General features: G+C 73.0%; 115 protein-coding genes and 1 pseudogene (2 of these 116 cut by a window edge). 56 read left to right on the top strand and 60 right to left on the bottom strand.

What is annotated here, in order from left to right; all coding sequences use genetic code 11:
• Nucleotides 1-826, top strand: partial view of an alkaline phosphatase family protein gene (locus tag ACYVP9_RS06850; protein WP_460603954.1) — the 3' portion only. The gene continues 305 nt to the left of window position 1, outside the view; only the last 826 of its 1,131 coding nucleotides appear in the window; its start codon lies off the left edge, out of view; its stop codon occupies nucleotides 824-826.
• Here ACYVP9_RS06850 and ACYVP9_RS06845 read toward each other — a convergent pair.
• Both ACYVP9_RS06845 and lepB read right to left on the bottom strand, forming a co-directional pair.
• Entirely contained in the window at nucleotides 780-1,760 is a 981-nt protein-coding gene (locus ACYVP9_RS06845) for a RecB family exonuclease (protein WP_460603953.1), read from the bottom strand. The genes ACYVP9_RS06850 and ACYVP9_RS06845 overlap by 47 nt on opposite strands.
• Nucleotides 1,761-2,044: 284 nt before the next feature.
• Nucleotides 2,045-4,429, bottom strand: a complete 2,385-nt coding sequence (gene lepB, locus ACYVP9_RS06840; protein ID WP_460603952.1) for a signal peptidase I — start codon at nucleotides 4,427-4,429, stop codon at nucleotides 2,045-2,047.
• 62 nt (nucleotides 4,430-4,491) lie between these two features.
• On the opposite strand from lepB, the gene ACYVP9_RS06835 reads away from it, so the two are divergent.
• Nucleotides 4,492-5,637, top strand: coding sequence for a site-2 protease family protein (locus ACYVP9_RS06835; RefSeq protein ID WP_460603951.1), 1,146 nt, complete (start codon nucleotides 4,492-4,494; stop codon nucleotides 5,635-5,637).
• On the top strand, nucleotides 5,634-6,530 hold the full coding sequence (locus ACYVP9_RS06830) for a tRNA (adenine-N1)-methyltransferase (protein WP_460603950.1): 897 nt from the start codon (nucleotides 5,634-5,636) through the stop codon (nucleotides 6,528-6,530). The genes ACYVP9_RS06835 and ACYVP9_RS06830 overlap by 4 nt, the downstream gene beginning before the upstream one ends.
• 6 nt (nucleotides 6,531-6,536) lie before the next feature.
• Here ACYVP9_RS06830 and ACYVP9_RS06825 read toward each other — a convergent pair whose 3' ends face one another.
• The gene (locus ACYVP9_RS06825; RefSeq protein WP_460603949.1) at nucleotides 6,537-6,824 is read right to left on the bottom strand and encodes a ferredoxin; all 288 of its coding nucleotides are present in this window, start codon (nucleotides 6,822-6,824) and stop codon (nucleotides 6,537-6,539) included.
• Nucleotides 6,825-7,024: 200 nt separating this feature from the next.
• Here ACYVP9_RS06825 and arc point away from each other — a divergent pair.
• From arc to ACYVP9_RS06810, 3 genes and pseudogenes are all read left to right on the top strand, one after another.
• Nucleotides 7,025-8,713, top strand: a pseudogene (gene arc, locus ACYVP9_RS06820) (proteasome ATPase); the annotation flags it as partial.
• Between the two features lie 99 nt (nucleotides 8,714-8,812).
• Entirely contained in the window at nucleotides 8,813-9,415 is a 603-nt protein-coding gene (locus ACYVP9_RS06815; RefSeq protein ID WP_460603948.1) for a LemA family protein, read from the top strand.
• A 7-nt stretch (nucleotides 9,416-9,422) separates the two neighbouring features.
• Nucleotides 9,423-11,285 (top strand): M48 family metallopeptidase, encoded by a 1,863-nt coding sequence (locus ACYVP9_RS06810; protein WP_460603947.1) that lies wholly within the window; start codon nucleotides 9,423-9,425, stop codon nucleotides 11,283-11,285.
• Between the two features lie 12 nt (nucleotides 11,286-11,297).
• Here ACYVP9_RS06810 and ACYVP9_RS06805 read toward each other — a convergent pair whose 3' ends face one another.
• Nucleotides 11,298-13,310 (bottom strand): prolyl oligopeptidase family serine peptidase, encoded by a 2,013-nt coding sequence (locus ACYVP9_RS06805; protein ID WP_460603946.1) that lies wholly within the window; start codon nucleotides 13,308-13,310, stop codon nucleotides 11,298-11,300.
• A 74-nt stretch (nucleotides 13,311-13,384) separates the two neighbouring features.
• Here ACYVP9_RS06805 and dop point away from each other — a divergent pair, with 74 nt between their 5' ends.
• Nucleotides 13,385-14,932, top strand: a complete 1,548-nt coding sequence (gene dop, locus ACYVP9_RS06800) for a depupylase/deamidase Dop (RefSeq protein ID WP_460603945.1) — start codon at nucleotides 13,385-13,387, stop codon at nucleotides 14,930-14,932.
• 33 nt (nucleotides 14,933-14,965) lie between these two features.
• Here dop and ACYVP9_RS06795 read toward each other — a convergent pair whose 3' ends face one another.
• The 6 genes from ACYVP9_RS06795 to ACYVP9_RS06770 form a co-directional block, all read right to left on the bottom strand.
• Nucleotides 14,966-15,520, bottom strand: coding sequence for a class I SAM-dependent methyltransferase (locus ACYVP9_RS06795; protein WP_460603944.1), 555 nt, complete (start codon nucleotides 15,518-15,520; stop codon nucleotides 14,966-14,968).
• Nucleotides 15,521-15,807: 287 nt separating this feature from the next.
• A complete protein-coding gene (locus ACYVP9_RS06790) occupies nucleotides 15,808-17,070 on the bottom strand; it encodes an MFS transporter (RefSeq protein WP_460603943.1) in 1,263 nt (420 codons plus the stop codon).
• Nucleotides 17,063-17,578, bottom strand: coding sequence for a MarR family transcriptional regulator (locus ACYVP9_RS06785; protein WP_460603942.1), 516 nt, complete (start codon nucleotides 17,576-17,578; stop codon nucleotides 17,063-17,065). The genes ACYVP9_RS06790 and ACYVP9_RS06785 overlap by 8 nt, the downstream gene beginning before the upstream one ends.
• A 36-nt stretch (nucleotides 17,579-17,614) precedes the next feature.
• Nucleotides 17,615-18,832, bottom strand: coding sequence for a hypothetical protein (locus ACYVP9_RS06780; protein ID WP_460603941.1), 1,218 nt, complete (start codon nucleotides 18,830-18,832; stop codon nucleotides 17,615-17,617).
• Between the two features lie 2 nt (nucleotides 18,833-18,834).
• Nucleotides 18,835-19,107 (bottom strand): DUF2277 domain-containing protein, encoded by a 273-nt coding sequence (locus tag ACYVP9_RS06775; protein WP_460603940.1) that lies wholly within the window; start codon nucleotides 19,105-19,107, stop codon nucleotides 18,835-18,837.
• Between the two features lie 32 nt (nucleotides 19,108-19,139).
• The gene (locus tag ACYVP9_RS06770) at nucleotides 19,140-20,822 is read right to left on the bottom strand and encodes a globin domain-containing protein (RefSeq protein ID WP_460603939.1); all 1,683 of its coding nucleotides are present in this window, start codon (nucleotides 20,820-20,822) and stop codon (nucleotides 19,140-19,142) included.
• 167 nt (nucleotides 20,823-20,989) lie between these two features.
• Here ACYVP9_RS06770 and ACYVP9_RS06765 point away from each other — a divergent pair, with 167 nt between their 5' ends.
• The 10 genes from ACYVP9_RS06765 to ACYVP9_RS06720 all read left to right on the top strand — a co-directional run bounded on the left by ACYVP9_RS06765 (nucleotide 20,990) and on the right by ACYVP9_RS06720 (nucleotide 29,032).
• Nucleotides 20,990-21,625 (top strand): pyridoxamine 5'-phosphate oxidase family protein, encoded by a 636-nt coding sequence (locus tag ACYVP9_RS06765; RefSeq protein ID WP_460603938.1) that lies wholly within the window; start codon nucleotides 20,990-20,992, stop codon nucleotides 21,623-21,625.
• 31 nt (nucleotides 21,626-21,656) lie between these two features.
• Nucleotides 21,657-22,082 (top strand): hypothetical protein, encoded by a 426-nt coding sequence (locus ACYVP9_RS06760; RefSeq protein WP_460603937.1) that lies wholly within the window; start codon nucleotides 21,657-21,659, stop codon nucleotides 22,080-22,082.
• Complete coding sequence (locus tag ACYVP9_RS06755) at nucleotides 22,079-22,591, top strand: DinB family protein (protein WP_460603936.1); 513 nt, start codon at nucleotides 22,079-22,081, stop codon at nucleotides 22,589-22,591. The genes ACYVP9_RS06760 and ACYVP9_RS06755 overlap by 4 nt, the downstream gene beginning before the upstream one ends.
• A 123-nt stretch (nucleotides 22,592-22,714) precedes the next feature.
• Nucleotides 22,715-23,635, top strand: a complete 921-nt coding sequence (locus ACYVP9_RS06750) for an ABC transporter ATP-binding protein (protein WP_460603935.1) — start codon at nucleotides 22,715-22,717, stop codon at nucleotides 23,633-23,635.
• A complete protein-coding gene (locus ACYVP9_RS06745; RefSeq protein WP_460603934.1) occupies nucleotides 23,632-24,429 on the top strand; it encodes an ABC transporter permease in 798 nt (265 codons plus the stop codon). Before ACYVP9_RS06750 ends, ACYVP9_RS06745 begins: the two co-directional genes overlap by 4 nt.
• A gap of 21 nt (nucleotides 24,430-24,450) precedes the next feature.
• On the top strand, nucleotides 24,451-25,647 hold the full coding sequence (locus ACYVP9_RS06740) for a sensor histidine kinase (protein WP_460603933.1): 1,197 nt from the start codon (nucleotides 24,451-24,453) through the stop codon (nucleotides 25,645-25,647).
• The gene (locus ACYVP9_RS06735) at nucleotides 25,644-26,309 is read left to right on the top strand and encodes a transcriptional regulator (protein WP_460603932.1); all 666 of its coding nucleotides are present in this window, start codon (nucleotides 25,644-25,646) and stop codon (nucleotides 26,307-26,309) included. The genes ACYVP9_RS06740 and ACYVP9_RS06735 overlap by 4 nt, the downstream gene beginning before the upstream one ends.
• 14 nt (nucleotides 26,310-26,323) lie before the next feature.
• On the top strand, nucleotides 26,324-26,740 hold the full coding sequence (locus tag ACYVP9_RS06730; protein ID WP_460603931.1) for a DUF1772 domain-containing protein: 417 nt from the start codon (nucleotides 26,324-26,326) through the stop codon (nucleotides 26,738-26,740).
• Nucleotides 26,741-26,777: 37 nt separating this feature from the next.
• A complete protein-coding gene (locus ACYVP9_RS06725) occupies nucleotides 26,778-27,419 on the top strand; it encodes a TetR/AcrR family transcriptional regulator (protein WP_460603930.1) in 642 nt (213 codons plus the stop codon).
• Entirely contained in the window at nucleotides 27,401-29,032 is a 1,632-nt protein-coding gene (locus ACYVP9_RS06720) for an acyl-CoA dehydrogenase family protein (RefSeq protein WP_460603929.1), read from the top strand. The genes ACYVP9_RS06725 and ACYVP9_RS06720 overlap by 19 nt, the downstream gene beginning before the upstream one ends.
• Nucleotides 29,033-29,087: 55 nt before the next feature.
• Here ACYVP9_RS06720 and ACYVP9_RS06715 read toward each other — a convergent pair whose 3' ends face one another.
• Together ACYVP9_RS06715 and ACYVP9_RS06710 are read right to left on the bottom strand one after the other, a co-directional pair.
• Nucleotides 29,088-29,348 (bottom strand): DUF5999 family protein, encoded by a 261-nt coding sequence (locus ACYVP9_RS06715; RefSeq protein WP_460604311.1) that lies wholly within the window; start codon nucleotides 29,346-29,348, stop codon nucleotides 29,088-29,090.
• A gap of 195 nt (nucleotides 29,349-29,543) precedes the next feature.
• Nucleotides 29,544-30,008 carry a phosphatase domain-containing protein gene (locus tag ACYVP9_RS06710; protein WP_460603928.1) on the bottom strand — a complete coding sequence of 155 codons (465 nt, stop codon included), beginning with the start codon at nucleotides 30,006-30,008 and terminating at the stop codon, nucleotides 29,544-29,546.
• A gap of 25 nt (nucleotides 30,009-30,033) precedes the next feature.
• On the opposite strand from ACYVP9_RS06710, the gene ACYVP9_RS06705 reads away from it, so the two are divergent.
• The gene (locus ACYVP9_RS06705; protein WP_460603927.1) at nucleotides 30,034-31,485 is read left to right on the top strand and encodes a GuaB1 family IMP dehydrogenase-related protein; all 1,452 of its coding nucleotides are present in this window, start codon (nucleotides 30,034-30,036) and stop codon (nucleotides 31,483-31,485) included.
• A 3-nt stretch (nucleotides 31,486-31,488) separates the two neighbouring features.
• Here ACYVP9_RS06705 and ACYVP9_RS06700 read toward each other — a convergent pair whose 3' ends face one another.
• Complete coding sequence (locus ACYVP9_RS06700; protein WP_460603926.1) at nucleotides 31,489-31,692, bottom strand: antitoxin; 204 nt, start codon at nucleotides 31,690-31,692, stop codon at nucleotides 31,489-31,491.
• A 95-nt stretch (nucleotides 31,693-31,787) separates the two neighbouring features.
• Between ACYVP9_RS06700 and ACYVP9_RS06695 the strand changes: the two genes are divergently transcribed.
• Entirely contained in the window at nucleotides 31,788-33,155 is a 1,368-nt protein-coding gene (locus tag ACYVP9_RS06695; protein ID WP_460603925.1) for a WS/DGAT/MGAT family O-acyltransferase, read from the top strand.
• 458 nt (nucleotides 33,156-33,613) lie between these two features.
• Here the strand turns inward: ACYVP9_RS06695 and ACYVP9_RS06690 are convergent, their stop codons facing one another.
• Nucleotides 33,614-34,126 carry a macro domain-containing protein gene (locus ACYVP9_RS06690; protein WP_460603924.1) on the bottom strand — a complete coding sequence of 171 codons (513 nt, stop codon included), beginning with the start codon at nucleotides 34,124-34,126 and terminating at the stop codon, nucleotides 33,614-33,616.
• Nucleotides 34,127-34,161: 35 nt separating this feature from the next.
• Between ACYVP9_RS06690 and ACYVP9_RS06685 the strand changes: the two genes are divergently transcribed.
• The gene (locus tag ACYVP9_RS06685; protein WP_460603923.1) at nucleotides 34,162-34,539 is read left to right on the top strand and encodes a VOC family protein; all 378 of its coding nucleotides are present in this window, start codon (nucleotides 34,162-34,164) and stop codon (nucleotides 34,537-34,539) included.
• Here the strand turns inward: ACYVP9_RS06685 and ACYVP9_RS06680 are convergent, their stop codons facing one another.
• The 4 genes from ACYVP9_RS06680 to ACYVP9_RS06665 form a co-directional block, all read right to left on the bottom strand.
• Entirely contained in the window at nucleotides 34,540-36,210 is a 1,671-nt protein-coding gene (locus ACYVP9_RS06680; RefSeq protein ID WP_460603922.1) for an alpha/beta hydrolase, read from the bottom strand.
• Nucleotides 36,211-36,235: 25 nt separating this feature from the next.
• Nucleotides 36,236-36,610 carry an STAS domain-containing protein gene (locus tag ACYVP9_RS06675; RefSeq protein WP_460603921.1) on the bottom strand — a complete coding sequence of 125 codons (375 nt, stop codon included), beginning with the start codon at nucleotides 36,608-36,610 and terminating at the stop codon, nucleotides 36,236-36,238.
• 101 nt (nucleotides 36,611-36,711) lie between these two features.
• Nucleotides 36,712-37,749 (bottom strand): glutathione S-transferase family protein, encoded by a 1,038-nt coding sequence (locus ACYVP9_RS06670; protein ID WP_460603920.1) that lies wholly within the window; start codon nucleotides 37,747-37,749, stop codon nucleotides 36,712-36,714.
• Nucleotides 37,750-37,776: 27 nt separating this feature from the next.
• Complete coding sequence (locus ACYVP9_RS06665; RefSeq protein ID WP_460603919.1) at nucleotides 37,777-38,937, bottom strand: M20/M25/M40 family metallo-hydrolase; 1,161 nt, start codon at nucleotides 38,935-38,937, stop codon at nucleotides 37,777-37,779.
• Nucleotides 38,938-39,048: 111 nt separating this feature from the next.
• Between ACYVP9_RS06665 and ACYVP9_RS06660 the strand changes: the two genes are divergently transcribed.
• Nucleotides 39,049-39,828 (top strand): alpha/beta hydrolase, encoded by a 780-nt coding sequence (locus tag ACYVP9_RS06660; RefSeq protein WP_460603918.1) that lies wholly within the window; start codon nucleotides 39,049-39,051, stop codon nucleotides 39,826-39,828.
• On the opposite strand, the gene ACYVP9_RS06655 is transcribed toward ACYVP9_RS06660, so the two are convergent.
• Complete coding sequence (locus ACYVP9_RS06655; protein ID WP_460603917.1) at nucleotides 39,804-40,712, bottom strand: LysR family transcriptional regulator CynR; 909 nt, start codon at nucleotides 40,710-40,712, stop codon at nucleotides 39,804-39,806. The genes ACYVP9_RS06660 and ACYVP9_RS06655 overlap by 25 nt on opposite strands.
• Nucleotides 40,713-40,913: 201 nt before the next feature.
• Between ACYVP9_RS06655 and ACYVP9_RS06650 the strand changes: the two genes are divergently transcribed.
• The 5 genes from ACYVP9_RS06650 (at nucleotide 40,914) to ACYVP9_RS06630 (ending at nucleotide 46,158) form a co-directional block, all read left to right on the top strand.
• Nucleotides 40,914-41,558, top strand: coding sequence for a succinate dehydrogenase cytochrome b subunit (locus ACYVP9_RS06650; RefSeq protein ID WP_460604310.1), 645 nt, complete (start codon nucleotides 40,914-40,916; stop codon nucleotides 41,556-41,558).
• Nucleotides 41,559-41,571: 13 nt separating this feature from the next.
• Nucleotides 41,572-43,509, top strand: coding sequence for a fumarate reductase/succinate dehydrogenase flavoprotein subunit (locus tag ACYVP9_RS06645; protein ID WP_460603916.1), 1,938 nt, complete (start codon nucleotides 41,572-41,574; stop codon nucleotides 43,507-43,509).
• Entirely contained in the window at nucleotides 43,506-44,258 is a 753-nt protein-coding gene (locus ACYVP9_RS06640; RefSeq protein ID WP_460603915.1) for a succinate dehydrogenase/fumarate reductase iron-sulfur subunit, read from the top strand. The genes ACYVP9_RS06645 and ACYVP9_RS06640 overlap by 4 nt, the downstream gene beginning before the upstream one ends.
• A gap of 110 nt (nucleotides 44,259-44,368) precedes the next feature.
• The gene (locus tag ACYVP9_RS06635; protein WP_460603914.1) at nucleotides 44,369-45,199 is read left to right on the top strand and encodes an Fpg/Nei family DNA glycosylase; all 831 of its coding nucleotides are present in this window, start codon (nucleotides 44,369-44,371) and stop codon (nucleotides 45,197-45,199) included.
• Nucleotides 45,196-46,158, top strand: a complete 963-nt coding sequence (locus ACYVP9_RS06630; RefSeq protein ID WP_460603913.1) for an FAD-dependent oxidoreductase — start codon at nucleotides 45,196-45,198, stop codon at nucleotides 46,156-46,158. Before ACYVP9_RS06635 ends, ACYVP9_RS06630 begins: the two co-directional genes overlap by 4 nt.
• On the opposite strand, the gene acmB is transcribed toward ACYVP9_RS06630, so the two are convergent.
• The 6 genes from acmB to ACYVP9_RS06600 all read right to left on the bottom strand — a co-directional run bounded on the left by acmB (nucleotide 46,137) and on the right by ACYVP9_RS06600 (nucleotide 54,559).
• Nucleotides 46,137-47,339, bottom strand: a complete 1,203-nt coding sequence (gene acmB, locus ACYVP9_RS06625) for a methyl acetate hydrolase AcmB (RefSeq protein WP_460604309.1) — start codon at nucleotides 47,337-47,339, stop codon at nucleotides 46,137-46,139. The genes ACYVP9_RS06630 and acmB overlap by 22 nt on opposite strands.
• 78 nt (nucleotides 47,340-47,417) lie before the next feature.
• Nucleotides 47,418-49,295 (bottom strand): ATP-binding protein, encoded by a 1,878-nt coding sequence (locus ACYVP9_RS06620; RefSeq protein WP_460603912.1) that lies wholly within the window; start codon nucleotides 49,293-49,295, stop codon nucleotides 47,418-47,420.
• A 2-nt stretch (nucleotides 49,296-49,297) separates the two neighbouring features.
• A complete protein-coding gene (locus ACYVP9_RS06615; protein ID WP_460603911.1) occupies nucleotides 49,298-51,640 on the bottom strand; it encodes an eCIS core domain-containing protein in 2,343 nt (780 codons plus the stop codon).
• Nucleotides 51,641-51,753: 113 nt separating this feature from the next.
• A complete protein-coding gene (locus ACYVP9_RS06610; protein ID WP_460603910.1) occupies nucleotides 51,754-53,187 on the bottom strand; it encodes a carboxylesterase/lipase family protein in 1,434 nt (477 codons plus the stop codon).
• A 10-nt stretch (nucleotides 53,188-53,197) separates the two neighbouring features.
• Complete coding sequence (locus ACYVP9_RS06605; RefSeq protein WP_460603909.1) at nucleotides 53,198-53,827, bottom strand: VOC family protein; 630 nt, start codon at nucleotides 53,825-53,827, stop codon at nucleotides 53,198-53,200.
• 21 nt (nucleotides 53,828-53,848) lie between these two features.
• Nucleotides 53,849-54,559, bottom strand: a complete 711-nt coding sequence (locus tag ACYVP9_RS06600) for a class I SAM-dependent methyltransferase (protein WP_460603908.1) — start codon at nucleotides 54,557-54,559, stop codon at nucleotides 53,849-53,851.
• Between the two features lie 52 nt (nucleotides 54,560-54,611).
• On the opposite strand from ACYVP9_RS06600, the gene ACYVP9_RS06595 reads away from it, so the two are divergent.
• Both ACYVP9_RS06595 and ACYVP9_RS06590 read left to right on the top strand, forming a co-directional pair.
• Nucleotides 54,612-55,373 (top strand): ArsR/SmtB family transcription factor, encoded by a 762-nt coding sequence (locus ACYVP9_RS06595; protein WP_460603907.1) that lies wholly within the window; start codon nucleotides 54,612-54,614, stop codon nucleotides 55,371-55,373.
• Nucleotides 55,374-55,413: 40 nt separating this feature from the next.
• Nucleotides 55,414-55,929 (top strand): pyridoxamine 5'-phosphate oxidase family protein, encoded by a 516-nt coding sequence (locus ACYVP9_RS06590; RefSeq protein WP_460603906.1) that lies wholly within the window; start codon nucleotides 55,414-55,416, stop codon nucleotides 55,927-55,929.
• Here ACYVP9_RS06590 and ACYVP9_RS06585 read toward each other — a convergent pair.
• Together ACYVP9_RS06585 and ACYVP9_RS06580 are read right to left on the bottom strand one after the other, a co-directional pair.
• Complete coding sequence (locus ACYVP9_RS06585) at nucleotides 55,895-57,049, bottom strand: RNA polymerase sigma factor (RefSeq protein WP_460603905.1); 1,155 nt, start codon at nucleotides 57,047-57,049, stop codon at nucleotides 55,895-55,897. The two genes, ACYVP9_RS06590 and ACYVP9_RS06585, sit on opposite strands and share 35 nt — an antisense overlap.
• Nucleotides 57,046-57,453: a YciI family protein gene (locus ACYVP9_RS06580; RefSeq protein WP_460604308.1), complete on the bottom strand. Its 408-nt coding sequence runs from the start codon at nucleotides 57,451-57,453 to the stop codon at nucleotides 57,046-57,048. The genes ACYVP9_RS06585 and ACYVP9_RS06580 overlap by 4 nt, the downstream gene beginning before the upstream one ends.
• A 165-nt stretch (nucleotides 57,454-57,618) precedes the next feature.
• On the opposite strand from ACYVP9_RS06580, the gene ACYVP9_RS06575 reads away from it, so the two are divergent.
• From ACYVP9_RS06575 to ACYVP9_RS06560, 4 genes are all read left to right on the top strand, one after another.
• Nucleotides 57,619-58,884 carry an LCP family protein gene (locus ACYVP9_RS06575; protein WP_460603904.1) on the top strand — a complete coding sequence of 422 codons (1,266 nt, stop codon included), beginning with the start codon at nucleotides 57,619-57,621 and terminating at the stop codon, nucleotides 58,882-58,884.
• A gap of 218 nt (nucleotides 58,885-59,102) precedes the next feature.
• Complete coding sequence (locus tag ACYVP9_RS06570) at nucleotides 59,103-59,696, top strand: sigma-70 family RNA polymerase sigma factor (protein WP_460603903.1); 594 nt, start codon at nucleotides 59,103-59,105, stop codon at nucleotides 59,694-59,696.
• Nucleotides 59,680-60,498, top strand: coding sequence for an anti-sigma factor domain-containing protein (locus ACYVP9_RS06565; RefSeq protein ID WP_460603902.1), 819 nt, complete (start codon nucleotides 59,680-59,682; stop codon nucleotides 60,496-60,498). Before ACYVP9_RS06570 ends, ACYVP9_RS06565 begins: the two co-directional genes overlap by 17 nt.
• Nucleotides 60,499-60,524: 26 nt before the next feature.
• Entirely contained in the window at nucleotides 60,525-60,986 is a 462-nt protein-coding gene (locus ACYVP9_RS06560; RefSeq protein WP_460603901.1) for an SRPBCC family protein, read from the top strand.
• Between the two features lie 4 nt (nucleotides 60,987-60,990).
• Here ACYVP9_RS06560 and ACYVP9_RS06555 read toward each other — a convergent pair whose 3' ends face one another.
• From ACYVP9_RS06555 to ACYVP9_RS06530, 6 genes are all read right to left on the bottom strand, one after another.
• A complete protein-coding gene (locus ACYVP9_RS06555; protein ID WP_460603900.1) occupies nucleotides 60,991-61,557 on the bottom strand; it encodes a hemerythrin domain-containing protein in 567 nt (188 codons plus the stop codon).
• Nucleotides 61,558-61,624: 67 nt separating this feature from the next.
• Nucleotides 61,625-62,452 (bottom strand): glycosyltransferase family 2 protein, encoded by an 828-nt coding sequence (locus ACYVP9_RS06550; protein ID WP_460603899.1) that lies wholly within the window; start codon nucleotides 62,450-62,452, stop codon nucleotides 61,625-61,627.
• Nucleotides 62,449-63,369, bottom strand: a complete 921-nt coding sequence (locus ACYVP9_RS06545; protein WP_460603898.1) for a glycosyltransferase — start codon at nucleotides 63,367-63,369, stop codon at nucleotides 62,449-62,451. Before ACYVP9_RS06545 ends, ACYVP9_RS06550 begins: the two co-directional genes overlap by 4 nt.
• Entirely contained in the window at nucleotides 63,366-64,439 is a 1,074-nt protein-coding gene (locus tag ACYVP9_RS06540; protein WP_460603897.1) for a glycosyltransferase family protein, read from the bottom strand. The genes ACYVP9_RS06545 and ACYVP9_RS06540 overlap by 4 nt, the downstream gene beginning before the upstream one ends.
• Nucleotides 64,436-65,542: a glycosyltransferase family protein gene (locus ACYVP9_RS06535; RefSeq protein ID WP_460603896.1), complete on the bottom strand. Its 1,107-nt coding sequence runs from the start codon at nucleotides 65,540-65,542 to the stop codon at nucleotides 64,436-64,438. The genes ACYVP9_RS06540 and ACYVP9_RS06535 overlap by 4 nt, the downstream gene beginning before the upstream one ends.
• Before the next feature lie 96 nt (nucleotides 65,543-65,638).
• Nucleotides 65,639-65,908, bottom strand: coding sequence for a helix-turn-helix domain-containing protein (locus tag ACYVP9_RS06530; RefSeq protein ID WP_460603895.1), 270 nt, complete (start codon nucleotides 65,906-65,908; stop codon nucleotides 65,639-65,641).
• A gap of 47 nt (nucleotides 65,909-65,955) precedes the next feature.
• Between ACYVP9_RS06530 and map the strand changes: the two genes are divergently transcribed.
• From map to ACYVP9_RS06510, 4 genes are read left to right on the top strand one after another with little or no spacing between them, the layout of a single operon-like run.
• The gene (map, locus tag ACYVP9_RS06525; protein WP_460603894.1) at nucleotides 65,956-66,732 is read left to right on the top strand and encodes a type I methionyl aminopeptidase; all 777 of its coding nucleotides are present in this window, start codon (nucleotides 65,956-65,958) and stop codon (nucleotides 66,730-66,732) included.
• Complete coding sequence (locus tag ACYVP9_RS06520) at nucleotides 66,729-67,457, top strand: alpha/beta fold hydrolase (RefSeq protein WP_460603893.1); 729 nt, start codon at nucleotides 66,729-66,731, stop codon at nucleotides 67,455-67,457. Before map ends, ACYVP9_RS06520 begins: the two co-directional genes overlap by 4 nt.
• Nucleotides 67,458-67,506: 49 nt before the next feature.
• The gene (locus ACYVP9_RS06515) at nucleotides 67,507-68,430 is read left to right on the top strand and encodes a DMT family transporter (RefSeq protein ID WP_460603892.1); all 924 of its coding nucleotides are present in this window, start codon (nucleotides 67,507-67,509) and stop codon (nucleotides 68,428-68,430) included.
• Nucleotides 68,411-69,097 (top strand): GntR family transcriptional regulator, encoded by a 687-nt coding sequence (locus tag ACYVP9_RS06510; RefSeq protein ID WP_460603891.1) that lies wholly within the window; start codon nucleotides 68,411-68,413, stop codon nucleotides 69,095-69,097. The genes ACYVP9_RS06515 and ACYVP9_RS06510 overlap by 20 nt, the downstream gene beginning before the upstream one ends.
• Nucleotides 69,098-69,119: 22 nt before the next feature.
• On the opposite strand, the gene ACYVP9_RS06505 is transcribed toward ACYVP9_RS06510, so the two are convergent.
• The gene (locus tag ACYVP9_RS06505; protein ID WP_460603890.1) at nucleotides 69,120-70,277 is read right to left on the bottom strand and encodes an alpha/beta hydrolase; all 1,158 of its coding nucleotides are present in this window, start codon (nucleotides 70,275-70,277) and stop codon (nucleotides 69,120-69,122) included.
• Between the two features lie 152 nt (nucleotides 70,278-70,429).
• A complete protein-coding gene (locus ACYVP9_RS06500) occupies nucleotides 70,430-71,455 on the bottom strand; it encodes an LLM class flavin-dependent oxidoreductase (protein WP_460603889.1) in 1,026 nt (341 codons plus the stop codon).
• Nucleotides 71,456-71,592: 137 nt separating this feature from the next.
• Here ACYVP9_RS06500 and ACYVP9_RS06495 point away from each other — a divergent pair, with 137 nt between their 5' ends.
• The 6 genes from ACYVP9_RS06495 to ACYVP9_RS06470 all read left to right on the top strand — a co-directional run bounded on the left by ACYVP9_RS06495 (nucleotide 71,593) and on the right by ACYVP9_RS06470 (nucleotide 77,366).
• Nucleotides 71,593-72,045, top strand: a complete 453-nt coding sequence (locus ACYVP9_RS06495) for a DUF2267 domain-containing protein (protein ID WP_460603888.1) — start codon at nucleotides 71,593-71,595, stop codon at nucleotides 72,043-72,045.
• Nucleotides 72,042-72,578, top strand: coding sequence for a glycine cleavage system transcriptional repressor (locus tag ACYVP9_RS06490; RefSeq protein ID WP_460603887.1), 537 nt, complete (start codon nucleotides 72,042-72,044; stop codon nucleotides 72,576-72,578). Before ACYVP9_RS06495 ends, ACYVP9_RS06490 begins: the two co-directional genes overlap by 4 nt.
• A 243-nt stretch (nucleotides 72,579-72,821) precedes the next feature.
• The gene (locus ACYVP9_RS06485) at nucleotides 72,822-73,061 is read left to right on the top strand and encodes a hypothetical protein (RefSeq protein WP_460603886.1); all 240 of its coding nucleotides are present in this window, start codon (nucleotides 72,822-72,824) and stop codon (nucleotides 73,059-73,061) included.
• A gap of 142 nt (nucleotides 73,062-73,203) precedes the next feature.
• Nucleotides 73,204-73,866, top strand: coding sequence for a GntR family transcriptional regulator (locus tag ACYVP9_RS06480; protein ID WP_460603885.1), 663 nt, complete (start codon nucleotides 73,204-73,206; stop codon nucleotides 73,864-73,866).
• A gap of 75 nt (nucleotides 73,867-73,941) precedes the next feature.
• Nucleotides 73,942-74,964, top strand: coding sequence for an aminocyclopropane-1-carboxylate deaminase (locus ACYVP9_RS06475; RefSeq protein ID WP_460603884.1), 1,023 nt, complete (start codon nucleotides 73,942-73,944; stop codon nucleotides 74,962-74,964).
• 44 nt (nucleotides 74,965-75,008) lie between these two features.
• Complete coding sequence (locus ACYVP9_RS06470; RefSeq protein WP_460603883.1) at nucleotides 75,009-77,366, top strand: transketolase-like TK C-terminal-containing protein; 2,358 nt, start codon at nucleotides 75,009-75,011, stop codon at nucleotides 77,364-77,366.
• A gap of 15 nt (nucleotides 77,367-77,381) precedes the next feature.
• Here the strand turns inward: ACYVP9_RS06470 and ACYVP9_RS06465 are convergent, their stop codons facing one another.
• The 3 genes from ACYVP9_RS06465 to ACYVP9_RS06455 all read right to left on the bottom strand — a co-directional run bounded on the left by ACYVP9_RS06465 (nucleotide 77,382) and on the right by ACYVP9_RS06455 (nucleotide 79,395).
• Nucleotides 77,382-77,777 (bottom strand): type II toxin-antitoxin system VapC family toxin, encoded by a 396-nt coding sequence (locus ACYVP9_RS06465; RefSeq protein ID WP_460603882.1) that lies wholly within the window; start codon nucleotides 77,775-77,777, stop codon nucleotides 77,382-77,384.
• Nucleotides 77,764-77,994 (bottom strand): FitA-like ribbon-helix-helix domain-containing protein, encoded by a 231-nt coding sequence (locus ACYVP9_RS06460; RefSeq protein ID WP_460603881.1) that lies wholly within the window; start codon nucleotides 77,992-77,994, stop codon nucleotides 77,764-77,766. The genes ACYVP9_RS06465 and ACYVP9_RS06460 overlap by 14 nt, the downstream gene beginning before the upstream one ends.
• 177 nt (nucleotides 77,995-78,171) lie before the next feature.
• Nucleotides 78,172-79,395: an MFS transporter gene (locus tag ACYVP9_RS06455; RefSeq protein WP_460603880.1), complete on the bottom strand. Its 1,224-nt coding sequence runs from the start codon at nucleotides 79,393-79,395 to the stop codon at nucleotides 78,172-78,174.
• A 127-nt stretch (nucleotides 79,396-79,522) separates the two neighbouring features.
• Between ACYVP9_RS06455 and ACYVP9_RS06450 the strand changes: the two genes are divergently transcribed.
• Nucleotides 79,523-80,035, top strand: a complete 513-nt coding sequence (locus ACYVP9_RS06450) for a MarR family winged helix-turn-helix transcriptional regulator (RefSeq protein WP_460603879.1) — start codon at nucleotides 79,523-79,525, stop codon at nucleotides 80,033-80,035.
• A 187-nt stretch (nucleotides 80,036-80,222) separates the two neighbouring features.
• Here ACYVP9_RS06450 and ACYVP9_RS06445 read toward each other — a convergent pair whose 3' ends face one another.
• The 4 genes from ACYVP9_RS06445 to ACYVP9_RS06430 are packed head-to-tail and all read right to left on the bottom strand — an operon-like array spanning nucleotide 80,223 to nucleotide 84,681.
• Nucleotides 80,223-81,422, bottom strand: a complete 1,200-nt coding sequence (locus ACYVP9_RS06445; protein ID WP_460603878.1) for an MFS transporter — start codon at nucleotides 81,420-81,422, stop codon at nucleotides 80,223-80,225.
• Nucleotides 81,419-83,782 (bottom strand): excinuclease ABC subunit UvrA, encoded by a 2,364-nt coding sequence (locus ACYVP9_RS06440; RefSeq protein WP_460603877.1) that lies wholly within the window; start codon nucleotides 83,780-83,782, stop codon nucleotides 81,419-81,421. Before ACYVP9_RS06440 ends, ACYVP9_RS06445 begins: the two co-directional genes overlap by 4 nt.
• 3 nt (nucleotides 83,783-83,785) lie before the next feature.
• On the bottom strand, nucleotides 83,786-84,226 hold the full coding sequence (locus ACYVP9_RS06435; RefSeq protein WP_460603876.1) for a VOC family protein: 441 nt from the start codon (nucleotides 84,224-84,226) through the stop codon (nucleotides 83,786-83,788).
• 5 nt (nucleotides 84,227-84,231) lie between these two features.
• Entirely contained in the window at nucleotides 84,232-84,681 is a 450-nt protein-coding gene (locus ACYVP9_RS06430; RefSeq protein ID WP_460603875.1) for a helix-turn-helix transcriptional regulator, read from the bottom strand.
• A 50-nt stretch (nucleotides 84,682-84,731) separates the two neighbouring features.
• On the opposite strand from ACYVP9_RS06430, the gene ACYVP9_RS06425 reads away from it, so the two are divergent.
• Nucleotides 84,732-85,565 carry a DNA-methyltransferase gene (locus ACYVP9_RS06425; RefSeq protein WP_460603874.1) on the top strand — a complete coding sequence of 278 codons (834 nt, stop codon included), beginning with the start codon at nucleotides 84,732-84,734 and terminating at the stop codon, nucleotides 85,563-85,565.
• A 3-nt stretch (nucleotides 85,566-85,568) separates the two neighbouring features.
• Here the strand turns inward: ACYVP9_RS06425 and ACYVP9_RS06420 are convergent, their stop codons facing one another.
• The 4 genes from ACYVP9_RS06420 to ACYVP9_RS06405 are packed head-to-tail and all read right to left on the bottom strand — an operon-like array spanning nucleotide 85,569 to nucleotide 89,477.
• Complete coding sequence (locus tag ACYVP9_RS06420; RefSeq protein ID WP_460603873.1) at nucleotides 85,569-85,856, bottom strand: DUF1330 domain-containing protein; 288 nt, start codon at nucleotides 85,854-85,856, stop codon at nucleotides 85,569-85,571.
• Nucleotides 85,853-87,109, bottom strand: coding sequence for an MFS transporter (locus ACYVP9_RS06415; protein ID WP_460603872.1), 1,257 nt, complete (start codon nucleotides 87,107-87,109; stop codon nucleotides 85,853-85,855). Before ACYVP9_RS06415 ends, ACYVP9_RS06420 begins: the two co-directional genes overlap by 4 nt.
• A complete protein-coding gene (locus ACYVP9_RS06410; RefSeq protein ID WP_460603871.1) occupies nucleotides 87,106-88,755 on the bottom strand; it encodes a sensor histidine kinase in 1,650 nt (549 codons plus the stop codon). Before ACYVP9_RS06410 ends, ACYVP9_RS06415 begins: the two co-directional genes overlap by 4 nt.
• The gene (locus tag ACYVP9_RS06405) at nucleotides 88,752-89,477 is read right to left on the bottom strand and encodes a response regulator transcription factor (protein ID WP_460603870.1); all 726 of its coding nucleotides are present in this window, start codon (nucleotides 89,475-89,477) and stop codon (nucleotides 88,752-88,754) included. Before ACYVP9_RS06405 ends, ACYVP9_RS06410 begins: the two co-directional genes overlap by 4 nt.
• 193 nt (nucleotides 89,478-89,670) lie before the next feature.
• On the opposite strand from ACYVP9_RS06405, the gene ACYVP9_RS06400 reads away from it, so the two are divergent.
• The 4 genes from ACYVP9_RS06400 (at nucleotide 89,671) to ACYVP9_RS06385 (ending at nucleotide 95,087) form a co-directional block, all read left to right on the top strand.
• Complete coding sequence (locus tag ACYVP9_RS06400; protein WP_460604307.1) at nucleotides 89,671-90,582, top strand: DMT family transporter; 912 nt, start codon at nucleotides 89,671-89,673, stop codon at nucleotides 90,580-90,582.
• A gap of 32 nt (nucleotides 90,583-90,614) precedes the next feature.
• Complete coding sequence (locus tag ACYVP9_RS06395) at nucleotides 90,615-92,027, top strand: amidase (RefSeq protein WP_460603869.1); 1,413 nt, start codon at nucleotides 90,615-90,617, stop codon at nucleotides 92,025-92,027.
• A 199-nt stretch (nucleotides 92,028-92,226) separates the two neighbouring features.
• Entirely contained in the window at nucleotides 92,227-93,708 is a 1,482-nt protein-coding gene (locus tag ACYVP9_RS06390) for an amidohydrolase family protein (protein WP_460603868.1), read from the top strand.
• Nucleotides 93,705-95,087 (top strand): amidohydrolase family protein, encoded by a 1,383-nt coding sequence (locus ACYVP9_RS06385; RefSeq protein ID WP_460603867.1) that lies wholly within the window; start codon nucleotides 93,705-93,707, stop codon nucleotides 95,085-95,087. Before ACYVP9_RS06390 ends, ACYVP9_RS06385 begins: the two co-directional genes overlap by 4 nt.
• On the opposite strand, the gene ACYVP9_RS06380 is transcribed toward ACYVP9_RS06385, so the two are convergent.
• Nucleotides 95,029-95,721: a TetR/AcrR family transcriptional regulator gene (locus ACYVP9_RS06380; protein ID WP_460603866.1), complete on the bottom strand. Its 693-nt coding sequence runs from the start codon at nucleotides 95,719-95,721 to the stop codon at nucleotides 95,029-95,031. The two genes, ACYVP9_RS06385 and ACYVP9_RS06380, sit on opposite strands and share 59 nt — an antisense overlap.
• 69 nt (nucleotides 95,722-95,790) lie before the next feature.
• Here ACYVP9_RS06380 and ACYVP9_RS06375 point away from each other — a divergent pair, with 69 nt between their 5' ends.
• Nucleotides 95,791-96,747 carry a hypothetical protein gene (locus ACYVP9_RS06375; RefSeq protein WP_460603865.1) on the top strand — a complete coding sequence of 319 codons (957 nt, stop codon included), beginning with the start codon at nucleotides 95,791-95,793 and terminating at the stop codon, nucleotides 96,745-96,747.
• A complete protein-coding gene (locus ACYVP9_RS06370; RefSeq protein ID WP_460603864.1) occupies nucleotides 96,744-97,133 on the top strand; it encodes a DUF2834 domain-containing protein in 390 nt (129 codons plus the stop codon). Before ACYVP9_RS06375 ends, ACYVP9_RS06370 begins: the two co-directional genes overlap by 4 nt.
• Nucleotides 97,134-97,232: 99 nt before the next feature.
• Here the strand turns inward: ACYVP9_RS06370 and ACYVP9_RS06365 are convergent, their stop codons facing one another.
• The 3 genes from ACYVP9_RS06365 to ACYVP9_RS06355 form a co-directional block, all read right to left on the bottom strand.
• Nucleotides 97,233-97,622, bottom strand: coding sequence for a VOC family protein (locus tag ACYVP9_RS06365; RefSeq protein ID WP_460604306.1), 390 nt, complete (start codon nucleotides 97,620-97,622; stop codon nucleotides 97,233-97,235).
• Nucleotides 97,623-97,777: 155 nt separating this feature from the next.
• Nucleotides 97,778-98,002, bottom strand: coding sequence for a hypothetical protein (locus tag ACYVP9_RS06360; protein WP_460603863.1), 225 nt, complete (start codon nucleotides 98,000-98,002; stop codon nucleotides 97,778-97,780).
• Nucleotides 98,003-98,073: 71 nt separating this feature from the next.
• A complete protein-coding gene (locus ACYVP9_RS06355; protein WP_460603862.1) occupies nucleotides 98,074-98,427 on the bottom strand; it encodes a nuclear transport factor 2 family protein in 354 nt (117 codons plus the stop codon).
• 78 nt (nucleotides 98,428-98,505) lie between these two features.
• On the opposite strand from ACYVP9_RS06355, the gene ACYVP9_RS06350 reads away from it, so the two are divergent.
• Complete coding sequence (locus ACYVP9_RS06350; protein WP_460603861.1) at nucleotides 98,506-99,300, top strand: MerR family transcriptional regulator; 795 nt, start codon at nucleotides 98,506-98,508, stop codon at nucleotides 99,298-99,300.
• 9 nt (nucleotides 99,301-99,309) lie between these two features.
• Here ACYVP9_RS06350 and ACYVP9_RS06345 read toward each other — a convergent pair whose 3' ends face one another.
• Genes ACYVP9_RS06345 through ACYVP9_RS06320 form a run of 6 tightly spaced genes read right to left on the bottom strand, consistent with a single transcriptional unit; the run spans nucleotide 99,310 to nucleotide 102,735 of the window.
• Nucleotides 99,310-99,585: a winged helix-turn-helix transcriptional regulator gene (locus ACYVP9_RS06345; protein WP_460603860.1), complete on the bottom strand. Its 276-nt coding sequence runs from the start codon at nucleotides 99,583-99,585 to the stop codon at nucleotides 99,310-99,312.
• Entirely contained in the window at nucleotides 99,582-99,986 is a 405-nt protein-coding gene (locus ACYVP9_RS06340; RefSeq protein WP_460603859.1) for a VOC family protein, read from the bottom strand. The genes ACYVP9_RS06345 and ACYVP9_RS06340 overlap by 4 nt, the downstream gene beginning before the upstream one ends.
• 43 nt (nucleotides 99,987-100,029) lie before the next feature.
• A complete protein-coding gene (locus ACYVP9_RS06335) occupies nucleotides 100,030-100,416 on the bottom strand; it encodes a VOC family protein (RefSeq protein WP_460603858.1) in 387 nt (128 codons plus the stop codon).
• Entirely contained in the window at nucleotides 100,413-100,697 is a 285-nt protein-coding gene (locus ACYVP9_RS06330; RefSeq protein WP_460603857.1) for an ArsR/SmtB family transcription factor, read from the bottom strand. Before ACYVP9_RS06330 ends, ACYVP9_RS06335 begins: the two co-directional genes overlap by 4 nt.
• A 34-nt stretch (nucleotides 100,698-100,731) precedes the next feature.
• Entirely contained in the window at nucleotides 100,732-101,568 is an 837-nt protein-coding gene (locus ACYVP9_RS06325) for an SMP-30/gluconolactonase/LRE family protein (RefSeq protein WP_460603856.1), read from the bottom strand.
• Complete coding sequence (locus ACYVP9_RS06320) at nucleotides 101,569-102,735, bottom strand: mandelate racemase/muconate lactonizing enzyme family protein (RefSeq protein ID WP_460603855.1); 1,167 nt, start codon at nucleotides 102,733-102,735, stop codon at nucleotides 101,569-101,571. It lies immediately after the preceding gene.
• 154 nt (nucleotides 102,736-102,889) lie between these two features.
• On the opposite strand from ACYVP9_RS06320, the gene ACYVP9_RS06315 reads away from it, so the two are divergent.
• From ACYVP9_RS06315 to ACYVP9_RS06305, 3 genes are all read left to right on the top strand, one after another.
• Nucleotides 102,890-103,522, top strand: coding sequence for an HD domain-containing protein (locus ACYVP9_RS06315; RefSeq protein WP_460603854.1), 633 nt, complete (start codon nucleotides 102,890-102,892; stop codon nucleotides 103,520-103,522).
• Between the two features lie 71 nt (nucleotides 103,523-103,593).
• Complete coding sequence (locus ACYVP9_RS06310; protein WP_460603853.1) at nucleotides 103,594-104,673, top strand: PucR family transcriptional regulator; 1,080 nt, start codon at nucleotides 103,594-103,596, stop codon at nucleotides 104,671-104,673.
• Nucleotides 104,674-104,804: 131 nt separating this feature from the next.
• Nucleotides 104,805-106,142 carry a sensor domain-containing phosphodiesterase gene (locus tag ACYVP9_RS06305; RefSeq protein WP_460603852.1) on the top strand — a complete coding sequence of 446 codons (1,338 nt, stop codon included), beginning with the start codon at nucleotides 104,805-104,807 and terminating at the stop codon, nucleotides 106,140-106,142.
• Here the strand turns inward: ACYVP9_RS06305 and ACYVP9_RS06300 are convergent.
• Genes ACYVP9_RS06300 through pdhA form a run of 3 tightly spaced genes read right to left on the bottom strand, consistent with a single transcriptional unit; the run spans nucleotide 106,091 to nucleotide 109,408 of the window.
• A complete protein-coding gene (locus ACYVP9_RS06300) occupies nucleotides 106,091-107,308 on the bottom strand; it encodes a dihydrolipoamide acetyltransferase family protein (RefSeq protein ID WP_460603851.1) in 1,218 nt (405 codons plus the stop codon). The genes ACYVP9_RS06305 and ACYVP9_RS06300 overlap by 52 nt on opposite strands.
• Entirely contained in the window at nucleotides 107,301-108,305 is a 1,005-nt protein-coding gene (locus tag ACYVP9_RS06295; protein WP_460603850.1) for an alpha-ketoacid dehydrogenase subunit beta, read from the bottom strand. The genes ACYVP9_RS06300 and ACYVP9_RS06295 overlap by 8 nt, the downstream gene beginning before the upstream one ends.
• A complete protein-coding gene (pdhA, locus tag ACYVP9_RS06290; protein WP_460603849.1) occupies nucleotides 108,302-109,408 on the bottom strand; it encodes a thiamine pyrophosphate-dependent dehydrogenase E1 component subunit alpha in 1,107 nt (368 codons plus the stop codon). The genes ACYVP9_RS06295 and pdhA overlap by 4 nt, the downstream gene beginning before the upstream one ends.
• Before the next feature lie 177 nt (nucleotides 109,409-109,585).
• Between pdhA and ACYVP9_RS06285 the strand changes: the two genes are divergently transcribed.
• A complete protein-coding gene (locus ACYVP9_RS06285) occupies nucleotides 109,586-110,026 on the top strand; it encodes an Lrp/AsnC family transcriptional regulator (protein WP_460603848.1) in 441 nt (146 codons plus the stop codon).
• Nucleotides 110,023-110,880, top strand: a complete 858-nt coding sequence (locus ACYVP9_RS06280) for a serine hydrolase (protein ID WP_460603847.1) — start codon at nucleotides 110,023-110,025, stop codon at nucleotides 110,878-110,880. Before ACYVP9_RS06285 ends, ACYVP9_RS06280 begins: the two co-directional genes overlap by 4 nt.
• 119 nt (nucleotides 110,881-110,999) lie before the next feature.
• On the opposite strand, the gene ACYVP9_RS06275 is transcribed toward ACYVP9_RS06280, so the two are convergent.
• On the bottom strand, nucleotides 111,000-111,694 hold the 3' portion of the coding sequence (locus ACYVP9_RS06275; RefSeq protein WP_460603846.1) for a PucR family transcriptional regulator. The gene runs 895 nt beyond the window's last position; 695 of the gene's 1,590 nt are visible here — the last part of the coding sequence; its start codon lies off the right edge, out of view; its stop codon occupies nucleotides 111,000-111,002.

The raw sequence follows: 111,694 nt of genomic DNA, 5'->3' as shown, positions 1-111,694 counted from the left end.
CGGGCTGCCGGGACCGCCCCCGGGCGTGGAGCGGCAGGTGCTGGTGCACACCCACTGGCGCGACGACCCGCCACCGCACGAGTGGCAGCCGTTGCCGACCTGGTTCGCGCACGTGGCCGCCGCCGGCCTGCGGGCCACCGCGGTGTTGCCCTCGTTCTTCGTCGGCAGCGGCCTCACGGACGCTGCCTACCGGGGTGCCGCCCTGAGGAGCGTGGGCCGCGACGACGACGCCGCCGCGGCGCTCGTCGACGAGGTCCGGCGCGGGCCGGGGCTCGTCTACGGCTACATCTCGAGCCTCGACACCGCGATGCACCTGCACGGGGTCGGCTCGCCGGCGTGGCTGGCGGCGGCGGCCGAGGTCGACGCCTACCTCACCCGCATCGTCGAGGGACTGCCCGAGGACGCGGTGCTGCTGGTCACCGCCGACCACGGTGGCCTGAACGCGGGCACGCGCGTCGACCTGGCTCGGGAGCCGGACCTCGCGGTGGGCGTGCGCACCGTCGCCGGCGAGCCGCGCGTGCGCTACCTGTACACGGTGCCGGGCGCGACCGCCGACGTCGTCGCGGCGTGGCGGGCCGTGCTGGGGACTCGCGCGGACGTGCTCACCCGCGACGAGGCCATCGGACGCGGTTGGTTCGGGTGTGTCGAGGGCACGAACGCCGACCGGCTGGGCGACGTGATCGCCGTCTGCCTCGACGACACCGTCGTGCTCGCCACCGGCGGCGTGGCTTCCGCCGAACCGCCCGAGATGGCGCGGCTCGTCGGGTTCCACGGCGCTCTCACACCGGTGGAGACGGCGATCCCGCTGCTGCTGCCGGGACGGTGATCGGAGCCTCCGGCACGACGACGCCGAGCGGTGCGCCGGGCGCGTCACGCGGGTCGGTGAGGACCTCCGGCGCCCGGTACGGAGGCGGTGTCGCCCCGAACGCCGGGCAATGGGCGGTGAAGTCGCACCACTGGCACCGGGCGCTCGGGTTCGGGCGGAAGTCGCCGGTCGGCAGCGCGGCGCGGATCGCGTCCCAGATCGCGAGCAGAACGCCCTCGAAACGTTCGAGCTCGACCGCGTCCGGACGGTAGGCGAGGGTCGTCGCGTCGGTGAGGTACATCAGCCGCAGCTCGGGCACGACGCCCCGGGACCGCCAGAGCAGCAGCGCGTAGAACTTGAGCTGGAACATGGCCGCCGCCTCGCCCGGCACGCCGGGCGAATGGCCGGACTTGTAGTCGACGATGCGAAGGCCCGTCGCCTCGGGAGCGGCCGCGCGGTCGGTCGCGTCGGTCGTTTCCGTGCGGTCTGCCGTGTCGGTGCGGTCGGTGCGGTCGGTGCGGTCGGTGCGGTCGATGCGGTCGATGACGCCGCGCAGCAGCAGGTCGCCGAGTACAGCCTCGACGCGCTCCTCGCGGGCCAGCGGTTCGAGCGCGGCGGGGTTCTCGAGCACGAAGTAGGTACGCACCAGACCGGCGGCCGAATCGAGCCATTCGTCGAGCTCCGCCGGATCGCCGAACAACTCACCGAGAACCGGCTCGGCCTCGAGCACCCGCGCCCACGCGCCCGGGATCAGCGCGACCGCGGCCTCGGCGGTGCGATCGGCCGCCGGCAGGTCGAACAGGTGCTCGAGCACAGCGTGCACGACGGTTCCGCGGGCGGCCGCCCGGCTCGGCCGCTCGGGCAGCCGATCGATCGAGCGCAGCCGGTACTGCAGCGGGCAGCTCTTGAACTCCATCGCCCGGGAGGGCGACAGCGACCCGCGCAGCGTCGACACGACCTCACGGTAACCGCGCCCACCGACAACTCCGCCCGCCGGCTGAGCGCGCTCCTGGTCGCCCGTCCACTCCCGTCCGCACCGGCCGTGCGCGCCCCGCCGTCCGCACGCCGCCGTCCGCACGCTGCCGTCCGCCTGCTGCCGTCCGCCTGCTGCCGTCCGCGCGCTGCCGTCCGCGCGCTGCCGTCCGTCACCGTCGCCACCACCTCTGTCGAAATCTGTAATACACGCAGATCTGCGTGTATTACAGATTTCCATGGAGGGGTGCGGGGGCGAGCCAGGGCTCAGATGCCGCCGAGACGCTTCAACGGCCAGACGATCAACCAGGCTCGCCCGATGATCGACGAGTCCGCGATCGGGCCGAAGACCCTGCTGTCGGTCGAATTGCAGCGGTTGTCGCCCATGACCCATACGTCGCCGGCAGGGATCCGGTACGGGAACTTCCGGGAACCCGGACCCGACAGCGGGTCACCCCGGCAGGCCTTGTTGACGTACGGCTCGTTCAGACGCTTGCGGTCGACGAGGACCGTGCCGTCCCGCCGGATGTCGAGCAGTTGCCCGCCGGTCGCGATGACGCGCTTGACGAGCACGTCCTCGTTCACGGGGGCGCCCTTCGGGCGGTTGAACACCACGATGTCGCTCTGCTTCGGCTCTGTGAAGCGGTAGCCGATCTTGTCGACCAGGATGTGGTCGTCGTCGCAGTTGCGGCAGCCGTGAAGCGTGGGCTCCATCGACTCGGACGGGATGTAGTACGGCGACACGACGAACGCGCGCAGCAGCAGCACCGCCGCCGCGCCGATGACGACGACGACGGCCCAGCGCACGAGCTTGCGTGCACCGCGCCCCGTCGTCGCCGGGCGCTTCGGCGCGTCCTGCTTCGCGGCCGGAGCACTCGTTCCCTCACGACGACCGGCGCCGACGGTGCCGCCGCGCTGTGCTGACCCGGCGCGAGATGCCCTATCGCTGCGTTCGGCGGTGTCGTCGCGGTCGCGCTTGCGCAGCGAGATGCGGCGGGACGGACGGTCGTCCGGGTGCGGCTCGGTGGCGGCCAGGAATCGGCTCAGGTCGGGTCCGTCGTCGGCGCGAGCACTGAACGCGGTGCTGCCGGTCCCGCCGCCGGACCCGCTGTCAGCCGGCGGAGTCGTCGCCGGCGGCGGCGGTGGCGCGGCCGCACCCGGCCGCGGACGGGGCCGCGCGGACGCAGCCGGCGGTGCCGACCCGTCGGCGGGTGGGGTCGCGGGCGGAGTGCCCCCGGGTCGGGGTGCCGGCTTCGGTCGCGCTGTGGCGGCACCCTGCGGCGCCTCGCCCCGTCGACCTTGGGGCGACGCACCACTGCCGGACGCACCACTGCCGGACGCACCGCTGCCGGACGGGCCGCGGTCGGACGGGCCGCGGTCGCCGGCGACGTCTGCGCGGGCGCGCGTTCCGGTGCGGGGTTCGACGTCCGGGTCGGCGGCGCCCGCGGTGCGGACACTCGCGTCGGTGCGGGTTTCGGAGTCCGTTTCGGAGTCCGGGTCGGCAGCCGGGTCGGCGTCGCGTCGGCCGGCCCGGGCCTCTCCGGCCGCCGCGTCGCTGTCGGGGCGCGCGGTGGCGTCCGGCGACTCCACGGGTTGCCGCGCTGCGACCGGCTCGGCGGCGATCCCGTGCTGCGTGGTCGCGCCCGTGTCGCTTGCCGTGTCGCTTGCCGTGTCGCTTGCCGTGTCGCTTGCCGTGTCGCTTGCCGTGTCGCTTGCCGTGTGGTTTGCCGTGTGGTTCGCCGTGTCGTTCGCCGTGTCGTTCGCCGTGTCCGATGCGGTGCCGGCAGCGGTGCCGCTCGCCGCGCTCGGCGTTCCGTCGGCGACGGCGTCGGCGTCCCGCTTCGCGAACAGCCAGCGCGCCGCCTTGCGGCCGCGCTGCATCAGCCCGGAGTCGTCGTCCTCGCCGTACTCGGTGGGGTTCCACGTCGCTGCGCCCTTGAGGTCGAGATCGATCTCGTCCTGCGGCTGCTGCCACGGCGCGCCCTGCTCGCCGCTCTCGCGACGCAGCTGCTCGTCGGCCCGGTCGGCCTCGGCGTGCTTGCGCGCGATCTCCCGCCGCCGCGACGCGTCGTCCTCGGACCCGTCCGGCCCCCCGCCCCCGGGAGACGCGACAGCGGCGCCGAGGCGGTCGAGCACGGCATCGGGCTGCGAAGGGCGCGGGCGTCCGGATGCCGCGGACCCCGGACGACGCGTGTCGTCACCGGGCCCGCCGGCCGCGCCCGTCTCGTCCCCGGTCTCGTTCGTCTCCCCGGTCTCGTTCGTCTCCCCGGGGGCACGGCGCAGCCAGGGCCGGGTCGGTTCGAGCACCCGCGGTCCCGACGCGCTGTCCGGTGTGGCCGCGGCCGGACGCCCGGGTGCCGCTGACGATGCTGCGGAAGGCGCTGCCGAAGCTGCCGCCGACGGGCGCACCCACGGCCGGGTCGGCCGGACGTGCACGGGGGAGTCGAGCGTGGCGCGGCCGTCCGGGGAGGTGTCACCGGTCTCGGCGGCGGCGCCGTCGGCAGCAGGGGCGCCGTCGGCAGCAGGGGCGCCGTCGGACGCGCTGCCGGCGGCACCGTCGTCGGCACGGGCATCGCCCGATGCCTGACCGGCGGCTCGCCGGGCAGCCACCCGGGCTGCGATGCGCGCGCGCAGCTCGGTGTCGTCGGTCACCACCAAAAGGTAGCCGTTCGCGCCCCGCCTCGCCGGGTACGCAGCACCCGTACGCTCGAAGCGTGACGCGACCGGGACCGCCGCAACGCCGCGGCCCCGTGCCGCAGCCGGCGTTGCTGACGCTCGGACGCGTCCGCGGCGTGCCGGTGCAGGTGTCGCCGTCGTGGTTGATCGTCGGCGCACTGCTGACCCTGCTCTACGGACCGCTGCTGCAGGACCTCGTCGACGGCCTCGGCCGCGGCGCCGCCTACCTCGCCGCCCTCGGCTTCAGCGTGCTGTTCGCGCTGTGCATCCTCGCCCACGAACTGGGGCACACGGTGGTGAGCACCCGGCTGGGCTACCCGGTCAGGCGGGTCGTGCTGTTCCTGCTCGGCGGGGTGTCCGAGATCGAGGGTGACGCGCGGCGCCCGTCCCACGAGGCGATGATCGCCGGGTCCGGCCCGCTGGTGTCGTTGCTCATCGCGGCGGCGGCGTTCGGCGGCCACGCCGCGGTCGAACCCGCCTCGGTGGCCGGTGTCCTGCTCGCCCTGCTGGCGTGGAGCAATCTCGTGCTCGCCGTGTTCAACCTGCTGCCCGGCCTGCCGCTCGACGGCGGACGGCTGCTGCGCGCCGTCGTCTGGGCGTGCGGCGCGTCGAAGGCCACGAGCACGAAGGCGGCGGCGTGGACCGGTCGCGCCCTCGCCGTCGTGGTGGTGGCGGCGGGCGTGCTGCTGAACCTGGGCTTCGCGAGCGCGCTGCTCACCGTCGTGCTCGGCCTCTACCTGTGGGCGAACGCCACCCAGTCGCTCCGCCTCGCCGACCTGCTCGCCCGCCTGCCGCGGGTGCAGGTCCCGGCGTTGCTGCGTCCCGGGCTGATGGTCGAGGCCGACACGTCCGCCGGTGAGGCGCTGCGGCGCATCCACTCCACGGACGCGCGCGGCCTCGTCGTGATCGACGCCGAGCACCGTCCGACCGCGATCGTCGACGAACGCCGCATCGGCGCGCTGCCGCCGCACCGCCTGCCGTGGACACCGGTCTCCGAGGTGTCGCGTCCGCTCGCCGACGGCGGCACGGTGCCCGTCGGCATCGACGCCGACGGCCTGCTCGAGCACATGCAGCAGCACCCGGCGGGGGAGTACCTCGCCGTCGACGACCACGGACGGCCCGCCGGCATCATCGTCGCGGCCGAATTCGCGAACGAGTTGCGCACCGCAGGAGGCGATCGGTGAACGGCGTCCCGGGCTCGGGTCCCTTCGAGGTGGGCGAGCGGGTGCAGCTGTCCGATCCCAAGGGCCGGCTGCACACGGTCACGCTCGAGGCCGGCAAGCAGTTCCACACCCACCGCGGCGCGATCGAGCACGACGCGCTGATCGGCGCGGACGAGGGCAGCGTGGTGCAGGCGACCTCGGGCACGCCCTACCTCGCGCTGCGTCCGCTGTTGAGCGATTTCGTGCTGTCGATGCCGCGCGGCGCGGCCGTCATCTACCCCAAGGACGCGGCACAGATCGTGGCGATGGGCGACATCGCGCCCGGCGCCTCCGTGCTCGAGGCGGGAGCCGGGTCGGGTTCGCTGACCTGCTCGCTGCTGCGCGCCGTCGGTCCGCAGGGTTCGGTGCTGTCCTACGAGGTGCGCGACGACCACGCCGACGTCGCCGTCCGCAACGTCGCGACGTTCTTCGGCGACACCCCGCCGAACTGGACGTTGCGCCGCAAGGACGTCGCCGAGCACCCGTCCGACGAGCAGGTCGACCGGGTGATCCTCGACATGCTCAGCCCCTGGGACGCGTTGCCCGCCGTCGCCGCCGCGCTGCGCCCGGGCGGGGTGTTCATCGGCTACGTGGCCACGACCACCCAACTGTCCCGGCTCGTCGAGGCGCTGCGCGCCGACGGCGGGTTCACCGAGCCCAGCGCGTTCGAGACGATGCTGCGCGGCTGGCACGTGGTCGGCCTGGCGGTGCGGCCCGAGCACCGCATGATCGGGCACACGGCGTTCCTCGTGACCACGCGGCGACTCGCGCCGGGCGTCGTGGCGCCGGCGCGGCAGCGGCGTCCGACCGCCTCGGACAAGCCGGTCGCGCCCGAGACCGACCCGGACGTGCCCTTCCGCCCCAACCTGCCGTAGGCCGGATCAGGCGTCGGGTCCGGCAACCTCGACGTCGTCGGTCGAGCGGCGCACGTGGATGCAGTCGCCCGGGCACTTCTGCGCCGATTCGATCACGTCGAGGCGCAGCTCCGGAGGGACGTCGACCCGCGCGCCGGGAGCGGCGAGCAGCTCGCCCGACTCGTTCTTCACGTAGGCCAGGCCGTCGATGTCGAACTCGAAGACCTCCGGTGCGTACTGCACGCACAGGCCGTCGCCGGTGCACAGATCCTGATCGATGTGCACGGTCAACTGCTCGTCCGTCGAACTCGTCATGCTGCCTCACTCACGTGCTGGAAATGCCTGCGAAACCACTCCACGACATCCTCTCCCGACACCGAGCGTAGAGCGCGCTCGGGACGTGACCTGCGTGTGTAGGGTGGGATTTCGGACACCCAGCCGGGAGGTTGGCAACCATGGCGAACGAGCACGAGAACCGGGACGTCGAACCCGATCTGCGCCGCCGGACGGCGTACCTCGAGCAAGAACTCGAACTGCTGCGCGCGAAGGTCTCCGAGTCCCCGCGCCACATGCGGATGCTCGAGGACCGGCTCGCCGAGGCGCAGGCACGGGTGGCAGCTCTCACCGACCGCAACGACCGCCTCGCCGACACGCTGCGCGAGGCGCGCGACCAGATGGTGCAGCTGAAGGAGGAGATCGATCGCCTCGCCCAGCCCCCGTCGGGCTACGGCGTCTTCCTCGAGCTGTTCGAGGACCGCACGGTCGACATCTTCACCGGGGGCCGCAAGCTGCGGGTGGCGGTGTCGCCCGAGGTCGAGGTCGAGGCGCTGCGCCACGGCCAGGAGGTCATGCTCAACGAGGCGATGAACGTCGTCGCCGCGCGGGGTTTCGAACGCTCCGGTGAAGTGGTCATGCTCAAGGAGGTGCTCGACGGCGGCGACCGCGCGCTGGTCGTCGGTCACACCGACGAGGAGCGGGTGGTCCACCTCGCCGACCTGCTGCGCGACAAGCCGTTGCGCGCAGGCGACTCGCTGCTGCTCGAGAGCCGGTCGTCCTACGCCTACGAACGGGTGCCGAAGAGCGAGGTCGAGGAACTCATCCTCGAAGAGGTCCCCGACATCGACTACGAGGACATCGGTGGTCTCGCCGGCCAGATCGAGGCCATCCGCGACGCCGTCGAACTGCCGTTCCTGCACGCCGACCTGTTCCGCGAGCACCAGCTGCGCCCGCCGAAGGGCATCCTGCTGTACGGCCCGCCCGGCTGCGGCAAGACGCTGATCGCGAAGGCCGTCGCGAACTCGCTGGCCAAGCAGGTGCAGAAGGTGCACGGCGGCGACGAGAAGGCCACCGCGTTCTTCCTGAACATCAAGGGCCCGGAGCTGCTCAACAAGTACGTCGGCGAGACCGAGCGCCACATCCGCCTCGTCTTCCAGCGGGCGCGGGAGAAGGCCTCGGACGGCACGCCGGTGATCGTGTTCTTCGACGAGATGGACTCCATCTTCCGCACCCGCGGCTCGGGCGTGAGCTCCGACGTCGAGAACACGATCGTGCCGCAGCTGCTGAGCGAGATCGACGGCGTCGAGGGTCTGAAGAACGTCATCGTCATCGGTGCGTCGAACCGCGAGGACATGATCGACCCCGCGATCCTGCGACCGGGCCGGCTCGACGTGAAGATCAAGATCGAGCGTCCGGACGCCGAGGCGGCGAAGGACATCTTCTCGAAGTACCTGATTCCCGGCCTGCCGATCCACGACGACGACAGGGCCGAGAACGGCGGCGACGAGAACGCCACCCTCGACGCGATGATCCAGCGCACCGTCGAGCGCATGTACACCGAGAGCGAGGAGAACCGCTTCCTCGAGGTCACCTACGCCAACGGTGACAAGGAGACCCTGTACTTCAAGGACTTCAACTCGGGAGCGATGATCCAGAACATCGTCGACCGCGCGAAGAAGATGGCGATCAAGGACCTCATCACCAGCGCCCAGCGCGGGCTGCGGGTGTCGCACCTGCTCGCCGCGTGCGTCGACGAGTTCAAGGAGAACGAGGACCTCCCGAACACGACGAACCCGGACGACTGGGCGCGCATCTCCGGCAAGAAGGGCGAGCGGATCGTCTACATCCGCACCCTCGTCTCCGGCGGCAAGGGCACCGAGGCCGGACGCTCCATCGACACGGTCGGCAACACCGGCCAGTACCTCTGAGTGAGCCGAGCGGAATGGCAGCTCGCTGACATTCCCGAGGCGATCGAAGAGGTCGGAGACGCGCAGCGGCGAACACCTCTAGGCGGCTAGGCTGCGGCGATGGGACTGGTCATCGGGATCGTCGTCGCAGTCGTGGTCGTGCTGCTCGTGGTGTGGGTGATCGTCACTTACAACGGGCTGGTGCGGGCGCGCAACGCCTTCCAGAACGCTTTTGCGCAGATCGACGTGCAATTGCAGCGTCGCTTCGACCTCATCCCCAATCTGGTCGAGACGGCCAAGGCGTACATGACCCACGAGCGCGAGACGCTCGAGGCGGTGACGCAGGCGCGGGCGGCGGCGATCTCCGGGTTGCAGGCCGCCCAGCAGGCGCCGGGCGACCCGCAGGCCATGCAGCAGCTGGCCGGAACGCAGGGCATGCTCGCCGGCGCGCTGGGCCGCTTCACCGCCGTCGCCGAGCAGTACCCCGACCTCAAGGCGAACCAGAACATGATGCAGCTGTCCGAAGAGCTGACGTCCACCGAGAACAAGGTCGCGTTCTCGCGCCAGGCCTACAACGACTCGGTCATGACCTACGAGAACAGGCGCGAGGCGTTTCCCGGTTCGGTGATCGCCGGCATGTTCGCGTTCCGCGAGGCCGCGCAGTGGCAGATCGCGCCCGACGCCCCGCCCGAGACCCGGCAGGCGCCGCGCGTCCAGTTCTGACCCCGGCGTGAACTTCTTCGAGCGGCAGGACGCCGCGCGTGGTTCGTCCACCAAGCTCGTCGTGCTCTTCGTCCTCGCCGTCGTCGCGATCGTGGCGGTGGTCGACGTCGCCACCTTCGTCGCGACCCGCTGGGCCGGCTACGCGTCGCCGTGGGGATGGGTGGCCACGATGTCGGCGATCACCGTCCTGCTCATCGGCGGCGGCACGCTCACGAAGCTCGTCGCGTTGCGGGGCGGGGGAGCGGCGGTCGCGCAGTCGGTCGGCGCCGTGCCCGTGGACCCCACCTCGTCCGACCCCCGGTTGCGCCGCTTCGTCAACGTGGTCGAGGAGATGTCGATCGCGTCGGGCGTGCCCATGCCGCGCCTGTTCGTGCTCGAACGCGAACAGGGCATCAACGCGTTCGCGGCGGGCTACCGTCCGGACGACGCCGCCATCGCCGTCACCGCGGGTGCGCTGGAACGGCTCGACCGCGACGAGTTGCAGGGCGTCATCGGCCACGAGTTCAGCCACGTGCTCAACGGCGACATGCGGCTGAACGTGCGCCTGATCGGCCTGCTGTACGGCATCCTGCTGCTCGCTCTGGTCGGCTCCCGGTTCCTGATGTTCGGGGGCGGACGCTCGCGCGACAGCAAGGGCAACCCCCTGCTCATCATCGCCCTGCTGTTCGTTGTCGTCGGCTTCGTCGGGCAGTTCTTCGCCCGGCTCATCCAGGCCGCGGTGAGCCGGCAGCGCGAGTGGCTCGCCGACGCGTCCGCCGTGCAGTTCACGCGCCAGACGGTGGGACTCGAGGGCGCGTTGCGCAAGATCGCCGGGCTGCCGGAGGGTTCCGCGCTGGCCGACCGCCACAGCGAGCAGCAGGTCGGACACATGCTGTTCGGCGAGGGCCGGGCCCGGTTCAGCAGCCTGTTCGCGACCCACCCGCCGCTGGAGGAGCGCATCGCCGCGCTCACCGGGGTGCCGGTCGAGCAGATCACCGCACCGGGACCGGGCGCCGGCCAGGCGCCGCCCGCCGCGGCCGGCTTCGGCGGCCCGTCCGCCGCCACGGACGGCGTCGCCGGGCCGCCGCCGGTCGCGCTGCATCCGCCCACGGTGAGCGCACGGGTCGGCACCCTCACGCACGACGACATCAGCCGAGGCGCCCGCCTCAACGACCGAATCCCGGCCCGCGCCCGCGCGCTCGCCGAGCAGCGCAGCACTGCCGTGCCACTGGTGCTGGCCCTGCTGCTGGACCCGCGTCCGGACGTACGTCAGGCCGAGCTGGCAGCCGTCGCGCGCGAACTGGGTCCGCAGGCAGCCGGTGACGCCGACGCGATCGCTACCGAACTCGCCGGCCTCGACCGCGCCCTCGCCCTGCCGCTGGCCCACCTGGCCGTGCCGCAGGTCGTGACCCGTCCCGAACCGGAGCGGGCCGCCGTCGCCCGTGCCGTCGACGGGCTCGTGCACGCCGACGGCCGCGTCTCGGCCTTCGAGTACAGCCTGAGCCGGCTGCTGACCGTGCACCTCGTCGGCCCGCCGCGCCCTGCGCGGGCGTCCGTCGCGGCCGTCGACGCAGCGGTCACCACCCTGCTCGCCGTCGTCGCCGCGAGCGGCAACGCCGACCCCGCCGCCGCCGAACGCGCCTTCGCCGCCGGCACGGCGGTCGCCCTGGGTGGCGAGCAGGTCGCGTTCCGTCCGCCGGCGCAGCCCTGGGATGCCCTGGACTCCGCCTGGCCGCTGCTGGCCTCGCTGCCGCCGTCCCGGCGACGGGCCCTGGTCGAAGGCGTCGTCACCGCGGTCGCCGACGACGGGCGCGTGACCGTCGCCGAGGCCGAGCTGCTCCGCGTCACCTGCGGCGTGCTCGGCTGCCCGCTGCCGCCCCTGCTCGACTGAGCCGCCGGCGGGTCAGAGAGCGGCGGGCTGCTGCCACTGCTCGCCCAGCACGTGCTGCGCCAGCCAGGCCCAGACGGTCTCGTACCAGAGTCGCGCGTTGCCGGGCTTGAGGATCCAGTGCCCCTCGTCGGCGAAGTACAGGAACTTCGACTCGACGCCGCGGCGCTGCAGGTCCCACCACAGCCGCAGCCCCTCGCCGACCGGTACGCGGTAGTCCTTGTCGCCGTGCACGACGAGCATCGGGGTGCGGATCTCGTCGGCGTGCAGGTGCGGCGAGTCGAGGGCGTAGCGCTCCGGGTCGGTGTCGGGCAGCCCCCATTCGAGCGCCCAGTCGCCCGGCACGTCGGTGGTGCCCTGGAACTGGTCCAGGGCCCAGAGGCTGGCATGGGTGACGATGCAGCGGAACCGGTCGGTGTGCCCGGCGACCCAGTTCGCCATGTAGCCGCCGTACGAACCACCCATGGCGGCCGTCCTGGACCCGTCGATGTCGGGCCGAGCGACGACGGCGTCCGTGACGGCCATCAGGTCACCGAACGGCACCTCGCCCCAGCGACCCCACGCCCGTTTGCGCATGTGCACGCCGTACCCGGTCGACAGCGCCGGGTCGGGCAACAGCACCGCGTAACCCTTCGCCGCCATCAGCCACGGGTTCCAGCGCCAGGTCCACCCGTTCCACGACGCGAACGGCCCGCCGTGGATGAACAGCAGCAGTGGCACGGGCGTGTCAGCGGAGGCGTTCTCGGGCAGCACCAGCCACGCGCCGATCTCGGTGCCGTCGGGCGCGATGGCCGACAACCGCTCGAGCGTGCCGGGGACGGACGCCTCGCCGGGTGCGGGTAGGTGGGCGGGCTCGCCGTCGGTCGCGCTGCCGTCGAGGCGGACGGGCCGGGGCGGGCTGTCCCAGGCGTCGCGCAATGCGTACAGCGTCGTGCCGTCGGCCGCGACGCGCAGCGAGGTGTAGTGGCCGGACGCGGTCACCCGGGTCCAGGTGTCGGACGCGACGTCGAGCCGGAACACCGGCGCGTGACCCTGCTCGTCCGCGGTGAAGTACACCGTCCCGGCGTCGGCACCGAACCGTGCGGACGACGGCTGCACGTCGGGGTCGCCGACCAGCTCCCGTCCCTCTCCGGTCGCCAGCTCGACCAGCCGCAGCGAGGTCGTCCACGGCTCGTCCGGGGTGCAGTCGCCGTGACGGACGGCGAGCGCCCACCGGCCGTCCGGGGAGACGTCGGCCGCCTCGAACGTGGCGCTGTCGTCCTGCGCCAGGGTGCGCCGCTCGCCGGTCGCGGTGTCGATCGCGACGAGCGCGGCGTGCGGGAAGCCGGGCGTCGTCGGACGGGCCCACGACGAGACGACGGTCGTGCCGTCGGGCGAGATGACGTACGAGGCCTCGTCCAGGGCACGGCCCGGTTCGGGCGTGAGGTCGACCGGCTCGCCGGCGCCGTCCCAGGACAGCAGCCGGGTCTCGTCCGGACCGAGGTCGTGGTCCCAGAAGCGCACCGGAGAGGCCGTGTGCAGGATCGCGGTGGTCTTGAGGTCCTTGCGGGCCTTGCGGCGTGCCGCCTCGTCCTTGGCGTCGGTCGCGCCCGGCAGCGTGTCCGAGCCGAGGACGACGCGGTCGCCGTGACGCGCGGCGCGGACGCCGGCGATGCCACCCGGACGGGTGAGTACCCGTTCGGCCTCACCGACGGCGGGCAGTCGCCACAGCGCCGGCACGTCGTCGTCCGGCGCCGCGGCGTCGTCGTCACCCGACGTCGGCGCCTTCGGCGCGGGACGGGCGGAGGTGAACAGCAGAGACCCGTCCGCGGCGAACACCGGTCCCGACTCGCCCTCCTTCGAGCGCGTCAGCCGGCGGGCGTCCGACCGTCCGGACGGGTCGAGTTCCCACAGCGACGACACGAACGCGTCACCGTCGGCGTTCAGCGTCTGCACGGTGGCGACGAGCCGCGTGCCGTCGGGCGACAGCGCGAGGTCGGTCACGCGGTCGTGGGCGAGATAGTCGTCGAAGTTCGCGAAACCTGGCATAGCGACACCGTAGGACCGACGGCAACCGAGCGGCTGCCGTGCCCGCTCCTACGCGCGCTGCGTAAGTTGGACCCGTGACGGTTCGTCGGGTGATGGGCACCGAGGTCGAGTACGGCGTCAGCCAGCCCGGGCAGCCCGCGGCGAACGCGATGCTGCTCTCGGCCCAGGTCGTGAACGCGTACGCCAGCACGCTGCCCGCGGGCCGTTCGCGGCGTGCGAGCTGGGACTTCGAGGAGGAGTCGCCGCTGCGCGATGCGCGCGGCTTCGACCTCGGCGGCGGCAGCGGCACGGTGGCGCAGGAGTTCATCGAGGCCGAGGAGGACGCCGGGATGGCGAACGTCATCCTCCCCAACGGCGCCCGCCTCTACGTCGACCACGCGCACCCCGAGTACTCCAGCCCGGAAGTCACCACCCCGTTCGACGCGGTGCGGTGGGACAAGGCGGGCGAGCTGGTCATGCTCGAGGCCGCGCGGCGGCTGCCGACCATGCCCGGCATCGACACGGTCGTGAACCTGTACAAGAACAACACCGACAACAAGGGCGTGTCCTACGGCGCCCACGAGAACTACCTCTGCCGTCGCGAGACCCCGTTCGTGTCGCTGGTGCGCCACCTGATCCCGTTCTTCGTCACCCGCCAGGTCGTGTGCGGCGCCGGACGGGTCGGCAAGGGGCAGGACGGACGTTCCGCCGGGTTCCAGCTCTCGCAGCGCGCCGACTTCTTCGAGGTCGAGGTCGGCCTCGAGACCACGCTCAAGCGCCCCATCGTCAACACGCGCGACGAGCCCCACGCCGACGCCGACCGCTACCGGCGCCTGCACGTGATCATCGGCGACGCGAACCTGTCCGAGATCTCGACGTACCTCAAGGTCGGCACCACCGCGCTCGTGCTCGCGATGATCGAGGCCGGGGTGCTGCCCGACGACCTGACCATCGCCCAGCCCGTCCGCGAATTGCACCTCGTCTCGCACGACCCGTCGTTGCGGCACGCGATCACGCTCGCCGACGGCCGCACCATCAGCGCGCTCGACCTGCAGGGTGAGTACCTCGACCGCGCGCGCAAGTTCGTCGACGAGCAGGGCGGCGGCGCCGAGGACGACGACGAGAACGCGCGCGCCCAGACCCGCGACGTGCTCGAGCGTTGGGAATCCGTACTCACCCGCCTCGCCGACGACCCCATGTCGTGCGCCCGCGAACTCGACTGGGTCGCCAAGCTGCGCCTGCTCGAGGGCTACCGCGAGCGGGACGGGCTCGACTGGGACTCCCCGCGGCTGCAACTCGTCGACCTGCAGTACAGCGACATCCGTCCGGAGAAGGGCCTCTACAACCGCCTCGTGTCGCGCGGCGCGTTCGAGACGCTGCTCGGCCCGGGTGACGCGCAGTCGGCGGTGTCGAGCGCGCCCACCGACACCCGCGCGTACTTCCGCGGCGAGTGCCTGCGCCGCTACGGCACGTCCGTCGCGGCGGCGTCGTGGGACTCGGTGATCTTCGACGTCGGACGCGACTCGCTCGTGCGGGTGCCGATGCTCGAGCCGTTGCGCGGCACCAAGGCCCACGTGGGCGACCTGCTCGACGGGTGCGCCACCGCCGACGAGCTGCTCGACGCGCTCAACGGCGCGCGATAGCAGCCTGCCGGCGGTCGGCCCACCGACCGTCCGTCAGATCCAGTCGGACGGGATGTGCCCGTGCTTGCGGGCGACCACCGCGAAGTACTCCAGCGGCGTCCCGGCGACGGAGCGGCGGTGCACGTAGCGGGTCTTGGACACGGTCTCGAGCAGCCCGGCCTCGACCATGCGGTCGAGCAGGCGACCGAAGTCGGTCGGCGTGTCCCAGTAGCGGTCGCGCAGGTTGAACGCGACCCAGCCGGTCTCGCCGACCAGGTTGAAGGCGGCCGCGAACGCGGCGGGCGGGATGTCGTCGAACCCGAGGGCGGCGACGCAGGTCAGCGTGTCGAACCCGGCGCTGCGCAGCGTCGTGGCCGCGGGCTCGGGAGGGTCGACGATGTCGACGGCGACGTAGTCGTCGTAGACACCCGGGCGGTCGCGCAGCGCCGCCTCGCGGGCCTCGGGCAGCAGGTCGCACCCGACGACGGCGGCCACGCCGAGCCGGCGCAGTTCCTCTCCCACCATGCCGTTGCCGGCGCCGAAGTCGAGCGCCCGCAATCGTGCGGGGTCGCCGCCGGCCTCGCGCACCGCGTCGCCGAGCAGCCCCACCAGGACCTCGGGCGAGCGGCAGCCGAGCCGCTCGACGAACAGCTGCTCGTAGAGCCCGGGAACCGTGAAGATCGACGCGTAGTCGTGGAAGCGGATGCGGTGTTCGGTGCCGTCGACGACGACGTCCGCGTACTCCTCGTTCTGGTCGAGGTCGCCGGCGTCGGGCAGCGTGATGGACAGCGGGTGGTACGGCGTGACGGTGATGGCGTGGTCCCTCCGGTCGGTGCGTGGCTCGCTGCTGGGCAGCGCATCTGAAGTCGGGTTTCAGTGCGACTTCACCCAGCACCCTAACCGGCAGGCCTGGAAGCAGCCTGCGAGACGGTGTCCGTGCGGTAACCGGTGAGTGACGGGACGCCCCGCGCCAGCCCCGCGGCCCCGGCCGCGCACAGCAGGCCGCCGACGACCGCGGCGGTGCCCGGGCCGGCGAGCGAGGCCACGACCCCGGCTCGGAAGTTGCCCAGCTGCGGGCACAGTGCCCCGACGACGTAGTTCACGGAGTTCACCCGCCCGCGCAACCCGTCCGGCGTGGCCAGGGCGACGATCGTCTGGCGCAGCACCACGCTTCCCACGTCGGCCGCGCCGGCGACGGCCAGCAGCACGAGGGTGGCCGCCGCGCCGTCCACGATCCCGAACCCGGCGAGCGCGAGGCCCCATACCGCGACCAGCGCCAGCATCGCCCGTCCGGGACGCGTCACCCGGCCCAGCGGTCCGGAGAGCACGGCTCCGGCCAGTCCGCCGACCCCCACCGCCGTGGTCATCAGGCCGAGCAGCCGGGGCGAGCCGCCGAAGCGGTCGTGGGCGACGGCCGGGAAGAGCGCGAACGGCATCGCGAGGACGGTCGCGTTGACGTCGGCGAGCAGCGCGCCCGCCACCACGCGGGTCCGCCGCACGAAGCGCAGCCCCTCGAGCGTGGAGCGCAGGCCGGCCGGCCGTCCGCCGTCCTCGGGACGCATCGCCGGCAGTCGCACCACGCCGTAGAGCGCCCCGACGAAGGACAGCGCGTCGATCAGGTAGCAGACCTTCAACCCGCCCGCGGCCGTGATCACGCCGGCGAGGGCGGGGCCGGTGACCGTGCTCGTGTGCATCGCGAGCATGCCGAGCGCGGCACCGGCCGCCACCTGGTCCGGGGGCAGCAACCGCGGCATGAAGGTCTGCCGGGCAGGCCCGCCGACGGCCCCGACGGCTCCCTGGACGCCGACGAGCGCGTAGAGCAGCCACAGCGACTCCGCCTCGGCGAAGGCCTGCACCGCGAGCGCCGAGGACACCGCGAGCGCCAGCGTCGACGTCACCAGCACCAGACGCCGCCGGTCGACGGCGTCGATGACGCTGCCGCCGAGCAGCCCGGCGACGATGCCGGGCACGGCGCTCGCCAGTCCCACACCGCCGACCGCCAGCGACGAACCGGTGATCAGGTAGGCCTGCAACGCGACGGCGAAGACCGTCATCTGCGACCCGATCGACGAGAGCACCTGCCCGGCCCAGAGCCGCCGGAAGTGCGGCGACGTGCGCAGCGGCCGGACGTCGACGAGCAGCCGCCGGACGTCAGCCACGGACGCGGGCGAGCGCGTCACGGACCTCGGCCGGCACCTCCGGCGGGAGGTCGGCGGCGGCGTCGGCGATGCGGTCGCGGAAGCGGCGCCGCAGCAGCGCCCGTTCCAGGTCGTCGATCAGCTGCGACAGCGGGTACGGCAGCTCGGCCTCGAGCGCCGCGGACGCGGCCTCGGTCGCGTCCCACTCGGCGTCGATCGCGGCCAGCCGGCGACGCGCACGCGGCGCGAGCGCGACGAGCCGTTGCCGGGCGTCCGCCCCCGGCCGCAACCGCAGGTAGCCCCGCCGCTCCATCTCCGCGACGGTCTGGCTGGCCGCCGAGTGCGAGACGCCGAGTTCGGTGGCCACCGTGCCGATCGGCACCGGGCCGGTGCGGACGATCAGGCGGATCACCGACGAGTAGCGGGTGCGGTAGTCGTCGAGGCCGAGGTCGGCGAGCGCAAGAGCCACGTCGTCGTCCATGGCCTCGATCAGGGCGCGCAGGCGGGGAACGAGCAGCGGCGTGATCACGACAGAACTATAAGCACTTGTACAAGTGCTTACACGCTACGGCCTGTCGGACGGTGCGGGCCGGGCGACCCAGGCGCTGAAGACCGGCAACCCCCGCCACGGACCCTCGCTGCCGACCGCGGCGACCACCGCGTACGGGTGGGTGAACTCCAGCTGGGCGGTGCGCACCGTCGAGCTGCGGGCCAGGCCGGCGGCCCGGACGGCGAGGGTGGCGACCGCGGCCGCCTCGAACCCGAGACGGGTGTACCGCGCCGTCGCGACCTGGCGGGCCTCGACGTCGAGCGGGGGCGCGTCCGCGGACAGCAACGCCGCCAGCGCCGCGCCGGCCTCGCCGAAGCCGAGGTCGGGGTGCTCGAGCAGGTCGAGATCGCTGTCGGCCTCCCAGGCGGCGACCACCGAGCGGACCTGCTCGCGGGGCCCCGGTGCCTCGTGCTCGGCGATCGTCCACGCCGGGCCGTCGCCGAGGGGCAGGTCGAACAACGAGGAGGCGTGGGTGACGGGCCCTCCCGCCGCCCGCTCCGTCGCCGCCTGCTGGGCGACGTCGAGCACGGCCGCGGGGTCCTCGCCGGGCGCGCCGATCGCGGACGCCACCACGAGGCCGCCGGGGGAGGACGCGGCGTGCACGCCGAACCGTCCGTGCACGATGCCGTTCCAGGTCGTCGCGCGCGGCCCGTCGGTCAGCATCGGGACCCGCGCGAACGCGGGGTCGGCGGGCGTGCGCCGCAGGATGTCCGGCGGCGCGAGCAGGTAGGGCTGTGTCCAGCGGATGCGGGTGGCCAGCGCGGTCGCGAGCACCACGAGCACCGGCGCGGACGGGTCGTCCAGCTCGAGCGGGAAGCGTTCGACCAGGCCGAGGGTGTGCTCGCGGGTCCACCGGTCGGCGGTCGCCTGGTCGGGCACGGCGCCGGTGGCGGCGACGCCGGCGAGCGAGGTCGCCAGCCGCCGCAGACCCGGACCGCTCGCCGTCGGGTCGCTCCAGACGGCGGCGGCCGCGACCAGGTCGGCCGGCGGTTCGGCCAGCAGCACCCGCGCCCGCTCGTGCGCGAGCTCGAGGTCGCAGCCCAGGGCGGCCGACAACCGGTCGCGGGCGGCACCGGTCGCGGACGGGCCGATCAACGCGAGCAGCAGCCACGCGCCCGCGGGCGAGCAGACGGCGTGCTCGCCGCCGATGACCCGGTGGAAGCGGGTCGCGTAGCGCGCGATCGGGTCGTCGGCGCCCCTCGGCGCGGGGCCGGGTCGCCCGCGGCCGATCACCCTCAGGTCCGGGCGTACCGCTCGGCGGCGCGGGCGCGGGCCTTGGCGGCCTCGACGTCGCGGTCCTTCGGCGGCGCGGTCGTCGTCAGCGACTCGAGCAGGTGGCGGGTGATGTGCGCGATCTCGTGCACGGCGGCGTCGAACGCCTCCTGGTTCGCCTGGGACGGCTTCGTGCTGCCGCTGACCTTGCGGACGAACTGCAGCGCGGCGGCGTGCACCTCGTCCTCGGTCGCCGGCGGCTCGAAGTTGTGCAGCGTTCGGATGTTCCGGCACATGCGCGCCACTGTGCCACGCGCAACTGCGCCGGTCAGCCCCGCGCGACGCCCCGTGCCGTGTCGGCGTCGTACTGGTCGAAGTGGATGCGGGAGCTGAGGACGCCCCGTCCGACCAGGCCGAAGATCGTCGTCGAGATCATCGTGTCGGGGCCGGACACGAGGACGTCCACCCCGAGCTGCGCCCAGTCCTTCAGGGTGGGCACGACGTCCTCGACCTTGCCGCGCAGCCCGGTGTAACCGGGGTCCTGGGCGACGACGCCGTGCACCTGCACCTGATCGGCCCGCCCGGCGGCGTCGACCGCGCGGGCCAGCTGCTCGGCCGGGTAGAGGTCCGCGGCGGTGCGGGCGCCGACGAACACGTGCACCGGCGGGGTGTCCGGCCGCGCCAGCAGCGACTCGACGACCGCGGTCACGGGGGCGGCGCCGGTGCCGGCGCACACGCACAGCAGGCCACCGGGCCCGACCGTCCCCGGTTCGACGACGAGGTCGTTGCCCCGCGGCGGTCCCAGCCGCACCCGGTCGCCGACGGCCGTGTGCATGACGAGCGCCGCCGACACGCCCGTGGCGTCGACCGCGCGCACCTGCAGGTCGAGGGTGTTGTCGGCACGCGGAGCGCTGGCCACCGACATGCGGCGCCACTCGTGCGGGCGGCTCGCGAGCTCGACGGTGAGGTACTGACCCGCCTTGAACAGGTACGGCTCGTCGGGTTGCAGGCGCAGCACCGCGAAGTCGCGCAGCGGCCGTTCGTGGCCGACCACGGTCGCGCCCCAGCTGGCGGGCTCGTCGCGGTGGGCGAGGGCGCCGTCGATCATGATGCTGGCCAGCCGGGTGTAGCTGCCGAGCACGGCGCGCTCGACCTCCGGCGTCCAGTGCTCGCCGAGCAGGCCGCGCCAGGCGTTGACCAGGGCGGTCCCCGCGACGTCGTAGTGGCGGGGCTCGACCGCGAACTTGCGGTGATCGGCCCCGAGTTGCGCCAGGTGCGCCGACAGCGCGTCCGGGTCGTCGGCGACGACCCATTGCACGAGCGCCCGCCCGAAGTCCTCGCGCTGCGCGGTCATCCCCGCCGGGAACATCCCGAACGCCTCGTCGCCCAGCAGCAGGAACAGCTCGGCGTAGAAGTTGCCGACGAGCTTCGCCGGCCCGCCCGCGTGGTCGGCGACGCGCTGCCACGCCTCGCGCACGACGCTGCGGTCGTACGGGCGGGGCAAGGGTGAGTACGTGGCCGGCATGACCAGCGCCGCGCGGCGACGGTCGGCCTGGCCGACCACGATCCCGGCGGCAGGCGGGGTGGTCCGCTCGCGGGCGGGGACCGGGTCCGGGTCGGCCGCCGCGGCGACGGTGCGGTCGGGGTCGGACGGTCGCGGCCCACCGGACGGGGACGGACGCGGGCCGTACACGGCTGCCGGCCCGAAGCCCGCCGCCGGGTCGGACGGTGCGGGCTCGGACGGTGGTGGCTCGGACGGCGGTGGCTCGGACGGCGGGGGCTCGGACGGCGGGGGATCGGACGGCACGGGGTCGGGGGAGATCTCGACACGCATCAGCTCGCCGGTGGCGGGATCGGCCTGGTGCCGCGGCCGCGGTACGACACCACCGACCGACACCGGGGCACCGACAGCGCCGACGGCACCGACCGTGCCGCCGTACCCGGGCGCACCGCCGGTCCCGCCACCCCCGTCGTCGGCGTGGCGCCGACGGAACCTGTCCCGAAAACCCATCCGATGCCTCCAGGTCACGTTCAGGTTCACTTTACGGACGGACCCCCGTCCGGGGTAGCTTCGTGATCGACGGTCGTCGCGGCGACCGAAAGTGGTCGACGGTCCGACGGTCGGCAGCTGTCGGAGCCTTCCCGGCCGGACGAACGACGCGACACACGGGGGTCGACGTGACGCCAGCACCGTTGCCCGGGTCCGAGGGCGAGCACATGCTGCAGCAGGCCTACGGCACGTCCGAGCGGGCGGAGCGCTTCTACCAGGACCAGGTGCTGGACGTCCTCACCCCGCGGATGGCCGAGTTCATCGCCGTGCAGACCCAGGTCGTCGTCGCCAGCGCCGACCCCGAGGGCCGTCCGGACGCGTCCGTCCGCTTCGGCGAACCGGGATTCGTGCAGATGATCGACGCGCGCACCCTCGCCTGGCCCGAACTGCGCGGCAACGGGGTGATGACCACCCTCGGCAACATCGCGAAGAACCCCTGGGTGCACCTCATGTTCCTCGACGAGATCGAGCGCATCGGACTGCACCTGCGCGGCCAGGCCCGCATCCTCGAACCCGACGTCATGGCCGCGGAGCACCCGGCGGTGGTCGCGGTGCCGATGACCGGGCGGCCGCCGGAACGCTGGGTCGTGCTGCAGCTCGAGACCGGCTACATCCACTGCCGCAAGCACTTCCCGCGTGCCGACGCGCCCGTCGACTGGGGAACCGACGACGTGCGCGCGAAGGGCGGCGACTACTTCGGCGCCAAGGACACGCCGTCGCCGTGGTCGCCACGGCCGCCCCGCGGTCCGCAGAGTCCCGCCTGACCGCACCGGCCGCGTGCGGCATGCTGCACGGGTGGCTTCCCCCGACACGGCCGCCGGACGTTCGACCACCGTCACCACGCTGCACCGCATCGAGGCACTGCCCGGCGAAGGCCGCTACGCGGTCGGCTTCCGGCGTGCGGACGGCGGTGAGCAGAGTGCCGTGGCCCAGCTCGACGCGTCCGGCGCGGTGCACCTTGCCGAGTCGGCGCTGCCGGCCGGTCTGCCCGTGACCGCGGTGAGCGCGACCGTCGCCGCGGTCGCGGCGTTCGACGCCGCCCGCCGCGCGGCGACTCCGTCCGGGGCCGTGCTGCGCGACGTCGAGGGCGGCTGGGACGTCGGCCTCGGCAACGTCGTCCTCGGGGCGTCCGGCAGGCCCGAGTGCACCGCGCACGGCGAACTCGTCGACGAGGGCGGCGTGTGGGTGTGCGCCGAGTGCGGCGCGCGGGCGCTGCTGTGAGCTGGACCGTCCCGTCCTCAACGGAACCCGGCGGCGCGACCACCGGTGACGAGCGCGCGATCCTGCTCGGGTACCACAGGTGGCAACGCACCGCCCTGCTGCGCATCTGCGCCGGGCTCACCGCCGAGCAGCTCGCGTCCCGGCCCCTCGCCTCGACCGCGCTGTCGCTGCAGGGACTGATCCGCCACTACGCCAAGGTCGAGCGCATCTGGTTGCGCACGAGGGTCGCGGGCCAGGACGTCCCGCCGCTGCTCGGCGGGGCCGGCGACCCGGCCGACTTCGACGACACCGATCCGGCCCGGGCGGAGTCCGAGGTGGCGGCGCTGCAGCAGGAGTGGCGGGACGCGGATGCGGCGGTGGCGCACGTCCCGCTCGACCACGAGATCGTCGTGCACGGCGAGACGCTCTCGCTGCGCATGGTCTACGTGCACCTGATCGGCGAGTACGCCCGCCACAACGGCCACGCCGACCTGCTGCGCGAGGCGATCGACGGCGTCACCGGTCGCTGACCGGCATACCTCCGAAGGCGTACGCGGATCGTCGATCGTGGCCGCGCGACGGACGCGCATCGCCCTGCTGCCTCCCTAGCGTCGGCGACGTCCTGTTCCGACGACAGACGCGGAGACCGATCCATGATCGAGGTCGAGGGCCTCACCAAGCGCTACGGCGCCAAGCTCGCCGTGGACGACCTGTCCTTCACCGTCCCACCCGGCACCGTGACCGGCTTCCTGGGCCCGAACGGCGCCGGCAAGTCGACGACCATGCGCATGATCGCGGGGCTCGACACCCCGACGTCCGGCACGGTGCGCGTGAACGGCGCGACCTACCGTGACGCGCGGGCTCCGCTCGCCGAACTCGGGGTGCTGCTCGAGGCGCGGGCGGTGCACACCGGGCGCTCGGCCCGCAACCACCTGCTCGCCCTGGCGCAGACCGCAGGCCTCGGCCGTCGCCGCGTGACCGAGGTCATCGACCTCGTCGGTCTCGGTGAGGTCGCCGGCAAGCGGGTCGGCGGGTTCAGCCTCGGCATGGGGCAGCGCCTCGGCATCGCCGCCGCGCTGCTCGGCAACCCGCGCACCGTCGTGCTCGACGAACCCGTCAACGGCCTCGACCCCGACGGCGTCCGCTGGGTCCGCACCCTGCTGCGCACCCTGGCGGACGAGGGCCGCACCGTGTTCGTGTCGTCGCACCTGATGTCCGAGATGGCGCAGACCGCCACCCGCCTGGTCGTCGTCGGACGCGGCCGCCTGATCGCCGACAGTACGGTCGAGCAGTTCGTCGCCGAGACGACACACGCGTCGGTGGTGGTCCGCACCCCCGCCGCCGACCGGCTGCGGGAGCTGCTGCTCGCCCCCGACGTCACCGTCCGCAGCGACCATCCGGACGTGCTCGACGTCACCGGCCTCACCAGCGAGCAGATCGGCGACGCCGCGTGGCGCGCCGGGTTGCCGCTGCACGAACTGACCACCCGCCGCGCCTCGCTCGAGGACGCGTTCATGTCCGCCACCCGCGGTGCCGTCGAATACGCCGCGACCGCCCAGGGAGGCACCCGATGACCACGCTCACCGCACCCGAGCCCCGCACCCTCGCCGGCGCCGTCACCTTCGGGCGGATCGTCCGCTCCGAGTGGACGAAGTTCCGCAGCCTGCGTTCGACGTGGTGGGCGCTGGGGGTCGGCCTGCTCGTCTCGGCGGGGGTCGGCCTGCTCGCGGCCGCCGACGGGGGAGGTTCCGGGCGCCGGACGCCGACCGAGATCGCCGAGACCAGCCAGTTCGGGGTGTTGCTCGCGCAGCTGGCCGTCCTCGTGCTCGCCGCGCTGTTCGTCACCGGCGAGTACGGCACGGGGATGATCCGCTCGACGATGACCGCCGTGCCGCGGCGGGTCCCGGCGGTGCTCGCCAAGATCGTCGTGCTCGTCGGCGTGCTGCTGCCGACGACGTTGCTGACGTCGCTCGCGACGTTCACGCTCACGGACGCCGTGGTGGATGCGACCGGCAAGGGCAGCGCCTCGCTGACGGACGACGGCGTCGCCGTGATCGTGCTCGGCGGCCCGCTGTACCTGGTGGTCGCCGCCGTGTTCGCGGTCGCCGCGGGCACGGTCGTGCGCAACACGGCGGCGGCGGTCTCGGCGCTGGCCGGGTTGTTCTTCGTGGTGCCGGCCGTGGCCGGGCTGGTCGCCGGTGTCCGCGACATCGCGCCCGTGCTGCCGTCGAACGCAGGAGGAGCGCTCAGCCACCAGACCCTCGCCCGGCACCCCCTCTCGGGCGGCATCGGCTTTGCGCTGTTCTGCGCATACACGGCAGCGCTGCTTCTCGTCGCGCTCGTCCGGTTGCGCCGCACGGACGTCTGAGCCGCTGGCAGACTGCCCTCGATGGACCTCCTGACACCGAGCACGCCGCTGCGCGGGCGCCCACGCCGGTCGTGGGTGTTCGACGTGGTGGTGACGCTCGGCGTCGGCGCGACCTGGCTGGTCACCGCGGCGTCGAACTCCGGACCCGTGGTGCTCCCCGATCTCGTCGTCGGAATCGTCGGCGCGGCCCTCGTGCTGCCGCTGCTCGTCCGCCGGGTCTGGCCGGTGCCGGTCTTCGCCCTGCTGTACGCCGTCGGAGCCGTCGCCGGCTGGTGGCTTCACTACTCCGTGTTCAGCGCGACCTACCTGGTCGCGCTGTACACGGTCGCCGCGAACCGGCCGCGGCGCGAGACGCTCGCCTGCGCCGGCGCGCTGGTCGTGGCGACCACGGTGTGGTCGTGGCACGTCACCGAGCAACCGGACCAGGAGTGGCCGTTCGCGGCCGTGTTCCTCGCGGTCGTGGTCGGAGCGGTCACGGCGTTCGGCCTGTACATCCACACCCGCCGGGCGCTGTTGCTCGAGCTGCAGGAACGCGCCGTCCGCCTCGAGCACGAGCGCGACCAGCAGGGCGAGCTGGCGGCAGCGGCCGAACGCGCCCGCATCGCCCGCGAGATGCACGACGTCGTGGCCCACCACCTCACCGTCATGGTCGCGCTCGCCGACGGCGCGGCCGCGCAGGCGACCCGCACCCCGCAGCAGGCCGAACGGGCCATGCGGACGGTGTCGGCCACCGGACGTCAGGCGCTCACCGACACCCGCCGGCTGCTCGGCGTGCTGCGCGAGGCGGCGGTGGCCGGCGCCGAGCCCGTCCGCTCGCCGTTGCCCGGGCTCGCGGAGCTGGACGATCTCGTGACGGGCGTGCGCGCCGCCGGACTGCCCGTGCGCTACGAGGTCGAAGGGGAGCGACCCGAGCTCGACACCGGGACCCAGCTCGCCGTGTTCCGCCTCGTGCAGGAGGCCCTGACCAACACGATGAAACACGCGGGAACCGGCGCGTCGGCGTGCGTGCGGCTCGGCTTCCGTCCGGACGAGATCCGCGTCGACGTGTCGGACGACGGCCGTGGCACCGGTGCGCCGTCCGCGGGTGGCCGCGGCCTCTCCGGCATGCGCGAACGCATGGCCGCCGTCGGCGGCCGGGTCACGTCCGGACCCGGGCCCGCCGGTGGCTGGCACGTGGCGGCCCGGGTGCCCACGACGACGGGCGGGGGAGCCGCGTGATCCGCGTCGTGCTGGTCGACGACCAGGCCCTGCTGCGCATGGGTTTCCGCATGATTCTCGAGGCGGAGGCGGACCTCTCGGTCGTCGGCGAGGCCGCCGACGGCGACGACGCCGTCCGCGTGGTCGAGCGCACCCGTCCGGACGTCGTGCTCATGGACGTCCGCATGCCCGGGACGGACGGCCTCGCCGCGACGGCCCGCATCACGGCGGGCGGCTCGGGCGCGCGCGTGGTCGTCCTGACCACCTACGACCTGGACGAGTACGTGCACGCCGGCCTGCGTTCGGGCGCGAGCGGGTTCCTGCTCAAGGACGCCCCGCCCGCCGAGCTGCTGAACGCCGTCCGCACGGTGGCGGCGGGCGACGCGGTGCTCGCGCCGGCCGCGACGCGCCGCCTCATCGAGCGCTTCGCCTCGCTGCCCGACGAGCCCGGGCAGCACCACGGTGATGCAGCCGGGGTGGCCGACCTGACCGAACGCGAGCACGAGGTGTTCCGGCTGGTCGCGGCGGGCCTGTCCAACCGGGAGATCGCCGAACGGTTGACCGTGTCCGAGGGCACCGTGAAGGTGCACGTCAGCCGGCTGCTGGGCAAGCTCGGCGTGCGCGATCGCGTGCAGGCCGTGGTGCTGGCCTACGAGCTCGGCGTGGTGCGCCCGGGCGGGTGAGCCAGACTGGCCGGGTGAGCGTCGCCGCGGTCCTGCTGCTGGTGGCGACGAGCCTGTACGCCGGCTTCCAGTGGACCGTTCGGCTGCTCGTCTATCCCCAGTTCGACGCCGTCCCGCCGGACGCGTTCCCGGCCTACGAGCGCACGCACCAGCACCGCGTGTCGGTCGCGGTCGGCCCGCTCTTCGCGTTCGCCGGCGTCGCGGCGATCACCGCGTTCGTCGCGCGTCCCGGCCTCGCCTCCGGGGCGGCCGCGGCCTGCGTGGCCGGGGTCGTCGCGGTGACCGGCCTCGCCGCCGTCCCGCAGCACCGGACGCTGTCCGACGGGTTCGTGCGGACGGCGTTCCGCCGACTGCTGGTGGTCGACACCGTGCGGTTGGCCCTCGCGCTGGGAGCGGTCGCGGCGGCCGTGGTGTACGCGCTCGACGCGTGACGTCGCGCAAGAACTGAAGTCGTGATTCACTGCTTCGATGCCCTACCGCCGGACGCCGGCCGTCCAGGCCCGGCTGGATGCGCAACGCGCCGCGATCCTGCGCGCGGGTGCGGACGTGCTGGCCGACCACGGCTACGCCGCCTGCACCGTCGCCGCCGTCGCCGCCCGGGCGGGTGTCGCGACCGGCACCGTCTACAACCACGTCGACAGCAAGGCCCAGCTCGCCGCCGAACTGTTCCGCGCGCTGGTGTCGCGCGAGCTGGCGGCCGTGCGGGACGCCGTCGGGGACGCCGGTGACGCCGCGGACCGGCTGACCCGCGTCGTCGAGACCTTCGCCGGCCGCGCGCAGAAGCACCCCCGGCGGGCGTACGCGCTGCTGGCCGAGCCGGTCGTCCCGGCCGTCGAGGCGCTGCGCCTGGAGTTCCGGACGGCGTTCCGCGACCTCATCGCCGACGCGATCGCCGACGGCGTGCGCCGGGGCTCGCTGCCGCCGCAGGACGCCACCGTGGTCGCCGCCGCGCTCGTCGGTGCCATCGCCGAGGCGCTGATCGGCCCGCTGGCCGCCGGCATGCCCGATCCGGCCACCGTCCCCACGCTGCTCGAGTTCGTCCACCGCGCCGTCGGGGCGCGGGACCCGATCGACACAGGAGGGTTGCCGTCATGCCCACCCACGAGGTGACCAATCAGGTTCCGCCCCACACCGGGCGGGACATCACCACCCATCCCGCGCTCGTCGAGGGACTGCGGCGCGAGGGTGCGGGCTGGGCGGTCGACGAGGTGGTCGAGCTCGGCCGGCTCGCCAACACCCAGGCGTGGCAGGACGCCGGACGGCTCGCGAACGAGCACCCGCCGGTGCTGCACACCCACGACCGTTACGGCCACCGGGTCGACGAGGTCGAGTACCTGCCGCAGTACCACGACCTGATGCGGACGGCCGTCGCGCACGGACTGCACGGCGCACCCTGGATCGACGCACGTCCGGGCGCCCACGTCGCCCGCGCGGCGAAGGTGATGGCCTGGGGCGCCACCGACGCGGGCCATCTCTGCCCGATCTCGATGACCTACGCAGCCGTCCCCGCGCTGCGCACGACACCAGACCTGGCGGCCGCGTACGAACCACTGCTCACCAACCGCGAGTACGACTTCGGACTTCGCGCGCCCTCGAGCAAATCCGGATTGATCGCGGGCATGTCGATGACCGAGAAGCAGGGCGGCTCGGACGTCCGCGCCAACACCACGCGGGCCGTGGCGAACGCGGACGGCACCTGGTCGCTCACCGGACACAAGTGGTTCACGTCGGCGCCGATGTCCGACCTGTTCCTGACCCTCGCGCAGACGCCCTCGGGACTGTCGTGCTTCGCGGTGCCGCGCGTGCTGCCCGACGGCACCCGCAACGCGTTCTTCCTGCAACGCCTGAAGGACAAGCTCGGCAACACCTCGAACGCGTCGGCCGAGGTCGAGTACGACGGCGCGGTCGGCTGGCTGGTAGGCCCCGAGGGCCGCGGCGTCGCGACGATCATCGAGATGGTCAACATGACGCGCCTCGACTGCGCCCTCATGGCGGCGGCGGGCATGCGCCTCGACGTCGCGAACGCCGTGCACCACGCGACGTACCGGCAGGCGTTCGGACGGCGGCTGCTCGAGCAGCCGGCGATGACGAACGTGCTCGCCGACCTCGCGCTCGAGTCCGAGGCGGCGACGACCCTCGTGATGCGGGTGGCCGGAGCGGTCGACCGGGCCGTGCGGGGTGACGACGCGGAGCGCGCCTTCAGGCGGGTCGCCCTCTCTGTGACGAAGTACTTCCTCTGCAAGCGCCTCGCCCCGCACACCGTCGAGGCCCTGGAATGCCTCGGCGGCAACGGATACGTCGAGGAGTCGGGGATGCCCCGGCTCTACCGGGAGGCACCGCTCATCTCGATCTGGGAGGGGTCGGGCAACGTCGCGGCGCTCGACACCGTGCGCGCGATGGGTCGCGAACCGGAGACGGTGGAGGCGTTCCTCGGCGAGCTCGACCTTGCGACGGGCGCGGACCCCCGCTACGACGACGCGTTGGCGGGGCTGCACAAGCAGTTGGTCGCGCCCACGGACGATCTCGCGTTCCGGGCGCGACGGGTGGTGGAGCGGATGGCGGTGCTGCTGCAGGCGTCACTGCTGCTGCGGCACGGGGAGCGCGGCGTCGCCGACGCGTTCGTGGCGACGCGGGTGGCCGGCGACCAGGGACTGGCCTACGGGACGTTGCCGCCGGGCACGGACACCGCGTTGCTGCTGGACCGGGCGGCCACCGGCTCGTGACGGGGGTGCCGCAGGTCGCCGCGGGTCGGCCACGACCCGGACGGAACGGTTGGGGTCAGCTGACCTTGCGGTGCGGCGACGCGAGAAGCAGGTCGGCGCGGCGTGAGGCGACGCTCTGGCCGTCGGGCAGCAGCTCGCCGAAGTCCTCGAACGCGACGACGCCGTTGCACAGCAGACTCCAGCCCTGCTCGGGGTGGGCCGACACGACGTGGGCGGCGAAGTGGTCCGCCGCGTCTGCCGAGGGGCAGCAGGGAACGTGGCTGCACCGGTGGGAGTCGTGGGACTGGTGACGGGCACCGGGGGTGGTGGCGCCCATGTCGATGGAGGTCATCGCTGCTTCCTGCAATCGCTTCCGGGTAGGATCGACCCCAGTGTGTGCACCGGACCGTGGGAAAGTCCAGCACCTTGCTCGGGCCGCGGACAAATTATATATACCCGTGACCTGGCTCACACGTAAAGTCTTCGTGAGATCGTGACCTCACCGTTACATAACATCTGACAAACCCGGACTTTACGTCCGGCCGGCCTCGTCCTGCGCCACCCGCAGCGACCTGCCGCGGGGGACCCAGTCGGCGAGGACGGCCGGGAAACCGGCCGCGAGAGCGGCCCGGACGACCCGGTCGTCGTCGTCGATCACCGCGGTGACGCCCCGCTCGCGCAGCCGGCGCAGCACCCCCAGCTTGTACGACGCCGCCGGTCGGTAGTCGCCGTCCGGGCGCATGTGCAGCTCGCCGACCGGTAACCCGTGGTCGGCCAGCCAGGTCTCGGTGACGTCGCGCAGCCACTCCGGACGACCGGTCAACCACACGATCTCGTCCCCGGCGCCGAGGTCGGCGACGAGGCGCGCACCCTCGGGCAGCAGCGTGTCGTGGTCGGCGGCGAGGAAGAAGCGGTGCCACGCGCCACGGTCGAGGTGGTGCACCCGGTGCCGGACGTCGGCGACGACGCCGTCGATGTCGAAGACGGCCACACCCACGTCGCCAGCGTAGAGTCCGGTCCTCGTGCGCTTCCTGACCGGCTCCACGGAGCCCCCGTACGACCTCACCTACGACGACGTTTTCATGGTCCCGGCGCGTTCCGATGTCGGTTCCCGCTTCGACGTCGACCTCGCCGCCACCGACGGCAGCGGCGCCACTCTTCCGCTCGTCGTCGCCAACATGACCGCCGTCGCCGGCCGGCGCATGGCCGAGACGGTCGCCCGCCGCGGCGGCCTCACCGTGCTGCCGCAGGACATCCCCGTCCCGGTCGTGCGCGAGGTCACCGAGTGGGTCAAACGCCGCCACCTGGTCGTCGACACCGCCCTGACGCTCGCGCCGCACTCGACGGTCAGCGACGCGCTGGCGCTGCTGCCCAAGCGCGCTCACGGCGCCGTGGTGGTCGTGGCCGACGACCGACCGGTCGGTGTCGTCACCGAGGCCGACTGCGCCGGCGCCGAACGGTTCGCGCAGCTGCACCAGGTGATGACAGCGAACCCCCTGACGCTCACCGAGCCCGCGGACGGCGAGCTCGACGCCGTCGCCGCCTTCGAGACGCTCGACGCCGAACGCCGCAAGTTCGCGCCCGTCGTGCGGGCGGACGGGCGGCTGGTCGGCGTGCTCACCCGTGTCGGCGCCCTGCGGTCGACGATCTACCGACCGACGCTGGACGCGTCCGGACGGCTGCGCGTCGCGGCCGCCATGGGCGTCAACGGCGAGGTGAAGCAGCGCGCCGCCGACCTGCTCGATGCCGGGGTCGACCTGCTCGTGCTCGACACCGCGCACGGCCACCAGCAGCGGATGATCGAAGCCCTCAACGCGGTGCGCGACCTCGCCCCGCACGTGCCGGTGGTGGCGGGCAACGTGGTGTCCGCCGAGGGGACCCGCGACCTGATCGACGCCGGCGCCGACATCGTCAAGGTCGGCGTCGGGCCCGGCGCGATGTGCACCACCCGGATGATGACCGGCGTCGGCCGTCCGCAGTTCTCCGCCGTGCTCGAGTGCGCGGCCGCGGCCCGTGAGCTGGGCGCGCACGTGTGGGCGGACGGGGGAGTGCGGCACCCACGCGACGTCGCGCTCGCGCTGGCCGCCGGCGCGTCGTCCGTGATGATCGGTTCGTGGTTCGCCGGCACCTACGAGTCGCCCGGTGACCTGCACGTCGCCGCCGACGGCCGGGCGTACAAGGACTCGTTCGGCATGGCGTCGGCACGGGCGGTCGCGAACCGCACGAGTCACGAGAGCGCGTTCGACCGCAGCCGCAAGGCGCTCTACGAGGAGGGCATCTCGAGCGGCCGCCAGTTCCTCGACCCGGCCCGTCCGGGCGTCGAGGACCTGCTGGACGCGATCACCGCGGGTGTGCGGTCTGCCTGCACCTACGCCGGTGCCCGCTCGATCGAGGAGCTGCACGAGCGGGCCGTGGTCGGCGTGCAGAGCGCGGCGGGCTTCGCCGAGGGCCGCCCCCTGCACGCCGGGTGGTGACGGCTACTTCTGCGAGCCACCCGGGGTGTGGCCGCCCTCGCCGGGGATCGCGTCCTTGAGCTTCTCGGCCGCGGAGTCGATCTGGTCGGCGTGACCGAAGCGGCCGCCCAGCTTGTCGGCCGCCTTGTCGATCGTGTCGTCGACCTTGTCGGCGTTGTTCTCGGCCCAGTCCTCGGCCTTGTGACGCAGGTTGTCGAAGTCGACCATCGCTCACTCCCGTCTCGGCTGTTTCGGCGAACGCGATCGAGCATGCCAAAGGTCGAGCGTTTCGCCGACTGCCGGCGCGGGGGAGGATCGGAGCCATGCCGCTGCCGATGTCCCCGACGAGCTCGATGTTCCTGCTCGCCGAGACGCGCAACTACCCGATGCACGTCGGCGGACTGCAGCTGTTCCGTCCGCCCGCCGGCGCGGACGTGTCCGACATCCGCGCCATGTTCGACGAGGCGATGGCCCACGACGAGGTCGCGCCGCTGTTCCTGAAGCGGCCCCGTCGCAGCCTGTCGTCGCTGGGGCAGTGGGCGTGGGAGCGGGACGAGGAGTTCGACCTCGAGCACCACGTGCGGCGCAGCGCGCTGCCCTCGCCCGGCCGCATCCGGGAGCTGCTCGAGCTGGTGTCCCGGCTGCATTCCACCCTGCTGGACCGGCAGCGTCCGCTGTGGGAGACGCACCTCATCGAGGGCCTCGACGACGGGCGCTTCGCCGTCTACACGAAGGTGCACCACGCCCTGGTGGACGGCGTCTCGGCCCTGCGGATGCTGTCGCGGATGCTGTCCGAGGACCCGGACGAACGCAGCATGCCGGCGCCGTGGGCGCCGAAGCCGCGCAGCTCCAGGCCTCGCGCCGGTGGCCGGCCGTCCGTCGCGGGCCTGCTCGGCGAGGCCGCCGGGCTCGGGCCGTCGTTGCTCAAGACCCTCGACCGCGCCCGCCGCGACCAGGCCGCCCCGTTCTCGTTCTCGACGCCGCGCTCGATGTTCAACGTGAAGATCACCGGCGCCCGCCGGTTCGCGGCGCAGTCGTGGCCCATCGACCGCATCAGGGCGGTGGGCCGGGCCACCGACACCACCGTGAACGACGTGGTGCTGGCGATGTGCTCGGGGGCCCTGCGGCGGTACCTGATCTCGATGGACGCGCTGCCCGACAGCTCGCTGACCGCGATGGTGCCGATCTCGCTGCACAGCGGGGATGGCAGCAATGGAGGCGTCGACGGCGGCGGCAACGCCGTGGGCATGGTCATCTGCCGGCTCGGCACCGACCTCGACGACGCCGGAGCCCGCCTCGCCGCCGTGCACCACTCGATGGAGCAGGGCAAGGAGACGATGGGTGGGCTCAGCCACCTGCAGGTGCTCGCGATGAGCGGGCTCGGCATCTCCCCGCTCGGACTGTGGCCGGCGCTCAACCTCGTCGACACCGTCCGCCCGCCGTTCAACCTCGTGATCTCGAACGTGCCCGGGCCGCGGGTGCCGCTGTACTGGAACGGCGCGCAGATGGACGGTCTCTACCCCCTGTCCATCCCGCTCGACGGCCAGGCGCTGAACATCACCTGCACCAGCTATTCCGATCGGCTGGCGTTCGGGCTCACAGGATGCCGGCGCTCGGTGCCGCACCTGCAGCACCTGCTCACGCACCTGGACGAGGAGCTCGCCGCGCTGGAGAAGGTCGCCGCGCTCTGACCGGCCCCGGCGCCGGACACACCCTCCGCGAAAACAATTGAGGCGGCTTCACGAGACCGCTTCACGAGACCACTTCACGAGACCGCTTCACGAGACCGCTTCACGAGACCGCTTCACAAGACCGCTTCACGAGACCCCTCCACGGCGGGACTCGAGGCGTTCGTCCGGCTCCGGGCGCGATCTTCATGGCCCGGTGGCGGCATGGGGACGCCAGTCCCTCGACGTCGGCGGCCGACTCGTGAAGCCCACTCGTGAAGCCCACTCGTGAAGCCCACTCAATTGATTTCGAGAAGGGTGTGTGGCCGGTCGGACGAGACGCGACGCGACGCGACGCACATGGACGCGGTGATCCTCGGTCGCCCGCGGCAGCACGCGCCGGTCCGCCGCCGTCGGCATCGTCAGCATCGTCGTCGGCGTCGGACTCGGCGTCGTCGTCGGCATCGTCGGCGTCGCCGGCGTCAGCGCGGGTGCGGCGGGGCCTCGAGGGCGGTGCGCCAGGCGGCGTGTGTCCGCTCGTCGAAGGCGACCAGCACGCACCGGGCGACCCGGGTGGCGGCAGCCCGCAGCGCAGCGACGCTCACCTGGGCGGCCGCCTCGAGCGGGTAGCCGTAGACCCCGGTCGAGATGGACGGGAACGCGACCGACGCGGCGCCGACCTCGTCGGCCCGGGCCAGCGACTGCGTGTAGGCCGACGCGAGCAGGTCCGCGCCCGGCTCGTCGATGCCGAACCGAGGCCCGACGGCGTGGACGACCCAGCGCACGCGCGGAGCGAGGTCGAAGGCGTCGGTGACCACGGCGCCGCCCGGCGGACAGGGCGCGAGCGCTCGCGACGCCTGCACCAGACTGCGCCCGGCGGCGCGGTGAACCGCGCCGTCGACGCCACCGCCACCGGCCAGCCGCGAGTTCGCCGCGGTGACGATCGCGTCGATCTCGAGGGTCGTGATGTCGCCGGTGACGAGCTCGATCTCCATAAGACGTGTCGTACCCGCTCGCTAGCGTCCGTCGCATGCCGTCTCACATCGAGAACACCTGCCTCGACTGCGCCGACCCGTGGGCGCTCGCCCAGTTCTGGAGCGCCGCGCTCGGCCGTCCGGTCGATCCGCAGAACGAACCCTCCGACGACGAGGTGGGCATCCCCCTCGAGCACGGCGGCGAGCTGATCATGCTGAAGGTGCCCGAGAGCAAGACGGTGAAGAACCGCATGCACCTGTGCCTGTCGCCCGACGGCGTCACCCGCGACGAGGAGGCCGAGCGGCTGCGCGGGCTCGGCGCCGGCGTGGTGGCCGACCACCGCCGGCCGGACGGTTCCGGGTGGTGGGTGCTGTCCGACCCCGAGGGCAACGAGTTCTGCGTGCTGCGCAGCGCGGCCGAGCGAGCGGGGTGATCAGATCTTGTTCAGGTCGACGGCGGCGATGCGGCGCGCGAGCGTCGGCGACAGCCGGCTGACGGCGCGGAACGCCCGCGCCTCGGGTGTCGCGTAGGCGATCGGGCGGTTCGCCCGAATCCCGCGCACGATCTGCCGTGCCACCTTCTCGGCCGGGTACCCGCGGCGGCGGTACGACGCGACCTGGTGCTCGCGCCGCCGCCGGGCCTCGGCGTCGTCGACGCCGACGTGGATCGTGGTGCGGGAGATGTCGGTGTCGACGAACCCGGGACACACCGCCGTCACCCCGATCTGTTCCGGCGCCAGCTCGGCACGCAGGCATTCGGTGAGCATGAGGACCGCGGCCTTCGTCGTCGCGTAGGCCGGGTAGACGATCGAGGGCGAGTACGCCGCGGCCGAGGCGACGTTGACGACGTGGCCGCCCTCGCCGCGGTCGACCATCAGCCGGGCCACGAGGCGGCTGCCGTGGATGACGCCCCACAGGTTCACGTCGAGGATGCGGCGCCAGTCGTCGACCGACGTGCCCAGGAAGGTGCCGCCCATCCCGATGCCCGCGTTGTTGACCATCACGTCGGGAGTCGCGGGCAGGCCGGCGATGAGCGCGTCCCACGACCGTTCGTCCGTCACGTCCAGGTGCACGGCGTCGGCCCGCACCCCGAGGGCACGCGCCTCGTCGACCGTCTCCTTGGCCCGCACGTCGTCGACGTCGGCGACCACGACATCGGCGCCCTGCCGCGCCAGCTCGAGCACGGTCGCCCGTCCGATGCCACTCGCACCGCCGGTGACGACGGCCAGCCGCCCGCCGAACGCACCCTCGCGCTGCGGCGGCCGCGCCTGCGGGTCGGAGGCGAAGGCGTCGACCAGCCGCGCGATGACGTCCGGACGGTCGCGCACCACCCAGTGGCCGCCGGCCACGGGTACGACACGCAGGTCGGCGACCCACGGCTGCGGCGCCCCGGCGGCCATCGCGGACGTCACGTACGGGTCGCGCTGCGGGACGATGACCTGCACCGGCAGCTCGAGCGGTCGCGGGGTTCGCGTCGCCACGCCGGACAGGTTCGCGCGGTACAGCGAGAGGCCGTGCTCGGCGTCCGCACGGCTGCCGGACGACCCCCGCGCCAGGCGGCCGATCACTCCCGATCGGGCCGCGGCCTCGGGCAACCCGGGCAGCTGGAAGGCCAGCGTGTACCAGGAGTGGGCGAGCTGCCGCGTCGCGGCGCGCGGGTGCCGCAGTCCCCGTCGCGCCCACGCACCGGCGTACGCCAGCGACGGGCCCGAGATCGAGGTGAACGAGGTGACCCGTCCGACGAAGCGGTCGTCGGCGAGCGCGTCCCAGCTCTGGATCGAACCCCAGTCGTGCGCGAGCAGATGCACCGGTCCGCCCGGGCTCACGGCGTCGAGCACGGCCAGCAGGTCGTCGGTGAGGTGGGCGCTGCGGTAGGCGCTGCGCGGACCGGGGCGGTCGGAGGCGCCGGCGCCACGTACGTCGTAGGTGACGACGTGGTAGCTGTCGGCCAGCAGGTCGACGACGCCGTCCCAGACGTGATGGTCGTCCGGGTAACCGTGCACGGCGACGATCGTGGGCGATCCGGGATCGCCCGCCTCGTACACGGCCAGGGTGACGCCGTCAGGAGTGCTGATACGGCGGGGGACGCTGGCGGCGGCGCTCATGGCCCGACCCTAGCCGCCGTGCGTGTCACATCCCGTCACGGACACCGTCCGCGAGTGCGGCCTCGCGCGTGTCGTACAACCGCAGGCGGTCGACGAGCCCGGTCAGCGTGAGCGGGCGCCGTACCGGCCGCGTCGAGGCCACGATGCGCACCTCGCAGCCGGCCGCCGCCGCGAGGACGTCCAGCGCGAGCAGCATCTCCATGGCCGCCGCCGACAGCAGGCGCACGTCGCAGAGGTCGACGACGAGCACCTCGACGTCGTCGTCGACCAGGTCGAACAGCTTGCGCCGCAGGGCCGGGACCCAGCCGTAGTCGAGTTCTCCCGAGACGTCGGCGACGACGGCGCCGCGTCGCGCCGACGTGACGGTGAGGGCGTACTCCGGCTCCATGGGCGACGGCATCGCTCCTCGGCAGCAGAAAGCGGCGACCGGAGGCCGCCGCGGCTGGGTGCTCAACCGCGTGAGGATGCTATGCCACGATCTGCCGGTCGCGGCGCCCGCCGTCAGCCGGCGCCGTGACCCTCGGGGACGCGTTCGGCCTCCGGGACGGGCCCCGGCGGGGTGCCGTCGCCGAACGGGCGGCCCCCGAGCTGCTCGCGGCCGTGCGGGGTCAGCCAGTTCGCGAGGTCGGGTCCCTTCGGCACGACGCCGGTCGGGTTGATCTCCTTGTGCACGAGGTAGTAGTGCTGCTTGATCTGGACGAAATCGGTCGTGTCGCCGAAGCCGGGGGTCTGGAAGAGGTCGCGCGCGTACGCCCACAGCACCGGCAGCTCGGCGAGCTTGTGCCGGTTGCACTTGAAGTGGTTGTGATAGACCGCGTCGAAGCGTGCGAGCGTGGTGAACAGCCGGACGTCCGCCTCGGTGATCGTGTCGCCGACCAGGTAACGCTGCCGCTCGAGCCGCTCGCCGAGCGCGTCCAGGCGCGCGAACAGCGCGTCGTACGCCGTCTCGTACGCCTCCTGCGAGGTCGCGAAGCCGCACTTGTAGACGCCGTTGTTGACGTCCTCGAAGAACGAGTCGATGACCTCGTCGATCTCGTCGCGGCGCGCCTCGGGGTAGAGGTCGGGGGCGCCGTCGCGGTGGAACTGCGTCCACTCCAGCGAGAGGTCGATCGTCATCTGCTTGAAGTCGTTGGTGACGACCTTGCCGCTCGGCACGTCGACGATGGCCGGCACGGTGATGCCCCGCGGGTACTCGGGGTCGCGGGCGAAGAACGCCTGCTGCAGCCGCTCGATCTTCAGTACCGGGTCGACGCCGCCGGGGTCGAGATCGAACGTCCAGCTGCGCTCGTCGTGCGTGGGACCGCACAGGCCCATCGACAGCGCGTCCTCGAGCCCGAGCAGGCGGCGCACGATGATCGCGCGGTTGGCCCACGGGCACGCCCGCGCCACGACGAGCCGGTACCGGCCGGCCTCGACCGGCCAGCCGTCCCGGCCGTCCGCGGTGATGCGGTCGGAGATGTAGTTCTGGTCGCGCTCGAAGTTGCCGCCGTCGTCGAGGTCCTTCGTCGCGCCGGTCGGACGGGTGTCAGCGGTGGTCATGACGCCAGCCTTCCCACGATCGCCGCACTAACGCTGTGACCCCTCACCGAGCAGCTGGAGCATCCGGCAGTCGGCACGGATGCCGTCGAGGACGCCGGGGATGTCGGTCCACTCGTCCGCGGTGCCGCGGCCACCGCCGCGGAAGGTGCCGTCGTGCACGACGCCGGGCAGCCCCGCCTCGTAGGTGACGTTGACGTTCGAGGAGCTCCACGCACGGAACACCGGTTCCCGTCCGGTCTCGCGGATGCCCTGGGCGAGCGCCCGGACGAGGCGGTGGTCGCGTCCGCCCTCGAGGCGGATGGCCGGTTGCCGCTCGCCGTCGGCGATCTCGACCTCGACGCCGGCCGACCGCGCCGCGTCCTCGACGGCCGCTCGGGTCTCGGCCTCGGTGCGGGCGAGCAGGTCGGGATCGGTGCAGCGCAGGTCGATGCCGACGAAGCCGGTCTCGGGCGAGTGGTTGAAGACGCTGCCGGCGTGGATGCGATTGACCCGGCGGGTGAGCAGCGGGTCCTTGTCGAACGGCGGCCCGTGGTGCGGCAGCGGGTGGGCGTGCAGCGCGGTGATCAACCGCGCGATCGCGTCCGACACCTCGGAGATGCCGCCGTACAGCGTGTGCCGCGGTGCGGCGCGGAAGGTGACGTCCAGTCCGGCGAAGCCGATCGCGTTCCAGCTGACCGTGCCGATGCCGCCCATCAGGTCGACGACCTCGCCCAGCGCCTCGCCGTGGTCGGCGACCAGCGCACGCACACCGGTCAGGCCGGTTTCCTCGCCCAGCACGAACGCCACCGTCAGGCGCCGCCACGGCTTGGGCTCGTCGCGCACGAACCGCAGCAGCGACAGCGCGGACGCGTCGGACGAGGTCGTCTCGGTGGCCGGGCCGACGAACCGGTCGCCGTCGCGGTACAGCACGTCGCTCGCCGCCCGGTGTCCGGCGACGGTGTCGAGATCGTCCATGGTCGCGAGGAACGTGAGCGACCCGCCGTCCGGGTCGTCCCCGTCGACCGTCACGACCACATTGCCCGCGGTGTCGATGCGGACGTCACCCGCGCCGGCGTCCCGGGCGAACTGCGCGATGAGCTCGGCGCGCGGACCCTCACCGCCCAGCGGCGCCGGCAGCCGGGCGATCGCGCCCCACTGCTCGAGGATCAGGTCTTCATCGGCCCGCACGAAGTCGGTCACGTCCGTCACCGATCCATTCAATCCCGCGGCTCGGGACGGGCCGTTCCCAGGGTCGGTGCGTTAATGTCGGACGAACGCCCGGCGACGTCCGGATGCACGACCGCCTCCGGAGGCCACGACATGACCGCGATCGCGCTGCCGCGTTTCGAACCGGACGCCGACTACGTGCCGCTGCCCGGGTCCCGCGCGGGCGAGTTGCGCGCCTACGGGCGCATGCTGCGGATGGTCGGGCCGGCGGTGCCGCAGCCCGCGCGTGGCGTCGGGTCGCCCGCGCTGCTCGTGCCCGGCTTCCTGTCCGGGGACGTCTCACTGACCCTGCTGTTCCGCGAGCTGCGGCGTCGGGGCCACCGCACCTTCCGCAGCGACATCGGCGCCAACGTGGGCTGCACCGAGACGATGGTGCAGCGGCTGGTCGCCCGGCTCGAGACCGTCGCCGCGGACGAGGGTCCGGTGACCCTCGTCGGGCACAGCCGCGGCGGCATGGTGACCGCGCTGGCCGCGCGGCGGCGTCCGGAGCTGGTGGCCGGCGTCATCGCCCTCAGCGCTCCGATCACCGGCACGCTGTCGGTGGCCTCCCACGTGCGCAAGCAGCTCGAACTGCTGTTCCGCCTGCACCGTCGCGGCCTGACCCGCGTGCTCGCCAGGGACTGCGTCGTCGGCGACTGCGCCGCCCGGGTGGCCGCGGAGCTGGCGGCCCCGTTCCCGGCGCAGGTGCCGCTGCTGTCGGTGTACTCCCGGCACGACGCGATCCTCGACTGGCGCACCTGCCTCGACCCCGCCGCCGAGCAGGTCGAGATCGACGCCGGTCACGTGGGCATGGCGACCGACCCGCGCGTGATGCGGCTGGTCGCCGACCGGCTGGCGCTGCGCGCGGGTCAGCCGACGCCGGCGCGCGCGTAACGCTCGGTCGCGTCGGCCACGATCACCCGCTGCAGTTCCTCGGCCGCCCGCGACAGCTCGACGTCGCGACGGCGGGCCAGCTGCACCGTGCGCGACAGCCCCGGCGGCGCCAGGCGGGTGACGCGGTAACGCTCGGGACCGACGACGGTCGACGGGACGACGGCGAGCCCCACGCCGGCGGCGACGAAGCCGAGAACGGCGTCCATCTCCCCGCCCTCGACGGCGAAGGTGGGCTCGAAACCCGCGTCGCGACAGGCGGCCAGCGTGGTCTCGCGCAGGTCGTAACCGTCACGGAACATCACCAGCTGCGCCCGCTGCAGGTCGTCGATGCGCAATCGGGCCCGGCGGGTCGGCGGGGGCACGGCGGGGGAGGAGATCACCACCAGTTCTTCGACGAACAGCCGCTCGGCGTCGAGCCGGTCGTCGTCCTGGGCCCGGGAGTCGACCAGCAGGGCGAGGTCGAGGGCGCCCTCGGCCAACTGCTCCTGCAGGTCGCGCGAGCCCCCCTCGGAGATGATGATCGCCACACCCGGGTGCGCGCGGTGGAAGGCCCCGACGATGGGAGCGACCAGGCCGGTGCACAGGCTCGGGGTCGCCCCCAGCCGCACCTGGCCGCGCCGCAGGTCCTTGACCTCGCGGACGGCGCGCCGGGCGTTCTCCGCCTCGAGCAGCAGGCGACGTGCGATGGGCAACAACTCGTCACCGGCGTCGGTCAGCTCGACGCGTCCGGGCCTGCGGGCGAGCAGTTCGGTGCCCAGGGACCGTTCGAGCGCCCGTACCTGCTGCGACAGGGTCGGCTGCGACACGTCCAGATGGAGGGCGGCGCGGGTGAAGCTGCGCTGCTCGGCGACCGCGACGAAGTAGGCGACCTGCTGCAGTTGCACGTGTTCCAGCGTACGCCGGTATAGACACTGGCTATCGGCCGCAGCGGATTCATCGATTGGCTCTCTGGACTCACAGGCCTAGCGTTGGCGGACGTGGTGAGCACCCAACCGACGAAGCAACCGATCAAGAAGGCGGGCGCCGGACGGCGCCCCGTCACGCCGGCCCGGCGGGGCGGTCTCGCGGGCTACTGGCAGAGCACGATCGGCAAGAAGATCGTGATGGCCTGGACCGGCCTGATCATGCTGGCCTACCTGCTCGTGCACATGCTGGGCAACCTCAAGATCTTCTTCGGCCGCGAGAGCTTCGATCACTACGCCGAATGGCTGCGGACGATCGGCACGCCCGCCCTCAAGGGGGCGTGGTTCCTCTGGATCGTGCGCGCGGTGCTGCTGCTGGCCGTCGTGCTGCACGTGACCGCCGCCGCGCAGCTGTCGCGGCGCGACCTCAAGGCCCGTCCGGTGAAGTACGCCCGCGGGCAGAAGGCCCGGGCGACGTTCGCGACGCGGACCATGCGCTGGGGCGGCGTCATCCTCGCGCTGTTCATCGTGTGGCACATCCTCGATCTCACCGCCGGTGTCGTGAACCCCGACTTCAAGAAGGGCGAGGTGTACGACAACGTCGTCGACGACTTCCAGCTCTGGTACGCCAACGTCATCTACATCGTCGCGATGATCGCGGTGGGGTTGCACATCAACCACGGATTCTGGAGCGCCTCGCAGACGCTGGGTATCAACAGCACCGCGAGGGACCGTGCCCTCAAGATCACGGGTACGACGCTCGCCGTCGTCATCAGCGTCGGTTTCATCATGGTCCCGGTCGCGGTCATGACCGGGATCACCAGGTAGGCAGGAGGACGGCATGCTCGGCTACACCGAGGGCGACCCGATCAAGGACACCAAGGCACCGGACGTGCCGATCGCGGAGCGCTGGAGCACCCGCAAGTTCGAGGCCAAGCTCGTCAACCCCGCCAACCGGCGCAAGCACACGATCATCGTGGTGGGCACCGGCCTGGCCGGTGGCTCGGCGGGCGCGACACTCGCCGAACAGGGCTACAACGTCATCCAGTTCTGTTTCCAGGACTCGCCGCGCCGCGCCCACTCGGTCGCCGCGCAGGGCGGCATCAACGCCGCGAAGAACTACCGCAACGACGGCGACTCCGTGCACCGGCTGTTCTACGACACGATCAAGGGCGGCGACTTCCGCAGCCGCGAGTCGAACGTGCACCGCCTCGCCGAGGTGTCGCTGCAGATCATCGACCAGTGCGTGGCGCAGGGCGTGCCGTTCGCCCGCGAGTACGGCGGCCTGCTCGACACCCGCTCGTTCGGCGGCGTCCAGGTGCAGCGCACCTTCTACGCCCGCGGCCAGACAGGCCAGCAGCTGCTCTACGGCGCCTACCAGGCGCTCGAGCGGCAGATCGACGCCGGCAACATCGAGATGCACGCCCGCACCGAGATGCTGGACCTCGTGGTCGTCGACGGACGTGCCCGCGGCATCGTCGCGCGTGATCTCGTCACCGGTGAGGTGAAGACCTACCTGGCCGACGCCGTGGTGCTCGCCACCGGCGGGTACGGCAACGTCTTCTACCTCTCGACGAACGCCAAGGGCAGCAACGCGTCCGCCATCTGGCGGGCGCACCGGCGTGGCGCGTACCTCGCCAACCCGTGCTTCACCCAGATCCACCCCACGTGCATCCCGCGCTCGGGCGAGTACCAGTCGAAGCTCACACTGATGAGTGAGTCGCTGCGCAACGACGGCCGCATCTGGGTGCCGAAGAAGCGGGGCGACGAGCGCCCGCCGGAGCAGATCCCCGAGGACGAGCGCGACTACTACCTCGAGCGCATCTACCCGTCCTTCGGCAACCTGGTGCCGCGTGACATCGCGTCGCGCGCGGCGAAGAACCAGTGCGACGAGGGCAAGGGCGTGGGCCCGGGCGGCCTCGGGGTTTACCTCGACTTCCGCGACGCCATCGAGCGCATGGGTCGCGACACCGTCAGCGCGAAGTACGGCAACCTCTTCGACATGTACGCCCAGATCACGGGCGAGAACCCGTACGAGACGCCGATGCGCATCTACCCGGCGGTCCACTACACGATGGGCGGGCTGTGGGTCGACTACGACCTGCAGACGACGATCCCCGGGTTGTTCGCGATCGGTGAGGCCAACTTCTCCGACCACGGCGCCAACCGGCTCGGTGCGTCCGCGCTCATGCAGGGTCTGTCCGACGGCTACTTCGTCCTGCCGCCCACGATCAACGACTACATCGCGAGCGCGAAGCTGTCGGACGTCGACAGCAAGGACGTCGTGGTGTCGCAGGTCGAGACCGAGGCCAAGCAGCGCATCGAGAAGCTGCTGTCGATCCAGGGCAACCGCACCGTCGACTCCTTCCACCGCGAGCTCGGCCTGCTGGTGTGGGACTTCTGCGGCATGGCCCGCAACGAGGAGGGCCTGCGCAAGGCGCTCGAGCGCATCCCCGAGCTGCGCGAGGAGTTCTGGACCAACGTCAAGGTCCCCGGCAGCGGCGACGACATGAACAAGGAGCTCGAGAAGGCCAACCGGGTCGCCGACTTCATCGAGTTCGCCGAACTCATGTGCCTCGACGCGTTCGCGCGCGAGGAGTCGTGCGGCGGGCACTTCCGTGAGGAGCACCAGACGGCCGACGGCGAGGCCGAGCGCGACGACGAGAACTTCAGTCACGTCGCGGCGTGGGAGTGGACCGGCCTCGGCAAGGATCCGGTCCTGCACAAGGAAGCGCTCGAGTTCGAGTACGTCCACCTGGCACAGCGGAGTTACGCGTGAAGATCACCCTTCGTATCTGGCGGCAGCCCGGCCCCGAGGCCGACGGCCGCATGGTCGAGTACCCGATGGACGACGTGTCCCCGGACATGTCGTTCCTCGAGATGCTCGACGTCCTCAACGAGAAGCTCATCCTCGACGGTGACGAGCCGGTCGCGTTCGACCACGACTGCCGTGAGGGCATCTGCGGCTCGTGCGGCATGGTCATCAACGGCCAGGCCCACGGCCCGGTGCAGACGACCACGTGCCAGCTGCACATGCGCTCGTTCTCCGACGGCGACGTCATCGACGTCGAGCCGTGGCGCGCGGCCGCCTTCCCCGTCATCAAGGACCTGAGCGTCGACCGCACCGCCCTCGACCGCATCATCCAGGCGGGCGGGTACATCACCGCGCCGACCGGTGCGGCGCCCGAGGCACACGCGACGCCGGTGCCGAAGGACGATGCCGACCTGGCCTTCGCCAACGCCACCTGCATCGGCTGTGGTGCGTGCGTCGCCGCGTGTCCGAACGGCTCGGCGATGCTGTTCACCTCGGCGAAGCTCGCCCACCTCAACACGCTGCCGCAGGGCCAGCCGGAGCGGACCACCCGCACCGTCGCCATGGTCGAGCAGATGGACGACGAGGGCTTCGGTGGCTGCACCAACACCGGCCAGTGCGTGTCGAGCTGCCCGAAGGGCATCCCGTTCTTCAGCATCGTCGACATGAACCGCGACTACCGCAAGGCCCGCAAGGCGCAGCGCGCCTCCCGCTGATCCGTACCCCGCTTCCCGGCCGGAACGGCTGCCAACGGACGGCGTGTCCGCAGCCGATCGGGCCGGGAGGTGGTGTGTCGGGGGCTGGTGTCGCGGGGAAACTGGCACGCGTGCCCGAGTTGCCCGAGGTCGAGTCCGCCCGCGCCGTCATCGAGTCGGCCGCGCTGAAGCGCACGATCGTCGCGGTCGACGACACCGACGAGTACGAGTGCCGTCCGCACCGGGCCGGTGAGCTGGCCGACGCCCTCACCGGGCGCTCTCTCACCGCGGCCCACCGGCGCGGAAAGCTGATGTGGTGCGAGACGTCAGGGGTCGGCCGGTCGCGCACGCCCGGCCCGACCCTCGCCCTGCACCTCGGCATGGCCGGACGCATCCTGGTCACCCGGCGCTCCGGGCGCACCGACTCCGGCGGCGACTACGCCGGCCCGGGCAACACGAACCGCACCGCCGCCCGCAAGCCCGAGTGGGACCGCTTCACCCTGACCTTCGCCGACGGCGGCACGTTGCGGCTGTTCGACAAGCGGCGGCTCGGACGGGTCTACCTCGACCCGGACGTCGAGGCACTCGGCCCGGACGCCGGCGAGGTGACACTGCGGCAGCTGCGCGAGATCGTCGGACGCAGCAAGGCCCCGTTGAAGGCCCGCATCATGGACCAGAACGCGCTGGCGGGCGTCGGCAACCTGCTCGCCGACGAGGTCCTGTGGCAGGCCGCGCTGGATCCCCGGCGCGAGGCGCGGGACCTGTCCGACGACCAGGTGGCCGACCTGCACCGTGAACTGCGCAGGGCGATTCGAGCGGCCATCCGCAAGGGCGGCGTGCACACCGGGGTGATCGTCGAACACCGTTCGACGAACGGCCACTGCCCGCGGTGCGGTGCGCCCATGGCCCGCGCGACGGTCGGCGGACGGACGACGTGGCGGTGCTCGGAGGAGCAGTCGTGAGGGCCACGGTCGTCGGGGCCGGGGTCAGCGGCCTCACCTGTGCGCTGCGGCTGCGCGAGGCCGGGCACGACGTCACCGTGCTCGCGCCCGACACCGCGGGCGCGACGGTCACCTCGTTGCTGGCCGCCGCCGTCTGGTTCCCCACCCACGCCGGACCGGCCGAGCTGGTCGAACGGCAGGGCGAGGCCACGTTCGCCGAGTTCGCCGGCCAGGCGTCGGCCGGTGTCCCCGGCGTCGTCATGCGGGAATCGCTCGCGCTGTACCGGGAGCCGCCGTCCGCCGAACCGTGGCAGGCCGCGGTGAGCGAGCTGCGTCCTGCCCGTCCGGACGAGCTGCCGCCGGGTTACGGGTTCGGCCTGCGCTTCGTCGTGCCGTCCGTCGAGATGCCGGTGTACCTGCCCTGGCTCGCCGGGCGCGTCGCGGCCGCCGGGGTGCGGCGCGGCGTGCGGCGCATCGACGCGCTGGACGAGGCATGGGGGCACGGCGTCCCGGACGTCGTGGTCAACTGCGCCGGCCTGGCGGCGGGCGGGCTCGCCGGCGACGACACGATGTTCCCGGTGCGCGGGCAGATCGTCCGCGTGCCCAACCCGGGACTCACGACGAGCGTCCGCGACGAGCACCACCCGGGTGGCCGGGCCTACGTGCATCCGCGCGAGCACGACTGCATCCTCGGCGGCACCCTCGACGTGGGGGAGTGGGACACGACCCCCGACCCGCACGAGACCGACGCGATCCTCTCCCGCTGCGCCGACATCGTGCCCGCGCTGGCGGGTGCCGAGCCGCTCGAGACCGTCGTCGGGCTGCGGCCCGGCCGTCCGACGGTGCGGCTCGAGAGCGAGGTGACGGCGCACGGGCCCGTCGTGCACGACTACGGCCACGGCGGCTCCGGCGTGACGCTCGCCTGGGGCTGCGCGGACGAGGTCACCCGGCTGGTCGGTCAGCTGCGCAGCGCGTCGTAGACGGCGGTCTCCATCTCGAGGTAGCGGCCGACCGACACGGCGTCGGCGAACGGCAGGATCTGGGTGGCCCAGAAGCCGCCGATGCCGGTGCGGCGGTCGATCCAGTAGTAGAGGTTGGCCAGGCCCGCCCAGGCGACCGCCCCCGCCGGACGACCGGTGGGCGCGTCCTCGTCGTTGACCATGAACGTGTACGCCCACGACTTCGACAGGCCGGGGAAGAACTCGGCGTCGTTCGACAGCGACGGGATGACACCCGGCAGCCCCGTGACCTTGAGGTCCCCGAGCTTGTTCTCGACCGCCCAGGCGACCGTCTCGGGCTTCAGCACGGCGGCGCCCGCGTCGCTCGCCCCGTCGTCGAGCCACATGCGGATGAAGCGCAGGTAGTCGCCGACGGTCGAGTACAGGCCGTGCCCGCCCATGTGCACCTCGGGCGCGGGGAGCCGGAAGCCGGTCGCCGTCAGCGATCCGTCCGCGTTGCGCGCGTGCATGCGCGCCAGCCGCGGCTCGAGGTTGTCGGTCAGTTCGAACGACGTGTCGGTCATGCCGAGCGGCGCGAAGACCCGCTCGGCCATGACGTCGCCGAGCTTCTGCCCGGTGACGCCCTCGACGACCTGTCCGACCCAGTCGATGTTGCTGCCGTACTGCCACCGCTCGCCCGGGTCGAACAGCAGCGGCGTCCGTAACGCCTCCGGCGTCGCGGCGACGATGCTGGGCTGCCCGTGCTCGGTGGCCAGCCGGTGGTACTGCTCGTCGAAGAAGTCGTAGGCGAAACCCGCGGTGTGCAGCAGCAGGTGCTTCGTCGTCACCGGGCGCTTCGGCGCGCGCAGCACCGGGTTGCCGTCGCCGTCGAACCCGTCCAGCACCTGCACGTCGGCGAGGGCGGGCGCATGGTCGGCGGCCGGCGCGTCGAGATCGAGACGTCCCTCCTCGACGAGCTGCAGTGCGGTGGTGCCGGTGATCGCCTTCGTGGTCGAGAAGATCGCGAACACGTCGTCGGTGCCCATCGGCGTGCCCGACCCGAGGTCGCTCGCACCCGACGCTCCCAGGTAGAACGTTCCGCTGCGGTCGGTCAGCCCGGCGACGACACCGGGCACGCGCTGCTCGCCCTGTGAGGCCCGCTGCACGACGGCGTCGGCCGCGGCGGCGACGGCCGCCCGGTCCCTCGTGGGTGTGCTCACGATCGGCTCCTCTGCTCGGCTGCGGCGGTGCGTCCACACTCGTCCGCGTCGGGGTGAAGCGGAACCCGCCGGACGGACGGTTCAGCGGGAGCCCGCAGGCTCCGTCGTGCGCCGGCCGAGCTTGGTCATCTCCTGGGTGACGGCGCGCAGCACGTGCTCCGTGCCGACCGGGGTGCCCGCCGACGCGGCGAGGAAGGCCGCGGACAGCGCGGCGTTGCGGATCGAACCGCCCGTGAGGTCGTACTTCTGCGCGACGGCGTCCAGGTCGAGGGCCGCGTCGAGCGGTGCCCGGCCGAGCGAGCGGTCCCACATGCGGCGGCGGTCGGCCGCCACCGGCACCGGGAAGTGCAGCGACACGTGGATGCGGCGCAGGAACGCCGGGTCGATGTTGCCGGGAAAGTTGGAGGTCAGCACCACGAAGCCGTCGTACGTCTCCAGACGCTGCAGCAGGTAGCTGACCTCCATGTTGGCGTAGCGGTCCTTGGCGTCGCTGACGTTGGACCGCACGCCGAACAGCGAGTCGGCCTCGTCGAACAGCAGCAGGTAGTCGCCGGCGTGCGCGGCCGAGAACAGCTCCTCGAGGTTCTTCTCGGTCTCGCCGACGTACTTGCTGACCAGCGCGCTGAGGTCGACGCGGTACATGCCGATGTGCAGCTCGTGGGCGATGATCTCGGCCGCCGTCGACTTGCCCGTGCCGGACGGGCCGCTGAACAGCGCGGTCACCCCGGGGGACGGGTACAGCGGCAGCCCCCACTCGTGATGAACGGTGTGCCGGTGCCGGTAGCGGTCGACGAGATCGCGCAACCGGCTCGAGTGCGACTCGGGCAGGATCAGCTCGTCCCAGCTCATCCGCGGCTCGACCCGGCGGGCGTGCTGGCCGAGCGCGCCGACGGCGACCCGGCGCACGGCGTCCTGGGGCGACCCGTCCGACGCGACGAGCGAGGCGAGCCGCAGCATCCCGGCGTCGAGGCGGCGCCCCGGCTCGGGGGCGTCGCCGAACACGGCGCCCCACTCGGTCGGCGTGGCCTGCGCCGGTTCGGGCGTCACGTCGAGCCAGCGCTCGGCGGTGAGCGAGCCGATCGCGATCGGTTCCTCGCACAGCAGCGCCCAGCCGAGGTGCGCGGCCCGCTCGATCCAGCGTCGTGCCTGCGCGTCGAGATCGCCCGGACGGTCGAGCTCCAGCGCCACGTCGAGACCGGTCACGCTCGCGTGCCGCACCAGCGACGTCCACGTGGCGTCGTCGGCCGGCAGCGGCGCGGCGAGCAGCCCGAGCTGCGAACACGCCGCCGCGGCCTGCAGCCGCCGCACCCGGTCGGGGCCGGCGACGAGCACCCGCCGCGGCGGGTCGTCCCGGTCGGTGTCGGGTGCCGCGAGCAGCTCGCAGCCCGCCGGCAGGTCGGCCGACGGCACGTCGGCGAGGGCCCACGCGACGACCCGCGGCACGCGGACCCGGGCGGACGTCAGCGGGGCGTCGAGGTCGACGTCGACCAGCGCGGCGCCGCGCAACGCGCCACCGGGAGCCAGCGCCGCGAGCGCGGCGCCGCCGATCGCGTCGCGCACCAGTCCGGCCGTGACGAACGCCCGCGTCGGGTCGCCGTTGGCGAGCGCGCACAGCCGCGCCAGCCCGGGGTCGAGCTCGACGGCGCCGAGCAGGGCGAGCACCGCGACCTCGACGTCGTCCAGATCGCATGCCGAGGTGATGCGCCCGAGCCCGACGTCGGGGTCGACGTCGTCGAGCAGTTCCTGCCAGGCCTCGGCGAGCGGCCCCTCGAACGCGGTGCGGACGTCGTGAGACGACGGGCCCGGCTCGATCGCGGGCCGGCCCAGCAGCTGCCGGACGTCCTCGCCGGACAGCGCGGCACCCGGCAGGGGCCCGCGGGACGCCTCGAGCGCCGCCCGCTCGACGAGCAGCCGGCCGTAGCGCCGCCAGCCGGAGCCATCGGCGGTGTGGTCGGGCACGCTCAGCCGTGCTCCGCCTCGAAGCGCTGCAGCGCCGCCCGCGAGTGCGTGTTGCGGTACTCGGTGACCAGCTTGCGCGCGGCCGGGCCGGGCTTGTCGCCGTTCTGGGTGGCCAGGACGAAGTCGGCGAGCTCACCCGGCTCGGCGTACAACTCGACCACGATGGCGTAGAGCGCGTCGGCGCCGGCCGCACCGACGGACTTGTCCGACAGGTACTGGGTGATCACGCCCAGCTGCGGCGAGTTCAGGAACGCGTCGACGACGGCCTCGCGCTGCTCGGCCTCCATCTCGGCGATGTCGGTGTTGGCCTCGAACAGCGCCCGCAACGACGCCGCGACGGCGTCCTCGAGCTTGCCCGCGTCGCCGGAGGCCAGGGCGGCGGAGTACGCCTGGTGCAGCGGGTCGGTGTCGGTGCTGTCGGACTTGCCCTCCGCCGCCTTCTTCTGCGCTGCGTCGGTGACGGCCGCGACGACGGCACCGTCCTCGTCCTTGTCGGCTGCGGTGGGGCCGGCGACGTCCTCCTCCTCGTCCTTCTCCGGACCCCAGCCCTTCTTGATACGACCCTCGCCGCCGGTCCACTGCGCCTTCTCGGTCTCCGCGAACGCCTCGCGGATCGACTTCTGCACGGTGCGGAACCGCGCGACGGTCGACTTGACCTCGATGGGCGCCATGAGGCCGTACAGCACCTCCTCGACGTCGCGGGGCTTCACCCCGAGCACGGCGTGCGCCATCTCCTCGTCGAGGAACGGCGGCAGCCCGACGAGCTTCGGCGCGGCACCGGCGCCGGGCTTGGCGACGGCGGAGCCGGTGACCCGGACGACGTTGCCGGCGGCATCGGTCTCGACCGTGTAGTCGTCCGCGTCGCGTTCGACGGTGCCCGCGATGGCGTCGAGGATCTGCAGCTTGTTGAGGCTGCGCTCGAGAACGGCGTCGTCCTTCGCGGCGGCGCTGGTGCCGCCCTTCTCGCCCTTGACCTGCTCGACGACGACGCCGAACGCGTTGTCGGCGTCCCTGTCCTTGTCGACCGCGAGCTCGGCGCGCGCGGTGACACCGGCACCGAACAGGCGGTCGAGGCGGTACATCGCGACGGCGCGCGCCTCGAGCCCCGGGTCGTCGTCCCCGCGCCGCGTGCCGGCGGCGGAGGGTGTGAACGTGCCGACGAACGTGTTGTCGCCGTGGCCGAAGGTCCGCTCGTCGGTCTCGTTGCCGTCCTCGTCGAGGACTGCCGACGAGGTGAGGTTGACCGATTCCATCCACACCGAGAGGTCGGGGTCCTTGATCGTGTCGAGCTCCTGCTCGATGCGCGGCTGGATGAGCTCGACGGCCCCGAGCCGCTTCTTCTTCTGCTCGACGTCGACCTCGGTGAGCCCGAGCTCCTGGCCGGCGGACCTCGCGGCGCCGGCGACCGCCTGGGCGAACGACTTCTTGTCCTTGAGCGCGGCTTTGACGGACTTGAACAGCCCCTTGGCCTTCTTGGTCGCCTTCTCCTTGAAGTCCTTCGGCTCGTCCTCCTGCTCCGGCGTCGGCTTGTCGTTGACCCGGCGCCAGGCCGTGATGCTCTTGTCGACCTCCTTGAGCAGCGTGGTCATCGACGAACGCGACTTGAGGAACTTGTCGTCGTCGGCGTCGACGAGCTTCGCCTCCTTGCGCTCGTACTCGTGGAGGTTGTCGAGGATGTCGTCCCAGTTCTTCGTCAGGCCGAGCTTCGTGCGCGTGCCGCCCGTGCTCTCGCCGCCGCCCAACCGCTCGGCGGTCTCGGCGGTGCCGGCGAGGCGGCGGCGCACGCTGCGCCCGATGCCGGTGGCGGGCTGGTGGGTGTGGGCGGCCTCGTGGGCGATGAGGTGCACGCCGGCCTCGGTGCCGGGCTGGTACTGACCCCGGGCGAAGAAGATGTCGCGGCCGACGGAGAACGCGCGGGCACCCACCGCGCGGCACAGCGCGTCGGCGTTGCCTCCGGTGTGCACGCCGATGCCCGACGTCGCCACGCCGCCGGCGTTCAGGTGCTGCGCGGCGGACGGGTCGATGGGGGCGCCCTTGCCGCGGGCGGCGGCGATGCCCGCCTCGACGCCGGGGCCTGCCGCACCGCCGGCGATGCCCGCTCCCGGAGACGGCTCGCGACGGACGGTCGCGGTGTCGGCGAGCGCCGGCTGCGCGGTGTCGCCCTGCGACGGTTCGCCGCCGGTCGCGCGCATCCGCGCGATGACCCGGTCGGCGACCTGGTCGGCCTCGTGCTCGGCGGGGTCGAACGCGTGCCCCACGGTCAGCTGCGGGGCGTCGTGGTCCGCGGCGGCGGGCGCGAAGCCGGGCATGTCGATGTCGAGTTCGGCGCGCTCGGTGCCACCCATGCGAAGCTCCCGCGAAGATCCACTGTGCCGGGCGAGTGCCGCGACGCCCGTAACCTAGCCGTGAAGTGCGGACCGCGGCAGTACACAAAGGCCCGAATCCGGCAGCGAGTCGGTCACCGCCGCCCCTCCCAGACCGCGAGCCGGTCGGAATCGACGTCGTCGCCCACGCGGAGTGTCCGTCCGATCCGGGCGGTGGTGCGCGTGCCGCCGTACCGGGGCCAGCCCGGGTCGCCGTCCGTCACGAAGTCGACCCAGACGCGGTGCACCACGGCCGCGACCTCCGGGTCGGGAGCGGACCCGGTCAGCCCGTGCGACAGCGGGTCGGTGATCGTGTCGAACGCGTACGGCAGGTCGACGCCGTGACAGGCGCCGAGGCCGTCGTTGGCGGACGGGTCGGGGTGGTCGAACCGGGCGCGCCACGCGACGTCCACCGCCTCGACCAACCTGGTCGCCGGGACCGCGTAGAACCAGTCGGTGAGCACGGCGGCCGCGAGGTCGCCGGGGGAGGCGTCCGGCAGCGCGTCCCGGTAGGCCCGGAGTCCGTCGGCGGACAGGTCGTGCGCGGCGGCCACTGCCCCGAGGCCGCCGTCGTCGATGCGGTCGATCAGCCCCGGCGCGACGAGGAACGCCCGGTGCTCGTCGCGATTGGTGGTGACGAGCAGCGGGACGTCCGTCCGCACACGGGCCGTCACGACGTCCCCGTCGACAACGGGGGCGAAGGGCAGCAGATTGCGCGTCAGGCGGCCCCACCGGCCGCTGCGGTCGGCGCGGATGTCGCGCACCAGCTGCGCCGACGCGGCGGCGAGCTCCGGTGCGGGAACGTCGTCGAGCGGCCCGACCCGGGCGGCGAGCTCGGCGGCGACGGCGGCGGCCTCGTCGGCGGTGACGGCGTGCGCGGCCGCGCCGCTCGACAGGATCGCGCGGGCGAACAGCCCGTCCGTCGCGGGCATCGCGAGCAGGGCGGCGACGCTCATGCCGCCGGCGGACTCCCCGGCGACGGTGACACGGGACGGGTCACCGCCGAACACGGCCACGTTGTCGCGCACCCAACGCAGCGCGGCGAATTGGTCCTGCAGCCCGAGGTTCACCGCATGGGGCGGCAGGTGCGCGAACCCCTCGGCACCGAGCCGGTAGTTGACGGACACCACCACGATCCCGTCGCGCGCGAAGGCGGCGCCGTCGTACATCGGCACGGAATTCGACCCGTTCACGAACGAGCCGCCGTGGATCCACACCAGCACCGGCGCCCGCCCGGACCCGAGGCCGTCGGCGGGCGCCCACACCGCGACGTTGAGGTACTCGTCGCCGGCGATCTCGACCTCGGGGAACAGCCGGTCGAACGGTACGGGATAGGGGATCTTGGGCGCAGTGGGCCCGTGCGTGGCCGCGTCCCGCTCACCCGTCCATGCGTCGACCGGGGCGGGCGGACGGAACCGGAGCGGGCCGACCGGCGCGGCGGCGTACGGCACGCCGAGGAAGCGAGCCACCGACCCGTCCGAGGTGCCACGGACGGCGCCGCCGTCGACGGTGACGACGGGAGCACTCATGGCGCCCAGGCTAGGAGCGATCGAGCGAGGTGCACACGCAGACCCGGTTGCCGTCGGGATCGGCGAGGACGGTGTAGGACGGCGCGCCGCTGCGGTCGACGACGGCGCCACCCGCCGCGACGGCGGCGGCGATGCGGCCCTCGGCAACCTCGGGTGCGAGCCAGAGGTCGCCGTGCCAGCGCTGCGGCGGCGTCTCGATCTGCTCCGCGCCCTGGAACCACACGTTGGGGACACGACGGGTCGGGTCGAGCACCTCGCCGTGGACGGTGGCGGAGCTGCCGGTGAGCAGCGCCGACCAGAACGGGCCCACGACGTCTGCCCGGGCGGTGTCGAGGCCCCACTCGAGCTGCGCCACCTCGCCGGGCTGCGCCGTCAGGCCGTGCTCACGTGCCTGCTCGCTGATCGCCCGGGCCGCGTCGACGTCGTCGGCCGTCACCCACCGGCCGTCCGCGTCGGTGCAGACCTCCACGTCGAGGAACCCCTGTCCGGCGGAGAAGGGCCGCTCGAGCCGGGCGAGCAGTGAGGCCATCGACGCGATGCCCTGCGCGTCACCGGTGAAGCGTGCGTGCAGGGATTGCGCGAGCTTGCGCCAGTCGGCCAGGCCGGCCGCGGCGATGTCGTCGTTCGAGAGTCGCTCCATGGCGAGCACTGTGCTCCCGGGCTACGACAACGTGGCGGGCTTCGTCCACTCCAGGGTGTGCCGGAACCACAGCCGCCGGCGCACCCGCGCGCCGGGGAGGACCCGCGCGGACACCGTCCGGATCTCGGCGAGGGTCGCGGTGGGTTCGGCGACGGGGAAGCCGCCCGCTCGCTCGCCCGGCCGGGCCCGGCGCGGATGCTTCGCCAGCCCGACGAACGGGTTCAGCACCGCCGGGAGCAGGTCGACGGCCAGGTCCCGGCCGTCGGAGGCGGGTGCGATGCCGACCACCAGGAGGCGTCCGCCGGCCCGGAGCAGCCCGGCCGCACGGCGCAGCGACGGTTCGAGCCCCATGTGGTGCAGCGCCGCGACCATGGTGATCACGTCGTAACCGGTGTCGGGCGCGCCCTCCACCTCGTCGAAGCGCAGCTGCCGCACGGTCACCCGGTCGTCGCCGGCGAACCGTGCCGACGCCGCGCGCACCATCTCGGCGTCGACGTCGACACCGTCGACGACCGGCACGTGACGGACCAGCTCGGCGAGCAGGCCACCCCGACCGCAGCCGACGTCCAGCGCGCGCGTCGCGCCCACCGGCAATCGCCGCACGATCCAGCGGTGGTAGTGGTCGTTGTGGCTCCACGGGTGCCGGCGGTGGAACCGGTCGAGGGCGCGGACGACGGCACCGAGCGCACCCGACGCCCCGCGGACATCCGGCACCGACCGCCGTGTGGCCATGGACCGAGGCTAGACCTTGACGTGAAACCGAATGGTTTCCTATTGTCGCGCGATGGACGCGGTGTTCCGGGCGCTGGCCGACCCCACGCGGCGGGCGCTGCTCGACGAACTGTTCCGCCACGACGGCCAGACGCTGGGCGCCCTCGCGGGCAGGTTCGCCATGACCCGCCCAGCCGTGGCGAAGCACCTGCGCCTGCTCGAGGAGGCCGGCGTCGTCCTGACCGACAAGCGGGGAAGGGAGAAGCTGCACTTCCTCAACCCGGTGCCGATCCGCGAGGTCCACGACCGGTGGGTCGACAAGTACACGCAGCACTGGGCCGGCGGTCTCGTCGACCTGAAACGGCACCTGGAGGCCACCGTGCAGAAGATGTTCGAGATCTGGATCCGTACCACCCCCGAGCGGTTGTGGCAGGCCATCACCGACCCCGAGACGCGGCGGCGCTTCCAGTTCGGGGCGGCCGTCGAGTCCGACTGGACCGCCGGTTCCCCCTACCGCGTGACGCACCCCGGGGTGGAGAACGGGTTGATCGAGGGCGAGAACCTCGAGGTCGACCCGCCGCGACGGCTCGTGCAGTCGTTCCGTGCGGTGTGGGACGACGATGTCGCCGCGCAGGGCACCAGCCGGGTCAGGTGGGAGATCGAACCCGTCGGCGACAGCTGCCGCCTGGTCGTCGTCCACGACCAGCTCGCGCCCGACGCCGACGACCATCTGTACGGCGGTTGGCCCATGATCCTGTCGGGCCTCAAGTCGTGGCTCGAGACCGGCGAGGAGCTCACGACGGCGGGGTCGCTGCTGTACGGCAGCCCGCGGTGACGTCGCCCGTTGTCGGCGTGACGTCCTACCGTCCGGGTCCATGACGGACCCGACCACCTCCCGACCCACCATGCCCGAGGGCTACGGCCTGCCCGAGACGGCGGACGGCCTGCTCGCGTGGGCCGACGTCGAGGCGCGGCTGGCCGCGTCGAAGCACTACTGGTTGACGACCGTGCGCCCCGACGGCACACCCCACGCCGTGCCGCGCTGGGGTGTGTGGGTCGACGGCCGGTTCTACTACGACGGCGCGCCGACGACCGTGCACGCCCGCAACGCGGAGCGGAACCCCGCGACCACGCTCACGCTCGAAAGCGGGGCCGAGGTGGTCATCGTCGAGGGGACGTCGCACGCGACACGAGCCGACGCCGACGGCCTCGGCGCCCGCATAGCGGCCGCCTTCGCCAAGTACCACCCCGAGTACGCGCCGGAACCCGACGCGTGGGTCGACGGCGGCGGCCTGCGGGTCGTCGTGCCGAGGCGCGCGCTCGCCTGGTTCAGTTTTCCAACCGACTGCACGCGCTTCACGTTTGCCGCAACGCCGCCGCCCGCCGGATGAGGTGGTCGCGCTCGGGCACGCTGGACGCCTCCCGTCCCGCCCGCGCGTAGAGGTCGGCGGCCGTTGCCGCGTCACCGGCCTTCTCGCGCAGGTGCGCCTCCACGGCCGTCCGCCGGGGAACCGACGGGCCGACCTCGGCGAGCGCGGCGAGACCGGCCCCGGGTCCGTCCGCCTCTGCGACGGCCACCGCTCTGTTGAGCCGGACGACGTCGCTGTCGTTCAGCGCCAGCACCTCGTCGTACCACTCCACGATCTGCACCCAGTCGGTCTCGTCCGCGCTCGCAGCGTCGGCGTGCAGCGCCGCGATCGCCGCCTGCGCCTGGTACTCGCCGAGCCGATCGCGTGCCAGCGCCGCCTGCAGCACCCCGACGCCCTCCGCGATCAGCGCCGTGTCCCACCGGCCGCGGTCCTGCTCCGCGAGCGGGACGAGCGCACCCGAGGCGGTCGTGCGCGCGGCCCGCCGGGCGTGGTGCAACAGCATGAGCGCGAGCAGGCCGGCGACCTCGGGGTGGTCGTACCGTGCGTGCAGGTGGCGGGCCAGCCGGATCGCCTCGGCGGCGAGGTCGACATCGCCGGAGTACCCCTCGTTGAAGACCAGGTAAAGCGTGCGCAGCACCGTGGCCACGTCACCCGGACGGTCGAGCCGCACGCCGCTGACCGTGCGCTTCGCGCGGCTGATGCGCTGCGCCATCGTCGACTCGGGCACGAGGTACGCCGCGGCGATCTGACGGGTGGTCAGCCCGCCCACGGCACGGAGCGTGAGCGCGACCGCCGATGCCGGCGACAGCGACGGGTGCGCGCACAGGAAATAGAGCGCCAGCGTGTCGTCCGTCTCAGGCGCCGGGCCGGGCGGCGGCTCGTCCTGCACCCGCTCCTCCCGGCGCCGCCGGGCCGAGTCGGCCCGGACGGCGTCGAGGAAGCGGCGCCACGCCCGCGCGACCAGCCACGCCCGCGGGTCGCGGGGCGGGTCGTCCGGCCAGCTGCGCACCGCCTCGAGCAGCGCCTCCTGCACCGCGTCCTCGGCGGTGGCGAAGTCGGCCCCGCGCCGCACGAGCACCGCGGTGACGACGGGCGCGAGCCGGCGCAGCAGCTGTTCGTCGCCGGAACGGTCGACGGTCACTCGACGGCGACGGGGTTGTCGGCCAGCACGGGGCGCAGCTCGATCCACTCCTGCAACGGACGGCCGCCGGCCGCGGGTGCAGACGACAGCTCCGCCGCCACCTCGACGGCCCGGTCGTACCCGTCGACGTCGATCATCATCCAGCCGGCGATCAGGTCCTTGGTCTCGGCGAAGGGACCGTCGGTGACCGGCGGACGGCCCTCGCCGTCGAAGCGGACGAACGTGCCCTCGGGGGCCAGGGCCTGGCCGTCGACCCATTCGCCGGACGCCTGAAGCCGCCCGGCGAGCTCGACCATGAACGTCATGTGGGCGTCGACCTCCTGCGGCGTCCACCGGTCCATGGGGACGTCGCACAGCGGGGTCGGGCCGCCGCGGTAGTGCTTGAGAAGCAGGTACTTGGCCATCGTCGTTCCCTTCGTCGGCACGGCCATTCTGGCCGCGTTCGCACCGGGGACGGAGCCGGAGCGGCGTTCTCGACATCGGCGGCGGCGGTCGGACGGAAAAAGTTCCCGGCCGTCCTCAGCCCGCTTACCGGTGCCGCCGGGCTCCGGCGGGTAGCGTCGCCCGGCGTGGCAGACGGACGCGGCACACCGGGGCAGCCGGGCAGCTGGGACCCTTCCGGCCCGTCCGCGTCGCGGTCGTCGGGTCGCCGGGACCCGAACGAGCCGTTGCCGCCGCATCTCGACCCGCGCCGCGGCCGCGGCCGTACGCAGCCGCCGTCGTCGTCGCAGGCCCCGCCGGCCCAGCCGTCGGGTTGGGATCCCGCGGGACCGCCGCGGGACGGCCGGCAGCAGCGCCTCCCGGACCGCTACCCGCCGCAGGGGCCTCCTCCCGGACGCCCGCAGCAGCCGGGGCAGCCGGGAGCGCCGGGCGGCCGACCGCCGCGACGGAAGCGGCCGCTGAAACGGTGGTTGCTGGCGCTGGCCGCGGTGATCGTGCTCTGGCTGGCGTACCTGATCGCCGTACCCCTGTTCGCGTGGAGCGACGTGGGGCGCGTCGACGCCGAACCCGAGGGCAACCGGCCGTCCGAGACGCCGGGCACGACGTACCTGCTGGTCGGGTCCGACAGCCGCAAGGGGCTGTCCCGCGAGCAGGACAAGCAGTACGGCACCGGGGGAGTGGGCGACGTCGGCGCCCGCACCGACTCGATCCTGATGCTGCACGTGCCCGACGGCGACGGTCCGAACCTGCTGCTGTCGATCCCGCGCGACTCGCAGGTGAATATCCCCGGCCACGGCACGCAGAAGATCAACGCCGCGTTCGCGATCGGCGGCCCGAAACTGCTCGTCCGCACCATCGAGCAGGACACCGGCGTGCGCATCGACGACTACGTCGAGATCGGCTTCGCGGGCTTCGTCGACATCATCGACGCCGTCAACGGCATCACGATCTGCCCGAAGCAGGCGATCAAGGACAAGAAAGCCAACCTGAACATCAAGGCGGGTTGCCAGGACGCGGACGGACCGACGGCCCTCGGGTACGCCCGCAGCCGCTACGGCCAACAGCAGGGCGACATCGACCGTGCGCTGCACCAGCGGGAGGTCGTCGCGGCGACGGCCGGTGAGGTCGTCTCCCCGTCGACGTTCCTGCTGCCGTGGCGTTACTGGAGCGTCTGGTTCGCCGGCGCCGAGTCACTGCGCGTCGGCGACAACGTGGGCCTGTGGGACATGCAGCGGTTCGCGCGGGCGATGCGCGGCGGCAACTCCAAGCAGTGCGTCGTCCCGATCATCAACCTCGCGGTGACGTGGGACCCGGTGAAGGCGCCGCGACTGTTCAAGCAGATCCGCGAGGACGACACCTCGGCCATCCGCTGCACCGCCCGCCTCGGTTCCTGAACGACACGGTCGGCCGCGCCGTCGTGCCCGGTCCCCGGGCCCCGTCCGTGGCCGGCGCCGCTGCGTGACGACGCACAGCGGGGACAAGGGACCTTCTTCCGATTGCGGCAGGTCACGCGTGGGGAAACTCCTGCGGTGATCCTGGGGTCCGGCGAATCGGTCCGCCATCGCGTGGCGTCCCGCAAGCAGCACGACGACGTCGTCGCGGCAGGGCCGGCGTGAGCGACCAGGTCGGGCACACCGAGATGGTCGACGGCGTGGCCGGGGAGCCCGAGGAACAGCTGGCGGTGGCGTTCGCCGAGGGCGCCGACTGGGCGCTGCGCGCCGCCTACGAGCGCTACGGGGCACTGGTCTACCGCATCGCCGGGCACTGCGTGTCGTCCCCGACCGAGGCCGAGGACGTCACCCAGAACACTTTCGTGTCGGCGTGGCAGGGCCGCGCCACCTTCGACCCGCGGCGCGGGTCGCTCGCAGGCTGGCTGGTCGGCATCGCGCGGCGGCGCGGCATCGACCGGATGCGGGCACTCGCGCGGGAGCGCCGCGACCTCGAGTCGGCGCGCACCACGGTCACCACCGGCGAGCTCGCGACGCACGCCGACGGCGTCGTCGACCGCATCGTCGTGTCCGACGGGCTCGCCGAGCTGCCCGAGACGCAACGCCGGGTGCTCGAACTCGCGTTCTTCGACGACCTGACGCACCAGCAGATCTCGCGGGTCACCGGGCTGCCTCTGGGCACCGTGAAGAGTCACGCGCGCCGGGGGCTGGGTGCCCTGCGCAACAAGTTGGAGGCCGCCGGTGTCTCCCTCGCCTGAGCACGACGCCGCCCACGCCCGCGCCCAGGACGACCTCGCCGCGCTCGCGCTCGGCGAGCCTGCCGATCCCTCGGTCAGCGATCACATCGCCGACTGCGAGCGGTGCCGGCACGCTCTGGCCGAGCTGACGTCGCTGGTCGAGCTCGCCAAGGGCGGACCGCCGGGCCGGTCGCAGGCCGCCCCGCCACCGCACCTGTGGGACCGCATCGCGGCCGAGGTCGCCGCACTGGAAGGCCCGGCGTCCGCGGGTTCCGCTGCCGTAGCCGACCCGGGCGCGGTGTCGGCGGCGACCGCGACCGCTGCCGCGACACCTCCCGGCCCCCGTGCCACGGCCGTACCCCTCGACCGGTCACGCCGCCACCGGGTCCGGCGCGCAGTGCTCGCCGCCGCGGCGGTCGTCGCCGTCGGGCTGGCCGGCGGCGTCGGATGGGTCCTGGGCGCCGGCGGCAGCGACGCCGACACCGCAACCGTGTCCGCGGCGGCGCTCGCGGCGCAGCCCGGCGTGCGGGACGAGGCGCACGGCACCGCGAAGCTGCGTCCCGGCACGGGCGGCTACCAACTCGACGTCCAGGCGCGCGGCCTGCCCGCCCACGAGGGCTACTTCGAGGTCTGGCTGTACAACCCGCGCGAGGACAAGATGGTCGCGGTCGGCACGCTCGGCACCGGAGGGCGCGGGGTGTTCACCGTGCCCGCCGGCATCGACCTGCGCAGCTACTACGTCGTCGACGTGTCGGCGCAGCGCTTCGACGGCAATCCCGCGCACGACCGCAGCGTGCTGCGCGGCGCACTGCCCGCGCGCTGAGCCGCGCGGCACGGTTGACTGACACCGTGACAGCGACCGAGCCGCGCCCACTGACCGCCGCCGTCGACATCGCCGCCCCGCCGGAGGCGGTCTGGGCGGTGGTGGGCGACGTGCGGCGCACCGGCGAGTGGTCACCCGAGTGCACCGGGGTGACCCCGATCCGCGGAGTGCGCCGCGGCGGTCTCCTGCTGGGACGCAACCGGCGCGGTCCCGTCCGCTGGGTGACGTTGTCGCGGCTCACCGTCGTCGAGCCGCCGCGGACGATCGCCTGGACGGTGCTGCAGAACCGCGCCGAGTGGCGCTACGACCTTCAGCCCACCGACGGTGGCACCCGGCTCACGCAGACCCGCGCCATGCCACGGGGCGAGAGCCGGTTCGCGGTGTGGTTCGCGAACCGCCTGCTGGGCGGGGTGCAGAACCACGACGACGAACTCGAGCGCGGCATGGCCGCCGGCCTCGAGCGCATCAGGGCGCTCGCCGAACGCTGATCGGTCAGACGTTGCGGTCGCGTCCGCTGAGGGCGTCACGCAACTTGTCGACCAGGCCGACGCCCGGCCCGACCGTCTTGTGGAACAGCGCGGCGTGCGGCGACGCCGGATGCGGACGGGTCGGTGCCGCCATCTTGGCCATGCTCACCTTGTCGCCGAGCCGCGACAGGTCCTCCTGCGACAGTGCCTCGCGCAGCTGGGGGAACTGGGTGTTCTCCTCGTCCGCCGCGTGGTGGCGCAGCAGCTCGGTGACCGTCCGGGCGCACTCGTCGAACTCCGCGTCGGTCGGGTCGACGCCCTCCCAGGCCTTCAGGGCCGCTTCGAGCCGCTGGTGCTCCTCGATGTCGTGTTCGACCTGCTGCGCGCCGTCCGGGACGTGTGCGCGTATCGCGGGGTAGACGAACATCTCCTCGGCCACCGAGTGGCGGACGAGCTCGGCGATGACGGTGTCGGCCAGGTCGCGGCGCAGGTCGGCGTCCGAGATCTCGACGATCCTGCCCAGCAGTTCGAGGACGTCGCGGTGGTCGCCGGTCAGGACCTCGATCACGTCCGGTTCGCTGGTCGCGGTCATGGGCTTCTCCTCGTGCTCGACACGCTGCGAAGGCCGCGGTCTCGGGACGGAGCGTGTCGCCAGCGACCTACCCCGGGCGCGCGGACGGGTCACGGGCGGCCGCGGTCCACTCGTCCGCGTCGGGATCGTGACGGACGAGCCCCATCCGCTCGAAGGCCTCCAGCCAGCCGGTCATCGGCCAGTGGCCCCAGCGCTGCCGGAACACCCGTCCGTTGCGCAGGATGTCGTCCAGGTGCGTCACCGGTGGGTCAGCGGACGGGTGCCACTGGTGGTAGGACCACGCCTGCGCCAGACCCAGGTGCGGCACGCCCGCCGCGCGGGCACGCAGGCCGAAGTCGGTGTCCTCGCCGCCGTAGCCGGTGTAGGCCTCGTCGAACCCGCCGATGCGCTCCCAGGTCGTGGCGGTCACGCCGAACGAGAGCGACCACACGAGCTCGTGCGCGAGCGGCACCGCCGGCGAGCCGGCCGGCACGGCGCGCGCGGGGTGCGCGCGGCCGAGAGCGGCGAGCCGCTCGAGCACGTACCCGTCTCCCGGTGGCGGCAGGTAGCCGACCTGTCCGCTCACGATCGCGTCCGGACGGGCGCCGAGCGCGGCGCGGTACTCGTCGACCGTCGACGGTGACGGCACGCAGTCGACGTCCAGGAACACGAGGGCATCGGCGCCGCCGTCGATCGCCCGAGCGGCGCCGGCGTTGCGGGCGGCGGCGAGCGGCAGACGCCCCTCGACGAGCGGGACGTCGAGCACCTCGGCGCGGCCGGCGACGACGTCCGCGATCTGCGGGTCGCCCATCGCCACGACGACGTGCAGCTCGGGTCGCGCGCCGACGCTCACACCCCGCAGCTGCAGCCGCAGGTGGTCGTGCCGGCCCGCGGCGATGGTGACGAGCCCGATCACCGGGCCACCCCGCGGATCACCGCGGCGGCGCGGGCGGCGCCCTCGCCGGACGACCAGAGCGACCACCCCCCGCCGCCGAGGTCGACGGCCCGCTCGAGCACCGGCTCCCATCGTGACGGGGGTGCCTCGCAGACGACGGCGACCCGTGCGTCGGCGAGCGCGCGGGCGCTGGCCAGCTGTTCGCCGTGCGGACGGGTCTGCGGCAGCAGCACCGCCGGCCGCCGCGCCGCCGCCACGTCGGCCAGGGCGCCGAGCCCGCAGTGCGTGACGACGACGTCCGCGGCGCACAGAGCGGGCCACGGGTCGTCGACCCAGGTGTCGCCACCGAGCCGGGTCCAGCGCCAGCCACCACCGTCCGGAGGCAGGGCCGGGCCACCGCCCCCGAGCCCGCCGAGCAGCACCACCGTGCGGTCGCCGGGCGCCCGCTCGCGGGCGCGTCCGTCGAACCGGGAGATGGCGCCGACATGGTGAACTCGCGGCGTCGAGGTGCCGGCCAGGTCGGGCCACGGAGCGACGAGGGCCGCGGCGACGTCGAAGCCGAGACGGTGTGCGGCGTCGGAACGGTCGCCGGGCAGCACCATGCTCACGACCGGCACGCCGTGCAGGCGTGCGAGCAGCGCGATCTCGACCGACACGTCCACGACGAACGCGTCGGGATCGTGCTGGGCGATCCACGACGACACCACGTTGCTGCGTTCACGCAGTCCTGCGCAATATCGCGGAACCCAGTGCAGCCGACCGTTCGCGGTGGGGTCGTCCGACCCGTCCGTGTCGAGCGGCAGGTCGACCCAACCGTGCTCCCAGCCGTCCGGACGGGGGAGCGAGGACAGCACCGTCACGTCACCGAGGTGTCGCGCGATCGCCGTCGCCCTGACCAGGTGCCCGCGTCCGACGTGGTGCACGTAGTACCCGATCACGCCGCAGGTGCGCCCAACGCGGACAGGTAGGCCTGTTCGTAACCGTCGACCATGCGAGCGACCGACGCGTGGCCGCACACGTGCGCCCGCACCGCGTCACGGTCGAGGGTGCAGGCCCGCAGCGCCGCCGCGGCGAGCGCGGCGACGTCCTCACGGTCGACGAGCACGCCGGCGTCCGGCCCGACGACCTCGGGGAGCCCGCCGGCGCGGAACCCCGCCACCGGGGTGCCGCACGCCATCGCCTCGGCGGCGACGAGGCCGTACGGCTCCTCCCAGCGCGGAGTGACGAGCGCCGCCGCGCTGCGCCCCACCACGTGCACGAGCTCGCGGTGCGGCAGGTGCCCGCCGTAGGTGATGTCGTCGTCGAGCAGCGGGACGATCTCGCGCTCGAACCACGGCCGGTCCGGCACCGGTCCGTAGAGGTGCAGCCTGAGCCCGGCGGCGCGTGCCGCGCGGATCGCGAGGTCGGGGCCCTTCTCGCGCACCAGCCGTCCCGTCCAGACGAGGTCCGGGCCGCCGGGACCGGGCGGCCAGGCCTCCAGGTCGATGCCGTTCGCGACGACCGTCGCCGAGGGCACGAGGTGCTGCCACGACCGGGCGGTGGCCCCGCTGACGGCCACGAAGGCGGACGGGCAGGGCCCGGTCGCCAACGCCGACTCCAGCCAGGGGGTCGGCGGGGTGTGCAGCGTGGTCACCATCGGCATCGGCAGCGCCCGGGCCATGGACAGCGGCAGGTGGTGGAGGCTGTTGTTGTGGACGACGTCGAAACGTCCGCGGCCGGCCATCAGCAGCAGCATCAGGTCGAGGTAGGCGTGGTGCTCGGTGAGCCACAGCTCCGGCGGCATGCTGACGTCCGCCCGGGCGGCCGGCGACAGCTCGACCGTGCCGACCTTCAGCGGCTCCACGTCCAGCTCGGGATCGCTGTCGGGCGCGGCGAAGACCGCCACGTGGTGACCACGGCGGCGCAGCTCGCGGGCCAGCAACCAGGTGTGCGCCTCGAGGCCGCCGGCGAACGGCTCGCGGATGGGGAAACGGGCGGACGCGATCAGTGCGATGCGCAGCGGGGTCACGCGAGCACCTCGGTGTAGACGCGGCGGTGCGCCGCGGCGACGGCGACGCGTTCGGTCCACCGCCCCGCCGGCGTGGCCTGCCACGACGGGCGCGCGAGGTAGGCGGTGCGGACGGCGTCGCGCAGGGACTCGGCGTCGATGCCGTCGTCGGCGCTCGCGAACGGCAGGCACGGTCGCTGCTCGGCGTAGAAACCGCACACCGGTGCCGCCACCGCGGTGCCCAGGTCGTGACACGCCTCGAGCCATCCGGAGTGGGTCCCGAAGCGGTACGGCAGCACGGACAGGTCCAGGCCGGCGAGATAGCACCACAGCTCGTCGTCGGTGAACATGTCGTGCACGGCGAGGTCGACGCGGCCGTCGTCGCGCGCGCGCGTCAGCATGCGCACCAGCTCGGCGTCGTGGCGCGGGTGGGCGGGGTCGACGACCTCCGTGTGCAGGTCGAAGCGCAGCTCGAGCCCGGGCAGTTCGTCGGTCAGCGGCAGCAGCGCCGCGACGACGCCGCGCGGGTCGGCGTTGGGCCGCAGGCTCTTGAGGTGCACGCCCACGCGGAACCCGTCGCGCTCGTGACGGACCCGTCCGAGAACGGGCAGCGGGACGACGTGCGGGTGCGGAAGCACGGTCGCGCGGCGTCCCCACCGGCGCCGGATGTCGTTCGCGGCGCCCGCGGTGAGCGTGATGACCGCGGCGGCGCGGGGCACGAGCACGTCGAGGTGCGCGTCGTGGGTGGAGCGGTCGTGATGGTGCGGGTTGCGCAGGTCGTGCGCGGTGTAGACGAGCGGCGTGTTCAGCTCGTCCAGCGTGTCGACGACGCGAACGAGCTCCTCGACCGACAGCGCGTCGAATCCGAAGTGCAGGTGCAGCAGGTCGAACGTGCCGGCGTGGGCGCGCAGCCACTGCGGGTCGAGCATGCGCGGCGGCCACCATCCGGTGGACGTCGGGTCGAGCGGCGGCGGATCGGGCAGGCGCACGACGCCGTCGTCCGCCCCGGGGTCGGACAGGTGCGCCACGTAGACGTGGTCGGACGGCACCGAGGCGACGGTGATCGGACGCGACGGCAGGGTGGTGTCGTCGGTTGCTGGGGAAACGTGGACCAGGTTGGACATCGTGCTCCGGCACAGCGGCCGGGTCCCGGTTCTGTTATCGGACGGCCGCTAGGTGCTGGTCTGTCCCGGGCGCACGACCGTCTCACCGGCCGGCGGTCAGGCGGTGGCCGCGCCGGCGCCCGTCGACGGTTGCACCACGTCGGCGAGCTCGCGCAGGTCGAGCCCGAGCACGGCGCCGAGCGCGGCCACGGTGAAGAAGGCGGGCGTGGCGACCCGTCCGGTCTCGATCTTGCGCAACGTCTCGACGGGAACGTCCGCGGCGGCCGCGATCTCGACCATGCTGCGGTCGCCGCGGGCCTCACGCAGGGCGGCGCCGAGCCGGCGGCCGCGTTCACGCTCGGCGGGGGTCAGGATCGGACGCACCATGACCGTGATAGTAATACCGGTATAACTATCACGGTGAGGAGTGGCGCGTGATCGAGCTGAAGACGGCCGGGGAGATCGAGGCGATGGCGGCGGCGGGCGCGGTGGTCGCCGACGCGCTCGCGGCGGCCCGGGCCGCCGCGGCACCCGGGGTGAGCCTGCTGGAGCTCGACGAGGCCGCGCACCAGGTGCTGCGGGACGCGGGCGCGAGCTCGCCGTTCCTCGGCTACCAACCGCGCTTCGCCGACAGCCCGTTCCCGGGCGTGCTCTGCCTGTCGGTGAACGACGCCGTCCTGCACGGCATCCCGTCGCCCTACCGGCTGCGCGACGGCGACCTGCTGTGCGTCGACTGCGGCGCCACCCTCGACGGCTGGACGGGCGACGCCGCGGTCTCGTTCTGCGTCGGCGCCACGTCGGAGTCCGACGCGTACCTGCTGGAGCGCACGTCGGCCGCGCTCGACGCGGGCATCGCGGCGGCGCAGCCGGGTGCGAAGCTCGGTGACGTGTCGGCCGCGATCGGACGCGTCGCCCGCGAAGCCGGGTTGGGTCTTCATACCGACTTCGGCGGCCACGGTGTCGGGCGCACCATGCACGAGAGCCCGTCCGTCCCCAACGACGGTCGTGCCGGGCGTGGACTGCGGTTGCGCCCCGGCGTGACCGTCGCGATCGAACCGTGGTTCCTCGCCGGGGGGCTGGACGCCTACCGCGTCGACGCGGACGGGTGGACCCTGCGCAGCACGGACGGCTCGAACGGCGCCCACTTCGAGCACACGATCGCCGTGACCGACGACGGGCCGCGCATCCTCACTGCTAGAACGGACGTGTGACTGCACTCGCCACCGAACACTGGGGCACCGACGATCCGTCCGCCCCCCGCGCCCTGCTCGTGCACGGCATCACGTCGTCCGCCGCGACGATGTGGCAGCTGGGGGAGGGGCTCGCCGCGCAGGGATGGTCCGTCACCGCCGCCGACCTCCCCGGGCACGGCCGCACCGGCGCGTGGCCGTCCTACCGCATCACCGACTCGGCCGAGGCCCTCGCCGAGCTCGGCACGCACTGGGACCTCTACGTCGGCCACTCGCTCGGCGGCGCCATCGGGACGCTGCTGCTCGCCGGCCACCCCGGTCTCGTCGACCGCGCGGTGCTCATCGATCCTGCACTCAGGGTCCCGGACGAGCGGCTCGAGGTGATGGCCGAGGAGTTCGTCGGCAATCTGCGCACGACCGTCGAGCAGGTCACGTCCGAGCACCCCCACTGGCATCCGCGCACGATCGAGTTGCGCGTGCAGGCGTCGGCGCAGGCCGTGCCGGACGCGATCCGGGCGACGGCGGTCGACAGCCGTCCCTGGGACGTGCTCGACGCGGCCGTGACCGTGACGACGCCGGTGCACGTCCTCGTCGCGTCCGACGGGAGCACGGTGTGGCCGGGGCAGCTGGAGGCGATCGCCGCGAGCAACCCGCGCTGGACGTGGGAGGTCGTCCCGGACACCACGCACTCGGTGCACCGCGACCGCCCGGACGTGGTCCTCGATCGGCTGCTCGAGCGGGCCTGACCTCCGGTCTCGCCGCGGACGGGGCCGATGATTGTGTAACAATGTTCCTGTGAGAGCGATCCTCGCGGTGCTGGTCGCGGCACTGTGCTTCGCCACGACCGGCACGGCGAAGGCCCTCGCCGACACCGGAGCGTCCGCGCTGTCGGTCGGCGCGGGCCGCATCGCCGTCGGCGGTGGCCTGCTCGCCCTCGTCGTGGTGCTGCAACGCGCACCGCGGGGGAGCGCGGCGCCGTCGTCCTCGGCGACGGGGCTGCTGGCGCGCGTGCCGACCGCTGCGGTCGTCGCCCTCGGGTCGCTGGGCGTGCTCGCCTATCAGCCGACGTTCTTCGCCGGCACGTCGTCCAACGGGGTGGCAGTGGGGACCGTCGTCGCGCTGGGGTCCGCGCCCGTCGCCACCGGCGCGCTCGACGCGCTCGTCCGGGCTCGTCGCCCCGAGGGCCGCTGGTACTCGGCCACCGGTCTCGCGTTGGTCGGCCTGGCGCTGGTCGCGGGCGTCGCCGACGGCGGGTTCGGCGACGTGCACGCCGGCATCGCCTGGTCGATCGCCGCAGGGGTGTCGTACTCGCTGTACGCGGTCGCGGCGAAGGAGTTGCTCGACCGCGGGTGGGCCTCGAACCGGGCCATCGGCGTGCTGTTCGGCTGGGCGGCGGCGGTCGCGGCGGTGGCGCTCGTGGCAAGCGGTCCGTCCTGGCTGCTCACCGGGCGCGGGGTCGCGCTCGTCGCGTGGCTCGGCGTCGTCACGACGACCGTCGCGTACCTGCTGTTCGGCTACGGCCTGCGGACGCTGGCGGCGAGCACCGTCGCCACGCTCACGTTGTTCGAGCCGCTGTGCGCGACGGTCCTCGGAGTGGGCGTGCTCGACGAACGGCTCAGCGCGGCCGCGTCGATCGGCATCGTCGTCCTCGGCACCGGCCTGGCCGTGCTGACGCTGCGCCGCCGCGATGCGGAGTCCGGTGTCCCCGCGGCGGCGTGAGGCGCCGCCGGGGCCGACGGGCACTGCACGCCTCACCGACCAGCTGCGGCAGGAGATCCTGCTGGGCAGGCTCCCGTCCGACCACCCGTTGCGCGAGGAGGAGCTCGCCACCGCGCACGACGTCTCGCGGCACACGGTGCGCGCCGCGCTCGCCCGTCTCGCCGACGAGCGGCTGGTGATCGCCGAGCCGTACCGCGGCATGCGGGTCACCGGCTTCACCGACGCCGACGTGCTCGCGCTGCAGCAACTGCGCGGCGCCCTCGAGAGCGAGGCCGTCCGGCTGCTGCGGGCAGCCCACGGCGAGGCCTGGCCGTCGTGGGTGACCGACCCGGTCCGCGCGGCGATCGCCGGCCTCGGCGAACAGGCCGGGGGAGTGGACGACTGGCCGGCCGTCGCCGCCGCCCACGCCGAGATCCACACGGCGCTGGTCGCCGCGTCCGGCAGCGTCCGCATCAGCGAGGCCTACCGCCGGCTGCACTCCGAGATGCTGCTGCTGCTCGTGCAGGTGCGCCCCGACTACACCGTGGCGGGGCTCGTCACCGAGCACGAGCGCTACCTCGACGACGTGCAGCGCCGCGGCACCCCGGCGGTGCGCGAGCACCTCGACCACAGCACCGAGTTGATCGTCCGCGCGCGGGGTTCGATGCCGCGCGGTCCCACGCCCTGACGACCGGAGCCGTCGGACAGGGTCACGGGCCGGCGTCCCGGTCGGCCCGCACCTCCAGGGCGCGATCGAGAAAGCCGATGACCCGCTCGGTCCATCGGTGCGGCGCGGTGGTGAGCCCGTGCGTGTGGGTCGCGCCGCGCACCGTCCACGTCGTCACCCGCGCCGGGGCGGCCGAAGCCAGGTAGGCCGCCGCCTCGGACTCGTCGACACCGTCTCCCGCCGCGATGAGCAGGAAGCGCGCGCAACACGTCCGGGCGATGGCGTCGTGCAGGGTCCCGGGTTGCCGCGCCGGACTCAGCAGCGCCGCGGTGCGGTACGTGAGCCAGTCGAGGCCACGCTGGATCGTGCCCGCCACCCCGGTGGGGAGGTAACCGGCCTTGTCGGCCGCCGTGCGGTGCGTGGCACCCTCCGCGACGACCGCTCGTACTGCGTGTTCGGCAGCGGCGACACCGATCGCCTCCTCGCCGCCCATCGACAGTCCGAGCACTCCGATGCGGGACGGGTCGATGCCCGCGCGCTGCTGCAGGAAACCCACGGCGGCCGACAGGTCCTCGTCGCCGGACCACCCGGCGTCCATGGCCTGGCCGCCACTGCGTCCCTGGCCTCGCGGGTCGACCATCAGGACGCCGTACCCGTGGTGGTTCAGCACCGCTGCCTGCCCGAGCGTCGCAGTGCGATCGGACCCCGAGCCCGGCACCGTGACGACCGCCCGGTGGTTCGCCGCCGGGAGGTACCAGGCCGAGAGCCGGACGCCGTCACGCGTGCGGAAGGCGACGTCCTCTGAGGCGAGGCCGCGGTCGCGCGGCGTCTGCGAGCCGGGCGCCGTGCGCGGCGCCCACGAGAGGGCGACACCCTGCGCCATCGAGAAGGCCAGCAGCAGGACGACCAGCGAACCCGGGACGAGCCACAGCCGGCGCCACCGTCGCAGGGCGCGCCACAGCGTGTGCCACGCGAACGCCAGGACCGCCACCCCGGCGGCGAGGACCAGCACACCGACGACGCCGGCGCGCAGGCCGTCCTTCGCCAGGTGGCGCACGGCGACCCCGGCGCCGAGCGCCGTGACGACCGTCCCGAGCAGGACGACAGGGACGCTGACCCACACCGGGTGACGCCGCGCGAACGCACGCGGTGCCGAGGCGGCCGCCGGCTCGGGGGCCGGCGCCCGGCCATCGACCTGCATCGCCGGCGTCCTCACGTCGAGGTGGCGCGGGCTCGCCGCACACTCCTGACGAGCCCACCGCGACGCGAGCAGATGGGGGAGGGGCCGAGGTCACAGGACGACCGGGCGGTCCGCCGCTGGCCGGGGACGGAGGTCCGGATCTCGGCCTGCGGTCACACCGACGCGACGCGCGGGGCGACCTCGCCGAGCAGTTCGATGCCGCGCAGCAGGTCGCCGTGCGCCAGCCGCGGGTTGGTCATCTGGATGGACACCCGGTCGACCCCGCCGAGCTGGTCCGACACCCGCAGCAGCTTGGCGGCGATGTCGTCGGGGGAGCCGAGGAAGAACGCCCCGTCCGGCCCGCTGGTGGCGTCGAACTGCGCCCGGTTCGGCGGCGGGAAGCCGCGCTCGCGCGAGACCTTGGTGAACATCTCGTGCCACCCGGGGTAGATCGTGTCGGCGGCCTGCTCGCGGCTCTCGCCGACGTAGCCGAAGACGTGCAGTCCGACCTGGAGGGTCTCGGGCGCGTGGCCGGCCTGGGCGCCCGCCCGCCGGTAGAGGTCGACGAGCGGCGCGAAGCGGCGGGGCTCACCACCGATGATCGCGACCATCAGGGGGAGTCCGAGCAGGCCCGCGCGGACGAACGACTCCGGGGTACCGCCGACGCCGACCCAGATCGGGAGCGGGTCCTGCACCGGGCGCGGGTACACGCCCTGCCCGGTGAGCGCGGGACGGTGACGTCCGGACCACGTCACGTGCTCGGACTCGCGGATCCGCAGCAGCAGCTGCAGCTTCTCGTCGAACAGTTCGTCGTAGTCGGCGAGGTCGAGGCCGAACAGGGGGAACGCCTCGGTGAACGATCCGCGGCCGACGACGAGGTCGATGCGGCCGCCGGAGATGAGGTCGAGCGTCGCGAACTGCTGGAACACGCGTACCGGGTCGTTGGCCGACAACACGGCGACGGCGCTGCCGACCCGGATGCGCGACGTGCGCGCGGCGGCCGCGCCGAGGATGACCGGCGGCGCCGAGTCGTAGTACTCCTCGCGGTGGTGCTCGCCGATGCCGAACGAGTACAGCCCGACCTCGTCGGCCAGCGCGATCTCCTCGAGGAGATGCGCCATGCGCTCCGCCGGTCCGACCACGTGGCCGGTCGACGGATCGGTCACCTGCGAGACGAAGCTGTCGATGCCCAGATGCACCCCGCGGAATCTACGCGGCCCGCGTCCTAGGGTCAGGTCGTGACCGGAAGGCCGTCGCTCCCGACCGGCCGCGCGGTGGCGGCCGACGACGGGACGGACCTGCAGCGGTGGACGCGCGAGCCAGGAAGGAGTCGCTGATGCCCTACCCGTTCGCCTACGCCGAGGCGTCGCAGGTGTTCCAGGACGTCCTCGTGGACGTGCGGCGCGAGACGGCGGTCGTCACGAAGAATCAGGCGTACACCGTCCTGCAGGGTGTGCTGCTGGTGTTCCGGCGCCGCGTCGACCCGCAGACGTCGCTGCGGGTCGCAGACCTGCTGCCGGTCACGGTGCGCGCGCTGTACGCGTCCGACTGGGATCTCGACGAGCCGCGCCGGTCGTTCGCGGATCCGCTCGAACTCGCCCGCGAGGTCCGGTCGCTGCGGTCGAGGCACAACGCCGCCCCGGACACCTGCGTGGCCGACGTGGTGCGAGCGCTGCGCCGGCACGTCGATCTCGCGAAGCTGGACGCGCTGCTCGACAGCCTGCCGGCGGAGGCCGCGGGATTCTGGCGTCCGGACGCGGGACCCGATGCCCTAGCCTCACCGTCGTGACCGACCTCGTCCTGACGTTCATCGGCGACGACCGCGCCGGACTCGTCGCGTCGGTGTCGAAGGTCGTCGAGCAGCACGGCGGCAGCTGGCAGCGCAGCGCGTTGTCCCGCCTGGCGGGCAAGTTCGCCGGCGTCGTCCTGGTGTCGGTGCCGGCGTCCGGCGTCGCCGCACTGGAGGGGGAGTTGGCCGCCCTGGCCGACCACGGTCTCGACGTCACGATCACCCACAGCCGGGACACCGCCACGCCGGCGCACACCTGGACGGTCAGCCTGCTCGGCCAGGACCGCACCGGCGTGGTCGCCGAGATCTCCACCGCGCTCGCGCGCCACGGCGTCGGCATCGAGTCGCTGCAGAGCGACGTCCGTGACGCGCCGATGTCGGGCGGCACCCTGTTCGAGGCGAGCATCGTCATCTCGGTCCCCGACCACGTGGCCGAGGCCGACGTCCGCGGCGAGCTCGAACGCCTCGGCGACGAACTGCTCGTCGACATCGACCTCGACACCGAGCCGGACGCCGAACCCACCGACTCCTGACGCGCGCCGTGACCGGACGCGACGGTGCGACCGTCGACAGTGCATCGTGGCCCGCAGGCGCACGGAGTGTCGCGCCTGTTCGCGATGCACCGACCTCAGCGGCCCGCCGGGCACGCTCCACGGGGCGGGGTCCGAGCTCGCGCAGATGACATAATGTGCATTATCGGCACTAGGCGAAAGTCGCGCCGGGTCCTCGACCATCTGCCGATGCGGGACCAGCGCCCGCGACGGTGTCCTGGACACATGTCCTCGGAGAACCGGCCCGCAAAGACGAACGTCGACTCGCTGCAAGGATTCATCCTCGTTGCCGGCATCTACGAAGGCGCGCTGCCGTTCCTGAGCCGAGTGTTCGACTGGCACCCTTTCCTCGCCTTCCCGACACGGCTGGACGCGCCGTGGTGGTGGCTGGTGTCCGCCGTCGCCCTCGTCGTGGCCGTCGTGCTCATCCTCGTGCTCGAGCGCGTGAAGGACCCGGCGCCCTGAACGGCCTCGCCCGCCTGAGCCCTTTCCGGCTCGCCGCGCCCAGGTCTTGCCCGGCCGACGCCTCGGACGTCCCCCTGACATAACGTGCGTGGCCCGGCCGTCCGGTTGACAGCGCAGCCGGTGCTGATGTGCAATATATTGCATGCCGGTGCCGTCCAGTCAGGGTCTTGTCGCGAAGTCGCTGCTGCGGGACGACGCGTTCCGCGCGATTCGCGACGCGATCGTCGACGGGACGCTGGCGCCCGGCGAGCGCCTCAACGACGGCGACCTCATCGCGTGGCTCGGCATCAGCCGTACGCCGATCCGCGAGGCACTGGCGCGGCTCGAGCAGGCGGGTCTCGTCCAGACGAAGCCGGGCCGCTTCACGATCGTGAGCCCGCTGGACGTCCGCGAGACCCGCGCGGCGCAGTCCGTCGCCGCCGCGATGCACGAGCTCGCCGTCCGCGAGGCCGTGCCGCAGTTGACGGCCGCCGACATCGACGCCATGCGCGCGGCCAACGACCGCTTCGCCGCGGCGCTGCGGGCCGACGACGTCGACGCCGCCGTGGCGGCCGACGACGACTTCCACGGCGTGGCGGTGCAGGTGTGCGGCAACTCCGTCGTCCGCGCCGTGCTCGACCAGGTGACACCGCTGGTGCGGCGGGCCGAACGGGTGCGCTTCGCCTCGCTGACCGGCCGCGGTTCGGTGGCCCAGCACGCCGCGATCATCGCGCTGTGCGAGGCCGGCGACGCCGAACGCGCCGGCACGGAGTCGCGGGCCAACTGGCACACGCTGCAGCTGCTGCCCGACGACGACCGCGGCTGACCGCGACCGACCACGGGCGCCGTCCGCCGCACCCACCCGACCACCGACCCGTCCGCCCGAACCCGAGGAGAACGCATGCCCATCACCGACTTCCCCCGCCAACAGCTCACGTTCGGCCCGAGCCCGGTGCATCCGCTCGAACGGCTGAGCGCCCATCTCGGCGGCGCCTCGGTGTGGGCCAAGCGCGAGGACTGCAACTCCGGGCTCGCGTACGGCGGCAACAAGACCCGCAAGCTCGAGTACCTCGTGCCCGACGCGCTGGCCCAGGGCGCCACCCACCTGGTGTCGATCGGCGGCGTGCAGTCGAACCACACGCGCCAGGTGGCCGCGGTCGCGGCGAGGCTCGGGTTGCAGGCCGTGCTCGTGCAGGAGAGCTGGGTCGACTGGCCCGACGCCGTCAACGACCGCGTCGGCAACATCCTGCTGTCGCGCATCATGGGCGCCGACGTTCAGCTCGTCGAGGCCGGGTTCGGCATCGGGTTCAAGGACAGCTGGGAGCAGGCCCTCGCGAACGTCCGCGACCAGGGCGGTGTCCCGTACGCCATCCCGGCCGGCGCGTCCGACCACCGTCTCGGCGGGCTCGGCTTCGCCAACTGGGCGTACGAGGTGCAGCAGCAGGAGCGCGAACTCGACGTCTTCTTCGACACGATCGTCGTCTGCAGCGTCACCGGTTCGACCCACGCCGGCATGATCGCGGGCTTCGCCGCGCTCGAGGACGCCGGCGGACGGCCGCGGCGGGTCATCGGCATCGACGCGTCCGCGAAGATCGACGAGACGCGCGCGCAGGTCGCCAAGATCGCCCGCAACACCGCCGGGCTCATCGGCCTGGACCGCGACCTGCGCGAGGACGAGATCACCGTGCTCGACGGCTGGGCCGGCGACTACTACGGCATCCCAGTCGAATCGACGCTCGACGCCATCCGGCTGACCGGACGGCTCGAAGGCATGATCATCGACACCGTGTACGAGGGGAAGTCGATGGCCGGGCTGATCGACCTGGTGACGCGCGGCGACATCGGCCCGGACTCGAACGTGCTCTACGCCCACCTCGGTGGCCAGCCCGCGCTCAACGCGTACAGCGCCCTGTTCCGCAACTAGCAGACCCCTCCCCTCCCCTGCCCGACCCGACGGTGAGGACACCCGTGCCCGACAGCGACACGCCCGACCTCGACGTGCTCGACACGATCCAGCGACGCGTGCTCTGGCTCGCCACCCGCATCGTCGACGCGGCGAACCACGACCGCGTCACCGGTGACGACGTGAAGGTCGGCGGCCACCAGGCGTCCAGCGCGAGCCTGGTGACCGTCATGACCGCGCTGTACTTCGCGCACCTCGACGCAGCGGACCGCGTCAGCGTCAAACCGCACGCGTCACCGGTGCTGCACGCGATCCAGTACCTGCTCGGCAATCTCGAGCGGCGCTACCTGACCACGCTGCGCGGGTTCGGCGGCCTGCAGTCGTACCCGTCGCGCACCAAGGACCCCGACCAGGTCGACTTCTCCACCGGGTCGGTCGGGCTCGGCGCGGCCGCACCGTTGTTCGCGGCGGCGACGCGCCGCTACGTCGACGCGCACTTCGGTGCCCGTCCGGCCAGCCGTTTCGTCGCCCTCATCGGCGACGCCGAACTGGACGAGGGCAACATCTGGGAGGCGGTGTCCGACCACGCCACCGAGGGGCTCGGGGCCGTCACGTGGATCGTCGACGTGAACCGCCAGTCGCTCGACCGCGTCGTGCCCGGAACGCGTATCGCGCAGTGGAAGAACCAGTTCGAGGCCGCCGGCTGGCACGTGCAGGAAGCCAAGTACGGCGCCCGGCTCGAGGACGCCTTCGCCCGTCCGGGCGGGAGCGCCTTGCGGACCTGGATCGACGCCATGCCCAACGAGCACTACCAGTCGCTGTTCGGGATGGCGGCCCGGGACGTGCGTGAACGTTTCCTCGACGGTGCACCCGACGACGTCGCCGCCCTGGTCGCCGATCACGACGACGACGAACTCGCGCGCCTGGTCACCGACCTCGCCGGGCACGACCTGCGGACGCTGCTCGAGGTGCTGGACCGGTGCGACGAGGAGAAGGACCGACCCAGCGTCGTCTTCGCGTACACGATCAAGGGCTGGGGGCTGCCGATCGCGGGCAACCCGCGCAACCACTCGGCCCTGCTGACCAGCGCCCAGGTCGACGAGTTCCGTATCGCGAACGGCCTCACCCACGCCGACGAGTGGGACCGCTTCGACCCCGACACCCCGGCGGGCCGGTGGATCGAGCGGACGCAGGGACGCCTGACCCGTCCGCCCCGCACACCCGCGCCCGCGGTCGTGGTGCCCGAATCCGTCCACCTGCGCACCCCGCGACCGATGTCGACCCAGGAAGCGTTCGGACGGGTGCTGGTCGACCTGTCGCGGGACGAGGCGGTCGCGCCGTACCTGGTCACGACGGCGCCCGACGTCGCCACCTCGACGAACCTCGCCGGGTTCATCAACCGCACGGGCGTGTTCAGCCCGGACGAGCGCAGGTCGTGGAGCGAGGACGCGGGCCTGAAGTGGCGTGAAAGCCCTACCGGACAGCACATCGAGCTGGGCATCAGCGAGATGAACCTGTTTCTGCTGCTCGGCCAGCTCGGCCTGTCCTGGGACCTCTCGGACCAGCCGTTGCTGCCGATCGGAACCGTGTACGACCCGTTCGTGCTGCGCGGTCTCGACGCGTTCGTGTACGGCGTCTACTCCGGCGCCCGGTTCGTCGTGGCGGGCACGCCGTCGGGGGTGTCGCTCGCGCCCGAGGGCGGTGCGCACCAGTCGACGATCACGCCGTCGGTGGGGCTCGAACTGCCGAACACGACGACCATCGAACCGGCGTACGCGGCCGCCCTGGACTGGCTGATGTGCCACGCGCTCGGCTCGATCGCCGCGGCGAACGCCCACCCCGCCGCCCCCGACTCCGAGTCCGGTTCCTACTACTTCCGGCTGACGACGCGGGGCATCGACCAGGAACCGTTCGCCCGCGCCCGCGAGCGCGTGGGCGACGCGGTGCTGCGCCGTCACGTGCTCGCCGGCGGCTACCGCCTCGTCGACGCGACCGAGCAGGCGCGCACGGGTGCCCCGGAGGTCGCGCTGGTCGGTGCGGGGGCCGTCCTGCCCGAGGTGCTGGCCGCGGCCGCCGAACTGAGCGACGAGGGCATCGCCGCGCACGTCGTCGACGTGACGTCGGCCGACCGGCTGTACGGCGACTGGCAGCGCAGCGTCCGCCGTGCCGTCCGCACCGCGTCGACCCCGGACGTCGCGGGGTCGCTGCGCGCCGCGTTCCCGGCAGGTGCTCCCCTGGTCACCGTGCACGACGCCGCGTCGCACAGTCTGAGCTGGCTGGGCACGGCGTTGGGTGTGCCCGGCATCAGCCTCGGCGTCGACAGCTTCGGCCAGTCGGGCTCGGTGAGCGAGCTCTACCGCGCCCACGACCTCGACGCGGGCTCGATCGTCAACGCCGCTCTCGCCGCGCTGGCCGGCCGATGACCTGGTGCTCTCCGGTCAGTCGGTGAGCACCTCGATGCTGCACGTCGTGCCGGGCGCGCCCGCCATCGCGCCGTCCGCCGTCAGCAGCGGCACCTGGAGCAGTTCCGCAAGCGCGACGTAGGCGGCGTCGTACACGGTCAGGTTGGTCCGCAGTTCCCAACACCGTCGCAGCAGGTGCGCGTGGGCCACGCGTTCCAGGGGCAGGTCCGCAAGATCCTTCAGCGCAAGGGTCGCTCGGCGGTCGGTCAGTTTTCCCGCCAGGGCTTGCCCGCGCAACACGGACGCCACCTCGAGGTCGACCAGCTCGGGGGCAGCCAGGTGTTCGGATGCCAACCGCTCCCGCGCCCGCTCACCCGAAACACCGTCGTCGCTCAACGCGGGCGCGAGCACGCTGGCGTCAACGACGATCACGGTCGGAGCGCAGCGTGGCGACCGCGTCGTCGAACGTCACGGAACCGCCGGTGCGGTTGCCGGCCGTGGTCAGCACCTCGGCCACCGTCGGCCGACTGGCCTCGGCGATGAGCTTCGATCGCAGATACTCCTGAAGCGACTGGTGCGCTTGGGCGGCGCGCACCTTGAGCACGCGGTGCGTCTCTTCCGGCACGTCCTTGATCTGCACACTCGGCATGGCGCCATTGTGGCGCCAGTGCATACGTTTCACAATCAGAGGGCGGAGCGTTCAACGTAGGTCGGGCAACCGTTGGCGTCGACACCGGTGGCAATGACCTCGCTACGGCTCATGACGCGAAGCTACCGAGGCCACCGGGTACTGATCCGAGTTGTCCACAGGCCCTGACGTGCCGCGTCAGCCGGCGAGGGTGAGCTCCTCGCGGCGCAGGTGCCGGATGGAGCCGTGCAGTCGCTTCGCGCCGACGACGGCGATCGCGCAGACCGCGATCTGCAGGACGATGAACCCGGACGGCGCGCCGAGGGCGAGCAACGCACCGGACAGGCCCGGACCGACGGCGGTGGCGAGCGTCTGGGCACCGGTGACGGCCGCGAGCGTCCGTCCGACGGCACCCTCGGGCGCGAGCGCGGCGGCCAGCGGTGTGAGCACCGGGGCGAGCATGGTCTCGCCGATGCTGAACAGCGCGTACCCGCCGATCACGAGGCTGCCGGCGAGACCGCCGGACAGCATCGGGATGCCCAGCACGACCCAGACGCCGATCCACATCAGCCCGCACAGCGCGAGCAGCCGCGCCGGCGACACGTGCCGGGTCATGCGCACGACGGGCGCGGTGAGCACACCGACGAGCACGGCATTGACGGCCACAGCGGTGCCGAGCGTGGCCGGGTCGACGTCGAGCACCGACAGCGCGTAGGCCGGCAGCCCCGAGTCGTACTGCGCGTAGCAGGCAAGCGTCAGCAGCACGGTGACCGCGAGCATCCAGCGCACGCCGGGTGCGCGCAGCACCGTCCGATAGCCGACGGAGTCCTCGATGCGGACGTCGGCCGCCGCGGGTGCGGTGCCCCGGCCGGCCCGTCCGACGAGCAGGGCGCTGGCGAGCGAGCACAGCGCGGCGAAGGCGTACGCCGGACGCGCGCCGGTCGCGTGGGTGAGGTCGACGACGTGGCCGCCCACCACTCCCCCGAGCGCAAGACCCAGGTTGAGTCCGATGAACTGCCATGCGAACACGTCGCGCCGCTTGGCGACCGGCGCGAGCTCGAGCACCATCACCGACACGGCGGGCTGGACGATCGCCAGCGACGCCCCGTACCCGATCGCCGCAAGCGCCAGGACGGGCAGGCCCTGCGCCAGCATGATCGCGACGATCGTGGCGACCATGGCCAGCCGCGCGACCGTGGCCACGACGGCCGGACGAGACCGGTCGGCGAGCCGTCCGGCCCACGGCGCCGCCACCAGCGAGCCGATCGCGAACGCGGTGAAGGTGATCGCCGCCGAGGCGGCACCGAGCCCACGCGCGTCGGCGATGTCGGCGTAGAGGAAGGGCAGCACGGCACCCCACCCGACGGAACCGAGCGAGGCGCCGACGAGCAGGACGGTCAGGCGGGTGGTGCGGGAGGACACGGAGAGCTCACACTTCGATTTGAAACTTGCACTTCGAACTTCGATATCGAAACTGTAAGCGTTGCCGATGCGTCGTTGTTCCCGGGACGCGCGCGCGGTGATCCCGTTCACCCGTAGGGTGCGGGTCATGTCGCGGACCCCGTGGGCGGAGTACGAGCGGGCGGTCCGCGTCTACACCGAGGCCGGCGCCGGCGAGACCGTGCAGCGCATCGTGACCGCCATCTCACGGCTCTCCCGCCGCCTGGACGTCTACTACAGCGAGCGGTTCGACGCGATCGACGTCTCGCGCACCGAGTGGCCGGTGCTGCAGGCGCTCGCGGTCGCCGGACGCCACGGCACGGTCACGCCGTCCGCGCTGGCCGAGTCGGCCGGGGTGTCGGCGTCCACGATGACCCATCGGCTCGACCGCATGGTCGAGCGCGGCCTGGTCGAGAGACACCCCGACCCGACGAACCGCACCCGCTCGCTCGTGTCGCTCACGCGCGCCGGCTGGGAGCTGTTCCGTACCGCCGTGCTCGAGGTCGAGACCGAGGAGACCGAGATCCTCGCGCCGCTCACCGATGCCGAGCGCGCCACCCTGGCCCGGTTGTTGGAGAAGGCACTCGCGGGCGACACCCCGAAGCGCGACCGCCGCCGCTGAGGCCGGCCGCGACTCCATATCGGCTAGGACGGCGGGGCCTGAAGATCACCACGCCGGACGGATCTTCAGGCGTCCCCGGCGCCAGGGCACCCGACCAGCCTGAAGATCACCACGCCGGACGGATCTTCAGGCGTCTCCGGCGCCAGGGCACCCGACCAGCCTGAAGATCACCACGCCGGACGGATCTTCAGACGGCGCGCGCAGGCTGCGCACTCGGTAGCGGACGGGCGGCCGGCACCACGAGCAGCGCCAGCACCGAGACACCGCCGACGGTGAGCAGCGCCGGCAACACCCCGAAGTGGTCGCCGAGGAAGCCGAGCACCGGCGGTCCGGCGAGGAAGGCGAGGTAACCGATGGTCGACACGACGCTGAGCCGCAGCGCCGCGCGGCGCGGGTCGTCGGCGGCCGCCGACATGCCCACCGGGAAGCCGAGGCTGGCGCCCAGTCCCCAGATCGCCGCCCCGAGATAGGCGATCGGTGCCGGGGCGGCGACCACGACGACGCAGCCGACGATCGCGGCGACGAACAGCACGCTGAGGACCGGGATGCGGCCGTACCTGTCGAGCAGTTGCGTGCCCAGGATGCGTCCGAGGGTCATGAACGACAGGAACACCGCCAGGGCCACCACGCCCAGCGCCTCGCTGACGTCGTGGCCGTCGACGAACGCGACCGCCATCCAGTCGTTGGCGGTGCCCTCGGCGAAGGCGGCGGCGAGCACCACCAGACCGATGAGCAGCGTCCGCGGTTCGAGCCACGCCGAACGTGCCCGGGGTCCGGCGGCGGCCGCGGCGGGGTCGTCCGGTTCGTCGAATGCCGGCACGAAGCGGCTCGTGCCCCACACGATGAGCACGAGGCCGATCGCGACGACCACACCGAGGTGTGCGACCAGCGGCGCCTCGAGGTAGGTCAGCAGGGCGCCGACGAGGGCGCCGAGGACGGTGCCGAGGCTGAACGCGGCGTGGAACCAGGGCATGATCGCCCGACCGAGGCCGCGCTCGACGACGCTGCCCTCGAGGTTCTGCGACACGTCCCAGATGCCGGTGCCCAGCCCGAGCAGGAACAGACCCGGCATCACCGGGAAGGGTCCGGAGTCGAACCAGACCCCGACCGCCGCGAGGAACGTGCCGGGCAGGGCGACGAACGCCCCGAGGCGGACGGCCTTCACCGCTCCGTGGCGGTGCGCGATGCGGCCGGCCGCGGGCAGGCCGAGCACCGCACCCATCGAGATGGACAGCAGCAGGATGCTGAGCCGCCCCGGGGACAGCTCGAGGTCGGACTTCACGTCGGGCACCCGCGACATCCACGACGCGAACGCGAACCCGTTCGTGCCGAACACGAGCAGCGTGCCGTTGCGGGCGCGCAGCGTCCGCCCCTCGACCGCCGTCATGCAGTTGCCCCGACGTAGGCGGCGAGATGCTGCCCGGTGAGGGTGCTGCCGTCGGCGGCGAGCTCGGCCGGGGAACCCTGGAACACGACGCGTCCGCCGTCGTGCCCGGCACCCGGCCCGAGATCGACGATGTGGTCGGCGTGCGCCATGACGGCCTGGTGGTGCTCGATGACGATCACCGACCGTCCGCCGTCGACGAGCCGGTCGAGCAGGGCGAGCAGGTGTTCGACGTCGGCCAGGTGCAGGCCGCTCGTGGGCTCGTCGAGCACGAACACGCTGCCCTTCTCGCCCAGGTGTGCGGCGAGCTTGAGCCGCTGCCGTTCACCGCCGGACAGCGTCGTCAGCGGCTGGCCCAGCGTGATGTAGCCCAGGCCGACGTCGACGAGCCGCTGGGCGATGCGCAGCGCCGCGGGCACCGCCGCGTCGTCCGCGGCGAAGAACGCGGCGGCGTCGTGCGCGGACATCGCGAGCACCTCGCTGATGTCCTTGTCGCCCAACCGGTACTCGAGCACCGTTGCGTCGAACCGCCTGCCCTCGCAGACCTCGCACGGGGTCGCCACGCCGGCCATCATGCCGAGGTCCGAGTAGACGACGCCGGCGCCGTTGCAGTGCGGGCAGGCGCCCTCGCTGTTGGGGCTGAACAGCGCGGGCTTGACGCCGTTGGCCTTCGCGAACGCCTTGCGGACGGGTTCGAGCAGCCCGGTGTAGGTGGCCGGGTTGCTGCGCCGCGACCCCTTGATCGGCGTCTGGTCGACGACGACCACGCCGTCCCGCCCTGCGACCGAACCGTGGACGAGAGAACTCTTGCCGGATCCCGCCACGCCGGTGAGCACCACGAGCACACCGAGCGGGATGTCGACGTCGACGTGCTGCAGGTTGTGCAGATCGGCGCCGCGCACCTCGAGCACGCCCGAGGCGGTGCGGACGGCCGGCTTGAGCACGGCACGGTCGTCGAGGTGACGTCCGGTCAGCGTGGTCGATCTCCGCAGCCCCGCGACGGTGCCCTCGTAGACGATCTCGCCGCCGGAACTGCCCGCACCCGGGCCGAGGTCGACGACGTGGTCGGCGATCGCGATCGCCTCGGGTTTGTGCTCGACGACGAGGACGGTGTTGCCCTTGTCCCGCAGCTGCAGCAGCAGACCGTTCATGCGCTCGATGTCGTGCGGGTGCAACCCGACCGTCGGCTCGTCGAAGACGTAGGTGACGTCGGTGAGCGCCGACCCGAGCTGTCGGATCATCTTGGTGCGCTGCGCCTCGCCACCCGACAGCGTGCCGGACGGGCGGTCGAGCGACAGATAGCCGAGCCCCACGGCGACGAACGAGTCGAGCGTGTGCCGCAGCCGGTCGAGCAGCGGGGCGACGGACGGTGCGTCCAGTTCTCCTACCCACTGCGCCAGGTCACTGATCTGCATGGCGCAGACGTCGGCGATGCTGCGGCCGCGGATGGTCGAGGACCGTGCCGCCTCGGTGAGCCGGGTGCCGTCGCACTCGGGACAGGTCGTGAAGGTGACGGCGCGGTCGACGAACGCGCGCACGTGCGGCTGCAACGAGTCCTTGTCCTTCGCCAGCACCATCTTGCGCAGCTTGCTGATCACGCCCTCGTAGGTGAGGTTCACGCCCTCGACCTTGATGCGGGTGGGCTCGCCGTCGAGAAGTCTGTCGAGCTCGCGCTTCGTGAACCGACCGACCGGTTTGTCCATTGGCAGGCCGGCGCCGGCGAAGATGCGCCCGTACCAGCCGTCCATGCTGTAGCCGGGCACGAGCAGCGCACCGTCGGCCAGCGACAGCGACGGGTCGTAGATCGCGGTGAGGTCGATGTCGCTGACGGCGCCACGACCCTCGCAGCGCGGACACATGCCGCCGACGACCTCGAAGCTGCGCCGTTCCTTGACCTGACGCCCGCCCTTGGACGTGGTGACCGCCCCCGCACCACGCGCTGACGCGACGTTGAACGAGTAGGCCATCGGCCCGCCGATGCTCGGTTCGGCGAGCCGGCTGAACAGGATGCGCAGCATCGCGTTGGCGTCGGTCGCGGTGCCGACGGTCGAGCGCGGGTCGCCGCCCATGCGCTCCTGGTCGACGATGATCGCCGTCGTCAGCCCCTCGAGCACGTCGACGTCCGGACGGGCCATCGACGGCATGAAGCCCTGCACGAACGCGCTGTAGGTCTCGTTGATCAGCCGCTGCGACTCGGCCGCGACGGTGCCGAACACGAGGGAGCTCTTGCCCGACCCCGACACCCCGGTGACGACGGTGAGCCGCCGCTTCGGCAGCTCGACGCTGACGTCCTTGAGGTTGTTGGCGCGCGCGCCGACCACGCGGATCACGTCGTGGCGGTCGGCAGGTCGGGGGGACGGCATCGCTCAGTCGGCTCCGTTGCTGTCGGTGGTGGCGCGACGGGACTGGTTGACGCGCACCATCGTGCCCGCGGGGTCGCGCACCGCGAAGTCGCGCACGCCCCACGGCTGGTCGGTGGGCTCCTGGACGATCTCGGTGCCCGCCGCCTCGATGCGCGCGAACGCGCCGTCGAGGTCGGAGGTCTCGAAGACGACGGTGGCGAAGGTGCCCTTGGCCATCATGTCGGAGATCGTGCGGCGCTCGTCGTCGGTGATGCCGGGGTTGGCGCCGGGTGGGCTCAGCACCACGGAGATGCCCGGCTGGCGCGGGGAGCCGACGGTGATCCAGCGCATGGCGCCCTGACCGACGTCGTTGCGCACCTCGAGATCGAGCATGTCGCGGTAGAAGGCCAGCGAGGCCTCCGGGTCGTCGTGCGGCAGGAAGGTGATGTGAAGGTCGAGGTCCATGCCGGTCACGCTAGGTGCAGCCCGACAGCGGGCGCTTCTCGATTCCTGATCGGTCGCGTGACCTGCCTGCTGACGCACGCGGGCAGTCCCTCGGCCGCTCCGGCGGCCCGCCGCGAGTACTCGCTCGGCGAGACCCCGACCAGCTCGGTGAAGCGGGTGCTGAAGGTGCCGAGCGAGGAGAACCCGACGGCGAAGCACACGTCGGTGACGGTCAGCCCTCCGACGCGAAGCAGGGCCATCGCCCGCTCGATGCGGCGCGTCATCAGGTACGAGTACGGCGGCTCGCCGTAGGCGCGGGCGAACTCGCGGCTGAGGTGCCCCGCCGACACGTGCTCGCCGGCCGCGAGGGCCTCGACGTCGAGGGGCCGCGTGTATTCCCGGTCGATGCGGTCACGCACCCGTCGCAGCCGGGCGAGGTCGCTGCGCCGTTGCGCGTCGTCGGCCCGGGCGGTCACGCCGGCGATCGTCCCACGGACGGCCGACAGCGCTTCGCTACGTTCGTCGGGTGGATCCGGACCGCGACCTGGTCGTGCACGGCGACAACGCCGACGTGCTGCCCACGCTGCCCGACGGCGGGTTCCAGCTGATCTACGCCGACCCTCCGTTCAACACCGGGCGGACGCAGGCGCGGCACGCGATCCGGACCGTCCGCTCGGAGACCGGCGACCGCATCGGCTTCCAGGGCCGCAGCTACGAGACGATCAAGGGTCTCGTGACGCAGTACGACGACACGTTCGCCGACTACTGGGCGTTCCTCGAACCGCGGCTCGTCGAGGTCCGGCGGTTGCTGGACCCGTCCGGCACGTTCTACCTGCATCTCGACTACCGCGAGGTGCATTACGCGAAGGTGCTGCTCGACGCGCTGTTCGGCCGTGAGTGCTTCCTCAACGAGATCATCTGGGCCTACGACTACGGCGCCCGCTCGAAGTCACGCTGGCCCTCGAAGCACGACACGATCCTCGTGTACGTGAAGGACCCGAAGCGCTACCACTTCGACTCCGAGGCGGTCGACCGCGAGCCCTACATGGCACCCGGGCTCGTCACGCCCGAGAAGGCCGCGCGCGGCAAGCTGCCGACGGACGTCTGGTGGCACACCATCGTCTCCCCCACCGGACGGGAGAAGACGGGCTACGCGACCCAGAAGCCCGAGGGAGTGCTGCGCCGCATCGTGCAGGCCTCGTCGCGCCCCGGCGATCGCGTGCTCGACCCCTTCGCCGGCAGCGGCACGCTCGGCAAGGTGGCCGCCGACCTCGGTCGTCGTTTCGCGCTGATCGACAGCAACCCGGCGGCGATCGAGGTCATGCGGAAGCGACTGCCGGACGGCACCCGCTTCGTCTGAGCGTCACACCCCGTCGACGATGCGGATCTCGCGGCGGGCGCCGTCGCCGAGTGCCGCCAGCGCCTGCTGGTAGCCCTCGCTGTCGTACGCGGCGCGGGCGGCCTCGACCGAGGGGAACTCGATGAGCGCCACCCGCAGCGGCCGCGCCTCCTCCAGCGTGTGGGCAGGGTTGCCGCGGGCCAGGAACCGTCCGCCCGCCGCGCGGATCGCCGGGCCGGCCAGCTCCGCGTAGCGCTGCAGTCTCGTCTCGTCCGTGATCTCGACGAAGGTATTGATCCAGTAAGCGGTCATACGGACGAGTGTCCCGCGTGCTCCGGGGCGACGTCGTCGAAGGACGCCCGCCGGTACGGGGTGCAGGCCACGAGGAGGCCGACCACGACGAACCCGCCGGCGGCGACGACCAGCACCGGACGAAGTCCCACCGCGTCGGCGAGCAGCCCGCCGAGCGGTGCCCCCAGGACGATCATGGCCCGGTTGGTCGAGCGGAGGTTCGCGTTCATCCGCGCCTGCAGCCGGTCCGGGGTGACGAGCTGGCGGTACCCGAGCTCGTTGGCGTTCTGCACGCCGAGCGCGGCCCCGAGCAGCAGTTGTCCCGCCGCGAACGGCCACCACGTGCCGGGAGACGCGAGCACGAGCAGGCCGACCGCGAGACCGGCGGCGACGTACCCGGTGATCACGACCCGTCCCGGCCCGAACCGGGTCCCGAGCGTCGGGGCCAGGATGCTGCCGCCGACCGCGCCGGCGCCGGCCAGTGCGGTGAGAACGCCGAACCCCGCGGCACCGAGGTCGAGCGTCCGCAACGCGAACACCGGCACCACCGCGCCCGTCGCGGCCCAGAAGACGAACCACACGTGCGAACCGGCGGCGTACCAGCGCAGCACCGGGTGGGCGTAGGTCCAGCGAAGCCCTTCGGCCGCTTCGGTGCCGATGCCCCGCAGGGACGGCCGACGCCCGGGCGGCTCCTCGATACGGATCCGTCCGACCAGCGCAGCCGCGACGAGGTAGCTGGCAGCGTCGACGACCACGGCCCCCGGTGCGGTGAGCAGCGCGACGAGACCGCCCGCCACCGCGGGTCCGCCGGCCTGCGCGACGGCGTCGCTGGCGTCGAGCCGCGAGTGGGCGTGCGGCAGCCGTCGCGGCGGCACCAGCCGCGGGATCATCGATTGCCACGCGGCGTCGTTGACCACCGACAGCAACCCGAAGACCACCATCACCGCGACGAGCGACCCGAGCGACAGCACGTCGAGCAGGGCGAGCAGCGGGATCACGAGCAGCAGCAGGCCGCGTGCCGCGTCGACGACCACCAGGATCGGACGCCGCCGCGCGCGGTCGACGAGCACGCCCGCGACCACTCCCAGCACGAGGTAGGGAACCCACCGCGCCGCGGACACGACACCGACCTCGGTGGCGCCCTCGTGCAGCACCTGCACGACGATGACCGACAGCGCGAGCGTGGTGACGTACGTGCCGAACGACGACACCGTGAAGGCCGTCCAGAAGCGGACGAAGTCGGGACGGTGCCGTAGCCGGTCCGGGCCGCTCACCCCTGTGGGAGGACGACCACGGCGCAGGTGCCGCCGTCCGCCCCGTCCCCGAGCGCGAGCGAACCACCCATCGCCTCGGCCAGACCCAGCGCGAGCATCAGACCCAGCCCGACGCCGTCGCCGCTGCGGTCGGGATGGCACTGGAACGGCTGGAACAACCGCTCGCGGACGCCGGGCGCGATGCCCGGCCCGTCATCGCTCACCTCGAGCCGGACGGTGTCGCCGCTCGCGCCGGCGCGGACGGTCACCACGCCGGCCGGGCCGCTGTAGCGGATGCCGTTGGACACCAGGTTGATGAGCACCTGCCGCAGCCGGCGCCGGTCGGCGCGGACCGTCGCGGCACCTGGTGCCCGCCGCACCCGCACGCCGTAGCGGTCGGCGACCGGCGCGAGGAACGCGACGACCTCGTCGAGCAGGGCCTCGGCGTCGACCGGCTCGGGGCAGAGCGGCAGGGCCCCGGCCTCGATGCGGGCGAGGTCGAGGGTGTCGTCGACCAGCGACAGCAGGTGGCCGGCGCCGTCCCCGATGTGCCGCAGCGCCTGCTCGCGTCGCGCGGCGTCGAGCTCGAGGGTGCCGAGCAGCTCCGCGAACCCGGTGATGGCCTGCAGCGGGGTGCGCATCTCGTGGCTCACCGCCGAAAGGAACTCCGACTTCGCGCGGCTCGCGGCCTCGGCGCTGCGCCGGGCGAGCTCGGCCTCGAGCCGCGCCTGCCGTTCGCGTTGGGCGGCCCGGCGCGCGGTGACGTCGAGAACGGTGGCGCTCAGCTGCACGGGTTCACCCTCGGCGCCGCGCACCAGCGACACCGTGGCCACGACGACGGTCTCGGGCCCGTCGTCGCGCCGGACGGTGCGCACCTCGGCATGGCTGCTGCGCTCGCGTCCGCCCGCGACCCGGCGGACGGCGGCAGCGAACCGCGGCCGGTCGTCCGCATCGACGTGGTCGGCGAGGGCGGTGCCGACCAGGTCGCCGGCGTCCCGGCCGAGCAGGTCCTGCAGCGCGGCGTTCGCGCTCGTCACCCGTCCGTCGGTGTCGAGCAGGGCCAGGCCGACGGCGGTGTCCTCGAACGCGCGTCGGAACCGCTCCTCGCTGACGGTCAGGCGGCGCACCATGCCCGCGTGCTCGATGGCGACCCCGGCGAGGCCGGTGAGGTGGGCGACCACCCGACGCTCGCGGCCGTCGGGCTCGTGGACGTGCCGGTGGTAGACGGCGAACGTGCCGGTGACGTCACCGTGGGCGCCGAGGATGGGCGACGACCAGCAGGCGCGCAACCCGGCGGCGTCGGCGAGATGCCGGTACCGCGCCCAGCGCGGATCGGTGTGCACGTCGCGGATCACGACCGGACGGGCGCCGTAGGCCGCCGCCCCGCACGCACCCTCGTCCGGGCCGGGCGCGAGACCGTCGATCGCGGACGAGTAGTCGGCCGGCAGGCTGGGCGCCGAACCGTGGCGCAGCACGCCGCCGTCGAGCAGCAGCAGCGAGCACGCGCTGCCGGGCAGCAGCCGCTCGAGCGTGCCGGTGATGACGTCCAGAACCGCGGGCAGCGGCGACCCCGACGACATGCGGGCCAGCACCTCGCTCTGGCACGCGAGCAGCGTCTCGGTGTCGGCCCGCTCCTCGCGGGCATCGCGTTGGGCGACGGCGGTCATGGGGTGGCCTCGTCCCCGTCCGGCGGCTCGAACTGGTAGCCGACGCCCCGGACGGTGCGCAGGGCCGGCACCCGGTGGCCCGTGCCCAGCTTGTGCCGCAGCCGGTGCACGTGCTCGGTGACGGTGGCCTCGCCCTGCCAGTCGGACGACGACTGCCACACCTGTGCCAGTAGCTGCGCCCGGGTGAACACGTGGCGCGGGTGGGCGGCGAGGAACGCGAGCAGGTCGAATTCGCGGGCGGTGAGCTCGACGCGGGTGCCGTCGTGCGTCACCTCGCGCGACGCCGGGTCGATGGTCAGCGCGCCGGCCTCGATGCGGGCCGGCCGCAGCGTGCCGCGGCTGCGCCGCAGCAGCGAGCGGACCCGTGCCTCGAGCTCGCCCGGCGAGAACGGCTTGACGAGGTAGTCGTCCGCACCCTGGTCGAGGCCGACGATGCGGTCGGTCTGCCCGCTGCGCCCGCTGAGCACGATCACCGGCAGGTCGGCCGGCGCGGCGGTGGCGCCGTCGCGCACCTTGCGCAACACGTCCAGCCCGCCGATGCCCGGCAGCGACAGGTCGAGCACCACGAGATCCGGACGGTCGTCGCCGAGCCGCGCGACCGCGCTGCCGCCGTCGCCCGCCTGCGCGACCGTGAACCCCGCCGCTTCGAGCTGCCACGCGACCACCGTGCGCACCCCGTCGTCGTCGTCGACGACCAGCACGCGTCCCGCGTTGTCGGACACGACCACCCCGCATCGCCGTCGCGGCGTCGACCGCCGCTGTGACCCGGGGCACAGAGTAGACGGTGCGGCCCGGGGCGGGATGTGTTCCCGACGCCCGCAGGTTGTCCCCGGGTCGGCCACCGCCGGTGGCGACAGGAAGGATGTGCGCGTGAACCATCCCTCGACCGCCCGCGGCCGCGACGCCACGCTGCTCGTGGCCTTCGCCGCGGCACTGTGGGGCCTCGACGGCCTGCTCCGCAAACCGCTGGCCACCGACCTGGACGCGGGCACGGTGGTGCTCTGGGAGCACCTGATCGTGACCGCGCTTCTCCTGCCGGTGCTGCCGGGAGCGCTCCGTGCGTTCGCGACGCGCTGCACGCGCCGCGAGCAGCTCGCCGTCGTCGTCATCGGCGTCGGATCGTCGGCGGTCGCCACGGCACTGTTCACGGAGTCCTTCGCCCTCGCCGGGGCGAGCGGTGACTACATCACCCCGCTGGTGCTGCAGAAGCTGCAACCGGTCTTCGCCGTCCTGCTCGCGGTGGTGCTGCTGCACGAACGGCTGCGCGCCCGTTATGCGCTGTACGCCGTACCCGCGCTCGCGGGAGCGTGGCTGCTGACCTTTCCCCACCCGTCCGACGTGCAGGTCTCGGCCCTGAAGCCGGCGCTGTTCGCGATCGGCGCGGCCGTGCTGTGGGCGGCGGGCACCGTGTTGGGACGGCTGGTGTCGGCATCCCTGACCTGGCGCGAGACCACCGCGCTGCGGTTCGCGTTCGGCCTGGTCGGGGCGGTCGCGGTCGTGCAGGTGACGGACGCCGCCTGGACGCCGGGCTGGGGCAACATGACCGGCCTCGTGCTGCTCGCCCTCATCCCGGGCCTGATCGCGCTCGCCATCTACTACCGGGGCCTGCGCTCGACGGCGGCGTCGCGGGCCACCCTGGCCGAGCTGGCCTTCCCGGCCACCGCGGCGCTCGTGGGCGTGTGGTTCCTCAACGACCGGACGTTCACCGGCACCCAGTGGGTCGGGCTGGCGGTCGTCGCCGTCTCGGTGGTCGCCCTCGGCTGGAACGAGCAACGCCGTCGCCCGGCCGTGGCCGCGCCCGAGCCGGAGCGCGTCCTCTCGGGCTGACACCTAAGTGACCGGTGGGTAACATCCGGCTCATGACGGAGCCCCGACGCCGCGTCCACGCCTTCACCGACGACGCGCTCGGCGAGCACGACGCCGTCGGTCTCGCCGAGCTGGTCCGGCGGGGCGAGGTCAGCCGCGAGGAGCTGGCCGCCGCGGCGGCCGCGCGCTCGCGGGCCGTGGAACCCACGCTGCACGCCATCGCCTTCGACCTGCGCGACGAGCCGCGCTACCCCGAATCACGCGACGGCGCGCTCGACGGCGTCCCCACGTTCGTGAAGGACAACACCGATGTCGGCGGGGTGCCGACCAACCACGGCAGCGAGGCCTACACCGCCCGTCCGGCCAAGAAGGACGGCGCGTACACGCGGCAGTACCGCAGCACGGGGATGACCGTGCTCGGCAAGTCGCGGATGCCCGAGTTCGGCTTCAACGCCACCACCGAGTTCATGACCGGCCCGCCGACGGTGAACCCGTGGCACACCGGCCACTCGGTGGGCGCGTCGTCCGGCGGGTCGGCCGCGATGGTCGCCGCGGGCGTCGTCCCCATCGCCCACGCCAACGACGGCGGCGGGTCGATCCGCATCCCCGCCGCGAACGCCGGCCTGGTCGGGCTCAAGCCGTCCCGTGGCCGGCACGTCGACGGCGAGCAGGCCCGGCAGCTGCCGATCAACATGGTCAGCGAGGGCGTCGTCACGCGCACCGTCCGCGACACCGCGGCCTTCGTCGCCGCCGCCGAGGACCACTGGCGCAACCCGAAGCTGCCGCCCGTCGGCCTCGTGACCGGGCCCGCTCAGCGGCGGCTGCGGGTCGGGCTGATCGAGACGTCGGTGACGGGTGCGCCGGTCGACCCGGCCGTGCGCGATGCGCTGCTGTCGACGGCGAAGCTGCTGGAGCAGGAGGGGCACATCGTCGAGCCGATCGACCTGCCCGTCACCGAGCAGTTCGCCGCCGACTTCGTGCAGTACTGGGCGCTGCTGTCCGAGCTGGTCGTCGCCACCGCGCGCCTCGTGCTCGACCGCGGCTTCGACGCGTCCCGGTGCGACGGGCTCACCCGCGGGCTGCGCGCGTTCCACCGGCGCCACCTGCACCGCACGCCGGGCGCGATCCGCCGGCTGAAGAAGGTGCCCGACCAGTGCGCGAAGCTCGTGCAGCAGGGCGGCGAGGTCGTGCTCTCGCCGGTGCTCGCCCGCACCGCTCCGCCGCTGGGGTGGATCTCCCCCACCGTGCCGTACGACGAGCTCATCGACCGGCTGATCAACTACGTCTCCTACACCCCGCTGCACAACATCTCCGGTCAGCCGGCGATCTCGCTGCCGGCCGGGCTGACGGACGACGGCCTGCCGACCTCGGTGATGCTCTCGGCCGCGCACGGCGACGAGCGGACGCTGATCGAGCTGGCGTACACGCTCGAGGCGGCCCGGCCGTTCCCCCGCATCCAGGACTGACCTCCCGCTTCCCCGGCCCGCTCGGCCCCATGTCAGCGCCGCGGGTGGGTTGCTCGGCCCCATCGCAGCGCCGCCACGGAGATCAACTGGCGACGCTGCCATGGGGCCAGGCGGCCTGTCGGGTGCTACGACACGACACCGTCCGCCTCGTAGCGACGCACAAGGCCCGGCGCGCCCGGCGTCGGATACCGTCCGCGCCATGGCGGTGCTCCTGCGCGGTGCGCGGCTGGTCGACCCGGCCGACGGCAGCGACGCGGCGGCCGACCTGCGGGTGCGTGACGGCCGTATCGCCGGGCGCGGGCCGCTCGTGCCCGAGGACGGCGACGAGGTCGTCGACGTCACGGGTCTCGTGCTGGGTCCCGGGTTCGTCGACCTGCACAGCCACGTCGACTCGGTGGCCGGCCACCGGCTGCAGGCGCTCGACGGCGTGACGACCGCCCTGGACCTCGAGTCGGGGCTCATGCCGATCGAGGACGCGCTGCGGCGGGCGACCGACCAGGGCCGCCCGCTGAACTTCGGCTTCTCGGCGTCGTGGGCAGGAGCGCGCGCTCGCGTGCTCAGCGGCACCGACCCGGACGGGTCCGTGCTGGGTGCGCTGCACCTTCTCGACGACCCGCGCTGGCAGCAGGACTCCACGCCCGAGCAGCTCGCTGCCTGGCTGGACCTGATCGAGCACGAGCTCGCGCACGGCGGCCTCGGCATCGGCGTGACGATCGGGTACGCACCCCGCACCGACCCGGCCGAGTTCCTCGCCGTCGCGCGACTGGCCGCGCGGGCGGACGTGCCCGTCTACAGCCACGTGCGCGAGCTGATCGAGGTCGATCCGACGACCCCGATCGACGGCAGCGAGGAGCTCGCGATCGCGGCCGCCGAGACGGGCGCGCGCATGCACCACTGCCATGTGAACAGCACGTCGCGTCGACACGTCGACCGTGTGCTGCGCACGCTCGACCGGGCCCGTGCGGAGGGGTCGCAGATCACCGTGGAGGCGTATCCGTACGGCGCCGGGACGACCGCCATCGGCGCCGCCTTCCTGACGCCCGAGAGCCTGCACCGATGGGGCATCGGGCCGTCGAGCCTGACCGTGCTCACGACCGGCGAGCGGGTCGGTGACGAGGCGCGCCTGCTGCAGCTGCGGGCGTCCGATCCGGGGGCGCCGTGCGTCGTCGAGTTCCTCGACGAGAGCAACCCGTCCGACGCGGCTCTGCTGCAGCGGGCGCTCGCCTATCCCGACGCGATCGTCGCCAGCGACGCGCTGCCCGTGCTCTACGCGACGGACGGCGCGACGGTCGCCGACACCGACGTCTGGCCGCTGCCGCCCGGCGGCGCGACCCATCCCCGCACGGCCGGGACGTTCACCAAGGCGCTGCGGACGATGGTCCGCGAGCAGGGTGCCTGGACGTGGGCCGAGGCGTTCCGGCGCTGCTCCTACCTGCCGGCGCGAGTGCTCGACGACGTCGCGCCCGCGATGCGGCGCAAGGGAACGCTCGCCGTCGGCGCCGACGCCGACCTCGTCGTGCTCGACCCGGACCGGGTGACCGACGCGGCCACCTACGCCGATCCGACCCGCCCGTCCGAGGGCGTGCGTCACCTGCTGGTCAACGGTGAGTTCGTCGTCCGCGACGGTTCGCTGGTGACCGATGCCCGCCCGGGACGGGCCGTCCGAGGGGAACCGCGATGAGCGAACCGTTCGACCTCGTGGTGCGCGGCGGCACCGTCGTCACCGCCGGCGGCCGCGGCGAGGCGGACGTCGGCGTCCGTGACGGTCGAATCGTCCAACTCGGCGGGACGATGCACGGGGAACGCGAGCTCGACGCCCGCGGGTGCTACGTGCTGCCCGGCGGGCTCGACCTGCACGTGCACTTCGCCGCTCAGGCACCGCAGCCGGGCGGCCCGCCGCAGTTCGTCGACGACTTCGCCAGCGGGTCACGCGCCGCGGTCGCGGGCGGGATCACGACCTTCGGGAACATGAGCTTTCCGGACGAGGAGCACCCGACGATCCGCGGCGCGATCGCCCGCGACGAGGCGGCCGCGGCGCAGCAGTCGGTGACCGACTACCTGCTGCACCCGGGCGTGTTCACCGCGACTCCCGACCTGCCCGACGCGGTGCCGCAGCTCGCGGCCGCCGGGCACCTCAGCTTCAAGATCGTGACGCTCGGGTTCGACGTCGACCCGGCGAACCTCGTCCGCTCGGTGGCACTCGCGGGCGAGAACGGGATGCTGACGCTCGTCCACTGCGAGGACCACGCGCTCATCGACTTCGTGACCGACGAGCTCGTGCGCCACGGGCACGGTCTCGAGCGCTACGCCGACAGCCGTCCCGACTTCACCGAGTCGGCGGCGGTCGAGCGCGCAGTCGCGCTGTGCGAGGCGACGGGCGCGCCGGTGTGCATCGTCCACCTGTCGAGCGAGGCCGCCCTGGACGTCACCCGCCGGGCCCGGGCGCGAGGCCTGCCGGTGTTCGTCGAGACGCGGCCGTTCTACCTGAACCTGACGCGCGACGCCTACGACGGCGACGAACCGGGACGGTTCCTCGGCATGCCGCCGCTGCGGGAACATCGCGACCGCGAGGTGCTCTGGCGGGGCCTCGCGGACGGCAGCATCGACACCGTCGCCAGCGACCACGCGCCGTTCTTCCTCGCCGACAAGATCGACCCGGACGTCGACCTGCACACCTGCCGCAAGGGCGTCGCCGAGATCGAGGCGATGCTGCCGATGCTGTGGTCCGACGGTGTGGCGCAGGGCCGGCTGACCCCGGAGCGGCTCGTCGCGGTCGTCTCGACCAACGCCGCCCGCCTCAACGGCGTGTACCCGCGCAAGGGCACGATCGCGGTCGGGTCGGACGCCGACCTCGTCGTGCTCGACCCGCAGCGGTCGCGGGTGATCGACGCCGCCACCATGCAGTCGCGCGCCGACTACTGCGTCTACGACGGGCTCACCGTGACCGGGTGGCCGCGCTTCACCGTCAGCCGCGGTGACGTCGTCGTCGACGACGGTGAGATCACCGCCGCCGAGGGGCGCGGGCGGCTCGTGCCCCGCCTGCCGACCGCGCGCCCTTGATGTCCGGCGGACGGAGGTCGGCGAGCCGCGCGCACACCTCGTCCGCCAGCTGGTGCGTGTCGGGCCAGGGGAACCACGGCAGGCTCGCCTGCAGCGTCGCCTGGCCGTGCAGTCCGATCCACATGCGCGTGGCGGCGGCCTCCGCGGACGTCGCCGTCGAGGCCCCGGTGTCGATGCACGCGGCCACCGCGTCGAGCAGGGCGCCGAACGCCTCCGCGCCGGGGATGGTGCGGACGGTGACCGCGGGGCCGTCGCAGTCGGCGGTGGGGACGGGCTGCTCGACACGGTGGCGTTGGAACAGCACCCGGTAGTGGTGCGGACGTTCGGCGGCGAACGCGAGGTAGGCGCTGCCGACGGCCCGCAGCCGTTCGACCGGATCGTCGGCGCGGTGCGGGGCCGCCAGGAGAGCCTGGGTCAGTTCACCGAAGGTCTCCTGGACGACGGCGAGCACGATGTCGGCCGGGCCGTCGAAGTGCGCGTAGATGGCCGGCGCGGTGATGCCCGCCTCGCGCGCGACCGCGCGCAAAGTGACGGCGTCCTCGCTACCGGTGCGCTCGAGCAGGCGGCTCGCCGCGGACACGATGTCCTCGCGCAGCCGCGCACCCTGACCGCGACGGTTCGGCGCCCTGACCATGGTTTGACTTTACAGCTGTTCACCTATTCACTGGCTAAACAGTCGTAAAGTTCTCGGACGGAGACAAGCATGTTCCTGGGGTTCCGTGTCGCCGTCGCGTGGCATCGGCCGTTGATGCTCTTCGCCGCCGCCATGACGGTCACCGCGCTCGCCGCCGCGTTGGGCTACCTGCTCGACGACCGCACGCTCGCGGGCGTCCCGATCTGGGCCAAGCCGCTGAAGTTCGCGGTGTCCTTCGCCGTCTATGCCGGCACGCTCGCCTGGCTGATCTCGCGGCTGCAGCGGCCCCGCGCACGTCGGTGGGCCACTCGCGCCGGCACCGTGCTCGCCGTCGCGTCGACCCTCGAGATGGCCGCGATCGTCGGGCAGGCCGTGCGGGGGCGGCAGAGCCACTTCAACACCGCGACGCCGTTCGACCGCGCCGTGTTCGGCGCGATGGGAGCGCTGGTCGTCGTCATCTTCCTGGCCACCGTCGCCGTCGCCGCGGCGTTGCTGCGCGACTCCCCCGCGTTGGACGCACCCCTTGCCACCGCGCTGCGCGCCGGGCTGCTGCTGAGCGTCGTCGGCATGGCCGTCGCGTTCCTGATGCTGCGTCCCACGAACGCGCAGAGTGCGGACGGGCCGCGGGCGACGACGATCGGTGCGCACAGCGTCGGCGCCGAGGACGGCGGGCCGTCCCTGCCGTTGATCGGGTGGAACACCGAGGCCGGCGACCTGCGGGTGCCGCACTTCGTCGGCCTGCACGCGTTGCAGGTGCTGCCGCTGGTCGCGCTGCTGCTGGCGAGCAGACCTCTCGCGGCCCGCATCGGCGCACGGGCACGGCGGCACCTGATGCTCGTCGCGTCGGGCGGGTACGCGGGCGGCGTCGCCCTCACGCTGTGGCAGGCGCTGCGCGGACAGTCCGTCGTCGCGCCGGACGCGGCGACGCTCGCGGCGGCGTCGGCGCTCCTGTCGGCCGTGGGCGTGGCTGCCGCGGTCGTCATCCGTTCCGGCCGTCGGTCTGTCCTCGAACCGGTGCCGGCATGAACCGCGGCGCCCGCGCGACGGTTGCCGCCTACCTCGTCCTGGCCGTCGCCGGTCTGCTCGGCACCTGGTACTTCAACCTGCAGTTCGGCGGCTCGCAGGACTTCACCGTCGGCAACTATCTGCGCGGGTGGTTCGCGAACTCGGCGAGCTCGTCCGCCGGCGTCGACCTGATCGTCATCGTGCTCGTCGCGTGGCTGCTCTACGCCCGCGAGAGTCGTCGTCTGCGGCTGGCGTGGTGGGTACCGATCCTGTTCGCGGTGCTGTCGGTGGCCGTGGCCGTCTCGTTCGCGCTGCCGCTGTTCCTCGCGGTGCGCGAATGGCGGGGCGACCCCGACCGCGTACGACGACCCGGCGTCCCGGAGATTCCGCGCAGGTCGAGACGCTAGTCCGAAGGTTGGTGCGGATGCGTTTCGGACGGCGCGTTTCGGCCGCCCCGTCGATCGGCAGCTTTGTGAGCGGTTCAGTAGCCGGCCGGCTCAGCCGCGTCAGCGCGTCGGTCGGGACACCTCGACGGATCGCTCGGCGAACCATGGTGACTCGAACGGCACGACGTCGAACAGCAGGCCGGAAGGATCACGCATCACGACCCACGCCCGGCCGTCGGCAACCTTGACGGCCCCGAGTCCGGTCAATCGCTCGACCTCCGCGTCGACGTCGTCGGTCTCGATGTCGACATGAAAACGCGCCGCGTCGTCGCCGACGTTCTGCAGACCGACCCACGGCAGCGACGCCGCATCAGGCAGAGCCGAGAACTCAGGATGTGCCGCGACCTCCTGCGCCTCGGTCGAGAGCGCAGCCGCCCAGAAGGCGCGCGTCGCTGCGAAAGTGGCGGCCGGTGCGTCGACGACGACCTCTCGTAACAAGATCCGGTGCATGCCCACCAGTCCTAACGAACCCCCGGTCGGGCCACAACCCCGCGTGCTGCGAAGAAGGGGCGCATGGCTGCCGCAAGCGGCCCCCGGCGCCTCCGGCGCGACCTCGTGGATGCGCCGTCGTCACGACCTGTGCCGGCCGGTCAGGGACGACGACGTCACGGCTGGTCGCGATGCTTGGCCCAATCGGTGCCGGGCACGTCACCGCGGAATGCCTCTCGCTGACGGGCGAGACGACGAGCATCGCGGAACCGTCTTCCGATCAGGCCGGCCGAGGCGGTCTTCGATCTGTGCCTACGGTCGGCGCGATCCATCCAGTAGGCGGATTCCAGCAGCACTGCCACGACGAGCACGATCGCGAACGCCTTGAACAAGTCGTACACCCACCTGATGACGTCCGCCGGTGACAAGCGCGCGGCGACCGTCGAAACGGTCGCGGCCCGAGTGGGTCATCTCAGGCCTCGTGGTTGGCGATGACGAGTTCGGCGACGCGGTCGTCCCGCAGCGTGAACCGGTAGTCGAGCTCGGCGACGCCGCCGGGGAACGTGCCCTCGAGCCGCAGGGTCACGATCCAGTGCATGTCGTCGACGCCCCGGGCGCCGACCTGCTCGGTCGTGTACTCGAACTCGGTGCCGGCGTCGCGCACGAACGCGTGGATCGCGTCTCGGCCGCGGAAGGTCTCCGCCTGGTCGACGACGACCGCGTCGTCGGCGACGAACGCGATCGCGGTGTCGGCGTCGTGGAGGTTCGCCGCGGCGAGGAAGTCGCGGACGGTGGTCGGGAGTTGGCTCTCGATGTCGTGTGTCATGGGTCCACGGCGTGGCGTCGCCGCGCGGGAGGGTCAAGCAGTGGACTCTCCCCCAGGGGGAGAGTCCAGACTGCGGGAGTGCTGACGATCGGCGAGTTCTCGCGCCTGACCCACCTGAGCGTCCGGACGCTGCGCCGCTACCACGACGCCGCGCTGCTCGAACCCGCGGTCGTCGACGAGGCCACCGGGTACCGGTACTACGGCGTCGACCAGATCCCGACGGCGCAGGTCATCCACCGGCTTCGCGAACTCGACGTCCCGCTGAACGACGTGCAGCGGATCCTGCGGACGCCCGATCCAAGCGTTCGGTCGACGCTGGTCGCCGACCATCTGCAGCGACTCGAGGACGAGCTCGCCCGCACCCGCGCCGCGGTCGTGTCGCTGCGCCGCCTGCTGCGGCCCGACCCGGCGCCGATCGGCGTCGAACTGAGGGCCGAGCCGGCGCAGACGGTCGCAGCGGTCGAGGCGGATCTGCGGCAGGGCGAGGTCGAGAGCTGGTTCGCCGGCGCGGTGGCGGAGCTCGTGGCAGCGGTCGGCGCGGACGCGACCGGCCCGCTGGGAGGCATGTACGACAACGCCCTGTTCGAGCAGGAGCACGGGCACGCGCTGCTCTACCTGCCGACTGCCGCGCCGCCGCGCACGGGACGGGTCCACCCGGTGACGCTGCCCGCGGCGGAACTGGCCGTCGCCACGCACGTCGGCGAACACGACGGCGCCGACGTCACCTACGGGCAACTCGGCACCTGGGTCGTGCAGAACGCGATGTCGGTCGCCGGCCCAGTCCGCGAGGTGTACCGCGTCGGGCCCGGTGACACACCCGACCCCGACGCGTGGCGCACCGAGATCGGCTGGCCGGTCTTCCGGGTCACCTGACGCGCCGGCCTACACCCCGCCCCAGCGCGCCAGGGCATCGATCGCCTCGCGCAGGGCAAGTCCGCGCTCGGTCAGGGCGTAGGCCCTCGTGTTGTGGTGCAGCGGCAGGCGCGTGAGCACGCCCGCCGCCTCGAGTTCGCGCAGACGGGTGGCGAGCATGTTGGTCGGCACGCCGAGATCGCGCTGCAGATCGCCGTACCGCTGTGGTCCGTCGAGCAGCCGCTCGACGATCAGCAGCGCCCACCGCGCCCCGACGACCTCGACGGCCGAGGCGAGGTCGCTCACGTGGCCCGGTCGGCGTCCGGCTTCATCCAGAACGGCGACCAGTGGTAGCCGTCGAGGTCGTCGAACTGGCGCTGGTACATGAACGGGTAGTCGTCCACGTCGCCGATGCGTCCGCCCGCGGCACCGGCGCGTTCGACGAGCTCGTCGACCGCCTCGCGGCTGTCGAGGTCGAACGACACCGTCACCTTGGACGGGGTGTCCGGTCCGCCGACGAGATCCTCGGTGCCGCCGACGCTCGCGTACATCTCACGGCTGCCGAGCATGAGGAACTGCTCCGGCGCGATCGCGAAGCACGACACGTTGTGGTCGGACATCTCGGGATTGAGGGTCCAGCCGAGGGCGCTGTAGAACGCCGTCGCCCGCTCGACGCTGTCGACGGGGCAGGTGATGAAGAGGCTCATGCGGTGACACTTGCAAAATGCAAGTTGCGCGTCAAGGGTGCGCCTACGCCTGTTGCATCAGCTGGACGAGGTTGCCGCAGGTGTCGTCTAGAACGGCGGTGACGACCGGTCCCATGACGGTCGGCGGCTGCGTGAACCGCACGCCCGCCGCGTCGAGTCGGCGGTACTCCGCCTCGACGTCGTCGACGGCGAACACGGTGAACGGGATGCCGTCCTCGGCGAGGGCGGCCTTGAACGTCTTCGCGGCGGGATGTTCGTCGGGCTCGAGCACCAGCTCGACACCGTCCGGCGCGTCGGGTGACACGACGGTCAGCCACCGGTGCTCCCCCAGCGGGACGTCGTGCTTCAGCACGAAGCCGAGCACGTCGGTGTAGAAGCGCAACGCCTTCGCCTGGTCGTCGACGAAGACGCTCGTCATCGCGATTCTCATGTGTCCTCCTGCGGTCGTGTCAGCCAACGGTCGACGAGATGGGCGAGCGGACCTCGGTCGAGGTCGTGGAACTTGTACCGGCCCTCCCGGTGCGCGGTCACGAGTCCCGCATCGACCAGGACGTCGAGGTGCTGCGAGACCGCCTGGCGTGACGACGCGACACGGTGCTTGCTCGCGAGCCGGGCGCACAGCTCGAACAGCGTCTGGTGATCTCGTTCTGCGAGCTCGTCGAGGATCGCGCGCCGGGTCGGGTCGGCGAGCGCCTTGAACACGTCGCCCACACCGAGCGACCATAGGCAAGTAGCTACTTGCCTGTCAATCGGCCTCGGCCACGGGCAGACCCCGCGCTCCGGGACGCTCGCGGAACACGGCGCCCGCGGTCGTTCCCTCGTCCGCGCGGTGCCCGTCCCGCTTGGTGGTGACGTACAGCTCGTCGAGGTCGGGCCCGCCGAAGCAGCACGCGGTCACCTGGCGGACGGGCAGGCGGACCACGTCGGCGAGGGTGCCGTCCGGTTCGTAGCAGCGCACCGCGGCGCCGTCCCACAGCGCGACCCAGACCCGGCCGTCCGCGTCGACGGTGAGACCGTCCGGGTACCCGGCGCCGTCCTCGATCGTGACGAAGGGGCGGCGGCGCACGCCTCCGTCCGCCACGGTCTCGAGGATGTCGACCCGGCGGGTGAGCGTGTCGGTCCAGTAGGCGTGCGCGCCGTCGGGCGACCAGGCGATGCCGTTGGACAGCCCCACGTCCCGCACCACGGTCGTCGCCCTACCGCCGGTTATGCGCAGAAGTGCGCATCGGGCGCCCGCGAAGTCGGTCGCCGCCGACCCGGCCCAGAGGGCGCCGTCCGGAGCGCACCCGCCGTCGTTGAGGACGACGTCGCGCTCGGTCCACAGCGGCGGACCAACGGTGACCGGCGCACCCCAGTCGTCGGCGAATGCGATGCTGCGTGCCAGGGCGATCACGAGCCCGCCGTCGCGACGGGGACGGACGAACGCGGCCCGCTCACCGACGTGCCACCGCTCGACGGCACCGTCCGGGGTCAGCCGCAGCACGTCACCCGCGCCCTGGTCGACCCACACCAACCCGCCCTGGCCGGGCAGCCAGACCGGCGCCTCACCGAAATCCGCCTCGGGCGCGGTCACCTGCTCCACTCAGCGGTCGCCGACGAACCGGTCGGGCAACCCGGCGACGGTGCCGGCCACCCGGCGGCCGGGCGTACGGTAGGGGCTGTCGGCGGCGGCCGTCTCGTCCAACGCGACCCCGAGCCCGGGTGACGTGGGTACGGCGAGCCGCCCGTCGACGATCGCGTCGAGGCCGAGGTCCGCGCCGGTGCCGAGCGCGGACCACGCGGGAACCAGGTGCACCGGGTACTCCATCGCACGCACGGCGGGGACGGTCGCGGCCACCACGAGGTTCGCCGCCAGGGACACCGGGCCCGCGCAGACGTGCGGGGCGACGCGCGCGCCGTAGTACGCCGCGAGCAGCGCCGCCTCGCGCGTCTCGGCGATACCGCCGCTGACGGACGCGTCCGGCTGGAAGACGCTGATGCCACCGTGCTGCAACGCGTCGATCGCCTCCTCGCGGCCGTAGAGGTGCTCGCCGTAGGCGATGGGGACGCGCGATTTGTCGCACAGTCGCGCAATAGCCGCGCGGTTGACCTGCGGGACGGGTTCCTCGAACCAGCGAACGCCCAGCTCGTGCAGGCGATCGGCGATCTCGAGAGCCGTGGGCAGGGTGTAGGTCTCTCCCCCGTCGACCATGAGTTCGACGTCGGCCGGCAGCAACTCACGCAGCTCGGCCAGCGTTGCCAGGTCGCTCTTCCAGTCCGGGCCGGTGCGCACCTTCACCATCCGCACACCGCGCTCGAGCAGCGGGGTGACCAGCTCGAGATGCTGCTGCGCCGGCCCCTCCTCCAGGAACGTCGCGGAGGCGTAGACGGGGACGGCGTCGTGCGCCCGTCCGATGAGGTCGGTGACGGACAGGCCGGCGCTCTGCCCGACGAGGTCCCAGAGCGCGATCTCGATCGCGCTGCGCGCCTGCACCGCCACCCACTGGTCGCCGAGCCTGCGTCGTGTCGACAACCGCAGCAGCGTGGCCAGCGGCGGCGCGGCGACGAGGTCCCGGTCGAGCAACAACGGCGCGAAGGCGTCGCGGACGACGGTGGCCAGCACACCCGCGTAGGTGACCCCGTAGCTGTCGCACGCCTCGCCCCACCCGACGAGCCCGGTGTCCGTCTCGACGCGGACGAACAGGAAGGACATCGGCTCCCGCCCCAAGGCGAACGTCACCGGCACCGGCTCGACACTCGTGATGCGCATGGCCGGACTATCGACGACCACGGCGCGAGCGTCAATGCAAGATGCCGTCTTGCATGGCGATTCGGGAGGGATTGTGCTGCCAGCCCAACTCGCCCAGCGGAACCGGCAGCGCGGGCACGATGACGCGGGGCCTGATCGGGGCTAACTTGTGCCCATGACGACGGTGCACTTCCCCGCGGACCCGCCCGAGCTCGCCCACTTCGACGGCGAGAAGGGCCCGTGGATGTCCCGGTTCAGCGCCGACTACGCGGCCTTCCTGCAGACGCACGTCGACCGGGACCTGCAGTACGTCCCCGACCGCATCCTGGCCATGCTGCAGGCGTCCGCGGGCATCGTGCAGAACATGGAGATCAACCAGCTCGAGCACGGACTCATCACGGCCACGATGGCCGAGCGCGCCGGCATGGACGTCGACGTCGTCGTCGCCGCGCTGTGCCACGACATGGGCAAGGTCATCTCGACGCCGAACCACTCGGCGATCGCCGCCGAGATGATCAAGGCGTACGTGCACGACGACGCGTACTTCATGGTGAACGTGCACCAGGACTTCGAGGGCATCCACTACTTCGGCTACATGGGCCTGGACCCGATGATGCGGTTGCAGCACAAGGACCACCCCGCCTACGAGCTGGCCGAGCGGTTCGCCGACGAGTGGGACGAGAAGGCCTTCGACCCCGACTACGACCACCTGCCGCTCGAGCACTTCGAACCGATGGTGCGCGAGGTGTTCCTGCGTCCGGCGAAGCGGCCGGCACACTGGCGGGCACCCGAGGCGGCCGTCGTCTGACCACGCCCGAAGACCACTCACTGCGCACGTCGGCCGAGGCCGCCGCCCTCGCCGGCGGCGAATGGGCCGACGTGCTGCTCGCGCTGCACCGAGCCAGCGGTGAGGCCGTCCGGCTCGTCGCGGCGGACGGCGCCCTGCTGTGCCAGGTCGACGCAGCGGGGGTCCACGAGTTCGACGGCGCGCAGACCTTCGACGCCGACCGTCCGGCCGTGGTGTCCGCCGCCGAGCTGCGGCGCGCGTTCGCGGCGTCCGGACCCGTGGCGGTGCGCTGCGTCGACGGGGTGCGGACGACCGCGATCGCCGTCCGCACCGGCGAACGGCGCGTCGGCCTGCTGATGGTCGCGGCGGCGGGACCGCAAGCACGCGCCCACCTGGCCGACGTGGTGACCGCGACCGCGATCGTCGCCGTGCGTCGCGACGCCGAGGCCGCCGCCGTCGCACAGACCGCGGCCTGGTTCGTCGACGAGCTGCGTTTCGGCACCTCCCGCGACCCGACCGAGCTGACCGCGGTGGGACGCCGCTTCGGCGTCGACCTGGCCACGGAGCAGGTCGGCGTCGAGCTGCACTACGACGGCACCGACCGGCGCATGTTCAGCACCGCTCTCACCTGGATCGAGACACCCGTCCGGCACGAGGAACAGCGGGCGTGGACGGTGCTGCCCGCCGACGCACCCGACCGGGCCGGCCTCACCGCCCGGCGGCTCGCGTCGATGGTGGGCGACGGCACGGTGCGGGTGGCGACGGGCAGCCCGGCCGCCGGCGCGACGGCGCTGCGACGCTCGTTCGCCCGGGCCCGGTTCACGATGGCGCACGCGATCCGCACCGGCCTGGACGGTGCCGTGACGTTCGGGTCGCTGGGCGCTCTCGGCCTGCTGTCGGACCTGTCCCGCGACGACCTGGAGACCTTCGTTCGCAGCCGTCTCGGGCCGGTGCTCGACCGCGCGGAACTGCTGGACACGCTGCGCGCGTGGTTCGGCTCCGGCGGCAGTTGGCTGGCCGTCGCGAACCGCACCCACATCCACCGCAACTCGGTGGGCCACCGTCTCGAGCGCATCAGGAGCCTGCTCGGGGTCGACCCGGGCGATCCCGCCGTGGCGCTCGACCTGCAGGTCGCGCTCTGCGCCGCCGACATCCTCGCCTCCGACCCGTGACCCGCGGCGGTCCGCCCGTGAGGATCGTGACCGGACGGGCTTGATCGGCGCCGTCGCCTGCCGATGGTGCGGACGGGTGACGACTGAAGCCAGCGGTCAGCGCCCGCGTCCAGCATGTCCGGAGTCGCCGCGTGACCGCCCACCCCGTTGCCGTCCGGCCTGACCCGCCGGCCGACCGCCACACCCTGTCCGAGCTGCTGCTGGACGGCGGGATCAGGTCGGTGTACCAACCGATCGTCGATCTGTACTCCGGGACGACGGTCGCGTTCGAGGCCTTCGCCCGCGGCCCCGAGGGCCACCCGCTCGCCACGCCGGATCGGCTGTTCGCCGCCGCGGCGCGCGACGGCCTGACGGCCGAGCTGGACAGGGCGTGCCGACGCTCGGCGGTCCGGGGTGCGCGGACGGCACGGCTGGGCCGTCCGCACTCGCTGTTCCTCAACGTCGAACCGGTGGCCCTCACCGGCCGGGACCGGACGGACTTGGGCGACATCGGCATCGCCGCCACGGGCGACGCGACGCGGTTCATCGAGATCACCGAACGCGACGTGGCGTCCGACCCGGTCGCGCTGCTGCGTTTCGTGGCCGCGGCGCGCGAGCGCGGCATGGGCATCGCGCTCGACGACGTCGGCGCCGAGGTCGAGTCGCTGGCCATGCTCCCCCTGGTGCGGCCGGACGTGATCAAGCTCGATCTGCGCCTGGTGCAGGATCGGCCCGACCGGCACGTCGCGGACGTGTTCAGCGCCGTCAACGCCGAGGTCGAGAGATCCGGCAGCGTCCTGCTCGCCGAGGGCATCGAGACCGAGCAGCATCGCGACGTGGCCCTCGGCTGGGGCGCCCGGCTCGGGCAGGGATGGCTGTTCGGCCGTCCCGGACCGCTACCGCGGCGCGCGGACGGGGAGACCGATGCCGGGACGGCGCCGCTGGTGCCGCGTGCCTCGCCGGCCGGCTTCGACCTCGCCGCCGCACCGTTCGACCTCGTCGCGGGCCGGGGCACCGTCCGCACTCTCGCCAAACCGCTGTTGCTCGAGCTCAGTCACCACCTCGAACGGCGGGCGAAGGAGGGGGACGGCAACGCGCTGGTGGTCTCGACGCTGCAGCACGCCCGCTTCCTGACACCGGCGACCAGCCGCCGCTACCGGCGGTTGGCGGGCACGTGCGCGTTCGTGGCCCTGCTGGGCGAGGACCTCGCATCCGAACCCGTCGCGGGTGTGCGCGGCGGCCGCCTGCTGCCCAGCGACCCGGTGCGCGGCGAGTGGGACGTCGTAGTGCTCGGCGCCCAGTACGCCGCCGCGCTGGTGGCGCGCGACCGCGGGGACGACGGGCCCGATGAGCGTCGCCGCTTCGACTACGTGCTCACCCACGACCGCGACACCGTGACCGCGGTCGCGGCGGCCCTGCTCGCCCGGTGCGGGCGGGCCTACGCGTCGCCCAGCGCGACGAGCGGCGACTCGACGCAGTCGGCGAGGTAGCGCAGGAACCCGCCGGCCACTCCCCCGTCGCAGACGCGGTGGTCGAAGGCGAGGGTCAGCTGCGTGACCTTGCGGACGGCCAGCTGCCCGTCGACGACCCACGGCTTGTCGACGATCCGTCCGATGCCGACCATCGCCGCCTCGGGATGGTTGATGATCGCGGCGGAGCCGTCGACGCCGAAGACGCCGTAGTTGTTGACCGTGATGGTTCCGCCGGTGAGGTCGGACGGGGTCAGCTTCCCGTCCCGTGCCGCCGCGGTGCGTTCGGCGAGTGCGTCGGCGAGTGCGCGCAGCGACATCGACGACGCATCCCGGACGACGGGCACGACCAGCCCGCGCTCGGTCTGTGCGGCGAAGCCGACGTGCACGGCGTCGTGCTGCACGACGTCCGAACCGTCGACGCTGGAATTCAGCTCCGGGAAGCGCCGCAGCCCCAGCACGACGAAGCGGGCGAGCAGCGCCAGCACGCCGATTCGGTTGCCGTCCGCCCGGGCCCGCAGCACGTCGCGCGCGGCGAGCAGTTCGGTGGCGTCGACGTCCACCCAGACCGTCGCCTCGGGGATCTCGCGACGCGAGCGGGCGACCATCTCGGCCATCGCGCCGCGCACCCCGCGCAGCGGCGTCCGGGAAGCGGGGTCCGGCTGCCGCTCCTGGCGGGCGAGGGCGGCCTCGACGTCCGCTCGGCGCACGAGACCGTGCGGAGCGGTGGCCGCGAGCGCGCGCAGGTCGAGTCCGGCGTCGCGCGCCTGCTTGCGCACCAGCGGGGAGATGACGGGGACGGGACCCGCCGCGACGGGTTCCGGGGCGGGCTCGGGGACGGCCTCGAGCGCACGCCGGCGCCGGCGGCGCGGCTCGTCCGCGGGCGTGCCGTAGCCGATGAGGACGTTGCCGGAGCCCCCGGCGCTCACGACCCCCGGCTCACGCAGTCCCTGCGCCTCGCCGACGGTGAGCAGCGGCTGCCCGACAGCCAGGCGCGTGCCGGGCTCGGCGTGCAGCGCGGTGACCGTGCCGGCGAACGGCACCGGCACCTCGACGGACGCCTTCGCGGTCTCGACCTCGACGACGGGCTGGTCGATCTGCACGGTGTCGCCGACGGCGACGTGCCACGAGACGATCTCGGCGCCGTCGAGGCCCTCGCCGAGGTCGGGCAGCAGGAAGTCAGGCACGGTCGTCCCACTGCAGCGAGTCGACGGTGTCGAGGATGCGGTCGACGGACGGCAGGTGGTGCTTCTCGAGCGACGGCGGCGGGTACGGCACGTCGAACCCGGTGACGCGGCGGATCGGCGCCTCGAGGTGGTGGAAGCACTGCTCGGTGAGGCGGGCCACGACCTCGGCGCCGTAGCCGAGGAACCCGGACGCCTCGTGGACGACCACGGCCCGTCCGGTGCGCCGCACCTCGGCCACGACCGTCTCGTCGTCGAACGGGGCCAGCGAGCGCAGGTCGACGACCCCGAGGTCACGCCCCTCCTCGGACGCGGCGTCCGCGGCCTCGAGTGCGGTCGCGACGGTGCCGCCGTAGGTGATGATCGTGGCGTCCGCACCCGGCCGCAGCACGGCGGCGCGGTCGATCGCGGGACCCTCCTGGGTGAGCGGTTCGGACGACGTCGTCCAGTAGCGGCGCTTCGGTTCGAGGAAGATCACCGGGTCGGGGCACCCGATCGCCTGGCGCAGCAGGCGGTACGCGTCGGCGGGCGAGCTGGGCGTGACGACACGCAGGCCCGGGGTGTGCGCGTAGTAGGTCTCGGACGAGTCGCAATGGTGCTCGACGCCGCCGATACCGCCGCCGTAGGGGATGCGGATGACCACGGGCAGTTCGACCCGTCCGCGGGTGCGGTTGCGCAGCTTGGCGAGGTGGCTGGTGATCTGCTCGAAGGCCGGGTAGGCGAAGGCGTCGAACTGCATCTCGATCACGGGGACGAGCCCGTTCATGGCCATGCCGATCGCGGTGCCCACGATGCCCGACTCGGCCAGCGGCGAGTCGAACACGCGGCTGTCGCCGAACCGGGCGGCCAGGCCGTCCGTCACACGGAAGACGCCACCGAGGGTGCCGACGTCCTCGCCGAACACGACCACCCGGTCGTCCGCCTCGAGGGCGTCGGCCAGGCCACGGTTGATCGCCTGCGCCATCGACACCGCGGGGGCATCGGCCAGGGTGGCGGTCATGCGTCGGCCAGTTCCGCGCGGAGCATCTCGCGCTGGGCACGCAACGACGCGGGCATGTTTGCGTAGACGTGCGCAAACAGTTCGTCGGGCTGGACGTCGACGTCGGCGTTCATCGCGTCGCGGACGGACGCGGCGAACCGCTCGGCGTCGTGTTTCGCGGCCTCGACCGCGGCGTCGTCGAGCACGCCGCGCTCGCGCAGCAGCGTCTCGAGGCGGGCCAGCGGGTCGCGGGCCAGCCAGTGCTCGACCTCGGCGCTGTCGCGGTAGCGCGTCGCGTCGTCGGCGTTGGTGTGCGCCTCGATGCGGTAGGTGATGGCCTCGACCAGCGTGGGTCCGTGGCCGGCGGCAGCGTGCTCGACGGCCTCGTGCAGCACGGCGTGCATCGCCGCGGCGTCGTTGCCGTCGACGAGCACCGAGCGCATGCCGTAGCCGATGCCCTTGCTCGCGAGCGAGGGGGCGGCCGTCTGCTTGGCCAGCGGCACGCTGATGGCGTAGCCGTTGTTCTGCACCAGGAACACCACCGGCGCCTGCCATACGGCGGCGATGTTGAGGGCCTCGTGGGTGTCGCCCTCGCTGGTGGCGCCGTCGCCGAGCAGCACGAGCGACACCTCGTCGAGCCCGCGCACCTTCGCGGCATGGGCGACGCCGACGGCGTGCAGGGTGTTGGTGGCCAGCGGGGTGCACTGCGGCGCGACACGGTGCTCGTGCGGGTCGTAGCCGCAGTGCCACTCGCCGCGCAGCAGCGACAGCACCTCGGCGGCAGGGACGCCACGGGTCACGGTGGCCATCGAGTCGCGGTAGGTCGGGAACAGCCAGTCGTGCTCGCGCAGCACGCTCGCGGCCGCGACCTGGCACGCCTCCTGGCCGCGGGAGGACGGGTACACCGCGAGCCGACCCTGCTTGGTCAGTGCGGTGGCCTGGGTGTCGAACCGGCGGCCGCGCACCATGCGCACGTACAGCTCGCGCAGCGTCTCGTCCGACGGCATGGCCAGCTCGCCGGTGCCGGTCGGACGGCCGTCGGGCGCGACCAGTGACAGCGGGGTGCTGCTGGGCAGCAGCCCCGGGACCGACAGCGGCGACGTGGGCTCGTGCAGGGTGGTCACGGGCGGCGTCCTCTCGTCCGGCACGGTCGGGGTCGACCAGAGGTTGTCACAGTCTTCCGCCGACCAGGGCCGTTCATCTACGGTGGTGAGAGCGGACGAGACGTCTGAGCCCTCGATGTCTCGTGCGCTGGACATTCGGACCTCCACCGACACCGAACCGAAGGGCGGGCTGGACGAATGGCCGAGCTGGACGACGTCGACCGGCAACTGGTCGCCGCGCTGCAGGCGGACGCGCGCGCGTCCATGCGATCGCTGGCCGAGAAGGTGCACGTGTCGCGGGCCAACGTCTACCAGCGGGTGTCCCGTCTCGAACGCGACGGCGTGATCACCGGGTATGCGGCCACGGTCGACCCGCGCGCGCTCGGGCTCGGCCTGTCGGCGTTCGTCTACCTCGACGTCAAGCAGCACTCGTGGAAGACGTTGCGGCGCAAGGTGCTGCAGATCCCCGAGGTGGCGTCCGGCGCGCTCGTCTCGGGGCAGCACGACATCGTCCTGCTCGTGCGCACCGCCGACGCCGCGGCCCTGCGCGACCTCGTTCTCACGCGGTTGCAGAGCATGCCCGAGGTGCTGTCGACCCAGACGGTGCTGATCTTCGACGAGATGGGACCCGCACGATGACCGACCTCGAGGCGATCCTCGCCGAGCGCGGGCTGCGCGGCTTCGTGCACGCCGTCGACATCGACTCCGGCGCCGAGGTCGGGCTCGGTGCGGACGACGTCGTCGTCCCGGCGAGCGTCTTCAAGATCCCGATCCTGGTCGAGCTGTGCCGGCAGTGGTCGGCAGGTGAGCTCTCCCCCACGCAGCGCGTGCACCTGCCGGCGGGCGAGCTGCTGACCCCCGGCGGCACCGGCTTCTCCATCGTGCAGGACGACGTCGACGTGTCGTTGCGCGACCTCGCGGTCTCGATGATCTCGGTGAGCGACAACCGCGCCACGGACGTCGTCCTCGGCCTGGTCGGGCTCGACGCCGTCAACGCGACGATGCGCTCGCTCGGCCATCCGACCACGCAGCTCGTCGGCGACTGCAACTTCCTGTTCCGCACGATCGCCGAGGATCTCGGCCTGGACGAGCCCGGCGAGGAGCCGGACCCGGCATCGATGATGCACGTGCGCGCGTGCCGGCCGGGCGAGACGACGAGCACCACGCCGCGCGAGACGACGCGGTTGCTCACCCAGCTCTGGACCGACGCCGTGCTCGACCCCGAGGCGTGCGCGCGGGCCCGGCACGTGCTCGGCACCCAGATCTGGCCGCAGCGGGTGGGCTCCGGGTTCCCCGAGTCCGACGTCCGCATCAGCGGCAAGACCGGCACCGTCGGCCCGTGGCGCACCGAGGCCGCCGTCGTCGAGACCGGGGGCGGACGGCGCGTCGCGCTCGCGATCTTCGTCGTCGGCACCCACGCCGGCCCGCGCGACCCCGTCGCCGACGCCGCCATCGGCGCCCTCGCCCGGACGGCCGTCGACGCCCTGCGCTGATCGCCTTTGCGCGCGGGGTGACCGTTACGGACGTCCGAACCGGTCACCTCGGGCGCAAACCTGATCGTCCGGACGGCGGGCCGACCACCTCGAGCACACACCCGTTCGTCCCCGGCGCGCTACCCGCCGTCGGTCAGCGACCGCATGCGCAGCAGCAGCATCGCGGTGAGCCGGGCGTCCGCGTCGTCGAGGTCGAGTCCGCTCACGGCGCGGATGCGCTGCAATCGGTACCGCAGCGTGTTCTGGTGCACGGTGAGCCGTTCGGCGGCGGTCTTCACGTTGCCCATGGCGGCGAGGTACGCAGCCAGGGTGCCGACGAGGTCGGTGTGGTGCTCGGCGTCGTAGGCCTGCAGCGCGGCGAGCGGGGCGTCGTCCGAGAGCCCCGCGTCGCCGTCGGCGCGCATGGCGTCCGAGACCCGCAGCAGCAGCGTCTCGAGGCGGACGTTCTCGGGCGCGGCCAGCCGCTGCCCGGTGCGCAGTCGCAGCACGCCGAGCGCCCGCAGCACGCGATCGGCCTCGGCGCGGCAGGCGGGCAGCCCGGTGAACGACTCGGTCACGCTGCTCAGCGCGACGACGAGGTCGTGGCGGGCGCCGATCTGGGCGACGAGGGCCGAGGCGGCCGTCCGCAACCGGTCGTCGCCCGCGAGGGTCCGCCCGGGCACGACCGCATAGACGACACCGCCTACGAGCGCGGTCGCGGCGTGCGGGTGCAGCACGCCGAAGTGGAACGCGATCACGTCGCGCAGCCCGTCGAGGCCGGTCTCGGCCTCGGGCCGGTCGGCCAGGTCGTGGAACCGGCACGCGACGACCCGCA

It is taken from the genome of Jatrophihabitans fulvus (assembly GCF_054781375.1).
Note: the sequence above shows the minus strand (reverse complement) of the source record. Positions and strands in the feature narration are given on the sequence as shown.

Bases quoted from the DNA above. Each gene is read 5' to 3' on its own strand.
- ACYVP9_RS06340 (WP_460603859.1), bottom strand. From the start codon at position 99,986: ATGAGCCTCTTCATCACCTGCCCCGTCGACAGCGTCGAGCGGGCGACG.
- ACYVP9_RS06280 (WP_460603847.1), top strand. From the start codon at position 110,023: ATGACCGACCTCGAGGCGATCCTCGCCGAGCGCGGGCTGCGCGGCTTC.
- ACYVP9_RS06610 (WP_460603910.1), bottom strand. From the start codon at position 53,187: ATGAGTGCTCCCGTCGTCACCGTCGACGGCGGCGCCGTCCGTGGCACC.
- ACYVP9_RS06505 (WP_460603890.1), bottom strand. From the start codon at position 70,277: ATGCAGGTCGATGGCCGGGCGCCGGCCCCCGAGCCGGCGGCCGCCTCG.
- ACYVP9_RS06370 (WP_460603864.1), top strand. From the start codon at position 96,744: ATGAACCGCGGCGCCCGCGCGACGGTTGCCGCCTACCTCGTCCTGGCC.
- ACYVP9_RS06530 (WP_460603895.1), bottom strand. From the start codon at position 65,908: ATGGTGCGTCCGATCCTGACCCCCGCCGAGCGTGAACGCGGCCGCCGG.
- ACYVP9_RS06315 (WP_460603854.1), top strand. From the start codon at position 102,890: ATGACGACGGTGCACTTCCCCGCGGACCCGCCCGAGCTCGCCCACTTC.
- ACYVP9_RS06690 (WP_460603924.1), bottom strand. From the start codon at position 34,126: ATGGAGATCGAGCTCGTCACCGGCGACATCACGACCCTCGAGATCGAC.
- ACYVP9_RS06390 (WP_460603868.1), top strand. From the start codon at position 92,227: ATGGCGGTGCTCCTGCGCGGTGCGCGGCTGGTCGACCCGGCCGACGGC.
- ACYVP9_RS06295 (WP_460603850.1), bottom strand. From the start codon at position 108,305: ATGACCGCCACCCTGGCCGATGCCCCCGCGGTGTCGATGGCGCAGGCG.
- ACYVP9_RS06365 (WP_460604306.1), bottom strand. From the start codon at position 97,622: ATGCACCGGATCTTGTTACGAGAGGTCGTCGTCGACGCACCGGCCGCC.
- ACYVP9_RS06825 (WP_460603949.1), bottom strand. From the start codon at position 6,824: ATGACGAGTTCGACGGACGAGCAGTTGACCGTGCACATCGATCAGGAT.
- ACYVP9_RS06600 (WP_460603908.1), bottom strand. From the start codon at position 54,559: ATGGCCACACGGCGGTCGGTGCCGGATGTCCGCGGGGCGTCGGGTGCG.
- ACYVP9_RS06720 (WP_460603929.1), top strand. From the start codon at position 27,401: ATGCCCACCCACGAGGTGACCAATCAGGTTCCGCCCCACACCGGGCGG.
- ACYVP9_RS06535 (WP_460603896.1), bottom strand. From the start codon at position 65,542: ATGTCCAACCTGGTCCACGTTTCCCCAGCAACCGACGACACCACCCTG.
- ACYVP9_RS06410 (WP_460603871.1), bottom strand. From the start codon at position 88,755: ATGACCGCCGTCGCCCAACGCGATGCCCGCGAGGAGCGGGCCGACACC.
- ACYVP9_RS06375 (WP_460603865.1), top strand. From the start codon at position 95,791: ATGTTCCTGGGGTTCCGTGTCGCCGTCGCGTGGCATCGGCCGTTGATG.
- ACYVP9_RS06440 (WP_460603877.1), bottom strand. From the start codon at position 83,782: ATGCCGTCCCCCCGACCTGCCGACCGCCACGACGTGATCCGCGTGGTC.
- ACYVP9_RS06670 (WP_460603920.1), bottom strand. From the start codon at position 37,749: ATGACCACCGCTGACACCCGTCCGACCGGCGCGACGAAGGACCTCGAC.
- ACYVP9_RS06695 (WP_460603925.1), top strand. From the start codon at position 31,788: ATGCCGCTGCCGATGTCCCCGACGAGCTCGATGTTCCTGCTCGCCGAG.
- ACYVP9_RS06770 (WP_460603939.1), bottom strand. From the start codon at position 20,822: ATGGGTTTTCGGGACAGGTTCCGTCGGCGCCACGCCGACGACGGGGGT.
- ACYVP9_RS06805 (WP_460603946.1), bottom strand. From the start codon at position 13,310: ATGCCAGGTTTCGCGAACTTCGACGACTATCTCGCCCACGACCGCGTG.
- ACYVP9_RS06580 (WP_460604308.1), bottom strand. From the start codon at position 57,453: ATGGCCAAGTACCTGCTTCTCAAGCACTACCGCGGCGGCCCGACCCCG.
- ACYVP9_RS06480 (WP_460603885.1), top strand. From the start codon at position 73,204: ATGCCGGTGCCGTCCAGTCAGGGTCTTGTCGCGAAGTCGCTGCTGCGG.
- ACYVP9_RS06740 (WP_460603933.1), top strand. From the start codon at position 24,451: ATGGACCTCCTGACACCGAGCACGCCGCTGCGCGGGCGCCCACGCCGG.
- ACYVP9_RS06495 (WP_460603888.1), top strand. From the start codon at position 71,593: ATGCCCTACCCGTTCGCCTACGCCGAGGCGTCGCAGGTGTTCCAGGAC.
- ACYVP9_RS06435 (WP_460603876.1), bottom strand. From the start codon at position 84,226: ATGGACCTCGACCTTCACATCACCTTCCTGCCGCACGACGACCCGGAG.
- ACYVP9_RS06355 (WP_460603862.1), bottom strand. From the start codon at position 98,427: ATGACACACGACATCGAGAGCCAACTCCCGACCACCGTCCGCGACTTC.
- ACYVP9_RS06445 (WP_460603878.1), bottom strand. From the start codon at position 81,422: ATGACGGCGGTCGAGGGGCGGACGCTGCGCGCCCGCAACGGCACGCTG.
- ACYVP9_RS06450 (WP_460603879.1), top strand. From the start codon at position 79,523: ATGTCGCGGACCCCGTGGGCGGAGTACGAGCGGGCGGTCCGCGTCTAC.
- ACYVP9_RS06815 (WP_460603948.1), top strand. From the start codon at position 8,813: ATGGGACTGGTCATCGGGATCGTCGTCGCAGTCGTGGTCGTGCTGCTC.
- ACYVP9_RS06725 (WP_460603930.1), top strand. From the start codon at position 26,778: ATGCCCTACCGCCGGACGCCGGCCGTCCAGGCCCGGCTGGATGCGCAA.
- ACYVP9_RS06685 (WP_460603923.1), top strand. From the start codon at position 34,162: ATGCCGTCTCACATCGAGAACACCTGCCTCGACTGCGCCGACCCGTGG.
- ACYVP9_RS06595 (WP_460603907.1), top strand. From the start codon at position 54,612: ATGGACGCGGTGTTCCGGGCGCTGGCCGACCCCACGCGGCGGGCGCTG.
- ACYVP9_RS06285 (WP_460603848.1), top strand. From the start codon at position 109,586: ATGGCCGAGCTGGACGACGTCGACCGGCAACTGGTCGCCGCGCTGCAG.
- ACYVP9_RS06555 (WP_460603900.1), bottom strand. From the start codon at position 61,557: ATGACCGCGACCAGCGAACCGGACGTGATCGAGGTCCTGACCGGCGAC.
- ACYVP9_RS06385 (WP_460603867.1), top strand. From the start codon at position 93,705: ATGAGCGAACCGTTCGACCTCGTGGTGCGCGGCGGCACCGTCGTCACC.
- ACYVP9_RS06750 (WP_460603935.1), top strand. From the start codon at position 22,715: ATGATCGAGGTCGAGGGCCTCACCAAGCGCTACGGCGCCAAGCTCGCC.
- ACYVP9_RS06745 (WP_460603934.1), top strand. From the start codon at position 23,632: ATGACCACGCTCACCGCACCCGAGCCCCGCACCCTCGCCGGCGCCGTC.
- ACYVP9_RS06675 (WP_460603921.1), bottom strand. From the start codon at position 36,610: ATGCCGTCGCCCATGGAGCCGGAGTACGCCCTCACCGTCACGTCGGCG.
- ACYVP9_RS06320 (WP_460603855.1), bottom strand. From the start codon at position 102,735: ATGCGCATCACGAGTGTCGAGCCGGTGCCGGTGACGTTCGCCTTGGGG.
- ACYVP9_RS06715 (WP_460604311.1), bottom strand. From the start codon at position 29,348: ATGGGCGCCACCACCCCCGGTGCCCGTCACCAGTCCCACGACTCCCAC.
- ACYVP9_RS06335 (WP_460603858.1), bottom strand. From the start codon at position 100,416: ATGAGAATCGCGATGACGAGCGTCTTCGTCGACGACCAGGCGAAGGCG.
- ACYVP9_RS06590 (WP_460603906.1), top strand. From the start codon at position 55,414: ATGACGGACCCGACCACCTCCCGACCCACCATGCCCGAGGGCTACGGC.
- ACYVP9_RS06420 (WP_460603873.1), bottom strand. From the start codon at position 85,856: ATGACCGCTTACTGGATCAATACCTTCGTCGAGATCACGGACGAGACG.
- ACYVP9_RS06485 (WP_460603886.1), top strand. From the start codon at position 72,822: ATGTCCTCGGAGAACCGGCCCGCAAAGACGAACGTCGACTCGCTGCAA.
- ACYVP9_RS06395 (WP_460603869.1), top strand. From the start codon at position 90,615: ATGACGGAGCCCCGACGCCGCGTCCACGCCTTCACCGACGACGCGCTC.
- ACYVP9_RS06700 (WP_460603926.1), bottom strand. From the start codon at position 31,692: ATGGTCGACTTCGACAACCTGCGTCACAAGGCCGAGGACTGGGCCGAG.
- ACYVP9_RS06460 (WP_460603881.1), bottom strand. From the start codon at position 77,994: ATGCCGAGTGTGCAGATCAAGGACGTGCCGGAAGAGACGCACCGCGTG.
- ACYVP9_RS06605 (WP_460603909.1), bottom strand. From the start codon at position 53,827: ATGGAGCGACTCTCGAACGACGACATCGCCGCGGCCGGCCTGGCCGAC.
- ACYVP9_RS06680 (WP_460603922.1), bottom strand. From the start codon at position 36,210: ATGAGCGCCGCCGCCAGCGTCCCCCGCCGTATCAGCACTCCTGACGGC.
- ACYVP9_RS06475 (WP_460603884.1), top strand. From the start codon at position 73,942: ATGCCCATCACCGACTTCCCCCGCCAACAGCTCACGTTCGGCCCGAGC.
- ACYVP9_RS06615 (WP_460603911.1), bottom strand. From the start codon at position 51,640: ATGGGTGGCACCGAGCGCGCCGAACTCGACATCGACATGCCCGGCTTC.
- ACYVP9_RS06380 (WP_460603866.1), bottom strand. From the start codon at position 95,721: ATGGTCAGGGCGCCGAACCGTCGCGGTCAGGGTGCGCGGCTGCGCGAG.
- ACYVP9_RS06660 (WP_460603918.1), top strand. From the start codon at position 39,049: ATGACCGCGATCGCGCTGCCGCGTTTCGAACCGGACGCCGACTACGTG.
- ACYVP9_RS06775 (WP_460603940.1), bottom strand. From the start codon at position 19,107: ATGTGCCGGAACATCCGAACGCTGCACAACTTCGAGCCGCCGGCGACC.
- ACYVP9_RS06645 (WP_460603916.1), top strand. From the start codon at position 41,572: ATGCTCGGCTACACCGAGGGCGACCCGATCAAGGACACCAAGGCACCG.